Annotated in this window: 97 protein-coding genes and 3 pseudogenes (2 of these 100 cut by a window edge); 35 read left to right on the forward strand and 65 right to left on the reverse strand. The window is 71.9% G+C overall.

Annotation, left to right across the window (positions count from 1 at the left end):
- Together ACIBAD_RS13705 and ACIBAD_RS13710 are read left to right on the forward strand one after the other, a co-directional pair.
- A protein-coding gene (locus tag ACIBAD_RS13705; RefSeq protein WP_134070332.1) for an Ig-like domain-containing protein crosses the window boundary here: on the forward strand, positions 1 to 527 show its 3' portion. It extends 283 nt beyond the left edge of the window; only the last 527 of its 810 coding nucleotides appear in the window; its start codon lies off the left edge, out of view; the stop codon is at positions 525 to 527.
- 13 nt (positions 528 to 540) lie between these two features.
- A complete protein-coding gene (locus tag ACIBAD_RS13710; protein ID WP_398906559.1) occupies positions 541 to 2142 on the forward strand; it encodes a glycosyltransferase family 2 protein in 1602 nt (533 codons plus the stop codon).
- Between the two features lie 74 nt (positions 2143 to 2216).
- Here ACIBAD_RS13710 and ACIBAD_RS13715 read toward each other — a convergent pair whose 3' ends face one another.
- Positions 2217 to 3194: a hypothetical protein gene (locus ACIBAD_RS13715; protein WP_134070336.1), complete on the reverse strand. Its 978-nt coding sequence runs from the start codon at positions 3192 to 3194 to the stop codon at positions 2217 to 2219.
- Between the two features lie 293 nt (positions 3195 to 3487).
- On the opposite strand from ACIBAD_RS13715, the gene ACIBAD_RS13720 reads away from it, so the two are divergent.
- Positions 3488 to 4552, forward strand: a complete 1065-nt coding sequence (locus ACIBAD_RS13720) for an LCP family protein (RefSeq protein ID WP_398906561.1) — start codon at positions 3488 to 3490, stop codon at positions 4550 to 4552.
- A 135-nt stretch (positions 4553 to 4687) separates the two neighbouring features.
- Here ACIBAD_RS13720 and ACIBAD_RS13725 read toward each other — a convergent pair whose 3' ends face one another.
- The 6 genes from ACIBAD_RS13725 to ACIBAD_RS13750 form a co-directional block, all read right to left on the reverse strand.
- Positions 4688 to 6184 (reverse strand): amino acid permease, encoded by a 1497-nt coding sequence (locus tag ACIBAD_RS13725; protein ID WP_134070340.1) that lies wholly within the window; start codon positions 6182 to 6184, stop codon positions 4688 to 4690.
- Positions 6185 to 6287: 103 nt separating this feature from the next.
- The gene (dxs, locus tag ACIBAD_RS13730; protein ID WP_134070342.1) at positions 6288 to 8204 is read right to left on the reverse strand and encodes a 1-deoxy-D-xylulose-5-phosphate synthase; all 1917 of its coding nucleotides are present in this window, start codon (positions 8202 to 8204) and stop codon (positions 6288 to 6290) included.
- A gap of 241 nt (positions 8205 to 8445) precedes the next feature.
- Positions 8446 to 9705, reverse strand: coding sequence for a sugar ABC transporter permease (locus ACIBAD_RS13735; protein WP_134074336.1), 1260 nt, complete (start codon positions 9703 to 9705; stop codon positions 8446 to 8448).
- 29 nt (positions 9706 to 9734) lie between these two features.
- On the reverse strand, positions 9735 to 10523 hold the full coding sequence (locus ACIBAD_RS13740) for an ATP-binding cassette domain-containing protein (RefSeq protein ID WP_134070344.1): 789 nt from the start codon (positions 10521 to 10523) through the stop codon (positions 9735 to 9737).
- Positions 10524 to 10750: 227 nt separating this feature from the next.
- Positions 10751 to 11866 (reverse strand): substrate-binding domain-containing protein, encoded by a 1116-nt coding sequence (locus ACIBAD_RS13745; protein WP_166682029.1) that lies wholly within the window; start codon positions 11864 to 11866, stop codon positions 10751 to 10753.
- Between the two features lie 117 nt (positions 11867 to 11983).
- Complete coding sequence (locus ACIBAD_RS13750; RefSeq protein ID WP_134070346.1) at positions 11984 to 13186, reverse strand: ROK family transcriptional regulator; 1203 nt, start codon at positions 13184 to 13186, stop codon at positions 11984 to 11986.
- 604 nt (positions 13187 to 13790) lie between these two features.
- Here ACIBAD_RS13750 and mgtA point away from each other — a divergent pair.
- Together mgtA and ACIBAD_RS13760 are read left to right on the forward strand one after the other, a co-directional pair.
- On the forward strand, positions 13791 to 16535 hold the full coding sequence (mgtA, locus tag ACIBAD_RS13755) for a magnesium-translocating P-type ATPase (RefSeq protein ID WP_398906566.1): 2745 nt from the start codon (positions 13791 to 13793) through the stop codon (positions 16533 to 16535).
- Between the two features lie 33 nt (positions 16536 to 16568).
- Positions 16569 to 17303 carry an MgtC/SapB family protein gene (locus tag ACIBAD_RS13760; RefSeq protein ID WP_398906568.1) on the forward strand — a complete coding sequence of 245 codons (735 nt, stop codon included), beginning with the start codon at positions 16569 to 16571 and terminating at the stop codon, positions 17301 to 17303.
- On the opposite strand, the gene ACIBAD_RS13765 is transcribed toward ACIBAD_RS13760, so the two are convergent.
- From ACIBAD_RS13765 to ACIBAD_RS13785, 5 genes are all read right to left on the reverse strand, one after another.
- Complete coding sequence (locus ACIBAD_RS13765) at positions 17296 to 18231, reverse strand: carbohydrate ABC transporter permease (RefSeq protein ID WP_134070350.1); 936 nt, start codon at positions 18229 to 18231, stop codon at positions 17296 to 17298. The two genes, ACIBAD_RS13760 and ACIBAD_RS13765, sit on opposite strands and share 8 nt — an antisense overlap.
- Before the next feature lie 13 nt (positions 18232 to 18244).
- Positions 18245 to 19189 (reverse strand): carbohydrate ABC transporter permease, encoded by a 945-nt coding sequence (locus ACIBAD_RS13770; protein WP_134070352.1) that lies wholly within the window; start codon positions 19187 to 19189, stop codon positions 18245 to 18247.
- Between the two features lie 22 nt (positions 19190 to 19211).
- Positions 19212 to 20636, reverse strand: a complete 1425-nt coding sequence (gene ngcE, locus ACIBAD_RS13775) for an N-acetylglucosamine/diacetylchitobiose ABC transporter substrate-binding protein (protein ID WP_398906571.1) — start codon at positions 20634 to 20636, stop codon at positions 19212 to 19214.
- A 305-nt stretch (positions 20637 to 20941) separates the two neighbouring features.
- The gene (gene acnA, locus ACIBAD_RS13780) at positions 20942 to 23671 is read right to left on the reverse strand and encodes an aconitate hydratase AcnA (protein WP_398906573.1); all 2730 of its coding nucleotides are present in this window, start codon (positions 23669 to 23671) and stop codon (positions 20942 to 20944) included.
- Positions 23672 to 23855: 184 nt separating this feature from the next.
- Positions 23856 to 24884 carry a LacI family DNA-binding transcriptional regulator gene (locus tag ACIBAD_RS13785; protein ID WP_398906575.1) on the reverse strand — a complete coding sequence of 343 codons (1029 nt, stop codon included), beginning with the start codon at positions 24882 to 24884 and terminating at the stop codon, positions 23856 to 23858.
- A 104-nt stretch (positions 24885 to 24988) separates the two neighbouring features.
- On the opposite strand from ACIBAD_RS13785, the gene ACIBAD_RS13790 reads away from it, so the two are divergent.
- The 5 genes from ACIBAD_RS13790 to ACIBAD_RS13810 all read left to right on the forward strand — a co-directional run bounded on the left by ACIBAD_RS13790 (position 24989) and on the right by ACIBAD_RS13810 (position 30121).
- Positions 24989 to 26893, forward strand: coding sequence for an amidohydrolase (locus ACIBAD_RS13790; protein ID WP_398906578.1), 1905 nt, complete (start codon positions 24989 to 24991; stop codon positions 26891 to 26893).
- A 129-nt stretch (positions 26894 to 27022) separates the two neighbouring features.
- Positions 27023 to 28552, forward strand: a complete 1530-nt coding sequence (locus tag ACIBAD_RS13795) for a UDP-N-acetylglucosamine 1-carboxyvinyltransferase (protein WP_134070360.1) — start codon at positions 27023 to 27025, stop codon at positions 28550 to 28552.
- 153 nt (positions 28553 to 28705) lie between these two features.
- Positions 28706 to 28975 carry a hypothetical protein gene (locus tag ACIBAD_RS13800; RefSeq protein WP_398906581.1) on the forward strand — a complete coding sequence of 90 codons (270 nt, stop codon included), beginning with the start codon at positions 28706 to 28708 and terminating at the stop codon, positions 28973 to 28975.
- A gap of 89 nt (positions 28976 to 29064) precedes the next feature.
- A complete protein-coding gene (locus tag ACIBAD_RS13805) occupies positions 29065 to 29256 on the forward strand; it encodes a hypothetical protein (RefSeq protein WP_134070362.1) in 192 nt (63 codons plus the stop codon).
- Between the two features lie 148 nt (positions 29257 to 29404).
- On the forward strand, positions 29405 to 30121 hold the full coding sequence (locus ACIBAD_RS13810; protein ID WP_166682030.1) for a DUF4097 family beta strand repeat-containing protein: 717 nt from the start codon (positions 29405 to 29407) through the stop codon (positions 30119 to 30121).
- Between the two features lie 77 nt (positions 30122 to 30198).
- Here the strand turns inward: ACIBAD_RS13810 and ACIBAD_RS13815 are convergent, their stop codons facing one another.
- Both ACIBAD_RS13815 and ACIBAD_RS13820 read right to left on the reverse strand, forming a co-directional pair.
- Entirely contained in the window at positions 30199 to 30399 is a 201-nt protein-coding gene (locus tag ACIBAD_RS13815; RefSeq protein ID WP_398906585.1) for a hypothetical protein, read from the reverse strand.
- Positions 30400 to 30631: 232 nt separating this feature from the next.
- A pseudogene (locus ACIBAD_RS13820) lies at positions 30632 to 30733 on the reverse strand (BTAD domain-containing putative transcriptional regulator); the annotation flags it as partial.
- Positions 30734 to 30966: 233 nt separating this feature from the next.
- Here ACIBAD_RS13820 and ACIBAD_RS13825 point away from each other — a divergent pair.
- Positions 30967 to 32355 (forward strand): cytochrome P450, encoded by a 1389-nt coding sequence (locus ACIBAD_RS13825; RefSeq protein WP_134070364.1) that lies wholly within the window; start codon positions 30967 to 30969, stop codon positions 32353 to 32355.
- Positions 32356 to 32410: 55 nt separating this feature from the next.
- Here ACIBAD_RS13825 and ACIBAD_RS13830 read toward each other — a convergent pair whose 3' ends face one another.
- On the reverse strand, positions 32411 to 33961 hold the full coding sequence (locus tag ACIBAD_RS13830) for an MFS transporter (RefSeq protein ID WP_398906589.1): 1551 nt from the start codon (positions 33959 to 33961) through the stop codon (positions 32411 to 32413).
- Between the two features lie 98 nt (positions 33962 to 34059).
- On the opposite strand from ACIBAD_RS13830, the gene ACIBAD_RS13835 reads away from it, so the two are divergent.
- A complete protein-coding gene (locus tag ACIBAD_RS13835) occupies positions 34060 to 36132 on the forward strand; it encodes a prolyl oligopeptidase family serine peptidase (RefSeq protein ID WP_134070368.1) in 2073 nt (690 codons plus the stop codon).
- A gap of 15 nt (positions 36133 to 36147) precedes the next feature.
- Here ACIBAD_RS13835 and ACIBAD_RS13840 read toward each other — a convergent pair.
- The 7 genes and pseudogenes from ACIBAD_RS13840 to ACIBAD_RS13870 all read right to left on the reverse strand — a co-directional run bounded on the left by ACIBAD_RS13840 (position 36148) and on the right by ACIBAD_RS13870 (position 43501).
- Positions 36148 to 36806 (reverse strand): annotated as a pseudogene (locus ACIBAD_RS13840) (HAD family hydrolase).
- Positions 36807 to 36904: 98 nt separating this feature from the next.
- Positions 36905 to 37927, reverse strand: coding sequence for an oligopeptide/dipeptide ABC transporter ATP-binding protein (locus tag ACIBAD_RS13845; protein ID WP_134070372.1), 1023 nt, complete (start codon positions 37925 to 37927; stop codon positions 36905 to 36907).
- Positions 37924 to 39003, reverse strand: coding sequence for an ABC transporter ATP-binding protein (locus ACIBAD_RS13850; protein ID WP_134070374.1), 1080 nt, complete (start codon positions 39001 to 39003; stop codon positions 37924 to 37926). The genes ACIBAD_RS13845 and ACIBAD_RS13850 overlap by 4 nt, the downstream gene beginning before the upstream one ends.
- Positions 39003 to 39989 carry an ABC transporter permease gene (locus ACIBAD_RS13855; RefSeq protein ID WP_134070376.1) on the reverse strand — a complete coding sequence of 329 codons (987 nt, stop codon included), beginning with the start codon at positions 39987 to 39989 and terminating at the stop codon, positions 39003 to 39005. The genes ACIBAD_RS13850 and ACIBAD_RS13855 overlap by 1 nt, the downstream gene beginning before the upstream one ends.
- A complete protein-coding gene (locus ACIBAD_RS13860; protein WP_134070378.1) occupies positions 39986 to 40939 on the reverse strand; it encodes an ABC transporter permease in 954 nt (317 codons plus the stop codon). Before ACIBAD_RS13860 ends, ACIBAD_RS13855 begins: the two co-directional genes overlap by 4 nt.
- A 22-nt stretch (positions 40940 to 40961) precedes the next feature.
- Entirely contained in the window at positions 40962 to 42704 is a 1743-nt protein-coding gene (locus ACIBAD_RS13865; RefSeq protein WP_398906593.1) for an ABC transporter substrate-binding protein, read from the reverse strand.
- 137 nt (positions 42705 to 42841) lie between these two features.
- Positions 42842 to 43501, reverse strand: a complete 660-nt coding sequence (locus ACIBAD_RS13870; protein ID WP_398906596.1) for an HAD family hydrolase — start codon at positions 43499 to 43501, stop codon at positions 42842 to 42844.
- Positions 43502 to 43663: 162 nt separating this feature from the next.
- On the opposite strand from ACIBAD_RS13870, the gene ACIBAD_RS13875 reads away from it, so the two are divergent.
- Positions 43664 to 44611 (forward strand): SMP-30/gluconolactonase/LRE family protein, encoded by a 948-nt coding sequence (locus ACIBAD_RS13875; protein WP_134070384.1) that lies wholly within the window; start codon positions 43664 to 43666, stop codon positions 44609 to 44611.
- 131 nt (positions 44612 to 44742) lie between these two features.
- Here ACIBAD_RS13875 and ACIBAD_RS13880 read toward each other — a convergent pair whose 3' ends face one another.
- The 9 genes from ACIBAD_RS13880 to ACIBAD_RS13920 form a co-directional block, all read right to left on the reverse strand.
- On the reverse strand, positions 44743 to 45453 hold the full coding sequence (locus tag ACIBAD_RS13880; RefSeq protein ID WP_134070386.1) for a GntR family transcriptional regulator: 711 nt from the start codon (positions 45451 to 45453) through the stop codon (positions 44743 to 44745).
- 55 nt (positions 45454 to 45508) lie between these two features.
- Positions 45509 to 46471: an ornithine cyclodeaminase family protein gene (locus ACIBAD_RS13885; protein ID WP_398906600.1), complete on the reverse strand. Its 963-nt coding sequence runs from the start codon at positions 46469 to 46471 to the stop codon at positions 45509 to 45511.
- Positions 46468 to 47502 carry a proline racemase family protein gene (locus ACIBAD_RS13890; RefSeq protein ID WP_398906602.1) on the reverse strand — a complete coding sequence of 345 codons (1035 nt, stop codon included), beginning with the start codon at positions 47500 to 47502 and terminating at the stop codon, positions 46468 to 46470. Before ACIBAD_RS13890 ends, ACIBAD_RS13885 begins: the two co-directional genes overlap by 4 nt.
- Positions 47499 to 48503: a proline racemase family protein gene (locus ACIBAD_RS13895; protein WP_134070390.1), complete on the reverse strand. Its 1005-nt coding sequence runs from the start codon at positions 48501 to 48503 to the stop codon at positions 47499 to 47501. Before ACIBAD_RS13895 ends, ACIBAD_RS13890 begins: the two co-directional genes overlap by 4 nt.
- Before the next feature lie 29 nt (positions 48504 to 48532).
- Positions 48533 to 49465, reverse strand: coding sequence for a dihydrodipicolinate synthase family protein (locus ACIBAD_RS13900; protein ID WP_134070392.1), 933 nt, complete (start codon positions 49463 to 49465; stop codon positions 48533 to 48535).
- Between the two features lie 75 nt (positions 49466 to 49540).
- Complete coding sequence (locus ACIBAD_RS13905) at positions 49541 to 50944, reverse strand: NAD(P)/FAD-dependent oxidoreductase (protein WP_398906605.1); 1404 nt, start codon at positions 50942 to 50944, stop codon at positions 49541 to 49543.
- The gene (locus ACIBAD_RS13910; protein WP_398906608.1) at positions 50925 to 51239 is read right to left on the reverse strand and encodes a (2Fe-2S)-binding protein; all 315 of its coding nucleotides are present in this window, start codon (positions 51237 to 51239) and stop codon (positions 50925 to 50927) included. The genes ACIBAD_RS13905 and ACIBAD_RS13910 overlap by 20 nt, the downstream gene beginning before the upstream one ends.
- Positions 51240 to 51402: 163 nt before the next feature.
- A complete protein-coding gene (locus ACIBAD_RS13915) occupies positions 51403 to 52554 on the reverse strand; it encodes an NAD(P)/FAD-dependent oxidoreductase (protein WP_398906610.1) in 1152 nt (383 codons plus the stop codon).
- Positions 52555 to 52644: 90 nt separating this feature from the next.
- A complete protein-coding gene (locus ACIBAD_RS13920) occupies positions 52645 to 55032 on the reverse strand; it encodes a collagenase (protein WP_134070398.1) in 2388 nt (795 codons plus the stop codon).
- 202 nt (positions 55033 to 55234) lie between these two features.
- Here ACIBAD_RS13920 and ACIBAD_RS13925 point away from each other — a divergent pair, with 202 nt between their 5' ends.
- Positions 55235 to 56605 carry an aminopeptidase P family protein gene (locus tag ACIBAD_RS13925; RefSeq protein ID WP_398906613.1) on the forward strand — a complete coding sequence of 457 codons (1371 nt, stop codon included), beginning with the start codon at positions 55235 to 55237 and terminating at the stop codon, positions 56603 to 56605.
- A gap of 113 nt (positions 56606 to 56718) precedes the next feature.
- On the opposite strand, the gene ACIBAD_RS13930 is transcribed toward ACIBAD_RS13925, so the two are convergent.
- The 3 genes from ACIBAD_RS13930 to ACIBAD_RS13940 all read right to left on the reverse strand — a co-directional run bounded on the left by ACIBAD_RS13930 (position 56719) and on the right by ACIBAD_RS13940 (position 58932).
- Positions 56719 to 57267 carry a hypothetical protein gene (locus tag ACIBAD_RS13930; protein ID WP_398906615.1) on the reverse strand — a complete coding sequence of 183 codons (549 nt, stop codon included), beginning with the start codon at positions 57265 to 57267 and terminating at the stop codon, positions 56719 to 56721.
- A gap of 112 nt (positions 57268 to 57379) precedes the next feature.
- Positions 57380 to 57784: a RidA family protein gene (locus ACIBAD_RS13935; RefSeq protein ID WP_134070402.1), complete on the reverse strand. Its 405-nt coding sequence runs from the start codon at positions 57782 to 57784 to the stop codon at positions 57380 to 57382.
- Positions 57781 to 58932: an acyl-CoA dehydrogenase gene (locus ACIBAD_RS13940; RefSeq protein ID WP_134070404.1), complete on the reverse strand. Its 1152-nt coding sequence runs from the start codon at positions 58930 to 58932 to the stop codon at positions 57781 to 57783. The genes ACIBAD_RS13935 and ACIBAD_RS13940 overlap by 4 nt, the downstream gene beginning before the upstream one ends.
- A gap of 139 nt (positions 58933 to 59071) precedes the next feature.
- Between ACIBAD_RS13940 and ACIBAD_RS13945 the strand changes: the two genes are divergently transcribed.
- The 4 genes from ACIBAD_RS13945 (at position 59072) to ACIBAD_RS13960 (ending at position 62907) form a co-directional block, all read left to right on the forward strand.
- Complete coding sequence (locus tag ACIBAD_RS13945) at positions 59072 to 60691, forward strand: AMP-binding protein (protein ID WP_398906619.1); 1620 nt, start codon at positions 59072 to 59074, stop codon at positions 60689 to 60691.
- 4 nt (positions 60692 to 60695) lie between these two features.
- Positions 60696 to 61502: a PaaX family transcriptional regulator C-terminal domain-containing protein gene (locus tag ACIBAD_RS13950; protein WP_134070408.1), complete on the forward strand. Its 807-nt coding sequence runs from the start codon at positions 60696 to 60698 to the stop codon at positions 61500 to 61502.
- Positions 61503 to 61637: 135 nt separating this feature from the next.
- Entirely contained in the window at positions 61638 to 62090 is a 453-nt protein-coding gene (locus ACIBAD_RS13955) for a hypothetical protein (RefSeq protein ID WP_398906622.1), read from the forward strand.
- Positions 62068 to 62907: a GNAT family N-acetyltransferase gene (locus ACIBAD_RS13960; RefSeq protein WP_134070412.1), complete on the forward strand. Its 840-nt coding sequence runs from the start codon at positions 62068 to 62070 to the stop codon at positions 62905 to 62907. The genes ACIBAD_RS13955 and ACIBAD_RS13960 overlap by 23 nt, the downstream gene beginning before the upstream one ends.
- A gap of 111 nt (positions 62908 to 63018) precedes the next feature.
- Here the strand turns inward: ACIBAD_RS13960 and ACIBAD_RS13965 are convergent, their stop codons facing one another.
- Positions 63019 to 65277, reverse strand: a complete 2259-nt coding sequence (locus ACIBAD_RS13965; protein WP_398906625.1) for a bifunctional salicylyl-CoA 5-hydroxylase/oxidoreductase — start codon at positions 65275 to 65277, stop codon at positions 63019 to 63021.
- Between the two features lie 4 nt (positions 65278 to 65281).
- Positions 65282 to 66109 carry an enoyl-CoA hydratase family protein gene (locus ACIBAD_RS13970; protein ID WP_030154434.1) on the reverse strand — a complete coding sequence of 276 codons (828 nt, stop codon included), beginning with the start codon at positions 66107 to 66109 and terminating at the stop codon, positions 65282 to 65284.
- A gap of 188 nt (positions 66110 to 66297) precedes the next feature.
- Between ACIBAD_RS13970 and ACIBAD_RS13975 the strand changes: the two genes are divergently transcribed.
- A complete protein-coding gene (locus tag ACIBAD_RS13975) occupies positions 66298 to 66738 on the forward strand; it encodes an ATP-binding protein (RefSeq protein WP_134070416.1) in 441 nt (146 codons plus the stop codon).
- Between the two features lie 34 nt (positions 66739 to 66772).
- On the opposite strand, the gene argF is transcribed toward ACIBAD_RS13975, so the two are convergent.
- The 5 genes from argF to ACIBAD_RS14000 form a co-directional block, all read right to left on the reverse strand.
- Positions 66773 to 67786 carry an ornithine carbamoyltransferase gene (gene argF / locus ACIBAD_RS13980; protein ID WP_134070418.1) on the reverse strand — a complete coding sequence of 338 codons (1014 nt, stop codon included), beginning with the start codon at positions 67784 to 67786 and terminating at the stop codon, positions 66773 to 66775.
- A gap of 77 nt (positions 67787 to 67863) precedes the next feature.
- Positions 67864 to 69090: an arginine deiminase gene (locus ACIBAD_RS13985; protein WP_166682032.1), complete on the reverse strand. Its 1227-nt coding sequence runs from the start codon at positions 69088 to 69090 to the stop codon at positions 67864 to 67866.
- A gap of 100 nt (positions 69091 to 69190) precedes the next feature.
- On the reverse strand, positions 69191 to 69658 hold the full coding sequence (locus ACIBAD_RS13990; protein WP_398906630.1) for a hypothetical protein: 468 nt from the start codon (positions 69656 to 69658) through the stop codon (positions 69191 to 69193).
- A 199-nt stretch (positions 69659 to 69857) separates the two neighbouring features.
- The gene (locus ACIBAD_RS13995; protein WP_398906632.1) at positions 69858 to 72404 is read right to left on the reverse strand and encodes a polynucleotide kinase-phosphatase; all 2547 of its coding nucleotides are present in this window, start codon (positions 72402 to 72404) and stop codon (positions 69858 to 69860) included.
- Positions 72401 to 73918: a 3' terminal RNA ribose 2'-O-methyltransferase Hen1 gene (locus ACIBAD_RS14000; RefSeq protein ID WP_398906634.1), complete on the reverse strand. Its 1518-nt coding sequence runs from the start codon at positions 73916 to 73918 to the stop codon at positions 72401 to 72403. The genes ACIBAD_RS13995 and ACIBAD_RS14000 overlap by 4 nt, the downstream gene beginning before the upstream one ends.
- A 215-nt stretch (positions 73919 to 74133) precedes the next feature.
- Here ACIBAD_RS14000 and ACIBAD_RS14005 point away from each other — a divergent pair, with 215 nt between their 5' ends.
- Positions 74134 to 75183, forward strand: coding sequence for a hypothetical protein (locus ACIBAD_RS14005; protein ID WP_398906636.1), 1050 nt, complete (start codon positions 74134 to 74136; stop codon positions 75181 to 75183).
- On the opposite strand, the gene mmuM is transcribed toward ACIBAD_RS14005, so the two are convergent.
- Together mmuM and ACIBAD_RS14015 are read right to left on the reverse strand one after the other, a co-directional pair.
- Complete coding sequence (gene mmuM, locus ACIBAD_RS14010) at positions 75162 to 76097, reverse strand: homocysteine S-methyltransferase (protein WP_398906638.1); 936 nt, start codon at positions 76095 to 76097, stop codon at positions 75162 to 75164. The genes ACIBAD_RS14005 and mmuM overlap by 22 nt on opposite strands.
- A gap of 16 nt (positions 76098 to 76113) precedes the next feature.
- Positions 76114 to 77037, reverse strand: a complete 924-nt coding sequence (locus ACIBAD_RS14015) for an LLM class F420-dependent oxidoreductase (RefSeq protein WP_134070432.1) — start codon at positions 77035 to 77037, stop codon at positions 76114 to 76116.
- A gap of 203 nt (positions 77038 to 77240) precedes the next feature.
- On the opposite strand from ACIBAD_RS14015, the gene ACIBAD_RS14020 reads away from it, so the two are divergent.
- Positions 77241 to 77507 carry a hypothetical protein gene (locus tag ACIBAD_RS14020; protein ID WP_398906641.1) on the forward strand — a complete coding sequence of 89 codons (267 nt, stop codon included), beginning with the start codon at positions 77241 to 77243 and terminating at the stop codon, positions 77505 to 77507.
- Positions 77508 to 77582: 75 nt separating this feature from the next.
- On the opposite strand, the gene ACIBAD_RS14025 is transcribed toward ACIBAD_RS14020, so the two are convergent.
- The 4 genes from ACIBAD_RS14025 to ACIBAD_RS14040 form a co-directional block, all read right to left on the reverse strand.
- Positions 77583 to 78068: a DUF6099 family protein gene (locus tag ACIBAD_RS14025; protein ID WP_398906643.1), complete on the reverse strand. Its 486-nt coding sequence runs from the start codon at positions 78066 to 78068 to the stop codon at positions 77583 to 77585.
- Between the two features lie 123 nt (positions 78069 to 78191).
- Positions 78192 to 78587, reverse strand: a complete 396-nt coding sequence (locus ACIBAD_RS14030) for a nucleotide pyrophosphohydrolase (protein WP_398906645.1) — start codon at positions 78585 to 78587, stop codon at positions 78192 to 78194.
- Entirely contained in the window at positions 78584 to 79843 is a 1260-nt protein-coding gene (locus ACIBAD_RS14035; protein ID WP_398906647.1) for an ATP-binding protein, read from the reverse strand. Before ACIBAD_RS14035 ends, ACIBAD_RS14030 begins: the two co-directional genes overlap by 4 nt.
- A 67-nt stretch (positions 79844 to 79910) precedes the next feature.
- Positions 79911 to 80306 (reverse strand): cell division protein SepF, encoded by a 396-nt coding sequence (locus ACIBAD_RS14040; RefSeq protein WP_053691438.1) that lies wholly within the window; start codon positions 80304 to 80306, stop codon positions 79911 to 79913.
- A 162-nt stretch (positions 80307 to 80468) separates the two neighbouring features.
- Here ACIBAD_RS14040 and ACIBAD_RS14045 point away from each other — a divergent pair, with 162 nt between their 5' ends.
- Positions 80469 to 81182 carry a DUF2470 domain-containing protein gene (locus ACIBAD_RS14045; RefSeq protein ID WP_398906649.1) on the forward strand — a complete coding sequence of 238 codons (714 nt, stop codon included), beginning with the start codon at positions 80469 to 80471 and terminating at the stop codon, positions 81180 to 81182.
- Between the two features lie 47 nt (positions 81183 to 81229).
- On the forward strand, positions 81230 to 82150 hold the full coding sequence (locus ACIBAD_RS14050; RefSeq protein ID WP_134070442.1) for an NADP-dependent oxidoreductase: 921 nt from the start codon (positions 81230 to 81232) through the stop codon (positions 82148 to 82150).
- A 47-nt stretch (positions 82151 to 82197) separates the two neighbouring features.
- On the opposite strand, the gene ACIBAD_RS14055 is transcribed toward ACIBAD_RS14050, so the two are convergent.
- Genes ACIBAD_RS14055 through ACIBAD_RS14080 form a run of 6 tightly spaced genes read right to left on the reverse strand, consistent with a single transcriptional unit; the run spans position 82198 to position 88098 of the window.
- The gene (locus tag ACIBAD_RS14055; RefSeq protein ID WP_134070444.1) at positions 82198 to 83544 is read right to left on the reverse strand and encodes an LLM class flavin-dependent oxidoreductase; all 1347 of its coding nucleotides are present in this window, start codon (positions 83542 to 83544) and stop codon (positions 82198 to 82200) included.
- Positions 83545 to 83576: 32 nt separating this feature from the next.
- Positions 83577 to 84632, reverse strand: a complete 1056-nt coding sequence (locus tag ACIBAD_RS14060) for an ABC transporter permease (protein WP_398906652.1) — start codon at positions 84630 to 84632, stop codon at positions 83577 to 83579.
- On the reverse strand, positions 84629 to 85474 hold the full coding sequence (locus ACIBAD_RS14065; protein WP_398906654.1) for an ABC transporter ATP-binding protein: 846 nt from the start codon (positions 85472 to 85474) through the stop codon (positions 84629 to 84631). The genes ACIBAD_RS14060 and ACIBAD_RS14065 overlap by 4 nt, the downstream gene beginning before the upstream one ends.
- 5 nt (positions 85475 to 85479) lie before the next feature.
- A complete protein-coding gene (locus ACIBAD_RS14070) occupies positions 85480 to 86511 on the reverse strand; it encodes an ABC transporter substrate-binding protein (RefSeq protein ID WP_398906656.1) in 1032 nt (343 codons plus the stop codon).
- 37 nt (positions 86512 to 86548) lie between these two features.
- Positions 86549 to 87115 (reverse strand): NADPH-dependent FMN reductase, encoded by a 567-nt coding sequence (ssuE, locus tag ACIBAD_RS14075; RefSeq protein WP_134070451.1) that lies wholly within the window; start codon positions 87113 to 87115, stop codon positions 86549 to 86551.
- A 44-nt stretch (positions 87116 to 87159) separates the two neighbouring features.
- Positions 87160 to 88098, reverse strand: a complete 939-nt coding sequence (locus ACIBAD_RS14080) for a TauD/TfdA dioxygenase family protein (protein WP_398906659.1) — start codon at positions 88096 to 88098, stop codon at positions 87160 to 87162.
- A 968-nt stretch (positions 88099 to 89066) separates the two neighbouring features.
- Between ACIBAD_RS14080 and ACIBAD_RS14085 the strand changes: the two genes are divergently transcribed.
- Genes ACIBAD_RS14085 through meaB form a run of 3 tightly spaced genes read left to right on the forward strand, consistent with a single transcriptional unit; the run spans position 89067 to position 94139 of the window.
- Positions 89067 to 90962 (forward strand): methylmalonyl-CoA mutase family protein, encoded by a 1896-nt coding sequence (locus ACIBAD_RS14085; protein WP_398906661.1) that lies wholly within the window; start codon positions 89067 to 89069, stop codon positions 90960 to 90962.
- Entirely contained in the window at positions 90959 to 93145 is a 2187-nt protein-coding gene (gene scpA / locus ACIBAD_RS14090) for a methylmalonyl-CoA mutase (RefSeq protein WP_398906663.1), read from the forward strand. The genes ACIBAD_RS14085 and scpA overlap by 4 nt, the downstream gene beginning before the upstream one ends.
- A gap of 10 nt (positions 93146 to 93155) precedes the next feature.
- On the forward strand, positions 93156 to 94139 hold the full coding sequence (gene meaB / locus ACIBAD_RS14095; protein ID WP_134070455.1) for a methylmalonyl Co-A mutase-associated GTPase MeaB: 984 nt from the start codon (positions 93156 to 93158) through the stop codon (positions 94137 to 94139).
- A gap of 76 nt (positions 94140 to 94215) precedes the next feature.
- On the opposite strand, the gene ACIBAD_RS14100 is transcribed toward meaB, so the two are convergent.
- Positions 94216 to 95217 (reverse strand): asparaginase, encoded by a 1002-nt coding sequence (locus ACIBAD_RS14100; RefSeq protein WP_134070457.1) that lies wholly within the window; start codon positions 95215 to 95217, stop codon positions 94216 to 94218.
- 131 nt (positions 95218 to 95348) lie between these two features.
- Here ACIBAD_RS14100 and ACIBAD_RS14105 point away from each other — a divergent pair, with 131 nt between their 5' ends.
- Positions 95349 to 95798, forward strand: a complete 450-nt coding sequence (locus ACIBAD_RS14105) for an Lrp/AsnC family transcriptional regulator (RefSeq protein ID WP_134070459.1) — start codon at positions 95349 to 95351, stop codon at positions 95796 to 95798.
- A gap of 347 nt (positions 95799 to 96145) precedes the next feature.
- Positions 96146 to 97828, forward strand: a complete 1683-nt coding sequence (locus tag ACIBAD_RS14110) for an SWIM zinc finger domain-containing protein (RefSeq protein WP_398906667.1) — start codon at positions 96146 to 96148, stop codon at positions 97826 to 97828.
- 131 nt (positions 97829 to 97959) lie between these two features.
- On the opposite strand, the gene ACIBAD_RS14115 is transcribed toward ACIBAD_RS14110, so the two are convergent.
- Positions 97960 to 98994, reverse strand: a complete 1035-nt coding sequence (locus tag ACIBAD_RS14115; RefSeq protein ID WP_398906669.1) for a beta family protein — start codon at positions 98992 to 98994, stop codon at positions 97960 to 97962.
- A 220-nt stretch (positions 98995 to 99214) separates the two neighbouring features.
- Here ACIBAD_RS14115 and ACIBAD_RS14120 point away from each other — a divergent pair, with 220 nt between their 5' ends.
- On the forward strand, positions 99215 to 99562 hold the full coding sequence (locus ACIBAD_RS14120) for a hypothetical protein (RefSeq protein WP_398906910.1): 348 nt from the start codon (positions 99215 to 99217) through the stop codon (positions 99560 to 99562).
- 202 nt (positions 99563 to 99764) lie between these two features.
- Here ACIBAD_RS14120 and ACIBAD_RS14125 read toward each other — a convergent pair.
- From ACIBAD_RS14125 to ACIBAD_RS14135, 3 genes and pseudogenes are all read right to left on the reverse strand, one after another.
- A pseudogene (locus ACIBAD_RS14125) lies at positions 99765 to 100148 on the reverse strand (thioesterase II family protein); the annotation flags it as partial.
- Between the two features lie 118 nt (positions 100149 to 100266).
- Positions 100267 to 100518 carry a hypothetical protein gene (locus ACIBAD_RS14130; RefSeq protein WP_134070467.1) on the reverse strand — a complete coding sequence of 84 codons (252 nt, stop codon included), beginning with the start codon at positions 100516 to 100518 and terminating at the stop codon, positions 100267 to 100269.
- Positions 100519 to 100564: 46 nt separating this feature from the next.
- Positions 100565 to 100912 carry a hypothetical protein gene (locus tag ACIBAD_RS14135; protein ID WP_398906671.1) on the reverse strand — a complete coding sequence of 116 codons (348 nt, stop codon included), beginning with the start codon at positions 100910 to 100912 and terminating at the stop codon, positions 100565 to 100567.
- Positions 100913 to 101227: 315 nt separating this feature from the next.
- Between ACIBAD_RS14135 and ACIBAD_RS14140 the strand changes: the two genes are divergently transcribed.
- Complete coding sequence (locus ACIBAD_RS14140; RefSeq protein WP_398906673.1) at positions 101228 to 101965, forward strand: ABC transporter permease; 738 nt, start codon at positions 101228 to 101230, stop codon at positions 101963 to 101965.
- A gap of 2 nt (positions 101966 to 101967) precedes the next feature.
- On the forward strand, positions 101968 to 102720 hold the full coding sequence (locus tag ACIBAD_RS14145) for an ATP-binding cassette domain-containing protein (protein ID WP_134070471.1): 753 nt from the start codon (positions 101968 to 101970) through the stop codon (positions 102718 to 102720).
- Between the two features lie 64 nt (positions 102721 to 102784).
- Here ACIBAD_RS14145 and ACIBAD_RS14150 read toward each other — a convergent pair whose 3' ends face one another.
- The 7 genes from ACIBAD_RS14150 to ACIBAD_RS14180 form a co-directional block, all read right to left on the reverse strand.
- Complete coding sequence (locus ACIBAD_RS14150) at positions 102785 to 103537, reverse strand: DNA-binding response regulator (RefSeq protein ID WP_398906676.1); 753 nt, start codon at positions 103535 to 103537, stop codon at positions 102785 to 102787.
- 68 nt (positions 103538 to 103605) lie between these two features.
- On the reverse strand, positions 103606 to 104043 hold the full coding sequence (locus ACIBAD_RS14155; RefSeq protein ID WP_398906678.1) for a DUF2511 domain-containing protein: 438 nt from the start codon (positions 104041 to 104043) through the stop codon (positions 103606 to 103608).
- A gap of 31 nt (positions 104044 to 104074) precedes the next feature.
- Positions 104075 to 104971 carry an ATP-binding cassette domain-containing protein gene (locus ACIBAD_RS14160; protein WP_134070475.1) on the reverse strand — a complete coding sequence of 299 codons (897 nt, stop codon included), beginning with the start codon at positions 104969 to 104971 and terminating at the stop codon, positions 104075 to 104077.
- On the reverse strand, positions 104968 to 105768 hold the full coding sequence (locus ACIBAD_RS14165) for a hypothetical protein (RefSeq protein WP_398906680.1): 801 nt from the start codon (positions 105766 to 105768) through the stop codon (positions 104968 to 104970). The genes ACIBAD_RS14160 and ACIBAD_RS14165 overlap by 4 nt, the downstream gene beginning before the upstream one ends.
- Positions 105769 to 105832: 64 nt before the next feature.
- Positions 105833 to 106477, reverse strand: a complete 645-nt coding sequence (locus ACIBAD_RS14170) for a hypothetical protein (RefSeq protein ID WP_134070477.1) — start codon at positions 106475 to 106477, stop codon at positions 105833 to 105835.
- A gap of 76 nt (positions 106478 to 106553) precedes the next feature.
- Entirely contained in the window at positions 106554 to 107444 is an 891-nt protein-coding gene (locus tag ACIBAD_RS14175) for a hypothetical protein (RefSeq protein WP_398906683.1), read from the reverse strand.
- Entirely contained in the window at positions 107441 to 107998 is a 558-nt protein-coding gene (locus ACIBAD_RS14180; RefSeq protein WP_134070481.1) for a sigma-70 family RNA polymerase sigma factor, read from the reverse strand. Before ACIBAD_RS14180 ends, ACIBAD_RS14175 begins: the two co-directional genes overlap by 4 nt.
- Before the next feature lie 454 nt (positions 107999 to 108452).
- Here ACIBAD_RS14180 and ACIBAD_RS14185 point away from each other — a divergent pair, with 454 nt between their 5' ends.
- The 4 genes from ACIBAD_RS14185 to ACIBAD_RS14200 all read left to right on the forward strand — a co-directional run.
- The gene (locus ACIBAD_RS14185; protein WP_398906685.1) at positions 108453 to 108623 is read left to right on the forward strand and encodes a gallidermin/nisin family lantibiotic; all 171 of its coding nucleotides are present in this window, start codon (positions 108453 to 108455) and stop codon (positions 108621 to 108623) included.
- Positions 108624 to 108762: 139 nt separating this feature from the next.
- Positions 108763 to 112179: a lantibiotic dehydratase gene (locus tag ACIBAD_RS14190; RefSeq protein WP_398906687.1), complete on the forward strand. Its 3417-nt coding sequence runs from the start codon at positions 108763 to 108765 to the stop codon at positions 112177 to 112179.
- Positions 112176 to 113606, forward strand: a complete 1431-nt coding sequence (locus tag ACIBAD_RS14195; RefSeq protein WP_398906689.1) for a lanthionine synthetase C family protein — start codon at positions 112176 to 112178, stop codon at positions 113604 to 113606. The genes ACIBAD_RS14190 and ACIBAD_RS14195 overlap by 4 nt, the downstream gene beginning before the upstream one ends.
- A 35-nt stretch (positions 113607 to 113641) precedes the next feature.
- Positions 113642 to 113933, forward strand: partial view of an ABC transporter ATP-binding protein gene (locus tag ACIBAD_RS14200; protein ID WP_398906691.1) — the beginning only. The gene runs 689 nt beyond the window's last position; only the first 292 of its 981 coding nucleotides appear in the window; it begins with the start codon at positions 113642 to 113644; its stop codon lies beyond the right edge, outside the window.

Consider the following 113933-nt stretch of genomic DNA (forward strand, 5'->3'; position numbering starts at 1 on the left):
GCACCGGCGTCCTGCACCTGCGGGTCCACGACACGGCCACCGCGCCCCGGATCCGGCCCCAGATCATCGTCGCCGTCCCGGACACGACCGGCCGCAAGCTCATCCGGACGGGCAAGCTCGACGCCGACGCGCTGCCGCTGCGGCCGCCGACGGCCCGGAGCCTGCGCATCGCGGCCGAGCCGGGGCAGCCGGGCACGGTCAACGTGCTGTCCGGCGCCCCGGCGGGGAGCTCGGCCGTCTCCGTGACGCAGCCCCGCGGCGGTGAGGCACAGCTCTCGTACGACGGCTGGGTGACGTACACCCCCGCACCCTCCTTCACGGGCTACGACCGCTTCGCGTACACCGTGGCCACACCGGCCGGAGAGCAGCAGACCTCGCACGTGAACGTCTTCGTGGGCTCCCTGGAGCGGACCCCGGGCCTCTTCCCGGCACAGCCGGTGGACGTGGCCTTCCGCCCCTGGCAGTGGCCCGAACTCAGCGGGGAGATGCCGTGGCCCCGGCCCGAGCAGCCCGCGCGGAACCGATGAGGAACACAGGACCATGAACACCGCCGCCGTGCGCCCCTCCGACGTCAAGGACGTGACGGTCGCCGTCCGGGTCTGCAACCAGGCCGCCGCGCTCGACGCCTGCCTGGCCTCCGTCCTCGCACAGTCCATCGGAACGGACCGGCTGGAGGTCATCGGCGTCGACGACGGGTCGACGGACGAGAGCGGGTCCGCCCTGGCCCGCGCGGCCCACCAGTACCCCTCGTTCATGCGCGCCGGGCAGGTCTCGCCGGGGCTGAGTGCGGCCGGGGCCCGCAACTGGGCGCTGAGCCAGGTGCGCGGACGGTACGTCATCTTCCTGGACGCCACCGACCGACTGGCGTCCGACGCGCTGGAGCGGATGGTCGCGGCGGCCGACGCGTACGAGGCCGACGTCGTGCTGGGCAAGCTGGAGAGCTCCGGCCGGCACACGGTCGAGACGTCCATGTTCCGCAAGAACCAGGCCTACGCCGATCTGTACGCCACGCGCGTGTACTGGTCGCTGACGCCGGACAAGCTGTTCCGCACCAGCCTGCTGCACCGCCGCGGGCTGGCCTTCCCCACCGACATGCCGATCGGCGAAGACGAGGCGTTCACGGCCCGCGCCCTCATCGGGGCGGACAACGTCTCGGTCGTCGGCGACGGACCCTGCGTGGTCAAGGGCCCCGCGCCGGCGGTGCGGGCGACGCTGCCGGACCGGGTCGCCCTGGCCTCCCGGATGCTGGCGCTGGTCGCCTCGCAGCTGCCCGAGGGGCCGCGCCGGGACAGGCTCCAGTCGCGGCACCTGGAGGTGGAGCTCGGCAAGGCGACCGCGGCCGCACTGCTGTCCGCCACCGACGCGGCGGAGCGGGACCAGGCGCTGTGGGCCGCGGCCGAGGTGCTGCGCACCCAGGCCTCCCCGGGCGCGCTGGCGCTGCTGCCGCGCATGGTGGCCGTACGGTTCGCCCTGCTGGCGCAGGGCCGCTTCGCCGAGGCGCAGCGGATGGCCGCCTTCGAGGCGGACAAGGACCGGCCCGTGGTGCGCAAGACGGTGGAGGACGGCCGGGTTTTCACGACGCTGCCGTTCTTCCGCGACCCGCAGGTGGGCCTGCCGGACGAACTGTTCGACATCACGGGCGACATGACGGTCACCCACCAGCTGCAGAAGGCCCGGTGGGAGGGGCCGATGCTGACGCTGGACGGGTTCGCCTTCTACGAACAGCTGTCGACGAAGGACCGCACCACCCGAGTGGTGCTGCGGGAGCGGACGAGCGGCGCGCAGGAGAGCTACGCGGTGACGGCCCGCCGCGACGACACCCTGGCCAACGCCAAGGGCAAGCCCCGGGCCATGGGCCGGTTCTCGGCCCGCATCAACCTGGCGCAGACCTCCGGCGGCTGGCCGCTGGAGCCGGGTACCTGGGACCTGTACCTCGCGGTCGGCTTCGAGGGCGTGACCCAGGAGGTGCGGCTCGGCCCGAAGCGCTCCGCCGATCTGGACACCACCGCCCGGATGCCGGTGCCGATCGGGTCGGCGCCGGACGCGCGGGGCATGGAGCTGGCGGCCACCCCGTACTACACGGAGTCCGGCGGCCTCAGCATCGAGGTGTCCCAAAGGACGCCGCTGCCGCGGCAGGCCTGAGGCCGGGCGCGGGGCGCCGGGCCCCAGGCGTCAACCCTCAGGTCTCAGGGCCCCGGGCCCCAGGGCCCCGGGGCTCAGGCGGCCTCCCAGGGGCCGAACGCCAGCCCCTGCTGGGTGGTGTCCTGGCGGGTGCAGATCAGTGCGCCGTCCGCGTCGAAGGCGGCCACGACGATGCGGCCCGCCGCGTCGACCGCCATCTGGGGGGCGTGCGCGCCGTGCCCCCCGAGGGAGGCCCACCAGGTGCCGTAGCCCTCGTTCTCGGTGACGTAGGCGGTGACTTCGATGTCGCCCTCCGCGCCGGTCTGCGCGAGCACCGTGCAGTCGTAGCCACCGAGGTCGGCCCGTACGACGCCCGGGGCCCCGCGGCCGCCGGCGCCGCCGAGGCCCATCAGGCCGCCCTGGACGCCCTGCCGGGCGGCCCGCCAGGCGACGAGCGAGCCGTCGCCGGGGTAGCGCCAGAAGTACGTCACTCGGCGCGGGCCCGTCTCGCAGACGGCCGGGGTGCCGGGAACGACGGGGGTGGGGATGCGGTCCGCGAGCGCGAAGCGGCCCTGGCCGATCCCCGACCACCGGTCCGCGCCGGCCGGCCCGAGGACGAGCATCTCCAGCTGGCCGCCGGCGGGCATCAACGGGGTCACGCCGCTCCCGTACGGCTCCGGGGACACCTGCTTCCAACCGCCCCACGCGCCCTCGGCGTTGCGGCTGCGCCGCAGGACGCCGCCCCGGCGCATCGAGACGAGGACGTGCGTGGAGCCGGAGCGCTGGTTGACGGCGATGCGCGGCGGGCCTGCGAGCCGGTCGTCGGTGGGGCCGCCGCGCAGCCCGGGGGTGCCGAGGCTGTGCCAGTCGGTCATGGGGCGGCCCGGCTGGAACTGGGTGGAAACGATGATTTCCGGCCGCCCCGAGCCGTCCTGGGCAGTCCGCAGGCCGACGAGGTGCACGTACCCCTCGCGGCTCTGCGCCATGGCGGCGGTGCCCGACCAGCCTTCGACCTCGAACGCGTCCGGGCCGGTCCAGCCGGTGCGGGGCGCCGCGGCCTCGGTCCAGCGCACCAGGCCGTGCGGGGTGCAGGCATAGGCCGTCAGACGGCCGTCGCCTCCTTTGAACAGCCAGTTTCCGGCCGGTGGCGAGGACCGGCGGGAACCTGGTCCGCCCGGGGGTGCGTCCTGCGCCGCGCGGACGGAAGTGGCGCCCCGGCTTCCGCTTTTGCCTCGGACCACGCCGCTCTTCACCCTTCTGCCGAGAATGTCCTGCTCAACCGGCCCGGCTCTTCACCGGAAAGAACCAGCCACTCGAAAGTGTGTCTTATGATGCACCCCATCGATAATAGAAGGGCCCTGCCTCCATGACCGACCTGCCCTCTGCCACCTCTCCTTCCTCCCGGCGCAGGCGGCGGCGCGGCGGCAGGCGTGCCCTGCGGATCGTTCTGCTGTCGGTGGCCCTGCTCATCCTCGCCGCCGGCGGCACGGGCTGGTGGGCGTACAGCCACCTCAACGGCAACATCGACAGCGTGGACCTCGACCAGGCCATCGGTGACAACCGCCCGAAGAAGGTCGTCGCGGGCGCGCAGAACGTCCTCGTACTCGGCTCCGACTCGCGCGCCGGCGCCAACGCGGACCTCGACCACGGCGACGTGAGCGGCGCCCGCTCGGACACCGCCATGCTGGTGCACATACCCGAGGGCCGGTCCAAGGCCACCGCGGTGAGCATCCCGCGCGACACCCTGATCAGCCGGCCCGAGTGCAAGGACGCCGACGGCAAGACCGTCAAAGCGGCGAACCGGGTCATGTTCAACTCGGTCTACTCGCTGGCCGGTCCGGCCTGCGTGGTCCAGACCGTGGAGCAGATGTCCGGGATCCGCGTGGACCACTTCGTCGAGGTCGACTTCGCCGGGTTCAAGGGCCTGGTGGACGCCCTCGGCGGGGTCACCGTCACCCTGGACAAGCCGATGAGCGGGGCCAAGGGCGGGCTCAAGCTCGACGCGGGGACGCACCGGCTGAACGGCGCCGACTCGCTCAAGTTCGTCCGTACCCGCTACGGCTACGGGGACGGCAGCGACCTCGGGCGCATAGGCCTCCAGCAGCAGTTCATGATGGCGATGCTGTCGGAGATCAAGAAGCAGGACGCGCTCGGCAACCCGGCCCGGCTCTACAAGCTGGCCGACGCCGGCACGAAGTCCCTGACCACCGACTCCGACCTGGCCTCCCTCACCTCCCTGGCCGACTTCGCCCAGAGCATGAAGGGCGTTGACCCGGACACCATGGAGACGATCATGCTCCCGGTCGCCTACGACAAGGTGGATCCGAACCGCGTGATCGTGGCGGAACCGCAGGCGGGCCTGTTGTGGGAGGCCCTGCGCGCCGACCGGAAGATCCCGGCGGAGGCCAAGAACTCCCCCGCAAAGGGCTGATGTCGCACGTCTCATGAAGAAGCGGGCCGTACGGGACCACCTCCCGTACGGCCCGCTTCATCGTGCGCCAGCCCATCGACACGATGATCACAGGGGGGGCGGGTCGGGCCGCCGACGCCGCGGTGACGACGCGACCTAGTACCTCGCCTCCTGGCCGGTCTTGCCGAGGCGGCTGTGCGAGCGTCCGTAGGCGAAGTAGACGACGAAGCCGATCGCCATCCAGACGCCGAACCGGATCCAGGTCTCGGCCGGCAGGTTGAGCATCAGCCAGAGCGAGGCCGCGATCGACAGGATCGGGATCACCGGCACCCACGGGGTGCGGAACGCCCGGTGCAGGTCGGGGCGGGTCTTGCGCAGGATGATCACACCGAGGGCGACGAGCACGAAGGCGAACAGCGTGCCGATGTTCACCAGTTCCGCGAGCTTCTCCAGGCTGGTGAAGCCCGCGACGATCGCGATGATCCCGCCGAGCAGGATGGTCGCCCGGTAGGGGGTGCGGTACTTGGGGTGGGTGACCGAGAAGACGCGCGGCAGCAGTCCGTCACGGCTCATCGCGAAGAACACGCGGGTCTGGCCCAGCAGCAGGATCATGCTCACGGTGATCAGGCCGACGGCCGCCCCGAGACTGATGGCACCGGAGAAGAAGGGCTGGTTCACCGACTTGAAGGCTTCGGCCAGTGGCGCGGTCGGTGACATCTCCGTGTACTTCTGCATGCCGGTGACCACCAGCGTCACGGCGACGTAGAGCAGGGTGCAGATCACCAGCGAGCCGAGGATGCCGCGCGGCATGTCCCGCTGGGGGTTCCGGGTCTCCTCCGCCGCGGTGGCCACGACGTCGAAGCCGATGAAGGCGAAGAAGATGAGGGAGGCCGCCGTGAAGATGCCCATGACGCCGAAGTTGGTGGGCGCGTAGCCGAAGAGCAGCTGGACCAGCGGCGCGTGGAGGCCGTTGCCCGCCTCCTGCGGCTGGGCCGGCGGGATGAACGGCGAGTAGTTGTCGGCCTTGATGAAGAACAGGCCGGCGATGATGACCAGCAGCACCACGAAGACCTTGATGGCGACCACGATCGCGGTGATCCGCGCCGAGAGCTTCGTTCCGATGACCAGGATCACGGTCAGCACCAGGATCAGCAGGAAGGCCAGCAGGTCGAAGCTTCCGCCCGCGTCCGGCCCTTCCAGCGCCTTGGGCAGGTCCCAGCCGAGGTTGGTGTGCATGAGGTGGCGCACGTACCCGGACCAGCCGACCGCCACGACGGCGGTGCCGAGCGCGAATTCGAGCACCAGGTCCCAGCCGATGATCCAGGCGGGCAGCTCGCCGATCGAGGCGTACGAGAAGGTGTACGCCGATCCGGCCACCGGGACGGTGGACGCGAATTCGGCATAGCAGAGGGCCGCGAGGGCGCAGACGATGCCCGCCGCGACGAAGGCCAGGGCGGTGGCGGGTCCGGCGTTGTTCCGGGCCGCGATGCCCGTGAGGACGAAGATGCCGGTGCCGATGATGACGCCCACACCGAAGACCGTCAGGTCCCAGGCGGAGAGCGACTTTCGGAGCGCGTGTTCCGGCTCCTCCGTGTCGCGGATGGACTGCTCCACCGTCTTGGTGCGGAAGACGCTGTTCAGGTCCTTGCTCACCGACGCACCTCCGACGGGTGACGACGCAGACGAACGGGCCGGGAGGCCCACCCTTCAAGGGTGATCTCCCGGCCCGTGACGTGCAACCGCGCGTTTTGGTCGACTAGTCGACGGTGGCGGCCGGCTCGTTGTCGTAGCGCCCGTCCAGCTTGGCGACCAGACCGGTGACCTGCCGGGCGATGTCCGGCGCGGTCAGGCCGATCTCGGCCATGATCTCCTTGCGCAGGGCGTGGTCGAGGAAGCGCTGCGGGATGCCGAAATCGCGCAGCGGTACGTCGACGCCCGCGTCGCGCAGCGCCTGCGCGACGGCGGAGCCCACACCGCCGGTGCGGCCGTTGTCCTCGACGGTGACGACCACGCGGTGCCGGTCCGCGAGCGGGGCCAGGGCCTCGTCCACGGGCTTGACCCAGCGGGGGTCGACGACGGTCGTGGAGATGCCCTGCTTGTCGAGCAGGTCGGCGATCTCCAGGCACATCGGGGCCAGTGCGCCGACCGAGACGAGCAGTACGTCCGGACGGGTGACCTCGGGGGCCGGGGTGCGCAGTACGTCCATGCCGCCGATCCGGCCGACGGCCGGGACGGCCGGGCCGACGACGCCCTTGGAGTAGCGCACGACGGTCGGGGCGTCCTTGACCTCGACGGCCTCGCGGAGCTGGGCGCGCAGCTGTTCGGCGTCGCGCGGGGCGGCGAGGCGCAGGCCGGGGACGACCTGGAGGATCGACATGTCCCACATGCCGTTGTGGGAGGCCCCGTCGTCACCGGTGACACCGGCGCGGTCCAGGACGAAGGTGACCCCGCACTTGTGCAGGGCGACGTCCATCAGGACCTGGTCGAAGGCGCGGTTGAGGAAGGTCGCGTAGACCGCGAAGACCGGGTGGACCCCGCCGGTGGCGAGGCCCGCCGCCGAGGTGGCGCCGTGCTGCTCGGCGATGCCCACGTCGTAGATGCGGTCCGGGAAGGCCTCGGCGAACTTGTTCAGGCCGACCGGGTGGAGCATGGCGGCGGTGATGCCGACGACGTCCGGGCGCTCGTGGCCCAGCTTGACCATCTCGTCGGCGAAGACGGAGGTCCAGCTGGCGGCGGCGGTCTTGACGGGCAGGCCGGTGTCCGGGTGGATCACGCCGACCGCGTGGAAGCGGTCCGCCTCGTGCTCCAGGGCCGGGGTGTAGCCGCGGCCCTTCTGGGTCAGGCAGTGCACGATGACCGGGCCGCTGAAGCGCTTGGCGCGTTGCAGGGCCGACTCCAGGGCCTCGATGTCGTGGCCGTCGATGGGACCGATGTACTTCAGGCCCAGGTCCTCGAACATGCCCTGCGGGGCGATGAAGTCCTTGAGGCCCTTCTTGGCGCCGTGCAGGGTCTCGAAGAGAGGCTTCCCCACGACCGGGGTGCGCTCCAGGAGCTCCTTGCCGCGGGCCAGGAAGCGCTCGTAGCCGTCCGTGGTGCGCAGGGTGGCCAGGTGGTTCGCGAGGCCGCCGATGGTGGGGCCGTACGAGCGCTCGTTGTCGTTGACGACGATGACCAGCGGGCGGTCCTTGGCGGCGGCGATGTTGTTCAGCGCCTCCCAGGCCATGCCTCCGGTCAGTGCGCCGTCGCCGATGACGGCGGCGACGTGGTGGTCCTCGCGGCCGAGCACCTCGTTGGCCTTGGCCAGGCCGTCGGCCCAGCCCAGCACGGTGGAGGCGTGCGAGTTCTCGATGACGTCGTGGTCGGACTCGGCGCGCGAGGGGTAGCCGGACAGGCCGCCCTTGGTGCGCAGGCCGCCGAAGTCCTGGCGGCCCGTGAGCAGCTTGTGGACGTAGGCCTGGTGGCCGGTGTCGAAGAGGACCTTGTCCTTGGGCGAGTCGAAGACCCGGTGCAGGGCGATCGTCAGTTCGACCACCCCGAGGTTGGGGCCGAGGTGCCCGCCGGTCTTGGAGACGGCGTCGACGAGGAAGGACCTGATCTCGGCGGCGAGCTGGTCGAGCTCCTCCTGGCTGAGCCGGTCCAGATCGCGCGGTCCCTTGATGCGGGTCAGCAGCACCCGTGCCTCCTTGCAGTTGCTGGCTGGTCTGTCGAGTCTAATGTTCCGCTCGCGGCGGCGGTCATCGGGCGGTCCCTGGCGGGTCACACCTTTGTCATACATGTACACACCATCACGAGGTCACACATCCCAAACGGGCGTATACCCGCACAGTCGTACGCACATATGTACGCACGGGTGCCCGGCGCCACACGAAGTGGCACCGGGCACTGTGATCGTTCTTACCGCACCGGACGCGGTGTCAGGCGCGTCCGGCCGTCTTCTGGGTCTTGCGGGTGACCGAGTCGATCACCACGGTGGCCAGCAGCACCGCACCGGTGATCATGTACTGGATCGGGGTGGCGATGCCCTGGAGAGCCAGACCGTACTGGATCGAGGTGATGACCATGACACCGAGGAGGGCGTTCCAGGTGCGGCCCCGGCCGCCGAAGAGGCTGGTGCCGCCGATCACGGCCGCCGCGATCACGTTCATCAGCAGGTCGCCGGCGCCGGCGCTCTGGTTGGCCGCCGCGATCTTGGAGGCCCAGAAGAGCCCGCCGACGGCGGCGAAGGTGCCGGCGATGGCGAAGACCGCGATGCGGATCCCGGCGACGTTGATGCCCGCGCGCCGGGAGGCCTCGACGCTGCCGCCGAGCGCGAAGATGTTGCGGCCGAACGAGGTACGGCGCAGGAGGAAGTCCGTGCCGACCAGCACCAGCACGAAGAGCACCACCGCGAGCGGGAGGCCCTTGTACTGGTTGAACACCGCGGCGGGACCGAACGTGAACAGGGCCAGCAGACCCGTGCGCAGGGCGATCTCGCTCATCGGGCGGGACGGGACCCCCGCTGCCTCGCGGCGGCGGTTGTCGAAGAAGCTGGCCAGGAAGTACCCGATCACCGCGACCGCGGCGAGGCCGTAGCCGGCCGCCACGTCCGTGAAGAAGTACGTGGTGAGCTGGCCCACCGGACCGTCGGGGTCGATGTTGATCGTGCCGTTGCTGCCGAGGATCTGCAGCATGGCGCCGGACCAGAAGAGCAGGCCCGACAGGGTGACCGCGAAGGCGGGTGCGCCGATCCTGGCGAAGAAGAAGCCGTGGATCGAGCCGATCAGGGCGCCGCCGGCGACCGCTGCCAGGATCGCCACCCACTGGTTGACCCCGTGGGTCACGGCCAGGACGGCGAAGATCGCACCCGAGACACCGCTGACGGAGCCGACCGACAGGTCGATCTCGCCGAGCAGGAGCACGAAGATGATGCCCACGGCCATCATGCCGGTGGCGACCATCGTGATCGCGATGTTGGTGAGGTTCTCCGGGGACAGGAAGTTCGAGTTCAGACCCTGGAAGATGGCCCAGATGATGACCAGGCCGATGACGACCGGGACGGAGCCCAGGTCGCCGGCCTTCATCTTGCGGCCGAACTCGCTCAGGTAGCCGGACAGGCCCTGCTCGCGCACGAGCAGGCGCGGGTCCACCGCGGGAATGGCGTCCGCCGGGGCGGCGGGGTTGGCCAGCTTGGCCACGTCTTCCGCCGAGGTGTGGTGTTCGGTGCTCACTTGCGAGCCTCCCCGGTGCGGGCCGCGCGACGGGTCACGGCGTTGTCCGTGGCACCCGTGATGGCGGAGATGATCTCTTCCTGCGACGTGTCCTTGACGGTGAAGACGCCGTTGTTGCGGCCCAGCCGCAGGACCGCCACCTTGTCGGCGACGGCCTTCACATCGGCCATGTTGTGGCTGATGAGGATGACGGCGTGGCCGCGCTCGCGCAGCCGCTCCACCAGGTCGAGGACCTGTGCGGTCTGCTCGACGCCGAGGGCCGCGGTGGGCTCGTCGAGGATGACGAGCTTGGGCTCGCCGAGCATCGAGCGGGCGATCGCCACGGTCTGGCGCTGACCGCCGGAGAGCGAGGCGATGGGGATGCGGACACTGGGGATCCGGATGGACAGGGTGGTCAGGAGCTCGCGGGCGCGGCGCTCCATCTCCACCTCGTCCAGGACGCCGCGGCGCTTGAGCTCGCGGCCCAGGAAGAGGTTGCCGACGACATCGATGTTGTCGCACAGCGCGAGGTCCTGGTAGACCGTCGCGATGCCCAGGTTCTGGGCGTCGTGGGGCTTGGTGATCGAGACCGGCTTGCCTTCCCACTCGATGACTCCGTCATCGATGGGGTGGACGCCGGCGATCGTCTTGACGAGCGTGGACTTGCCGGCGCCGTTGTCGCCGACCAGGGCGACCACCTCGCCGGAATGGATCTCGAGCTCTACATCGGTGAGCGCCTGAACGGCACCGAATCGCTTCGAGACCCCTCGCAACGCCAGCACGGGCGCAGCGGACACATGAACCATCTCCTTCGCCGCCTGACCGGCGGGGATGTCGTGCAATAAGTGCAGGAGCGGGGTGGGGTGGGGTAATCGTTTCTGCCCGGCGCCCCGCGGGTGGCGGGGAAGGAGGGGGCGGGGCGCCGGGCAGGCGCGGGGGTCCCGGTGGACCGAAGGCCGCGGGGGCGGGCCTCCGGTCGGCGGGACGACGGGGCCTGGGTGAGGCCCGAGGACCTGGGTCAGGCCCGGAGGGCCTACTTCAGGCCGAGGGTGGCGCAGGCGGCCGCGTACTTGTCGGTGCAGATCTCGTCGGCCGTGTAGACACCGTCCTTGATGACAGTGTCCTTGATGTTGTTCTTGGTCAGCGAGACGACGGGGACCAGGACCGAGGGGACGCCCTTGGTGCTGGGGCTGTCGACCGTGGAGGTGGTGACACCCTCCAGCTTCTCGCCCTTGGCGAGCGCGACGGCCATCTTCGCGGCGGCCTCGGCCTCGGGGGCGTACGGCTTGTAGACGCTCATGAACTGCTCGCCCGCGACGATCCGCTGCACACCGGCGAGTTCCGCGTCCTGGCCGGTGACCGGGGGCAGGGGGTCCATGCCGGCCGCCTTGAGGGCGGTGATGATGCCGCCGGCCATGCCGTCGTTGGCGGAGTAGACGCCGACGATCTTGTCCTTGCCGATCGCGGAGATCGCACCCGCCATGTTGGTATTGGCGTTCTCCGGCTTCCACTCCTTGGTGTCGTACTCCTTGCCGACGGTCACCTTGCCGTCGAGGACGGAGTGCGCGCCCTTCTTGAAGAGGGCGGCGTTCGGGTCGGTGACCGAGCCGTTCATCATGACGATCTGGCCGGAGCCGGCCTTGTCGCCCAGGGCCTCCAGCAGGGCCTTGCCCTGGACCTTGCCGACCTCTTCGTTGTCGAAGGAGGTGTACGCGTCGATCGGACCCTCGGCGAGGCGGTCGTAGGCCACGACGGGGATGCCCGCCTCCTTGGCCTTCTTGACCGAGCCGGCGATGGCCTTGGAGTCGACCGCGTCGACGACGAGGACGTTCACCTTGTTGGTGATCATCGTGTCGACCTGCGAGTTCTGCGTGGTCGCGTCCTGCTTGGCGTTGGCGTAGACCACCTCGGCCTTGCCGCCGGTGAGTTCGGCGACCTTCTTCTCGAAGAGCGGCTTGTCGAACTTCTCGTAACGCGCGGTCTGGTTCTCCGGCAGGAGCAGACCGATCTTGATCGCGCCACCCGCGGCGGCGGAGCCGGACTCCTTCGGCTTCTCGCCGGCCTCCTTGGCGCTGCCACAGGCGGCAAGGGAAGCGGCCATGGCGGTGGCGGCTACGGCAACGGCGGCTCTGCGCATACGCGTGTTCATTTCCTGAACCTCCCTGACGAGGCCGCAACATTGCGGCCGAGGTGGACGTGAGTCAACCTCGGCCGCAGTTTGTCGTCAAGGAGTGAATCCTTAACGAGATGACAACGGTGCCATCCGTTATCTAACTGAAGGCAAGAGCTTCAGGGTCGGCGAACCGGCCAGAAGGGTCGAATCGCCCATCTCGCTCAGCACCAGGGCCAGCGCTCCCAGCACCTCGGCCCGGCCGCCCAACGACCCCGTGAGAACGGACAGTTGGCGTGCCGCGCTGGGGATCGCATACCTCCCCACGGACTCACGTATGGGCGCCAGGATCAGTTCACCGGCCTCCGCCAGCGAACCCCCGAGCACCACCCGGCTCGGGTTGAGTACGTTGCACAGGTTCGCGACACCACTACCCACATGGCGGCCCACGTCGGCGATCACCCGGCGGCAGCCCGGATCACCCTCCCGGGCCAGTTCGACCACCCGCTCCATGGTGAGCTCGGGCCCGTGCGTGCTCTGCAGCAGCGGCAGCACGTACCGGGCCGCCGCGAAGGTCTCCAGGCAGCCGCGGTTGCCGCAGCGGCAGACCGGGCCGGACTCGTCCAGGGTGATGTGCCCGATCTCGCCGGCGGTGCCGCCGGGCCCCCGGTAGATCTGGCCGTTGATCACGAGGCCGGCGCCCACCCCGCTCGCGACCTTGATGTACGCCAGGTCCTTGACCCCCCGGCCGCTCCCCCACACCAGCTCCCCGAGCGCTCCGAGGTTGGCGTCGTTGTCCACGTACACGGGCACGCCGAGGCGCTGCGAGAGCTCCTGGCGCGGGTTGATCCCGGCCCAGCCAGGCAGGATCGCGGTGGAGCCCAGGGTCCCGGATTCCACGTCGATGGGGCCCGGGACGCCGAGCCCGACGCCGATGACCTTCTCCAGGCCCACTCCGATGCCCGCGATCAGCTCTCCGACCAGGGTTTCCGCCCGGTCGAAGCCGTCCGCCCAGGACGCGTCCACGTCCAGCGGGGCGGACTCCTCGGCCAGGACCTGGTGGGCGAGGTTGCCGACGGCCACCCGCAGGTGGGTGTGACCGAAGTCCACGCCGATCACGATGCCCGCGTCACCGCTGAGCGAGACGCTGCGCGCCCGCCGGCCGCCGGCCGAGGTGTCCGTGACCTCGACGGTCCCACCGTCCTTGAGCTCGCGGACGATGTTGGAGACCGTGGCCGCCGACAGTCCGGTGGACCGGGCGATCTCCGCCTGGGTCAGCGAACCCGCGAGCCGCACCGCCCGCACGACCCGTTCGAGATTCGCGCGGTGCAGTGAAGACTGCGATCCGGGAGTCTGCACGACTCATCCACTCCTGCCCATTAGCGACGGCTGGCCGTCGCCCCCCGAGCCGGCGGTCGCGGCTTGGCGCTCCGAGACCCCGGCGTCTCTCCAACTTGTGAACCTTAAGTCGAGCCTTTGCCCCTCCAGACGTCAAGAGGCTGACGCAGAACGAATCGGCTACTACCGGTCATAAGTATGAAAGACATCCCTCTGGATCGTGTTACGGTCGCTGAGGCAACCGGTTCTCTGCGGCTTTCGGGCCGGATCGGGTGCCCTGTACTGACGGCGCTACGCAAGGAGGTGTTCGGGATGAGTCCCGATCGAAGTCTTTGCAGCGCTCTCGCCGGCTGACCTGATCGGCTGATCTTTCCCTGAGTGCGCACGGCCGCGGTACACCGCGGTACGGCTGCGGCACACCGCTGCCCCGTGCGGTTCTGCATTCCTTCCTTCTTCCTCCCCCTCCCTTTCCTTCCGCATGCCCCGGCGCTTGTTCCGGGCGTGCGCCATCCATGCCTCTCGGCGTGCCCGGCGGCGGTCAGCGCCGCCTCGCGCCGACCCGTGATCACTCCACGTGACCGTGCGGCTTCGCGCTGCCCGGACGCGGTGGAGGGAGGTATTCGTCATGACCATGCTCACTCCCCGTACCCCCGCCAAGCTCGCACCGCCGGGCAAGGGCCGCCGCGAGCGCAAGGCCGCCGAGCTGGAGAGCCGCACACGGCTCGCCGGCGAGCAGCTCACCGGATTCAGCACCCGCCCGGGCGTCCAGGTCCTCCAGGAGCTCGGCGCCACCCGCAGCGGCCTCACGCACGCCGAGGCGGCCCTGCGCCTGGAGCGGCACGGCGCCAACACCGTCGCCCACGATCGCGCCCCGCGCTGGTGGGTGCAGCTGGCGAAGGCGTTCCGGAACCCCTTCATCGCCGTCCTCGTATTCCTCGCCGCCGTCATGTGGTGGCAGGACCCGGCCGATCCGGGCGTCGTCATCCTCTCCGTGATGGTGGGGATCAGCGGACTGCTGCGCTTCTGGCAGGAGTTCCGCTCCGGCCGGGCCGCCGACGCGCTGAAGAAGCTCGTCACCACCACCTGCGCGGTGCAGCGCCGGGCCGGCAGCGGTTCGGCGCCCACCACCTTCGAGGTGCCCATGGACCAGGTGGTCCCGGGCGACGTGGTGAAGCTGGCCGCCGGCGACCTGATCCCGGCCGACCTGCGGCTCATCACCTCCAAGGACCTGATGGTCAGCCAGGCCGCGCTGTCCGGCGAGTCCCTGCCGGTCGCGAAGGCCGACGCTCCGCCCCGCTCCGCCGGGGGGACCCCCGTGGAGGACCTCGGCCAGTTCGAGACCGCCGACCCGGTCGAGGCCGACAACCTCTGCCTGATGGGGACTTCGGTCACCTCCGGCACCGCCACCGGCGTGGTCGTCGCCACCGGCGCCGACACCTACTTCGGCTCGATGGCCGGCTCCCTGGTCGGCGAGCGCCCGCAGACCAACTTCGACAACGGCGTGCGCAAGGTCAGCTTCCTGCTGATCCGCTTCATGCTGGTCATGGTCCCGGTCGTGTTCGCGATCAACGGCCTCACCAAGGGCGACTGGGACGAGGCCTTCCTCTTCGGCATCGCCGTCGCCGTCGGCCTGACCCCCGAGATGCTGCCGATGGTCGTCTCCGCCAACCTGGCGCGCGGCGCCGTCGCCATGTCGCAGCGCAAGGTCGTCGTCAAGCGGCTCAACGCGATCCAGAACCTGGGCGCGATGGACGTGCTGTGCACGGACAAGACCGGCACCCTCACCGAGGACCGGATCGTCCTGGACCGCTACCTGGACGTGCACGGCAACGAGGACAACGAGGTCCTGGAGTACGGCTACCTCAACTCGCACTTCCAGACCGGCCTGAAGAACCTGATGGACCAGGCGGTCGTCAACCGCGTGGACGAGGCCGAGGAGGTTGTCGTCGATGCACGGTTCTCCATGGTCGACGAGATCCCCTTCGACTTCGCCCGCCGCCGGATGTCCGTGGTCCTGCGCCGCAACAGCATCGTCGGCGGCCTCGGCCGCCCCGAGCACGTCGTGATCACCAAGGGTGCGGTGGAGGAGGTCCTGGACCTCTGCACCCACGTGCGCGACCGCGGCGAGCAGGTCCGGCTCACGGACCAGCTGCGCAGCCACGTCACCCGCATCGCCGAGGAGAACAACCGCCAGGGCCTGCGCGTCCTCGCCGTCGCCACGCGCACCATGGACACCCCGCGCGAGACCTACTCCGTCGCGGACGAGGAGCAGCTGACCCTGGTCGGCTTCCTCGCCTTCCTCGACCCGCCGAAGGCCGACGCCGCCCGGGCCCTGCAGGCCCTGGCCGACAAGGGCATCGCGGTCAAGGTCGTCACCGGCGACAACGACCTCGTGGCCGCCCGGGTCTGCGCGGACGTCGGCCTCGACGTCGGGCACGTGGTGCTCGGCACCGAGATCGACGCCCTCGACGACACGGCGCTGCGCGCGCTGGCCGCACGTACGACGGTCTTCGCCAAGGTCAACCCCGTCCAGAAGGCCAGGATCGTACGGGCCCTGCAGGCCGACGGGCGCACCGTCGGCTTCCTCGGGGACGGCATCAACGACGCCGCCGCGCTGCGCGACGCCGATGTCGGCATCTCCGTCGACACCGCGGTCGACATCGCCAAGGAGTCGGCGGACATCATCCTGCTGGAGAAGGACCTGACCGTCCTGGAGCAGGGCGTGATCCAGGGCCGGACCACGTTCGGCAACACGATCAAGTACATCAAGATGACCGCGTCCTCGAACTTCGGCAACGTGTTCTCGGTCCTGGTGGCGAGCGCGTTCATCCCGTTCCAGCCGATGCTCGCGATCATGCTGCTGGTGCAGAACCTGGTCTACGACATCGCGCAGCTGGCGACGCCGTGGGACCGGATGGACGAGGAGTACCTGCGCAAGCCCCGCAACTGGGACGCCAAGGGCATCGGCCGGTTCATGGTCTGCATCGGCCCGATCAGCTCGATCTTCGACATCGCGATGTTCGTGGTCATGTGGAACGTGTTCGGGGCCGACAGCGAGGCGCACCAGGCGCTGTTCCAGTCCGGCTGGTTCATCGAGGGCCTGCTCTCGCAGACCCTGATCGTCCACATGATCCGCACCCGGAAGATCCCCTTCGTCCAGTCCCGCGCCTCCTGGCCGGTGATGGTGATGACCGTCCTCGCGGTGCTGACCGGGCTGTACCTGCCCTTCTCGCCGCTGGCCGGCTCGCTGGGCTTCGTGGCCCTGCCGGCGAGCTACTTCCCGTGGCTGATCGGCGTGCTGCTGGCGTACTGCACGCTCACGCAGCTCCTGAAGACCCTGTACATCCGCAAGTTCGGCACCTGGCTGTAAGGCCCGGCGGAAGTCCGGAGGAGGGAGGAGCCGGTGCTGCTCGACGAATGGGAGATGGCCGGGCACCTGGCCGCCGCGCTCGGCTTCGGTGCGGCGATCGGCCTGGAGCGGCAGTGGCGCGCCCGGCTGGCCGGACTGCGGACGAACGCCCTGGTGGCGGGCGGGGCGGCGCTGTTCGTGCTGCTCTCGCAGTACGGGTTCATCGGCGCCGTCTCGCAGGTGCAGTACGACGGCTCCCGGGTCGCCGCCCAGATCGTCTCGGGCATCGGCTTCCTGGGCGCCGGCGTGATCATGCGAGACGGGCTGAGCGTACGGGGCCTGAACACGGCCGCCACGCTGTGGTGTTCGGCGGCCGTGGGCTGCCTGGCCGGCACCGGGATGTTCGTCCTGGCGGCCTTCGGCACGGCGGGCGTGGTGGGGGCCAACCTCCTGCTCCGCCCGCTGGGCCGGCGTCTGGACCGCGAGCCGCGCGGCGGTGCGGAGGTGGCCACCGATTTCCACTTCGAGGCCGTGTGCCTGGAGGCGGAGGAGGCCCACATCCGCCACCGGCTCGTCGACGCGCTCGGCCGGCCCGGCTACACGCTGCGCTCGATCCGCAGCCAGGACGGCCCGGAGGCCGGCCTGGTGACGGTGTCGGCGCTGCTGACCGCCGAGGGGGCGGCGGGGGGCCGGATGCTGGAGGAAGCGGTCAGCAACCTCTCGCTCGACCCGTCCGTCTCGGCGGTCAGCTGGTCGGTGGTGCCCGACCCGTCGGTTTCCGCTACTTGAGGGTGGCCGAGGTCAGGCCGGCCTGGATCTGCCGCTGGAAGGACAGGTAGACCACCAGCATCGGGATCATCGCGATGGTCACGCCGGCGAACAGCACCGGCAGGTCCGTCTCGTACCCCATCTGGTACTGCAGCTGGATCAGGCCCTGGGTGAGCATGTAGCGCTCGGGGTCCGATCCGGTCTGCGGCTGCATCAGCACGGAGGGCAGGATGTACTGGTTCCACTGGCCCAGGACATTGAATATCCCGACGCTGATCAGGCCGGGCTTGGCCATCGGCAGCATCACCTGGAAGAAGATCCGGGTGTCGGAGGCCCCGTCGATCACCGCCGCCTCGTGCACGGCCGTCGGCAGCGTGCGGAAGAACGAGTGCATGAAGAAGACGGTGAACGGCATCGAGTAGGCCACGTAGACCAGGATCAGACCCTGGTACGTGTTGAGCATGTCCAGGCGCTTGACCATGAAGAACAGCGGGACGAGCGCCAGGAAGACGGGGAACATGGCCCCGCTGACGAAGAAGTAGTAGAAGAGCCGGTTCCCCGGGAACGGGTAGCGGGCCAGTACGTACGCCGCCATCGAGCCCAGCAGCATGGTCAGCGGGACCGAGAACACCATCACGATCAGCGTGTGGGCGAAGTAGTCGCCGATGCCCTTGTCCCAGGCCCGGGAGAAGGCGTCGAGGTGCCAGTTGGAGGGCCAGCTGAGGGCCGAGCCGCCGATCTGGGAGTCGGTCTTGAACGAGCCGAGCGCCAGCCAGATCAGGGGCAGGACGATCAGTATGGCCCAGACGGCGAGGAACCCGTGGGAGAAGACGTTGAGCACCATGCCGTCGGAGCCGCTCTTCGCGCCCTCCTTGGGGCGGCCGCTGCCGCCGGACCGCTCGGCCGAGGCCTCGCCCGGTGCCTTGATCACTGTGGGCTGTGCACTCATCGTGGGACCCCTCTCAGAACTCGATGCGCTCGCGGCGCGTGGCGCGCAGCGTGACGACGGAGAGGATCATGGTCAGGACGAGCATGACCACGCCCATGGCGCAGGCGTAGCCGCTCTTGCCGAAGTAGAGGAAGTTGCGCATCAGCACCGTGGCCATGACCTCGCTGTGGTGGTCGGGCCCGCCGCCGAACTGGCCGGACGTCATGGTCGACACCAGCACGAACATGTCCATGGCGGCGATGCCCAGGTAGACCGCCGAGGTCTGTACGGAGTCCCACAGCAGGGGCAGGGTGACCTTGAGGAAGGTCTGGGCGCGCCCGGCTCCGTCGAGCAGGGCGGCCTCGTAGATGTCCTTGGGTACGGACTGCATGGCGGCCGAGAAGAGGACCAGGTAGAAGCCGACTCCGTGCCAGACCACCACCAGGAGCAGGCACCACAGCACGAGGTTCGGCTGGTTGAGCCATTCGACGGGGTGGGCCGGATCCACCAGGCCCAGCTTGGTGAGGAATCCGTTCAGCAGCCCGCCCTCGTCGCTGCGGTACACCGCGCCGAACAGCACGGCGAGGATGGCCAGCGACAGGACCTGCGGGAAGAAGTAGACGATCTTGTAGACGGAGGAGCCGCGGACGCCCCGCACCCCGCCCGCCCCGCTGCGCCCTCCTGCGTTCACCATGAAGGCGAAGAAGAGGGCCAGCAGGATGGTGACGGTCGGGACGAACACGAGGAGCAGCAGGTTGTGCCACAGGGCTCCGCGGAAGACCTCGTCCTTCATCAGCGCGGAGTAGTTGTCCAGGCCGACGAAGTCGAACGTGGGCGACTGTCCGGACCAGTTGGTGAAGGAGTAGCCGAACGTCTGAATGTACGGCCAGATGACGAAAGTCAGGTACAGCGCGAGCGGCAGGATGAGGAAGCCGGCGATGAAGCCGATCCTTCCCCTGCCCTGGGCTACTTGGCTCATGGTGTCCGTCCCTTGGACGATGTCAGCTGCGGTGGTTGTTCTTGGCGTTCGGGTCCTTGGCAGCCTTGTCTACCGCAGCCTGGGCCCGCTTGATCCATTCCTTTGGCTGGATCCGCTTGGCCATCAGCTCATTGGACGCGTTCTGGATCTCGGTGTCCATCTCGCTGTACCAGTCGGGGTACAGGTAGTTGAAGGTGTTCGCCCCGGCCGTCTTGACGGCCGCGACCGCCGACGCCGTGCCCGGGCGCAGCTTGACGTTCGGGTCGACGCCGTCCTTGACCACGGTGAGGGAGTTGGCCTGCTGGGCGAAGAGGGTCGACCATTCGCGCGACAGCATCGATCGGAGGAACTCCAGGCCGCCGGCCTTGTTGGCGGCCTTCTCGGGGACGATGAAGGGCTCGCCGGCGCCGGCCCGGATGGCCTCGAAGGGCAGTTTGCTGTCGGCGAGCGTCGGCACCGGCAGGAACTTCATGTCGAAGTCGTCCGGGGTCTGCTTGAGCTGCTCGTTCTCCAGCCAGGAGCCGGAGGGGATGAAGGCCGCCTTGTACTGGTTCCACGCGGTCTGGGACTCCGTGTGGGTGAGGCCGTTGGTGCCGGCCATCAGCAGGTCCTTCTCGACGACCTCGTAGACCGCCTCGACGGCGGCGAGGGCGGCGGGGTTGCCCTCGAAGGCGTTCGGCTCCAGGTTGTCGATCGCCTTCATGGCCTCCAGACCGCCCTTCTTGGCGATCAGGTCCATGATGACGACATTGATGTAGTACGGGTACTTGCCCTGGTGGGCGAGGCCGCCGATGCCTGCGGCCTTGGCCTTGGTGCAGATGTCGAGGAACTCGTCCCAGGTCTTCGGCTCGGCCCAGCCCTTCTCCTTGAAGAGCTTGCCCGAGTACCAGAAGCCGAACACGGTGTAGACGTAGTAGAGGGCGACGAACTTTCCGCCTTGGGTGCCCTGTTCGACGGTGCCGGGGATCAGCATGTCCCGGACCTTCTTGGCCGGGTCGTCGAGCGAGGGCGCGTCGAGCACCGGAGTGAGCTCGGCGAGCTGGCCGCCCTTGGCGAGGACGTCGACCTTGATCTGCTGGGCTCCCGAGTCGTCGATGACGTCCGGCGGGTTGCCTCCGTTGAAGCGGGGCTGGAGCTTGGCGGCGATCTCCTGGGTGCCCAGGTGGGAGCTGGTGGTGCCCCACTTCTTGTCGAAGGCGGCTTCCCAGGCCTTCGCGTAGTCGTCGCCGAACCCGCCCTTGAAGACGACGACGTCGAGCTTGCCGCCCTTGGCGACGCCGAACGGGTTCTCCTTGGTCACCGCGCCCTTGTCCGGCCCCTTCATAGTGTCCTCGCCGCCGGAGGCACAGGCGGACAGGAAGCTCATCGTGGGCACCGAGATCAGTCCCAGTGCCGCGGAGCGCTTGATCAGGTCACGGCGGCCGATGCCCTCACCAGTGGATCCCATGCTCATGTCCTCGCCTTCGTCAGAAGTGTGAAGGAAGCCGGGACTCGACGAATGCCCGTGGTCACCGCACATACGGACATCACCGCAGGTCCCCGCCGTCCCCCCGGTCCGGTGCCGCTCGTAGCGCGATGATCCGGACGAGGCACAGGTATAGTCCACTTCCGTTCATGTGAGCAAGATCATGCACACGGTTGTCCGTCAGCTTTTCCGAGTTGAGACCTCCCCGAAACCTGGCCCGGGCCGGAAAAAGCGGAAGGGCCGCACCCCCTTGACGGGGATACGGCCCTTTGGTGCCGCTACGGAGCTCAGCCTCGGATGAGGTTGCGGAGCACGTACTGCATGATGCCGCCGTTGCGGTAGTAGTCCGCCTCACCGGGGGTGTCGATGCGCACGACCGCGTCGAACTCCACGCCGGTGTCGGTGGTGACCTTGACGGTGCGCGGGGTGGTGCCGTTGTTCAGCTCCTCCACACCGGTGAAGGAGAAGGTCTCCTCGCCGGTGAGGCCCAGCGCGGCCGCCGAGGCGCCCTCCGGGAACTGCAGCGGGAGCACGCCCATGCCGATCAGGTTCGAGCGGTGGATGCGCTCGTAGGACTCGGCGATGACGGCCTTGACGCCGAGCAGCGCGGTGCCCTTGGCGGCCCAGTCGCGGGACGAGCCCGAGCCGTACTCCTTGCCCGCCAGGATGACCAGCGGGATGCCGGCGGCCTGGTAGTTCTGGGAGGCGTCGTAGATGAACGCGACCGGCGCGCCCTCGACGGTGAAGTCGCGGGTGAAGCCGCCCTCGGTGCCCGGCGCGATCTGGTTGCGCAGGCGGATGTTGGCGAACGTACCGCGGATCATGACCTCGTGGTTGCCGCGGCGGGAACCGTACGAGTTGAAGTCGCGGCGCTCGACGCCGTGCTCGGTGAGGTACTTGCCGGCCGGGGTGTCGGCCTTGATCGCACCGGCCGGGGAGATGTGGTCGGTGGTGACCGAGTCGCCCAGCTTCGCCAGCACGCGCGCGCCGGCGATGTCGGAGACCGGGGTGGTCTCCATCGTCATGCCCTCGAAGTAAGGGGGCTTGCGGACGTAGGTGGACTGCGGGTCCCACTCGAAGGTGTTGCCGGTGGGGATGGACAGCGCCTGCCACTGGGCGTCGCCCGCGAAGACGTCCTGGTAGGACTTGCTGAACATGTCCTCGCCGATGGCGTTCGCCACGACGTCGTTGACCTCGGCCTCGGACGGCCAGATGTCCTGGAGGAAGACCGGCTTGCCCTCGGTGTCGATGCCGATGGCGTCCTTGGTGATGTCCACCTTCATGGAGCCCGCGATGGCGTACGCGACGACCAGCGGCGGGGAGGCCAGGTAGTTCATCTTGACGTCGGGGTTGATCCGGCCCTCGAAGTTGCGGTTGCCGGAGAGCACCGAGGTGACCGCGAGGTCGTGCTCGTTGATCGCCTTCGAGATCTCCTCGTCCAGCGGACCGGAGTTGCCGATGCAGGTGGTGCAGCCGTACCCGACGAGGTTGAAGCCCATCTTGTCGAGGTACGGGGTCAGGCCGGCCTTGTCGAAGTAGTCGGTGACGACCTTCGAGCCCGGGGCCAGGGTGGTCTTGACCCACGGCTTGCGGGACAGGCCCTTCTCGACCGCCTTCTTGGCCACGAGCGCCGCGGCGACCATGACGTAGGGGTTCGAGGTGTTGGTGCAGGAGGTGATCGCGGCGACGGTGACGGCGCCGTGGTCGATCTCGAAGGAGGTGCCGTCGGCCAGGGTGACCTGGGTCGGGCGGGTCGGCACGCCGTTGACGGCGGCCGGGGCGTCGGACGCCGGGAAGGACTCCTTGCCGGCCTCCTCGTCCTCGCTGACGTAGTTGCGCACGTCCTGCGCGAACTGCTCGGCGGCGTTGGCCAGGACGATGCGGTCCTGCGGGCGCTTCGGGCCGGCGATGGAGGGGACGACCGTGGAGAGGTCGAGCTCCAGCTTCTCGGAGAAGTCCGGCTCGGCGGCCGGGTCCAGCCACAGGCCCTGCTCCTTGGCGTACGCCTCGACGAGCGCGACCTGCTGGGCGTCGCGGCCGGTCAGGCGCAGGTACTTCAGGGTCTCGTCGTCGATCGGGAAGATCGCGGCGGTGGAGCCGAACTCCGGCGACATGTTGCCGATGGTGGCGCGGTTCGCCAGCGAGGTGGCGGCGACGCCCTCGCCGTAGAACTCGACGAACTTGCCGACGACGCCGTGCTTGCGCAGCATCTCGGTGATGGTCAGCACCAGGTCGGTGGCGGTGGTGCCGGTCGGCAGCTCGCCCGTCAGCTTGAAGCCCACGACGCGCGGGATCAGCATGGAGACCGGCTGGCCGAGCATCGCGGCCTCGGCCTCGATGCCGCCGACGCCCCAGCCCAGCACGCCGAGGCCGTTGACCATGGTGGTGTGCGAGTCGGTGCCGACGAGGGTGTCGGGGTACGCCTGACCGTTGCGGACCATGACGGTGCGGGCCAGGTGCTCGATGTTGACCTGGTGGACGATGCCGGTGCCCGGGGGGACGACCTTGAAGTCGTCGAAGGCGGTCTGGCCCCAGCGCAGGAACTGGTAGCGCTCCTTGTTGCGGCCGTACTCCAGCTCGACGTTCTGCGCGAAGGCGTCCTTCGTGCCGAACTTGTCGGCGATGACCGAGTGGTCGATGACCATCTCGGCGGGCGAGAGCGGGTTGATCTTCGCCGGGTCGCCGCCGAGGGCCTTCACGGCCTCGCGCATGGTGGCGAGGTCCACGACGCAGGGGACGCCGGTGAAGTCCTGCATGATCACGCGGGCCGGCGTGAACTGGATCTCCTCGCTGGGCTGGGCCTGCGAGTCCCAGTTCCCGAGCGACCGGATGTGGTCGGCGGTGATGTTCGCGCCGTCCTCGGTGCGGAGCAGGTTCTCCAGCAGCACCTTCAGGCTGTAGGGAAGGCGGGCAGCGCCCTCAACCTTGTCCAGCCGGAAGATCTCGTACGACTCGTCGCCCACCTGCAGCGTGCTGCGGGCGTCGAAGCTGTTCGCCGACACGACAGTCTCCTTCATGCATGAAATTCGCGCGTATTACCGCAATCCTGCCGCCACGCCCTGTGGCCAATCCGCTAAGGTAAGGCTAAGTTAGGTGAGCCTTACCAGCAGGGGCGGCTGCGGTACGCCTTCGGCAGATATCTCGATGTCGAGATAACTCTAGTGCATTGCCGCGCCCTGGTCATGCACGGCATGGGCCAGATCACAGCGACGGCGTGCCGGCGGCCTTCCGCGGAGGCGTGCGCGACGACGTGCGCACGGTCAGCGCGGCGGGGACGGTCAGCTGGCCGGGTTCCGCCGCGTGCGGGGATTCGAGCAGCCCGACCAGCGCGGCGACGGCGCTCTCCCCGATCACCTCCGGGCGCAGGGTCACGGTGCTCACCGGCGGGTCTCCCGCCGCGTACGAGGGGTCCTCGCTCGCGCAGACGAGCAGCAGCTCGTGCGGTACCCGCAGCCCGTGCCGGGCGGCGGCGGCCAGCACCTGGCGGCCGCCGGGGTCGTACACGCAGTACACGGCGTCGGGGCGGGGGCGGCCGGACCCGGCGAACACGGGGTCGAAGGCGCGGCCCGGGGCGTCCTCGGGGTCGAAGGGGACCACCATCTGCTCCGTCCCGCGCTCCGCGCACCAGCGGGTGTAGGCCGCGGTGACGGCTCCGGTGTAGTACTCGCGGCCGAACGCCGAGTGCAGCGCGATCCGCTCGGCCCCGGCGGCCGCGAGGTGGTCGAGGACCTCGCGGGTGGTGGCCTCGTGGTCGTTGTCCACCCACACGTCCTCGGGCCGCGGCTCCGGGGGCCGGCCGTCGAAGACCACGGGCAGGCCGCGGGCCCGCAGCGCGCGGAGCACCGGATCGCCGGCCGGGCTGTCGAGGAGCAGCATCCCGTCGACGGCCAGGGTGTGCCACAGCGGCTCGGCGCCGCGGTCGGCGGGCAGCACGGTGAGGGCGTAGCCGCGGGTGTGGGCGGCCGCGGTGGCGGCGGTCAGCAGCCGGGAGAAGTAGGCGATCTCGACGTAGTTCCAGGCCGAGCCCGCGTACGTGGTGACGGCGAGGCCGAGCGTACGGGTGCGGGGGCCGCGGCGGGCGCTGTAGCCGAGGGCGGCCGCCACCTCGCGGACCCGGCGGCGGGTGGACTCGCCGACGCGGCCGGTGCCGCCCAGCGCGTGGGAGACGGTCGCGGTGGAGACCTCCGCGGCGCGCGCGATGTCGGCGATGGTCGGTCCGGGGCCGGGCACGGGGTCATCGTACGGACGGCGGTGCGGATTTCGTCGGCCGCGGCGGGTTCTGGTTAAGGGGTTAATCAAACAGTGTCCTGGCCACACCGACGTTTGGAGTGGCCATGACCTCTGCTTCCTTCTCTTCCCCCCTGTCCCGGCGGGGCCTTCTCGGGGCCGTCGGGGCGGCGGGTGCGGCCGGTCTGCTGGGCGCGGGGCCCGCGGCCGCGGCCGCCGCCTCCGGCGGGCGCGGCTCGGCCGCCCTGGTGATCCACAACGCCCGGGTGTTCACCGGGACCACGGGCGGCGGGGCGCCGGTGGAGGCGGTCGCGGTGGGCCGGGACGGGAAGATCCTGGCTGCCGGGAGCGGTTCGGCGGTGCGCCGGCACGTCGGGCGGGACACCGAGGTCGTCGACGCCCGCGGGAACACCGTGATGAGCGGCATCCACGACGGCCACGTGCACCCGCTGGGCGCCGGCGACCGGTCCCTGCGCCCCTCCCTGGAGGGGGCGGAGACCACGCTGCCCGAGCTGCTGGAGCTGCTGGCCGGCTTCCTCGCCGACACCGGCGGCGCGGGCGCGGAGCCGGACCGCTGGCTGGTGGTGGAGGACTGGAATCCGGTCGGGCTGCTGCCGACCGGGAGCGTGCCGCACCACTCGGTGCTGGACGCGCTGGCGACCCGCAGGCCGGTCGCTCTGGTCGGCGGCGACGGGCACAACCTCTGGGTGAACCGGCGGGCCCTGGACATCGCCGGGATCACGGCCGCCACCCCGGACCCGGTCGGCGGCCGGATCGTGAAGGGGCCGGACGGGCAGCCGACGGGCGTCCTGAAGGACGACGCGCAGGACCTGGTGAAGCGGCACATTCCGGAGCCCTCCCGGGCCGAACTGGTCGCGGCCTGCGCGAAGGTGCTGGAGCTGGCGGCGGCGTCCGGGGTCACCACGATGATGGACGCCCTGGTCGGGCGGCACGAGCTGGAGCTCTACCAGGCCTTGGCGGCGGCGGGGAAGCTGCCGCAGCGGATCGTGCCGGCGATCCGTCTCGACGCCGGCCAGACCAAGGACCCGGCGGCCGCGCTGGCGTACGCGCGCGGGCTGCGCAAGGAGTTCGAGGGGGTACGGGGGCTGCGGTTCGGGATGGTCAAGGTGTTCCTGGACGGGGTCATCGAGTACCCGGCGCAGACGGCCGCGCTGCTGGAGCCGTACCTGGACGGGAACGGGAAGCCGACGGCGAACCGGGGCGAGCTCTACACCTCGGCGGCCGACTACGGCCGGCTGACGGCGGCGTTCAACAAGGCCGGCTGGCAGCTGCACGCCCACGGGCTCGGAGACCGGGCGGTTCGCACCGCTTTGGACGGGTACGCGTACGCCCACCGGGTGACGGGGCAGCGGGACGCGCGCAACGCCGTCGCCCACCTGCAGATCGTGGACCCGGCGGATCTGCGGCGGTTCGCGCAGCTGGGCGTCGCGGCCTGCATGCAGCTCCAGTGGGCGGCGCAGGACACCTGGACGATGGATGCGCTGCTTCCGTACATCGGTCCGGAGCGCCACCGGTGGATGTACCCGGCGCGCAGCCTGGAGCGTGCGGGGGCCCGGCTGACCGGCGGCTCGGACTGGCCGGTGGACGCGCTCCAGGTGTGGAACCAGCTGCGGACCGCGATCGACCGGCAGGGCGCGGACGGGACGGGCGAGCTGTACCGGGAGCTGGAGGGGCTGAGCCGGAACTCGGTGCTGCGGATGCACACGGCCGGGACGGCGTGGCAGCTGAGGCAGGAGGGGCTGACGGGGACGGTGGAGCCGGGCAAGGCGGCTGACCTGGTGCTGCTGGACCGGGATGTGACCCGCTGTCCGGTGGCCGACATCAGCGGGACCGGCGTACGGATGACCCTGGTCGGCGGCCGGGTGGTGCACGACGCGGAGTCGGCGGCGGGCCGCGCCGCGGCGGCCCGGGCGGCCCGCGCGGGGTCCGGACCGCGCCCGGCGGCGTACGCGGCGGTGCACGGCGGCCGCCATCACGCGTGCGGCCACTGACCGGCACGATGGGCCGGATGTCCGTAATAGGAGTGATGCGTTGAGCGGGCGGGTGGATCTGACGGTCGGTAACACCCGTCTGCCACGTCCGACGCAGGGGTCATCTCATATCTGAGATACGGTGCACCCATGGCAGACGACTACCTCGTACGCATCGGCAAGCTCATCCGTGACGCCCGGCAGCACCGGGGCTGGACGCAGAGTCAACTCGCGGATGCACTGGGCACCAGCCAGAGCGCCGTGAACCGGATCGAGCGCGGCAATCAGAACATCAGCCTTGAGATGATCGCCCGAATCGGTGAAGCTCTCGACAGCGAGATCGTCTCTCTGGGCTACGCCGGCCCGATGCACCTGCGGGTCGTCGGCGGCCGCCGGCTGTCCGGCGCCATCGACGTCAAGACGAGCAAGAACGCCTGCGTGGCACTGCTGTGCGCCTCGCTGCTCAACAAGGGCCGTACGGTGCTGCGCCGGGTCGCCCGCATCGAGGAGGTCTACCGACTCCTCGAAGTCCTGAACTCCATCGGTGTCCGCACCCGCTGGATCAACGAGGGCGTGGACCTGGAGATCGTCCCGCCGGCCCGCCTCGACATGGACGCCATGGACGCGGACGCGGCCCGGCGCACCCGGAGCATCATCATGTTCCTGGGCCCGCTGCTGCACCGGATGGACCAGTTCCGCCTGCCGTACGCCGGCGGCTGCGACCTCGGCACCCGCACCATCGAGCCGCACATGATCGCCCTGCGCCGCTTCGGCCTGGACATCACGGCGACCGAGGGCATCTACCACGCGAAGGTCGAGGCGGGGGTCTCCCCCGGCCGCCCGATCGTGCTGACCGAGCGCGGGGACACGGTCACCGAGAACGCGCTGCTGGCCGCCGCGCGGCACGACGGCGCCACCGTCATCCGCAACGCCTCCTCCAACTACATGGTCCAGGACCTGTGCTTCTTCCTGGAGGCGCTCGGCGTACGGGTGGACGGCATCGGCACGACCACGCTGACCGTCCACGGCATCCCGAACATCGACGTGGACGTGGACTACTCCCCCTCCGAGGACCCGGTCGAGGCGATGAGCCTGGTCGCCGCCGCGGTGGTCACCGAGTCGGAGCTGACGATCCGCCGGGTCCCGATCGAGTTCATGGAGATCGAGCTCGCGGTACTGGAGGAGATGGGCCTCGACCACGACCGCTCCGCGGAGTACACGGCGGACAACGGCCGCACCCGCCTGGTCGACCTGACGGTCCGCCCCTCGAAGCTCGAAGCCCCGATCGACAAGATCCACCCGATGCCGTTCCCCGGGCTGAACATCGACAACGTCCCCTTCTTCGCGGCCATCGCGGCGGCGGCCCAGGGCCAGACGCTGATCCACGACTGGGTGTACGACAACCGGGCCATCTACCTGACGGACCTCAACCGCCTCGGCGGCCGCCTCCAGCTCCTCGACCCCCACCGCGTCCTGGTCGAGGGCCCGACGCGCTGGCGCGCGGCGGAGATGATGTGCCCGCCGGCCCTCCGCCCGGCGGTGGTCGTCCTCCTGGCGATGATGGCGGCGGAAGGCACCTCGGTCCTGCGCAACGTCTACGTCATCAACCGCGGCTACGAAGAACTCGCGGAACGCCTCAACTCGGTGGGCGCCCAGATCGAGATCTTCCGCGACATCTGAACAGGCTCAAGCTCCAGAGGAAGCGGTGACCTGAGTGCCGCCCTGCGGGGCTGGCGCGTCGCCCCGCCGGTCGCGAGGACCGGCGGGGCAGTGCGTTCAGGGTCGGCTTCGCGGGAGCCCGTCGGACGGTGAGAGCAAGAAGAAGGAGGTGCGGTGACGCTCTATGACCCGGATGCCATTGTCTGGACCCTGGGAGTGCTCGTCCTGATCGTGCCCGTGCTGATCGTGGCGATACGTCAGTCCGGTGCGACCGCGCGCACCACGGCTCAGCTGGCTCGGGAGAGGGAATACCAGCGCCTCGCGGAACTGGCCCTCGCCACCCAGGAGCTGACGGAGCACGAGCTGGGTGAGATCACGGTTCGACTTGAGGAGATCAGGACTCGTGTGACGTCCGTGGAGCGATCTCTCAAGGAGATCGAGTAGGAGAAGGCCCTGGGCCACCGGGTGGACCGATCGGCCGGAGCGGTGAGCGACGGTCCGCTCTCGCAGCCTACGACAGTGACGGTCACTGCGTGGACGCGATGGCTTCCTCGTTCCTCGCGCCCGCACTGCTGCGCGATGTGCGCCACGGCAACCACGGCGGGAAGCGCTGGACCATCGCCTGGGGAAAGGTCCCCAGAGGCGTCGAGGACGTGCACGTCGCGTTCCGGCTTCCCCGGCGGGTCCATCCGGTTCCGCCGGTCATCGTCGCCGACCATGTCTGAGTGGCCGAGACCGTAGGCCGGTTCAAGCACGTCGCAGCGTTCGCGGACGGCTCTCCCTGGTGTCTTCGGGCGCAAGGAGCCTGAGCGCAGTCTCAGGCGACCTCCCATTCAGCCGTACTCCACAGCACAGCAGAGGAATAGCACTCTCATGACGACCAAGCCGAACGCCCTTCGTATCGCGGGCGGAGCGAAGAAGACCGCCCTGTGTGTGGTGGCCGCCACCACACTGCTGGCCGGTTGCTCCTCAGCACCCCCCAAGACCGGCGAGCAGTCGTACGAGGTCACGGAAAAGATCGCCTCGCTGCGCATCGACGACTACGCGGGCGGCATAGAGGTCGTCCCGGGTGGCGGCGACGTCGTCAAGGTGACCGAGAAGTACGAGTACGGCGACGGCCAGCCCAGGACCGAGCACTCGGTCAAGGGCGGGGAACTGGTGCTGAAGAGCAATGGCTGCGGCTCCGGCTCCGACAAGTGCGCGGTGAAGTACCACGTGGAGGTACCCGCCTCCGTGGCCACCCACCTCACCCTCGGCGGCGGCGAGATCAGCGTGCGCGGCCTGTCGGGGACCACGTACGCCAAGTCCGACGGTGGATCCGTACGGATCACGGACTCCTCCGCCAAGACGGTGACCGCTGCCGTCGACGGCGGTGACGTCTCCCTGCACTTCGTGGCGGCGCCCGACAAGGTGGACGCCGGCACGGACGGCGGTGACTCCACCGTCCGCCTGCCGGAGGGCGTCTACGACGTCGACGCCCAGACCGAGGGCGGCAGCCGCACGGTGGGCGTGAAGACCGACTCCGGTTCCCCGCACAAGATCAAGGCGCACACCGGCGGCGGCAACGTCAGCGTGCTGTTCGCGGGCTGACGCCCCCGGCCGCGTACGAAGGCTCAGGCGCCGGGAGCCCGCTGCGGCACGGAATCCGATTCCGTGCCGCGGCGGGTTCAACAGACCAGCGTCCCCATGGCCGCGAAGCGCTGCAGTTCGGGCGAGCGGCGCTGCGGGACGACCTCGCGCAAGGAGGCTCCCGCCTTCCCCGCCGGGGTCCCGTCCCGGCCCTCCGCACGGACGAACTCCCTGGCCAGCGCCCAGGTCAGCCGGTGCAGCCGGTAGGTACAGGGGAAGCCTGCGGCCACCTCGGCCATGTGGGAGGCGACGAGTTCGTCGACGGACCAGCTCCTCCAGTACGTGCTGCTGGTCGGCCAGCCGACCGGCCAGCCGGTCCAGGGCCCGGTGCGGCCGCGCGACGAGCCGCGCTCCGCTGACGCGCAGCGCGAGCGGGTGTCCGCCGCACAGCTGCGGGGCCGGCGCGTCGTCGCTCAGCACCGGGTGATGTGCGTCCTGCTGCAGCAGCCCGCCGGGGCCCACGAGCAGGTGGCGGTACTCCCGGTAGACCTCAAGTGCCTCGACTCGCCGTCCGCAGTGGTGCAACGCCTGCATCAGCTGCGCCCGTGGCCGCTCCCGGTGCGGATGCGCCATTGCTGGCGATACCCCGGACGCTGCCGGTCGCACGGATGCCCCGCACGGCGCTGGGGCCCGGATACCGCGAGGCCCTCGACCGGGACGACGACGGCATCGCCTGCGACACGTGGCCGGTCGCACACGGACGCCTGCCGAGCGGCTGGAATGCGTCGGTCGGCGGCGCCGTCGCAGCCGTCGCAGCCTTCGGACGTGCAGAATCGGGCCGTCGGTACGGTGTCGAGGGGGCGGCCATGGCAGTGGGAACACGGACGGACGGCGGAACCGGTGGTACGGAGGCTCCCGCGCTCGCGGGGATCCCGCTGCTCGGTTCCCTCTTCGACCTGAAATCGGACTCGCTCGGGACCTACTTGCGCGCCCAGCAGCGGCACGGCGACGTCGTACGGATAACGGCCGGGCCGCCCGGGCTGCGCGCCGAGCTCTACTGCGTCTTCTCCGCGGAGGGCGCGCAGCAGGTCCTGGCGGCGGAGTCGGCCAACTTCCGCAAGGACAACGCCTTCTACCAGGAACTCCGGGACTCCTTCGGGAACGGTCTGCTGACCAGCCAGGACGAGGACTACATGCGCCAGCGGCGGCTGGTGCAGCCGTTGTTCACCAAGCGCCGGGTGGACGGCTACGCCGGCGCCGTCGCCGCCGAGACCCGGGCCGTCGTCGAGGGCTGGGAGCGGGCCCCGGACTCGGTGATCGACGTCGGCGAGGAGATGATGCGGCTCGCCCTGCGCGCGGTCGCCCGCATCCTGTTCGGTACCGACGTGGAAGCCACCGTCGACGTCGTCGACCGGTGTTTTCCGGTCATCACGGAGTACGTGCTGCGCCGCGGCTACTCCCCCGCCAACATCCCGCGCAGCTGGCCCACTCCCGGAAACAAGCGGGCCGCCGCCGCGATGGACGAGCTGTACGCGGTCTGCGACAAGATCATCGCCGAGCGGCGCAGCGGGGCCGCGGCCCCGGGCGAGGACCTGCTGAGCCTGCTCGCCGCCGCCACGAGTACGGACGACGGGGAGTTCGACGCCGCCGAACTGCGCGACCAGGTACTGATCTTCCTACTCGCCGGGCACGAGACGACCGCCACCTCGCTCGCCTTCTCCCTGCACCTGCTGGCCCGCCACCCCGAGCAGCAGGCGCGGGCCCGCGAGGAGATCTCCCGCGTACTGGGCGACCGTACTCCGGAGGCCGCCGACCTGGACCGGCTCCCGTACCTCACGCAGGTCCTCAAGGAGGCGATGCGGCTCTACCCGGCGGCCCCGGTCATCGGCCGCGGCTCGGTCGCGGCCACCGAGGTCGGGGGCAGGACCATCCCCGAGGGCTCGGACGTGATCCTGGCCCCGTGGGTGACGCACCGCCACCCCCGCTACTGGCCGGACCCGGAGCGCTTCGATCCGGACCGCTTCACCCCGGAGGCGGAGGCCGGCCGCCCCCGCTACGCCTGGTTCCCGTTCGGGGGCGGCCCGCGCGCCTGCATCGGTCAGCACTTCTCGATGCTGGAGTCGGTGATCGCGCTGGCGATGGTCCTGCGGACCTGCGCGTTCGAGGCCGTGGACACCGAGGTGCCGGTCAGCGCCGGAATCACCCTGCGCGCGGACGGCCCGATCCGCTGCCGCATCCGGCACGTGACCCGATGACCCCGTCGACCCAGGGGACCCCGTTGACCACGTGACCACGTGACCACGTGACCCGCTAGACGGCGGCCGGCGTGTGGTGGTTGCCCTTGAGGCGTTCCAGGTCCGAGGGGCGGACCTGGATCGCGCACAGCGCGATGACCGCCGCGACCAGGGCGAAGCAGGCAGCGACGATGAACGCGGCGCTCACGCCGGAGGTGAGCACCTGGTCGCCCCACGGGTCCGGCAGCCGGCCGGTCCGCAGGAACTCGGCCTTCTGGGCCGGGTCGGCCTGGCTCAGGAAGGCCGGAACCTGGTCGTGCGCCTCGTTGCGGCTGGCCGTGCCGAAGACGGTGACCAGGATGGACAGGCCGAGCGAGCCGCCCACCTGCTGCGTCGTGTTGAGCAGGCCGGAGGCCGCGCCCGACTCCCGGTCGGCGACGTTGGACAGGGCCATCAGGGTCAGCGACACGAACTGCATGCCCATGCCGAGGCTGAACACGAGCATCGGCCCCAGGATGCTGCCGAGGTACGTGGAGTGGATGTCGGTCTGCGTCAGCCAGGCCAGGCCGGCCGCCGAGCACAGCGCGCCCGCCACCATGAAGGGCTTCGGCCCGAACTTCGGCAGCAGCTGGGAGGTGACGCCCGCGCCGACGGCGATGACCGCGCTCACCGGCAGGAAGGCGAGGCCCGCTTCCAGCGGGCTGAACCCCAGCACGTTCTGTACGAACAGGGTCAGGAAGAAGAACATGCCGAACATGGCGCAGGCGAGGAAGAGCATGATCCCGTAAGACCCGGCCCGGTTGCGGTCGGCGAACATGTGCAGTGGCGTGATCGGCTGTGGCGAACGCCGCTCGTTGAGGAAGAACAGCAGGAGCAGGACCACGGCCGCCCCGAAGGAACCGAGGGTGATCGGGTCGGTCCAGCCGTCCTGGGCGGCGCGGATGAAGCCGTAGACGAGCGCGACCATGCCCAGGGTGGACAGCAGTGCGCCGGCGAGGTCGAAGTGTCCGGGGTGGCGTTCGGACTCGCGGATGACGCGCCTGGCCATGAAGGCGATGGCCAGGGCGATCGGGACGTTGACGAAGAGCACCCAGCGCCAGCTGAGCCATTCGACGAGGACGCCGCCGGCCAGCAGTCCGATGGCGCCGCCGCCCGCCGAGACCGCGGCGAACACGCCGAACGCCCGGTTGCGGGCCGGGCCTTCACGGAAGGTGGTGGAGATCAGCGCCAGCGCGGTCGGGGAGGCGATGGCCGCTCCGACGCCCTGCAGGGCCCGGGCGCCCATCAGCTGGCCCTCGTTCTGCGCGAGTCCGCCCAGCATCGAGGCCAGGCCGAAGAGCAGCACGCCGGAGATGAACACGCGCTTGCGGCCGAGGATGTCGCCGGTGCGCCCGCCGAGCAGGAGCAGCCCGCCGAAGGTGAGCGTGTAGGCGTTGACGACCCAGGACAGGCTCTCGGTGGAGAAGCCGAGGGCCGTCTGGATGTGCGGGAGCGCGATGTTCACGATGGTGATGTCGAGGACGACCATGAGCTGGCAGGACGCGATGACGAACAGCGCGAGCCCGTTGCCGCTTCCTCGGACCTTGCCGTCGGTCCCGTTGCTGATCGGCCTTGCGTCTCCATCCACCTTTTCGACGCTAAACCTGGAGCGGGGGGTACACCACTCGAATGGCCTAGGCTGCATGACATGTACAGTGTGCCATTTCACATGACACACTACGGATCATGGATGACTTCCTCAGGCTCTCCGCGAGCACCGGCCGCTTCACGTACGGCGCCCCGCGCGCGTTCTCCTTCGGGGACGACGGCCGGCTGCTCTGGTTCCTCCGCTCCACCGGCCCCACCGACGCCTTCGACAGCCTCTGGGTCCTGGACACCGCCACCGGCGCCGAGACCCGGCTCGCCGACCCGCGCGAGCTGTCCCCCGAGCCGGGCGCCCTGCCGACCGCCGAGCGCCGGCTGCGGGAGCGGACCCGGCTCGTGGCCGCCGGAATCGGCTCGTACGCGCTCTCCGGGGACGGCCGCAGCGCGGTGTTCCCGCTGTACGGGCGGCTGTACCGGGTGGGTTACGAGGGGTCCGGCGAGGGCATCGGGAAGCCGGCCGAGGAGATCCCCGCCGCCGGACCCGCCCTCGATCCCCGCCTCAACGCCGACGGCTCCCGCACCGCGTACGTCACCGGCGACGCCCTGCACACCTCCCCCGGCGGCCGGATCAGCCCCGCCGACGGAGCCCGCTGGGGCCTCGCGGAGTTCGCCGCCGCCGAGGAGCTGGGCCGGGACCGGGGCCACTGGTGGTCCCCCGACGGGCAGACCCTGCTGGCCGCCCGCGTGGACGAATCCGCCCTCCAGCGCCGCCACTTCGCCGACCCCGCGCGTCCCGAGCTCCCGGCCGAGGACTTCGCGTACCCCGAGGCGGGCGGGCCCAACGCCGAGGTCCAGCTGTGGGTGCTCCGCCCGGACGGCGCCCCGGTCCGGCTCGACTGGGACGCGGCGGCGTACCCGTACGTCTCGGACGCGGACTGGGAATCGGAGACGGAGATCCTGCTGACCGTCCAGGACCGGCTCCAGCAGAACGTACTGCTGCTCACCGCCGACCCGGCCACCGGCCGTACCCGGGAGCTGTCACGTACCGCGCACCCCCACTGGGTCGACCCGCTGCTGCCCGGCACCCCGGCCCGGCTCGCCGACGGACGGATGCTCACCGCCGCCGACACCCCGGGCGGCGCCGCCCGCGGCCTCGCCCTCGACGGGGAGCTGCTGACCGGGAGCGGGATCCAGGTCCGCCGGGTGGCCGGGGTCCACCAGGGCCGGCTCCTCATCGAGGCCGGGCAGCGCGACCCCGCCGAGCAGCAGGTGCTGCTCCTCGACCCCGCGACCGGGGAGCTGACCCCGCTCGCCGACGGACCCGGCGTGCACGGCGTCCGGGCCGCGGCCGGGACGCTGCTGCTGACCAGCGCCGACGCCGACGGGATCCGGCGCGTCGTACGCACCGCCGACGGGCGCGAGTTCGTACCCGGCGATCTGTCCGCGCCGCTGCCGTACCGGGTGGTGCCGGTGCTGGAGCGGGTCACCGAGCACGGCATCCCCACCGCGCTCGTGCTCCCCCGCGGCCATGTCCCCGGCCGGCGGCTGCCCGTGCTGATGGACAGCTACGGCGGCCCCGGCTACCAGGACGTCTGCGCCGAGCCGCGCCGCTGGCAGCAGCGCCAGTGGTGGGCCGACCGGGGCTTCGCGGTGGTGACCGTAGACAACCGCGGGACGCCGTACGTCTCGCCCGGCTTCACCCACGCCATGTACCGCGGGTTCTCCGAAGTCACCCTGGACGACCAGGTCGCGGCCCTGCACGCACTCGCCGCCCGCCACGGCGACCTGGACCTCGGCCGGGTCGGGGTGCGCGGCTGGTCCTACGGCGGCTACCTCTCCGCGATGGCGGTGCTGCGCCGCCCGGACGTCTTCCACGCGGCGGCCGCCGGGGCCGCGCCGACGGACTTCCGCCACTACGACACGGCGTACACCGAGCGGTACCTGGGCCTCCCCCAGGACCACCCGGACGTCTACGAGCGGGACTCCCTGATCCCCGACGCCCCGCACCTGGCCCGGCCGCTGCTGCTGATCACGGGCCTGGCCGACGACAACGTCCACCCCTCGCACACCCTGCGCCTCTCGCAGGCACTGACTGACGCGGGGCGCCCCCACCAGCTCCTGGCCCTCCCCGGGGTCACGCACATGACCCCGAACGGCACCCGGGAGAAGATCACGGCGCTGGAACTGGAGTTCTTCCGCCGGGAACTCGCCTGATCCGCACGGCAGGTCCTAAGCGGCGGACAGCCCGGTCGCGAAGGCGAGGATGGCGGGCGCCGCCTCGTGCAGGCTGGCGAAGTGGCGGTGCACCCCGTCCACCGGGGACGGGGTGTTGACCCCCACACCGTCATGCCGGCCCGCAGCCCGGACTCCACTCCGGACGGGGCGTCCTCGATGACCAGGCAGTCCTGCGGCCCGGCGCCGAGGCGCTCCGCGGCCAGCAGGTAGGGGACCGGTGACGGCTTGCCCTCGGCCACGGCGCCGGCGTCGACGAGCACACCCGGAACCGGCAGTCCGGTCCGGGCGAACCGGCCGCGCACCCGGTGCGCGTAGTTCGATGTCACCAGGGCCCAGTACCCCGGGGTCAGGCCGGACAGCAGCTCGGGCGCGCCGGGGAAGGCGGCGTAGACACCGGAGCGGACGTCCTCGTCCTCCAGTTCGTGCAGCGCGGCCAGGCACGCCTGCGGGTCCTGCCCGGGCGCCACCTCCGCGAAAGTCTCCAGGGGGCGGGTCCGCAGCGCCACCCGGTGGACCTCCTCGGGGTCGAGTCCGTACCGCGCCGCCCACTGCGCCCAGACCCGGCGCTGATTGGCCACCGCGTCGATCAACGTGCCGTCGACGTCGAAGAGGACGAACTTCGCGGGGCCCGGACGGGTGGTTTCGCTGGTCACGCCGCGATCATTCCATCAGTGCGGCGGGGCGGGGACAGCGGGAGGGCCCCGCGCCGATCGTGTCGGCCCGGGGCCCTCCGTCTTCCCCTGGATCCCCGTCAGTCACCGGGGAAGTGGCAGGCCACCTCGCGGGAGGCGGCGATCCGCAGCAGCGGGCGGTCCGTCCGGCAGACGTCCTGCGCCTTCGGGCAGCGCGGGTGGAACGTGCACCCCGGAGGCGGGGCGGCCGGGCTCGGCGGATCGCCGAGCAGTACGATCCGCTCGCGCCGCCGCTCGGCCGCCGGGTCGGGCAGCGGTACGGCGGAGAGCAGCGCCCGCGTGTACGGGTGCTGGGGGTTCTCGTACAGGGCGCGCTTCTCGCCGATCTCGACGATCCGGCCGAGGTACATGACGGCGACCCGGTCGCTGACCCGTTTCACCACGGACAGGTCGTGCGCGATGAACACGTACGCCAGGCCCAGTTCGCGGCGCAGCCTTTCCATCAGGTTGACGATCTGCGCCTGGACGGAGACGTCGAGCGCGGAGACCGGCTCGTCGGCGACGATCAGCCGGGGGCTGGTGGCCAGCGAGCGGGCGATCCCGATGCGCTGGGCCTGGCCGCCGGAGAACTCGTGCGGGTAGCGGTCGATGTGCTCCGGGATCAGCCCGACCAGGTCCATCAGCTCGGCCGCCCGGCGGCGCGCGTCGGAGGCCGACCAGCCCTGCACGAGCAGCGGGTCGGAGATGATCCGGGCCACCGTCTGGCGGGGGTTGAGGGAGGAGTGCGGGTCCTGGAAGACCATCTGGAGGTGGCGCCGGTGCGGGCGGAGCCCGCGCTGCGAGAGCCTCGTGATGTCCCGTCCGTCGAACGTGATGCTGCCGGAGGTGGGTTCCAGCAGCCGGACGAGCATCCGGCCGGTGGTGGACTTCCCGCAGCCCGACTCCCCGACCAGGCCGAGGGTTTCGCCCGCCGCCAGGTCGAAGGAGATCCCGTCGACGGCGCGCACGGGCGCCCCCCGGCGCCCGGACGCGGCGCGTCTGCCGGGGAAGGCCATGGTCAGGTCGCGCACGGAGAGGAGTGCCGGCGGGGTCCGGTCCGGGGCGGCCGGCCCGGGCGCCGGGGCGGGTACGAGCGTACTCATCGGGTCGCCTCCGATTCGGTCGCGGCGGCAGCGGCCGCAACGGCGGCAGCCGGTGCCGTACGCCCCGCGACATGACAGGCGGCCAGCCGGTCGGGGCCGCCGTACGGCAGGAGTTCGGGCCGTTCGCCCGTGCAGCGCTCGCGCTCCGCGCCGGTGCCGGCGGCCGCGACCGCGCAGCGGGGGGCGAACGCGCACCCCGGGGCGGGCGTGAGCAGGGAGGGCGGGGAGCCGGGGATCGCCCGCAGCGGATCGTCGTCGGCGTCGTCCAGGCGGGGCAGCGAGTCGAGCAGGCCCCGGGTGTACGGGTGCGCCGGGTCGGCGAACAGTTCGTCGACCCCGGCCTGTTCGGCGGCCCGGCCGCCGTACATGACCAGCACCTCGTGGGCGACGCGGGCGACGACCCCCAGGTCGTGGGTGATCATCACGACGCCGAGGCCGCGCTCCTGCTGGAGCCGGGCGATGAGCTCCAGGATCTGCGCCTGCACGGTCACGTCGAGGGCCGTGGTGGGCTCGTCGGCGATCAGCAGGTCGGGCTCGCACGCCAGGGCCATGGCGATCATCGCCCGCTGGCGCATGCCGCCGGAGAACTGGTGCGGGTACTCCCCGGCCCTGCGGGCCGGTTCCGGGATGCCGACCTCGCCGAGCATGTCGACGGCCCGCTTGCGCGCGGCGGCCCGGCCGGCCTTGAAGTGCACGCGGAAGTGCTCGGCGATCTGCTCGCCGACCGTGTAGTAGGGGTGCAGGCTGGACAGCGGGTCCTGGAAGATCATGGCCATCTTCCGGCCGCGCAGCCGGGACAGCTCCTTCTCGGACAGCCCGGTGAGTTCCTGCCCGGCGAGGGCGATGGAACCGCCGACCTCGGCGCCGCGGTGCAGCCCCATGACGGCGAGCGAGGTGACGGACTTGCCGGATCCGGATTCGCCGACGATGCCGAGGGTCCGCCCGGCCTCGACGGTGAAGCCGAGCGAGTCGACGGCCCGTACGGGGCCGCGCGGGGTGGCGAAGGTGACGTGCAGGTCGCGCACTTCGAGGAGCGGGGCCTCGGGACGCGGGGCCCCGGGGGGAACGGCGGCCATCAGTACCTCACCCTCGGGTCGATGACGGCGTACAGGAGGTCGACGACGAGGTTGGCGACGACGATGAAGAAGGCGGCGAGCAGCGTGACCCCGAGGACCACCGGCTGGTCCGAGCTGACCAGGGCCCCGTAGAACAGCCTCCCGATGCCCGGGAGTCCGAAGATGGACTCGGTGATGACGGCGCCGGCGAGCAGCCCGCCGAGGTCCATGCCGAAGATGGTGAGGATCGGGGTCATTCCGGAGCGCAGGCCGTGCTTGACGACGACCGTGCGCTCGGGCATGCCCTTGGCGCGGGCGGTACGGATGTACGGCTCGGCCATCGCCTCGATCATCGAACCGCGGCTCTGGCGGGCGTACATGGCCGCGTACAGCAGGGCGAGGGCGGTCCACGGCAGCAGGAGGTTGGCCGCCCAGGCGAGCGGGTTGTCGGTGAAGGCCTGGTAGGTGGGGTAGGGCAGGAGTCCGGCGACCCGGATGACCCCGTAGATGAGCATCACGGAGGTGAAGTAGACGGGCAGCGAGGCGGCGGCGACGGCGCCGACCATCAGGGCCTTGTCGGTTGCGGTGTCCTTGCGCAGGGCGGCGGTGACCCCGGCGCCGAGGCCGAGCAGCAGCCACAGCGCGGCGGCGCCGACGGCGAGGGAGGCGGAGACCGGGAGGCGGTCCATCAGCAGGTCCCACACGGGCAGGGAGTTCTCGTACGAGTAACCCAGGCACGGGAAGTCGCACTGGACGGCGTACTGGCCGGTGCCGAGGGTGCGGCCGGTGAAGATGCCGGTGAGGAAGTCCGCGAACTGCCGCCACACCGGCTGGTCCAGGCCGAGGTACTCCCGTACGTCGGCCAGCCGTTCGGCGCTGCAGGTCTTGCCGCAGGCGGCCGCGGCCGGGTCGGTGGGCAGGACGTAGAAGATGAGGAAGGTGACGGCGGCGATGGCGAGCAGTACGCCCGCGAGGGCGAGCAGCCGGCGCGCGAGGTAGAGGATCAACTGCGGCCGCCCCTCGGGTCGAGGATGTCGCGCAGGGCGTCGCCGAGGAGGGTGAAGGCGAGGACCGCGAGGAAGAGGAAGGTGCTCGGGATGACGAAGTACATGGGGTCGGTCTCGTAGAAGGCGACGGACTCGGCGATCATCTGGCCCCAGGACGGGGTCGGCGGGCGGACGCCCACGCCGAGGTAGCTGAGCGCGGCCTCGGTGCTGATCATGCCGGGGATGAGCAGGGTGGTGTAGGCGATGACCGGGCCGGAGACTCCCGGGAGGATGTCGCGGGTCAGGATCCGCCAGGAGCCGGCGCCGCCGACGCGGGCGGCGTCCACGTACTCGCGGTGTTTGAGGGAGAGGGTCTGGCCGCGGACGACGCGGGCGACGCCGGGCCAGCCGAAGACGCCGATGACGGCCGTCATGAGCACGATCCGGTTGACGTCCTTGGCCACCGACAGCATCGCGATCATGAAGATGAGGGAGGGGAAGGACATGGTCAGGTCCATCAGGCGGGACAGGACCGTGTCGGTGCGGCCGCCGAAGTAGCCGGCGGCGATCCCGGCGGCGGTGCCCGCGACGACGACGATGGCGGTGGCGGCGAAGGCGATGAGGAGGGAGACCTGGGCGCCGTGGACGACGCGGGCGAACAGGTCGCGGCCGGTGACGGGTTCGACGCCGAGCCAGTGCTCGGGGCTGATCCCGCCGAGGGATCCGAGGGGCTGGCCGCCGAGATAGGGGTCGACGGCGGCCTTGTCGAACTCCTCGGGGGACCAGCCGCCGAGCGCGCCCAGCCAGGGCGCGGTGGCGGCCATCAGCACGAAGAGGAGGACGACGCAGAGGCTGACGCGGACGGCGGGGCGGCGGCGGAGCTCCCGCCGGGCGAGCTGCCAGGGGCTGCTGCCGGTGGCCGCGGCCGCCGCGGGCCCGGCCTCGGCGGCGCCGGGGACGGTGGTGGTCATGGTGTCGGAGGCTCCGTATCCCTCAGCCCTGGCTCTTCGAGGGGTCCTTGAGGCCGACGGTCCCGTAGTCGATGGTGCCGGTCCACACGGGGTGGCCGTAGGCGCCCGCGATGTTGGGGCCGACCAGCAGCGGCTTGCGCTCCAGCAGGATCGGGATGGCCGGGGACTTCTTCATGAGGTCGGCGTCCAGGTCGATCCAGGCCTGGTTGGCCTGCTTGGCGTCGGCCATGGCGTTGATCTCGTCGATCCGCTTCGAGGTGGCCTCGTCGCGGAACTGGGCGTAGTTGCCCTGGTTGCCCTTGTCCTTGATGGTGCGCCCGTCGAAGACGAGGGGGATCCAGGTGGAGCCCGAGGGGTAGTCGGGGCACCAGCCGGTGTACGTCATGTCGGGGGTGGTGGAGAGGTCGCCGATGACGTCGTAGTACGCGCCGGGGTCGACGGTGTCGATGACGACCTCGATGCCGGCGCGGGCCAGTCCCTGCTGGATGGCCTCCGCCTTGCCCTTGTCGCCGGTGGAGACGGCCAGGGACACCTTCAGGCTCTCCTTTCCGGCGGCCTTGAGGAGCTCCTTGGCCTTGGCCGGGTCGCCGGCCGGGGGGATCTTCAGGGTGTCGGCCTGCTTGCCGCCGGAGAGCGCCGGGGGCAGGTAGGCGGTGGCCACCTCGTTGAGGGCCGGGCCGCCGCCCGCGGTGATCACGGCCTCCTTGTCGACGGCGTACTGGAGGGCCTCGCGGACCTTCGGGTCGTTGAAGGGGGCGCGGGAGTTGTTCAGGTGGAGCATGACCGTACAGCCCTGGGACTCGGCGAGCAGCCGCGCCTTGACCTCCGGCTTCGGCAGCACCTTCGGGGCGCTCTCGGGGCGCATGTTGAAGTACTCGATCGCCGAGGCGTCGGCGCCCTCGCCGGCGATGATGCGGTCGTCGACCTGGCCGCCCTTGAGGCCCATGACCACGACGAACCTGTCCGGGTAGGCCTTGCGGACCGGGTCGGTCTTCTGGTCCCAGTGCTCGTTGCGGACGAGGACCAGCTTCTTGTCGCGGTCGTACGACTCGATCTTGTACGGGCCGGAGGAGAACGGGCGGGCGTCGTACTGGGTGCCCTTCTCCTGGGACTGCGGGACCGGAGCGAAGGTGGGGAGGGTGGCGGTGGCGGAGAACTCGGCGACCGGGCGCTTGAGTTGGAAGACGATGGTGCGGTCGTCGGGGGTCTTGACGGAGTCGAGGTGCTGCCCCTGGAGCGGTCCCTTGTAGCCCTCGCCGCCGGCCAGGTACTGGGCGGCGTAGTCGGGGCCGCCGGTGAGGTCGGGGGCGAAGGAGCGCTCGACGTTGTACTTGATGTCCTGCGCCTTGATGGGCGAGCCGTCCTCGTACTTCACGCCCTCCTTGAGGGTGAAGGTCCAGGTCTTGCCGCCGTCGGAGGGGGTGCCGAGGTCGGTGGCGAGGTCGGGGACGAGCTCGCTGCCGGCCTTGCCGGGCTCGGCCTTGAAGGTGACGAGGGTGCGGTAGAGGAGGCGGGTGCCGAAGTCCATGGCCGGCATGACCCAGTTGCGGGCGGGGTCGAGGTGGGCGAAGTCCTGGTTGGACAGGACGGTCAGGGTTCCGCCCTTGACCGGGCTCCCGCCGAGGATCTTGCCGTCGTTGGCGGCGGCGGGGTTGCCCGAGCCGGCGCCGGCAGAGCCCTTCTTGGGGTCGGAGCAGCCCGAGGCGCCGAGTGCGAGTGCCGCCACGAGGGCGGTGGCGAGGGCGAGTTGGGTGCGCTTGGTCATGGGTCACTCCAGTGAAGGGTCGCGCTCTATGATGTGACCGGTAACATAGTAATGTGAAATTGCACTGACAAGGGGTTGGCGCCGCCGTTATCCAGCCGTGCCCAAATCCCGCCCCCTGGAGCGGTGTTGCGGGAAGGTCAGTGAGCGGCGAGCAGCTCCGGCAGTCTGCGCATGTCGTCGAAGACGACGGTGCCCGGGCCTTCGAGCCGCTCGGCGGGGCTGGGGCCGCCGGAGTAGCCGAAGGCGCGCATCCCCGCCGCCCTGGCCGCCCGGACGCCCGGCGCACTGTCCTCCACCACCGCGCACGCCGCCGGGTCCACGCCCATCCGCCGGGCGGCATGGAGGAAGAGGTCCGGGGCGGGCTTGCCCCGGGAGACCTCGCTCGCGCTGTGGATGCGGCCCTCGAACCGGCCGTACAGCCCGGTGCGCCCGAGCGTGTGCCGCATCTTCTCGTGCGAGCCGCTGGAGGCGACGCAGGTCGCCAGGGCGAGGGCGGCGATCCCGTCGAGCGCCTCCGGCAGTCCGTCCACCGGATCCAGGGCGAGGTCCACCGCATCGCGGTGCCGCTGGATGAGCAGCTCCCACCAGAGGCCGGCGGTCTGCGCGCCGAGCCGCTCCGCGATCTGCTCGACGATCGACTCCCTGGAACGCCCGATGAAGCGCTCCACCACCTCGTGCGCGGTGAGCGGCCAGCCCAACTCCGCACCGAGCTCGACCTGGAGGCGGACGGCGAGGCGCTCGCTGTCAACCAGGACGCCGTCGCAGTCGAAGATCACGAGCTCTATCGCCTTGATCATTCCCACAGGGTAGACGAGCGACTGCAGCCGGGGGCGACCCGCCCATGTGATCCACCACTCTCCATTCGGAACAGCCTTGCCACACCCATACAACATCCTGCAATCTTCGATACAAGCCGAATTTCATTCGGCAGATGGTCATCTGCGAGGAAGGGGAGTCACATGGCCAGCGAGCGCCCCGGGCTGTACGAGATGCTCGACGAGCGGTTCCGGACCGGCCGGTGCATGAACGGTGACGACGCGCTGGAGGTCCTGTACACCGGTTGCCGCTGGGCCGAGGGGCCGATCTACCTGCCCGCGTGGCGGCAGGTGGTCTGGAGCGACATCCCCAACGACCGGATGCTGCGCTGGGACGAGGAGACGGGAGCGGTGGGCGTCTTCCGCCGCTCCGCCGGGCACGCCAACGGAAACACCCTCGACCGCCAGGGCCGGCTGGTCACCTGCGAGCAGGGCAACCGGCGCGTGACGCGCACCGAACACGACGGCACCGTCACCGTGCTGGCGGACCGGTGGCAGGGCAAGCGTCTGAACAGCCCCAACGACGCGGCGGTGAAGTCCGACGGTTCGATCTGGTTCTCCGACCCGGACTTCGGCATCACCAGCGACTACGAGGGCCACCGCGCGCAGAGCGAGATCGGCTCCAACAACGTCTACCGCATCGACCCGGCCACGGGCGAAGTGCGGCTGGCCGCCGACGGCTTCGGCGCGCCGAACGGCCTCGTCTTCTCGAACGACGAGCGGCAGCTGTTCGTCTCCGACACCCGGGCGGGCTTCATCCGTGTCTTCGACGTGCGCGAGGACGGCACGCTGTCCGAGGGGGAGGTCTTCGCCGAAGCGGCCCCCGGGAAGGCCCGCTTCGACAACCTCCGCTTCGACGACGGCGGCCGGCTCTGGGCCGCCGCGATGGACGACGGGGTGCACTGCTACGACCCCGACGGCACCCTGATCGGGCGGCTCGACGTCCCCGAGGCGGTCGCCAACATCTCCTTCGGCGGCGCCAAGCGCAACCGGCTCTTCATCACCGCCGAAACCAGCCTCTACTCGCTGGTCATGGGCGTGACGGGCACCCACCCGACGGGACCGGGCCGCCGGCGCTGGCTCGACGGCTGAGGGCACGCCGCCCCGCCGGGCGACCCCCGCGCCCGTCGGGTCTGCCGTGCCCATCGGTCCCCCGCGGCCCATCGGGTCCGCCGGGTCGCGCCGGGTCGCGCCGGGTCGCGCCGGGTCGCGCCGGGTCCGTCCTACAGGCCCGAGCCCAGGCCCCCCGGGGTGCGGCCCACCGGTTCGTCGCGGCCCTGGGCCCAGAGGGAGCGGACGTGGCCGAGGTGGCGGACCATGCAGGCTTCCGCCGCCTCCGCGTCGCCGGCGATCATCAGGTCCAGCAGCTCGATGTGCTCCTCGGCGGACGAGACCAGCTTCCCGGCCTCGTCCAGGCCCGTCAGCCCGTACAGCCGGGAGCGCTTGCGCAGGTCGCCCACCGTCTCGACCAGCCGGTCGTTGCCGGCCAGGGCCAGCAGGGACAGGTGGAAGCGGCGGTCCGCCTCCAGGTAGCCGATGAGGTTGTGCTCGCGGGCGCTGGTGACGATCTCCTCTGCGACGGGGCGCAGCGCCTCCAGCTGCTCCGCCGTGGCGATCTTCGTGATCCGGCCGATGGTCGGCACCTCGATCATCGTGCGCAGCTCGGTGTACTGGTCCAGGTCGCGTTCGCTGACCTCGGTGATCCGGAAGCCCTTGTTGCGGACGGGTTCCACCAGGCCCTCGCGGGCCAGGTCGAGCATCGCCTCGCGGACGGGGGTGGCGGAGACCCCGAGTTCGGCGGCCAGGCCGGGCGCCGAGTAGACGCTGCCGGGGCGCAGTTCACCCGCTATCAGGGCTGCTCGGAGGGCATGGCCGACCTGGTCGCGGAGCCGTTCCTGGGCCTTGATGAGGCTGTGCTGCTTCAGGTCACCCATTGCCATTCCTCCGAAACCCTTCGCACCACCGAGTGCAGGGGAACAGCGTACAATGTCACGTTGCGCTTGCTGTCCCAGCGGTGGTGCCTCCCGCGGCGCGGTACATCGCCACCGCCACAGCGAGATCCTCCCAGGCCATGCCCACGCTCTTGAAGAGCTGTGGACAACTCGGTTCTCCGGCCGCCGGCATCCGGCCCGCCACCAGGTCGGCCAGCGTGCCGTTGATATGACCGGGCCCGATCGCCCCCTCAGCCTCCGGCACCAGCAGGTCCCCCGCCTCCCGCAGGGCCGCCGTCCGCGACTCCACGTACACCGCGGCCCGCCGCACCAGCGCGGTGTCGGTCTCCCGGGCGTCCGGCTCGTGCGAGCCGACCGCCACGACCGTCGCCCCCGGGGCCACCAGCCGCCCGTCGAAGAGGGGTTCGCGGGCCGTGGTGCAGCAGAGCACCAGGTCCGCGTCCGCCACGTCCGCCGGGGTGCCCGTACGGGCCGGCACCCCCTGGGCGCGGGCGTGCGCCACCAGCCGCTCCGCGGCCCCGGGGCTGCGGCCCACCACCACCGCCTCCGCCAACTCCGCTACGCCCCGCACCGCTTCGAGGTGCCCGTACGCCTGCGGGCCGGAGCCGAAGAGCACCAGCCGCAGGGGCCGCCCGGTCGGCGCCAGGTACCGCAGGGCGAGCGCCGACACCGCCGGGGTGCGCAGGGCTGTCAGTGCCGCTCCGTCGAACAGGGCCAGCGGGCGCAGCGTCGGGCCGTCCAGCAGCAGGTACGAGCCGGTGATGCGAGGGAGCCCGAGGGCCGGATTGCCGGGCGCCACGCCGGCGATCTTCACCCCGGCGTACTCCGCCGCCGCGGCCGGCATCAGCAGCAGCTCGCCGCCGCCAGGCACGGGCATCGCCGAGCGCTGCGGGCAGGACTCCGGGTCCAGCCCGGACCGCAGTACGTCGGCCAGCGCGTCGGCGGCAGCGGCCGGGGTGAGCAGCGCGGCCGTCTCCGCGGCGTCGAACTGCGGGATCACAGCAGGAATCCGGCGCCGAGGGCGTCCTGCGGATCGCGGACGAAGAGGTGCTCGCCGGTGCGGTACGCCGTCCCGGTGACCTCCGTGACCAGGCCGTCGAGGGACCCCGGCGGCACCACCCGGCCCGTGAACACCGTGCCCGTCACCGACTCGTGGAGCAGGTCCTCGCCCGGCCCGATCCGGCCGTCCTCCGCGAGCAGCGCCAGCCGCGCCGAGGTTCCCGAGCCGCAGGGCGAGCGGTCGATCTGCCCGTCGGCGAACACGGTGACGTTGCGCTGGTGCGGCCCGAAGGGGGTGCCGGGCAGCTCCTCGTGGAGGACCACCCCGTAGACCCCGGAGAGCAGCGGCCCGTCGGGGTGCCAGGTCCCGGGGTGGGCGGCCAGCGCGGCCCTGATCTCCTGCCCGGCGCGGACGAGTTCGGGCAGTGCGGCCCGGGTGACCTCCAGGCCGAGGTCCCGGGCGGCGACGGACGCGTAGCAGGCTCCGGCGTGCGCGATGTCCACCTCCGCCAGGCCCAGGGTGGTCGCCACCGGCACCTTGCGGGCGCCGACCCGGGCCGCGACGTTGCGGAAGGTGACCCCGGTGGTCCGGCCGCCGGCGCGGTGCACGGTCGCGGTGACCCGCCCCGACGGCACGTCGATCCGTACCTGCGCGTCCCCGTCGTCCGGCGCGGCGACCCGGCCGGCGTCCACGGCCCAGGCACCGAGGGCCATCGTGCCGTGGCCGCAGGCCGTGGAGTAGCCGTCCTTGTGCCAGAACAGCACGCCGAAGTGGGCCCCGTCGTCGTCCGGGGGCACGACGAACCCGCCGTACATCCCGGCGTGCCCGCGCGGCTCCTGCACGAGGAGCCGCCGTACGTCGTCCAGCGGGCTCCGGCGCGGAGCCGTCCCGGAGCCCCCGGGGCCGATGGCGGTGGAGCAGCGCTCGGCGACGGTGTCCCCGGGTACGGGCGGCAGGCCGGCCGCGGCGGTGTCGACGATCCGGAACGGCTCCCCCGCGGTGTGGTAGTCGACGGTGCGCACGGCGGTCACAGCAGGAACCCCGCGGGGAAGGGGTCGGACGGGTCGAGGAAGTACTGGGCGGTGCCGGTGATCCACGCCCGTCCGGTGACGGTGGGGACGACGGCCGGGAACCCGCCGACTGTGGTCTCCCCGACCAGCCGGCCGGTGAACTCCGTTCCGATGAAGGACTCGTTGACGAAGTCCGCGCCGAGCCCGAGGAGGCTGCGGGCGTGCAGCTGGGCCATCCGCGCGCTTGTTCCCGTACCGCAGGGCGAGCGGTCGAACCAGCCGGGGTGGATGGCCATGGCGTGCCGGGAGCGGCGGGCGTCGGAGCCGGGGGCGGCGAGGTAGACGTGCTTGACCCCGGAGATGGTGGGGTTCTCGGGGTGGACGGGCCGGTCGGCGGAGGCGTTGATCGCTTCCATGACGGCGAGTCCGGCGGCGAGCAGGTCGTCCTTCCGCTCCCGGTCGAAGGGGAGGCCGAGGGCGTCGAGTTCGACGAAGGCGTAGAAGTTCCCGCCGTAGGCGAGGTCGTAGGTGACCGTGCCGAAGCCGGGGACCTCGGCCTTGAGGTCGAGCCCGACGCAGAAGGAGGGGACGTTGGTGAGGGTGACGGCGGTGGCCGCCCCGTCCTCGACGCGGACGTCCACGCTCACCAGCCCGGCCGGGGTGTCGAGCCGCACGGTGGTGACCGGTTCGACGACCTCCACCATGCCGGTCTCGACCAGGACGGTGGCGACCCCGATCGTCCCGTGCCCGCACATGGGGAGCAGGCCCGACACCTCGATGTACAGCACGCCGAAGTCGGCGTCGGGGCGGGTGGGGGGCTGCAGGACGGCGCCGCTCATCGCGGAGTGCCCGCGCGGCTCGTACATGAGCAGGGTCCGGATGTGGTCCAGGTGCTCGATGAAGTGGAGCCGCTTCTCGGCCATGGTGGCGCCGGGGATCACCCCGACGCCCCCGGTGATCACCCGGGTCGGCATGCCCTCCGTGTGCGAGTCCACCGCGTGGTAGATGTGGCGCGTACGCATTCCAGTCCCCTTCCGGTCCCCCGCGGGGACTAGTTGTGCCCCTCGGCGAGGGCCTTCTCGGTGGCGGCGCGGACGGCCGCCTCGATCTCCCCGGTGAGCGGGAAGCGGGGCGGGCGGGTGGCGCCGCCGGGGCGTCCCGCGAGGTCCATGGAGAGCTTGATGGCCTGGACGAACTCGGTCTTGGAGTCCCAGCGCAGCAGCGAGTGCAGGGACTTGTACAGCGGCAGCGCGGTGGCGAGGTCCCCGGCGACGGCGGCCCGGTAGAGCTCGGCGCAGGAGCGCGGCAGGGCGTTGGGGTAGCCGGCGATCCAGCCGACCGCGCCGGCGAGGGCGAGTTCGAGGAGGACGTCGTCGGCACCGATGAGCAGGTCGAGGCCCGGGGCGAGTTCGGCGATCTCGTACGCCCTGCGGACGTCACCGCTGAACTCCTTGACGGCGACGATGCTGCCGTCGCCGTGCAGGCGGGCGAGCAGGCCGGGGGTCAGGTCCACCTTGGTGTCGATGGGGTTGTTGTACGCGACGACGGGCAGCCCGGCGCGGGCGGCCTCGGCGTAGTGGGCGCGCACGGTGGCCTCGTCGGCCCGGAAGGCGTTGGGGGGCAGCAGGAGTACGGAGCCGGCCCCGGCCTCGGCGGCCTGGTCGGCCCAGCGGCGGGCCTCGGCGCTGCCGTAGGCGGCGACGCCGGGCATGACGCGGGCGCCGTCGCCGGCCGCCTCGACGGCGGTGCGGACCACGCGGGCCCGCTCCTCGTCGGTCAGGGTCTGGTACTCCCCGAGGGAGCCGTTGGGGACGACGCCGTCGCATCCGTTGGCGATGAGCCAGGCCACGTGCTCGGCGTAGGCGTCGTAGTCGACGGTGAGGTCCTCGCGCAGCGGCAGCGTGGTGGCGACCATGATGCCGTGCCAGGGGCGGGTGCGGGTGTCCGTACCGGTGGTGGGCGCGGTGGTGTGCGCGTCGGTCATGAGAGAGCTCCCTAGAGTGGTGTGTGACATTTTACTAGTGGGTGTGAGGCGGCCACAAGGGTCCGGGCCGCCCGATCAGCCGTCCGCCGGGGGCAGTTCCGCGAGGTGGCGCAGCGGCACCGGGCAGGACAGGGGCCGCCGGTCGGGCGCGGGCCCGTCGCCGGCGAGGGCCGCGACGGCCGGTCCGCACATGCGGCCCTGGCACCAGCCCATTCCGGAGCGGGTGAGGAGTTTGACCGTACGGGCGTCCCGTGCACCGAGGTCGGCGACGGCCTCGCGGATCCGGCCGGCCGGAACCTCTTCGCAGCGGCACACGTCGGTGTCGTCGCGCAGCCATCCGGTCCAGCCGCCGCCGGGGCGGTGGGCGGCGCCCATGGCCTCGGCGAAGGCGCGCAGGCGGGCGCGGCGGCGGGCCAGGGCGGCGGGCGCGGGCCGGCCGGCGATCGCGTGGGCGGCGATCTCGCCTTCGAGGAGGGCCAGTTGGGCGCCTCCGATGCCGCCGGTCTCGCCCGCGGACCAGACCCCGGGGACCGAGGTCCGCTGCTCGGCATCCAGCGCCAGGGCGACGGTGCCGTCGGCACTGAGGCGGGTGGCGCAGCCGAGGCCGGTCGCCAGCTCCAGCTGCGGGACGAGCCCGTGGCCGACGGCGAGGGCGTCGCAGGGGATCCGGCGGGCGGTGCCGGGCACGGGCCGCCAGTCCCGGTCCAGGCGGGCCACGGTGACGGCCTCGACCCGGTCTGCGCCGTGGGCCTCGGTCACGGCGTGCCGGGCCATGAGGCGGATGTGGCGGTGCACGAGGGCGCTGCCGTACGTGGCGGCTTCGGCGAGCTTGCCGGGGTTGCGGAGCAGCGCGGGGAGGTGGCCGGCGTACCCGGTGTACGCGGCGGCCTCCACCACGGCCGGCACCCGGGCCCCGGCGGCCGCGAGCGACCCGGCGACGGCGAGGAGCAGCGGGCCGCTCCCGGCGACGACGACGCGCTTGCCCGGCAGTACGAGCCCGCTCTTGAGCATGGCCTGCGCCCCGCCGGCCCCGACCACCCCGGGCAGGGTCCAGCCGGGGAAGGGCAGTTGCCGCTCGTACGACCCGGTGGCGAGTAGCACGGCCCGGGCGTGCAGGGTGGCGGCCGCCTCCTCGGGGCCGGCGACGGCGTGCAGGGTCCAGCCGGGGGCGCCGTCCGGGACCACGGTCCAGACGTGGTGGGCCGGGAGGTACGTGATCCGGCCGGCCGACGCGTGGGCGCGCAGGGCGGCTTCGCGCCGGGCGAAGGCGGCCCACCCGTGGTGCAGGGCTTCGGGGCGGTCCGCCCCGAGCCCCGGCGCGGGGTGGCGGTAGTACTGGCCGCCGGGGCGCTCCCCCGCGTCGAGGAGGGCGACCCGGAGCCCGAGGCCGGCGGCCGCCACGGCGGCGGCCAGCCCGGCCGGGCCCGCGCCGACGATCGCGAGGTCGGGCGGGGCGGTGTCAGACGCCGAGCTCGGCATGGCCGGTTCCCTCCTGGGTGGTGACGGTGTCCCCGGGGCGGGCGGGGACGAGGCAGGCGCGCTGGTTGGGGCGGCCGTTGACGGTGACGAGGCAGTCGTAGCAGCTGCCGATTCCGCAGAACGCTCCGCGCGGGGTGCCGCCTTGGCGGGTGGTCCGCCAGGCGAGGATCCCGGCGCCCCAGAGGACGGCGGCGATGCTCTGGCCCGCCTGGGCCGTGAGCTCGCGGCCGTCGAAGCGCAGGACGTACGTGGCGGAGGGGGCTCCGCCGACGAGGGTGCGGGGCGTCCGGCTCATCGGCGGTTCTCCTTGGGCGTGGCGTGTGCGGCGGCCGGGTGCAGGGTTGCGCTGCGCGGAGCCTTCCCCCTCGGACACCGGCGGGGCTGAGCGGGGAGGGCGGGGAGGGCGGGGCAGGGAGGAGGCCCCGCGCGGCGGGCACCCTCACCGGGATCGCGGGCGGTCATCGGGGCGGGTCCTGGTCGAAGCGGGCCGGGTGGAACGGGGCCGGGGGGAGCGGGGGTTCCGCCCCCGTCAGGGCAGCGGTGACCAGGACGCCCGTGGCCGGGGCGAGGCCGATGCCGGCCCCCTCGTGGCCGCAGGCGTGCAGGAGGCCCGGGAGCCGGGGGTCGGGGCCGATCGCCGGGAGGTGGTCCGGGAGGTAGGGGCGGAAGCCGTGGTAGGTGCGGAGCACCCGGGCGTCCGCCAGGACGGGGAAGAGCGCCGCCGCCTGCGCGGCGAGGCGTCGCAGGGCCTCCACCGACAGGCTGCGGTCGAAGCCCACCCGCTCCCGGGTGGCCCCGATCAGCACCGGCCCCGCCGGCGTCCCCTCCACGACCGCCGAGGACTGGAGGGCCGCCGAGCCGCTCGCCACGTCGGCGATGTAGTCCGCGGCGTAGACCTTGTGCCGGACCACCCTCGGCAGCGGCTCCGTCACCAGGACGAACCCGCGGCGCGGAAGCACCGGGAGGGACACCCCGGCCAGTTCCGCGATGCGCCCGCCCCAGGTCCCGGCCGCGTTCACCACGGCGGGGGCGAGGAGTTCACCGCCGCGCGTGCGGACCCCGCGGACGCCCCCGGGCCCCGTGAGGATCCCCGTCACCTCCTCGCCGAGGTGCACCGAAGCCCCTGCCGCGGCCAGCAGCCTCGCCGCCGCCTGGGCCGGCTGGACCTGGGCGTCCTGCGGGTACAGGAAGCCGCCGACCTGGCCCGGGGCCAGATGGGGCTCCAGCTCGCGGAGTTCGCGGGGCCCCGCCTCGACGGCTTCGACGCCGGCGGCGCGCTGGCCTTCGGCGAAGTCCCGCAGCGCCTTGAGCGAGGCCTCGTCCGGGGCGACGACGAGCCCGCCCTTGGCCTCGTATTCGATCTCCTGCGGGAGGACGGCGGCGAGTTCGCGCCACAGGCCGGCCGACAGCAGGGCCAGGTCGAGCTCCGGGCCCGCCTCCTTGTCGGAGACGAGCAGGTTGCCTTCGCCGGCTCCCGTCGTGCCGCCCGCGACGGGGCCGCGGTCGACGACGGCCACGGAGAGTCCGGCGCGGGCCGCGTAGTACGCGATCGCGGCTCCGACGACGCCGGCGCCGATGATCACGACGTCCAGGGGATGTCTGTTGGGCACGGCAGTAATATGTCACATTCTTTAGTAGGTGCCTAGGTCCGGCGGCCGGTCCGCCCCCCGTTCGGAACCGGACCGGCCGCCGGCGCCGGATCAGCTGCGCAGCGGGCCCTCGCAGCTGTAGCTCGACGTCCCCGCCTTGTGGTCGCTCCAGATCTCCACGGGGCCGAAGGAGCAGTTCATGTCGGCCAGGTTGTTGGAGGCCGCGCCCGCCCGGTCGAGGATGAAGTAGTCCACCGTCTCCGACATGTCCTTGAAGTTCTGGTCGTCGCTGCGCCAGTTCTTCAGGTTCGCGCTGATCCGGCCGGTACAGGTGAACCGGCGCTTGCCCGGGTCCCCGTTCTCCACGCAGTCCGGGGTGTTGTAGGTGGCGGTCGCGAAGGACGACTTCACGTTCGCCAGGGCCGCGTCGCGCAGCTGGCCGTTGGGCGTGAAGCTGGTGTTCGGCACGTAGAGCTGGTCGACCTTGGCGATCTGCGCGTCCAGGAAGCGGTCGTAGTCGCGCTGGAGGTAGGAGTCCGCGCCCATCCGGTGGCGCCATGCGTCGTACCCGGCCACGTCGTTGGCCCGCAGGTGGGTGTACATCTCGCGCAGCAGCGAGGGCTTCTCGGTCCACAGGAACTCGAAGAAGGTGCCCGCGTAGTTGTAGAAGCGGAAGCCGTCGCCGTCGTACGTGGCGTTGAGCAGCTGCTCGACCGTCATCCGCGGGCCGCCGCCGGCGGTGTCGGCGATGACGCCCTTGACCAGGGACTTGCGGACGGCGATGCCGTTGTCGCGGGTGGCGCCGTCGAAGAACTCGGCCGTGCCCTCGTCCATGGCGGTCGTACGGTCGCCCTCGTACCAGGGGCCCTCGCCGAAGAACCCGGGGACGGCGAACCGGCCGTTGAGGTAGTGCGTGTACTCGTGCCGGAAGAGCTCTTCGAGGGTGAGGGAGGAGTCCTGCGGGACGCGGCGCTGGTAGGTGTAGAACGTGGCGCCGTTCTCGATGTACATGCCGCCGTTCGCGGTTCCGTAGCCGTACAGCATCGTCTGGTAGGTCACGTAGTCGGCGCGGGAGGCGTACAGCACGATGTTCAGCGTCGTGTTGGGGTCTCCGGCCAGCGGCTGGTCGGTCCCGATGACGCGGTGGAACTGCGTCTTGACCTGCTTGCTCGCGTAGTAGAGCTGGTCGACGGTGGCCCGGTCGAGGGCCGTGCGGACCTTGATGGCGCCGTTGTCGTAGGTGTACGTGTTCGGGAAGAGCATCTTCTCGATGTCCTCCTTGCACACCCCGTACTGCTTGCACGCGTTGTACGTGTTCAGCCAGGAGACGATCTTTGCCCAGGGCTCGCTGCCGTTGCCCCACGCGGCCTTGACCGGCTCCAGGAGGGCGCCGAGGTCGGCGGCGGTCTGGTCCTGGAGGCCCTCGATCTGGCCGAAGCGGCCGTACTCGCCCAGCGCGTCGCGGACGACCCACGCATTGGTGGTGCCCTTGAGGTGGGTGTAGCCGGCGAAGGCCTTGAAGGCGGCCCGGTAGGCGGGGTCCGCCTTGGCCGCGGCGTGGAAGGCGGCGTCCTGGTTGCCCGGGTACACGCCGAGGTAGTTGACCGTGAGGGCGGCGAGGGCGGCGCCGCCCCAGTTCGCGTCGCCGCTGGTGGCGGGGTGCGAGCCGTCCAGGGTGGCCAGGACCTTCTTGATCAGTCCGAGCTGGGTCTGGCGCATGCCGGGGCCGGTGGAGTAGAGGGCCTCGCGCAGGGTCCGGGCGTTGGAGGCGGTGGCGTCGAAGCTGCGCGCGGCGTTGCCGAAGTCGGTGACGGCCCGGCTCATGACCTCGGCGGTCGCGGCGTCGGTGAGGTCGATCTCCTCGCGCGAGAAGTCGTGGTAGATGGCCGCGTGCAGGTACGTGAACATCTCCTCCAGGTGCGAGGAGTTGCGGCCGTCGTGGGCGGCGGCCAGGCTCGATATCCGGCGGGAGACGGCCTGGACGTGCGCGTCGTCCATGACCGGTGCGAGGCGGGCGTCCCAGGTCCAGACCAGCCCGCGCATACAGCCGTCGGCGGTGACGGCCGGGTCGGCCAGGAAGTCGGCGAACTGCTCGGGGCTGAGGCCCGTGATCCCGTCGAGGGTGCAGGGGACGCCGCCGGCGACGCTCTGCGCGGTGGGCGCGGCCTGGGCGGCGGCGCGCTCGCGGCTCTTCTCGCTGCGCTCGGTGAGTCGCGCGGCCGGGGCGGCTCCGGGGACGCGGCCGTCGGCGGTGGTCCCACCGGGCGCCTGGGCCGTCGCCGGCGCGGCCTCCTTGGGGGAGGCGCGGTGCTCGACCTCGTCGAACGGGTTCGCCCCGGGCGCTCCGGAGGTGAAGGTGCCGGGCACGGCGGCCGGGGCGGGGGCCGCCGCGGGGGCCCGGTCCGCGGTCTGGGAGACGGCCTGGCCGGCGGAGGCGAGGAGCGTCACCGCGACCGCGGCGGAGAGGAGGGACGTACGCACAGCTCTGTGCTGAGACACCGAGGGCTCCTGGTTGGGAGGGGAGGTGGGGGAAGTGGTGCGCAAGGTGGTGCGTGATACGTGATGTGCGTGAACTGCCCTGCGTCACGCGGCGTTTGACGGGGATTAACGTGCCGCGGTGTGAGCTGTAACATAGTAATGTGAAATTGCACTGACAAGACCTGTGCGCCCATCAGTTCGCATCTTCTTGCAGGGAGCCCCGATGACCGACACCCCCTCCGGCCTCAACATCGGCAGCCACGATCTACCGGTATCACCGGAGTTGTCCCGCTTCATGGCCGCCGGCTGGGCGTCGTCCCCCCTCCCCGGCTCCGCGCGGGTCTCGGCGTACGAGGTCACCCCGGCCCGGCGTGAGCGTCTCTCGGCGCGCTTCCCTGGCGAGCGGCTGATCATCCCGGCCGGCGAGCTCAAGGTCCGCTCCAACGACTGCGACCACCGCTTCCGCCCGCACAGCGCGTACGCCTGGCTGACCGGGCTGACCGGTGAGAACCAGGTGGGCCACGTCCTGGTGCTGGAGCCCTCGGGCCCGCACGGCCACGAGGCCGTGCTGTACCTGCGCCCCCGCTCCCCGCGCGCGGACGGCAACGAGGAGTTCTACCGGGACCGCCGGTACGGGGAGTTCTGGGTCGGCCGCCGCCCCGACCTGGCCGAGGCCGAGCGCCTGACCGGCCTGCGCTGCGCCCACCTGGACGACCTCGGCTCCCCGGCCGGCCGCAACGCCGCGACCGACACCGAACTGGCCGCCGCCCTCTCCGAGTTGCGGCTGGTCAAGGACGCCTGGGAGGTCGGCCAGCTGCAGCTCGCCGTCGACCACACCACCGCCGGCTTCGAGGACGTCGTACGGGCGCTGCCGCGCGCACTGGCGCACCCGCGCGGCGAACGGTGGATCGAGGGGGTCTTCGGCCTGCGCGCCCGGGCGGAGGGCAACGGCACCGGGTACGACACCATTGCCGCGTCGGGCGCGCACGCGTGCGTCCTGCACTGGATCCGCAACGACGGCCGGCTCGACCGGGGCGATCTGCTGCTGCTGGACGCGGGCGTGGAAACCGACAGCCTCTACACGGCGGACATCACACGCACCCTCCCGCTGTCCGGGCGCTTCTCCCCCGTCCAACGGCAGGTGTACGAACTGGTGCTGGCGGCGCAGGACGCGGGCATGGCCGCGCTGCGCCCGGGCGCGAGCTTCCGGGACTTCCACCGGGCCGGAATGCGGGTGATCGCGGAGGGGCTGGCGGAGTGGGGCGTCCTGAAGGACGCGCGGGGGGACCTGCACCGGCGGTACACGCTGTGCAGCAGCGGCCACATGCTGGGACTCGACGTCCACGACTGCGCGAAGGCGCGCGCGGAAACCTACCTGGACGGGGTCCTGGAGGAGGGCCAGGTGCTGACGGTCGAGCCGGGCCTGTACCTGCAGCCGGACGACGAGACCCTGCCGCCGGAGCTGCGGGGCATCGGCGTGCGCATCGAGGACGACCTGGTCGTCACGGCGACGGGCGCCCGACTGATGTCGGGCGCCCTGCCCCGCACGGTGGCGGGGATCGAGGAGTGGATGGGGAACCTGCTGGCCGGCTGAGCACCGACTGCGCCGCAGCACGGCCCGTCAGGCGGGGCTGTGGAGCGCGGGGGCGTCCGGTGCCACCGCCTCGCGGAGGCACGGGGCCCGCTCACCCGGACGCTGACGGGGGGCTAGCGGCCGCCGCCACCGCCACCGCCGCCCCCACCGTTGCCGCCGCCGCCCCCGCCGCCGCCGCCGTCGTGGCCGCCACCGCCGTCGCCACCGCCGTATCCGCCACCGCCGCCGTCGTGGCCGCCACCGCCGTCGCCACCGCCGTATCCGCCGCCGCCACCGTCGTGGCCGCGGCCGGATCCGTTGTCGCTCCAGCCGTTGTCGTGGCCGCCGTTCCAGTTGTTGTCGTTGCGGTTGTCACGGTGGGAGCCGTTGTCGTTCCAACGGCCGTTGTTCCAGTTGTCGTTCCAGTTGGCGTTGTTGTGACGGCCGTTGTTCCACGAGTCGTTGTCCCAGCACCAGCTGGGGCGGTCGTTCCAGTTGTGCCAGCGGGAGGAGTCGCAGCAGTCACGCCAGTTGTGGTTCCCGCGCCAGTCGTCGGAGCACCATCCCGAGTTGTTCTGCTGGGTCTGCGGCAGACCCGCGGCGAACGCCCCGCCGACAGGCATCAGGCCGAGCGCGACGCCTGCGGCTCCTGCCACGACCGTCGCGGTGATGACACGGCGCATGACCATGCACCTCCGAATATTGACGATATTTCCCTATAAAGAGGTCATTTCCACCCTCGCCCCTCTCTGGCTCGCTGTCAAAGCCACCTGGTCAGCGATCCGACAACGTACGTCAAACCGCACCGAGTACGGCAATACCGTCCAGTTCGACCAGCGCGGGCTCGTCCCAGAGCCGGACGACCCCGATGACCGCCATGGCGGGGTAGTCGCGGCCCGCCAGCCGGCGCCAGATACGGCCCAGTTCGGGCGCGTGGATGCGGTACGCCTCCACGTCGACCGCGTACACGGTCACCCGGGCCAGGTCCGCCGGGGCGCCCCCGGCCGCGGCGAGGGCCGTCAGGAGGTTGCCCAGAGCGCGCTCGAACTGCTCGGGCAGGGTGTCCCCCACCACCTTGCCCTCGGCGTCGAGCGCGGTCTGGCCCGCGAGGAAGACCAGCCGGGAGCCGCTCGCGGCCACGGCGTGGGAGAAACCCGTCGGCGGGGAGAGCTCCGCCGGATTGATCCGCTCCGGGCTCACCGGTAGAGCTCCTTCGCGATGATCGTGCGCTGGACCTCGCTCGCGCCCTCGTAGATCCTCGGGGCCCGGACCTCGCGGTACAGGTGCTCCAGCAGGTGGCCCCGCTGGAGGGCGACGGCCCCGTGCAGCTGGACCGCGTGGTCCACCACGTACTGGGCGGTCTCCGTGGCGAGCAGCTTCGCCATCGCCGACCGGCGGGGGACTTCCGGCGAACCGGCGTCGTACGCCCCCGCCGCCGCGTAGACCAGGAGCCGCGCGGCCTCGGTACGGGTGGCCATCTCGGCCACCCGGTGGCCCACCGCCTGGAGGTCGCCCAGGACCCCGCCGAACGCGCGCCGCGCCGCCGTGTACGCCAGCGTCGCGTCCAGGGCGGCACGGGCCATGCCGACGGCGAAGGCGCCCACGCTCGGCCGGAAGAGGTTCAGCGTCTCCATCGCCACCCGAAAGCCCCGGCCGGGCTCCCCGAGCAGGTCCTGCGGGCCGACCGGGACCCCGTCGAAGGACAGCCTGCCGATCGGATGCGGGGAGAGCATGTCCAGGGGCTCGCCCGAAAGCCCGGGGCGGTCGGCCGGGACCAGGAAGGCGGTGACCCCCTTGGCGGCCGGACCCTCGCCCGTCCGGGCGAACACGGTGTAGAAGTCCGCCTCGGGGGCGTTGGAGATCCAGCACTTCTCGCCGCTGAGCCGCCACCCGCCCCCTCCCCCGGCGCCTCCGCCGCCTCCGCCTCCGCCTCCGCCCGTGTCCCGTACGGCATCCAGGGCCAGCGCCGCCGCGTCCGAGCCCGCCCCCGGCTCGCTCAGCGCGAAGGCCGCCACCGCCCGCCCGGCCCGCACCTCCGGCAGCCAGCGCTCCCGCTGCCGCGGCGTGCCCGAGCGGAGCACCGGATGCGCCCCGAGGCCTTGCAGGGCCAGGGCGGTCTCCGCCTCCGTGCACCCGTACGCGAGGGATTCGCGCAGCAGGCACAGCTCCAGTGCCCCCGAGGTGAAGACCCGCTCCAGCAGGCCCAGCTCGCCCAGCGCCGCGAGCAGCGGGCGGTTGACCCGCCCCGGTTCCCCCTTCTCGGCCAGCGGCCGCAGCCGGTCCGCCGCCAGCGCGCGCAATCGCCCGCACCACTCCTCTTGTTCCGCCCCGAGCGCGAATCCGTTCATCCGAACATCCCCGGTTCTATCGCGTCCTGTTGACTGCCGTCACCATCACGATACGCTCGTAGCGCACCCGCACGGCCTGCTCCGCCACTTCGGTTCCCCACCCGGGGAGCCGCTGTCGTTGCAAGGGGGCGAACCCGCCTTGGAGCTCAAGCCTTCCGCCCACGCCGACACCTTCGCGCGCGACCATCTGCCGCCGCCGCACGCCTGGCCGCGGCTCCTCTTCGAGCTCCCCGAACTGGCCTACCCGGACCGGCTCAACTGCGGCGCCGAGCTGCTCGACGCCACCATCGACCGGTTCGGGCCCGACCGCCCCGCCTTCCGCAGCGGCACCGGCGAGGTGTGGTCGTACGGCGGGCTGCGCAGGCGCGTGGACCGCATCGCCCACGTGCTCACGGCCGACCTCGGCGTGGTCCCGGGGAACCGGGTGCTCCTGCGCGGCCCCACCGGCCCCTGGCTCGCCGCGTGCTGGCTGGCGGTGATGAAGGCGGGCGCGGTGGCGGTGACCGTTCTCGCCCAGCAGCGGGCGCAGGAGCTGGCCACGGTCTGCGCGATGGCCCGGGTACAGCACGCGCTGTGCCACGTGGGCGTGCTGGACGACCTGGCCAAGGCCGAGGTCCCCGGCCTGCGGATCACCCCGTACGGCGGCGAGGGGGCGGACGACCTGCTCCGGCTGGCCGAACGGCACCCGGCCCCCTTCCCCGCCGTCGAGACCTCCGGCGACGACGTGGCCCTGATCGCCTTCACCTCGGGCACCACCGGCCGGCCCAAGGGCTGCATGCACTTCCACCGCGATCTGCTCTCCGTCGCCGACACCTTCTCCCGCAGCGTCCTGCGCCCCCGCCCCGACGACGTCTTCGCGGGCAGTCCGCCGCTCGGCTTCACCTTCGGCCTCGGCGGCCTGGTCGTCTTCCCGCTGCGGGCGGGCGCCTCGGCGCTCTTGCTCGACCAGGCGGTCCCGCGCCGGCTGCTGCCCGCCCTCGCCGAGCACCGGGTCACGGTGCTGTTCACCGCGCCCACCGCGTACCGGGCGATGCTGGACGAGCTGGGCCCGTACGACGTGGGCACGTACGACCTGTCCGCGCTGCGCCGCTGCGTCTCGGCGGGCGAGAACCTCCCGGCGGCCACCTGGCAGGCCTGGTACGAGCGCACCGGACTGCGGATCATCAACGGCATCGGCGCCACCGAGCTGCTGCACATCTTCATCTCGGCGGCCGACGAGGACATCCGCCCGGGAACGACCGGCCGCGTGGTGCCGGGCTGGCAGGCCCGGGTGGTGGACGCCTCCGGCCGCCCGGTCGCGGACAACGAGCCGGGACTGCTGGCCGTACGCGGCCCGGTGGGCTGCCGCTACCTGGCGGATCCACGCCAGGAGGAGTACGTGAGGGACGGCTGGAACCTGACCGGGGACACCTACGTCCGCGATCCGGAAGGCTACTTCCGGTACGTCGCCCGCGCCGACGACATGATCGTCTCGGCCGGCTACAACATCGCGGGCCCGGAGGTGGAGGAAGCCCTGCTGCGTCACCCGGACGTGGTGGAGGCCGCGGTGGTGGGCCGCCCGGACGAGCGACGCGGGCAGATCGTGGTGGCGTACACCGTCGCGCGGCCGGGCGCGGCGCTGCGCGAGGAGGACCTGCGCGCGTTCGTGCGGGCGGAGCTGGCTCCGTACAAGTGCCCGCGCGCCTTCGTCTTCCTGCCGGCGCTCCCCCGGACGGCGACCGGGAAACTGCAGCGGTTCCGGCTGCGCGATCTAGAGTAGGCCCGTGGCCGAGCAGCACACCCCGCGATCCCTGATCGTCACGTTCTACGGCGCCTACGGGCGGGCCTTCGAGGGTCCGGTTCCGGTGTCCGCGCTGGTCCGCCTGCTGGGCGCGGCCGGAGTGGACGCCCCGTCGGTCCGCTCGTCGGTGTCCCGGCTGAAGCGGCGCGGTTTCCTGCTGCCCGCGCGCGCCGCGGACGGCTCGGCGGGGTACGAGCTCTCCGCGGAGGCCCGGCAGCTGCTGGACGACGGCGACCGGCGGATCTACGGGGAGCGCGGCGCGCACCCGGCGGGGGAATGGCTGCTGGCGGTGTTCTCCGTACCGGAGCAGGAGCGGCACAAGAGGCACCTGCTGCGCTCGCGGCTCGCCCGCCTCGGCTTCGGGGCGGTGGCACCGGGGGTGTGGATCGCGCCGGCGCACGTGTACGAGGAGACCGGGCACACCCTGGACCGGCTGTACCTGACGGCGTACGTGGAGCTGTTCCGCGGCGGCCACCTCGGCTTCGCCCCGACGGCCGAGGCGGTGGCCCGGTGGTGGGACCTGACCTCGCTGGCCAAGCAGCACGAGGAGTTCCTCGACCTGCACGAGCCGGTGCTGCGCGCCCTGCAGTCGGGCCCGGCCCCCACCGCGGAGGAGGCCTACCGCGGCTACCTGCTCGCCCTGGACTCCTGGCGGCGCCTCCCGTACGCCGACCCGGGGCTGCCGCGGGAGCTGCTGCCCGCGGACTGGCCGGGGGACCGCGCGGCGGCGGTCTTCACCGAACTGCACGCCCGGCTGCGGGACACCGGCGCGGGATTCGTGGAACCGTAGGCGGCGGGGGGTGTGTCACGCCGGGGTGTGACGAGAAACGATCTTCCTGCCGAGACGCCGCCCCCGCCTGCGCACTCACCGCGGGTCCAGGCGCCGGCCGGTTCGCCGCCGCCCGGATTCCGGCCGCGGCCCACCATGGCGGGCAAGCGGACGCGGTGGCGGGGAGTGGTGGCCGCGGCGCTGGGCGGCGCCGTCGCCGGCTGTCTCGCGCGCGACCTGGCCGCCGACGCCCGCGCCTCCTGTGACGCCGGCCGGGAGGCGGGCGGCAGGTTCGAGCTGTTCTTCGAGATGCTCCTGCTGGTCCCGGGGTGCGCGGTGCTCGCCCTGCTGGTCTGGCTGCCCGCCCGGCGCGTGAACCCGGCGGTGGGCGGCGTGGCGGCCGTGGTGCTGGTCCTGTCGGTGGTGGTCGTCTGGTACTTCGCCACGCAGGGCACGCCGGACGGTTACCGCGGGGAGTCGGGGCCGTGCGGGCCCGACAACGTGCCGCCGTGGTGGCCGGCCTGGCTCCCCTCGTGCCTCGTGAAAACCGGTGTGCGCGGGGAAGCGGTCCGGGCCATCATGGGCCATGACTTGGACGTTCACCCATGACCTGGCGGCCTATCGGGCCGCGGCGGGCCCGGCCGTGGCAGCCGAGCCCGTGGCCAACACCACCCTGTTGACCGTGCTCGACGCGCTGGAGCGGCGCGGCCCGGACGCCTACGGATCCGCCGAGCCCCTCTTCGGCTGGTGGACCGGCGCCGACGGGGGCGTCGCGGGAGCCCTGCTGTGCACCCCGCCGCACCCGCTGCTGATCGGGGTGCTGCCCGCGCAGGCCGTGCGCGAACTGGGGGCCGCGCTCGCCACCGAGCCGCTGCTCGCGGGGGTCGACGCGCTGAACGCCCGGCGCCGCGACGCGGAGGCGCTGGCCGCGGCCTGGGGCAGGCCGAGCGAGGTCACCGAGGAAAACCGGCTGTACCGGCTCGCCGGACTGCTCGCCCCGGATCCCGCCCCGGCCGGCCGGGCCCGGACCGCCACGGCGGCCGACCTGCCGCTGCTGATGGACTGGGCCGGGGCCTTCAAGCGGGAGACCGGTGAGCAGGGCGGCCCCTCCGAAGCCTTCCTGCGCGACCGGCTCTCGTACGGGGGCATGCTGCTCTGGGAGGACGCCGGGACGCCGGTGTCCATGGCCGGGTTCTTCCGCGCGATCGGCTCGGCCTCCCGCATCGGCCCGGTCTACACCCCGCCGGAGCTGCGCGGCCGCGGGTACGCGGCGGGGGTCACGCACGCGGTCAGCGAAGCGGCGTACGCGGCCGGCGCCGCGCAGGTGCTGCTCTTCACGGACCTGGCCAACCCGACCAGCAACGGCGTCTACCAGCGCCTGGGCTACACCCCGGTCGAGGACCGCATCGAGGTCGCCGCGCTGTGAGCCGGCCTCCGAGGGGCAGCTGTACGAGCCGTACGACCCGGACAACCCGTACGAGCCGCGAGCCGCGAGCCGCGAGCCGCGAGCCGCGAGCCGCGAGCCGTTGAGCCTCCCTCAGCCGCGCCCGGTCGGGGGTTTGCGGCTGCCGGCGCGGTAGGGGGCGGGCCAGGGCGCGGCCGGGCCCTCGTAGGACTGGTCGGCGGCCGCGTGCAGGGTCCAGTGCGGGTCGTAGAGGTGGGGGCGGCCGACGGCGCAGAGGTCGGCGCGGCCCGCCAGCAGCAGGGAGTTCACGTCGTCCCAGGAGGAGATGGCGCCGACGGCGATGACCGGGACGCCCAGCGCGTTGCGGATCCGGTCCGCGTACGGGGTCTGGTACGAGCGCCCGTACTCGGGGCGCTCGTCCGCCACCACCTGGCCGGTCGACACGTCGATGGCGTCGGCGCCGTGCGCGGCGAAGGCGGCCGCGATGTCCACCGCGTCCTGGGCGGAAGTGCCGCCGGGGGCCCAGTCGGTGGCCGAGATGCGGACGGTCATCGGCCGGTCGGCGGGCCAGACGGCGCGGACCGCGTCGAAGACCTCCAGCGGGAAGCGGAGCCGGTTCTCCAGGGCCCCGCCGTAGGCGTCCGTACGGTGGTTGGTGAGCGGGGAGAGGAAGCCGGACAGCAGGTACCCGTGGGCGCAGTGCAGTTCCAGCAGGTCGAAGCCGCACCCGGCGGCCCGTACGGCGGCGGCCGCGAAATCGGAGCGGATCGACGCGAGGTCCGCCGCCGTCAGCGCGCGCGGGACGGCCGAGACGCCCGGCCGGTAGGGCAGTTCGGAGGCGGCCGCCAGCGGCCAGTTGCCCTCCGGCAGGGGGTCATCCATGCCCTCCCACATGAGCCGCGTCGAGCCCTTGCGGCCTGAGTGGCCGAGCTGGACGCCGAGCGCGGTGCCGGGGGCGGAGGTGTGCACGAAGTCCGCGATCCGGGTCCAGGCCGCCGCCTGCTCGGCCGTGTACAGGCCGGTGCAGCCGGGGGTGATCCGGCCCTCCGCCGACACGCAGACCATCTCGGTCATCACCAGGCCGGCGCCGCCGAGGGCCCGCGCGCCCAGGTGCACCAGGTGGAAGTCCCCCGGCATCCCGTCGCCGTCCTGCGCGGAGTACATGTCCATCGGGGAGACCACGACCCGGTTGCGCAGGGTCAGCCCGCGCAGCTTCAGCGGCGTGAACATCGGCGGGGTGTGCTCGTCCGGGCAGCCGAAGTCCCGCTCCACGGCCCGGGTGAACCGCTCGTCGCGCAGCCGCAGGTTGTCGTGGGTCACCCGGCGGCTGCGGGTGAGCAGGTTGAAGGCGAACTGCCGGGCGGGCTGGTCGACGTACCCGGAGATGTCCTCGAACCACCGCATGCTGGCGGCGGCGGCCCGCTGGGTCGAGGCCACCGCCGGGCGCCGGGCGGCCTCGTACGCGGCGAGGGCTGCGGGTACGTCCGGCTCCGCCGCCACCGCTTCGGCCAGTGCGAGCGCGTCCTCCACCGCCAGCTTGGTGCCCGAGCCGATGGAGAAGTGCGCGGTGTGCGCGGCGTCGCCGAGCAGGACGACGTTGCCGTGCGACCACCGCTCGTTGGCGACCGTACGGAACTCGGTCCACGCCGAGCGGTTGCCGTGCAGCGGACGGCCGCGCAGGGCCTCGCCGAAGATCTTGGCGCAGCGGGCGGCCGATTCGGCCTCGTCGCACAGGTCGAAGCCGGCGGCCCGCCACACCGTCTCGTGCATCTCCACGATCACGGTTGAGGCGTCCGCGGAGTACGGATAGGCGTGCAGCTGCATGACGCCGTGCTCGGTCTCCGCGATCTCGAAGCGGAACGCGTCGAAGGCGAAGTCGGCGGCGAGCCAGATGTACCGGCAGTGCCCGGTCGTCAGCGTCGGGCGGAAGTGCGCGGCGCCGCTCTGTCGGGTCGCGCTGTGCACCCCGTCGGCCGCGACGACCAAGTCGTACGAGGCCGCCAGGACCGCGGCGGCCGGCGCCGGGGTACGGAACCGGAGCCTGACCCCGAGTCCTGCGCAGCGCTCGTGGAGGATCTCCAGCAGCCTGCGCCTGCCGAGGGCCGCGAAGCCGTGGCCGCCGGAGGTCAGCAGCCGGCCCCGGTGCACGACGTCGATGTCGTCCCAGCGCACGAACTCGGCGCCGAGAGCGGCGTAGACCACGGTGTCGGCCTGTTCGATGCCGCCGAGGGTCTCGTCGGAGAGCACCACGCCGAAGCCGAAGGTGTCCTCCGGGGCGTTGCGCTCCCAGACCTCGACCGTGTGGCCCTGGCGGGCCAGCAGCGCGGCGGCGTACAGGCCCCCGGGCCCACCGCCGACGACGGCGACCCGCAATGCGCTGCCTGCCGGCATGGCGCTACCTGCCCTTCCACTCCGGGGGCCGCTTCGTGGTGAAGGCGGCGTGGAACTCGGCGTAGTCCCGTCCGTTCATCAGCAGGGCCTGGGTGTTGGCGTCGAGCTCGACCGACGCGGCCAGCGGCATGTCGAGTTCGGCGGTCAGCAGCGCCTTGGTCTGCGCGTACGCGAGGGCCGGGCCGGCGGCGAGGTGCGCGGCGAGTTCGGCGGCCCGCAGGCCGGCCTTGCCCTCCTCGGTGACCTCGCTGAGCAGGCCGATGCGTTCGGCCTCCGGCGCGCGTACGGGCTCTCCGAGCATCAGCAGCCGGGTGGCGTGGCCGAGGCCGACGACGCGGGGCAGCAGGTACGCGGCGCCCATGTCCCCGCCGGAGAGGCCGACGCGGGTGAAGAGGAACGCGAAGCGGGCGGTGGGGTCGGCGATCCGGAAGTCGGCGGCGAGGGCGAGGACGGCGCCGGCTCCGGCGGCGACCCCGTGCACGGCGGCGATGACCGGGAAGGGGCACTCTCGGATGGCGCGCACCACCTGGCCGGTCATCCGGTTGAAGTCGAGGAGCTGGGCCGTGTCCATGGCGAGGGTGGCGCCGATGATCTCGTCGACGTCCCCGCCGGAGCAGAAGCCGCGCCCCTCGCCGCCGAGGACGAGGGCGCGTACGGACCGCTCGCGGGAGAGCTCGGCGAGCAGGTCGCGCAGGTCGGCGTAGGCGCCGAAGGTGAGGGCGTTGAGTTTCTCGGGGCGGTCGAGGGTGACGGTGGCCACGCCGTCCTGCCGGGTCACCCGCAGGTGGCGCCACCGTTCGGTCGCTGCTGTGGAACCGATGAAGGGGCTCACACGATCGACGGTATCACTGCATAGTGACTGCCGTCACAGAAACGCGACAGATGGGTGAGGGGTGCTTCGCGGGATCAAAACGGCACTCCGTATCGTTGAAACCGGAAGTTCCCCCTCCCCGCTCGCCCCACCGCTCACACCGCTGCTCCCCTGCCCCTGCCCCCTCGCTCCCGGAACGGAGGTCCCGCATGCCCGACGTCTTCGCCTGGCGCTTCCCGCTGCCCCGCACGACGGCCGCCGTGCCGATCGCCCGGGCCCTCGTCCGTACGGCGCTCACCGACGTCCCCGTCGTGCACGCCGACAGCGAGACGGCGGAGCTGCTGACCGCGGAGCTGGTGGCCAACGCCGTGGAGCACACCGCCGGGGAGGAACCGATCGAGCTGGTCGTGGAGCTGCTGGCGAACGGCTGCCAGGTCGAGGTCCACGACGGCGATCCGCGGCCGCCCGTCGCCCTCGGCCCGCCCGGCGCCCTCGGCCCGGGCGTCCACCCGGACGACCTGTTCCCCGACCCGTGGCAGGAGCACGGCCGCGGGCTGCCGCTGATCCGCGCCCTCAGCTCGGCATGCGGGCACCGCCCGACGGCGGACGGGAAGGCCGTCTGGTTCACCCTGGCGGCGCGGCCCGCATGACTATGCGGGTCCGGCCCCGTCCGAAAGACCCGGCCTAACCGGCGGCCGGCCCGGCGAGGGTCGCGACGAGCACGGCCTTGATGGTGTGCAGCCGGTTCTCGGCCTCGTCGAAGACCACGGAGTGCGCGGATTCGAACACCTCCTCCGTCACCTCCAGCGAGTCCAGCCCGTGGCGTTCGTGGATCTCCCGGCCGACCTTGGTGCCCAGGTCGTGGAAGGCCGGCAGGCAGTGCAGGAACTTCACGTCCGGGTTGCCGGTCGCGCGCAGCACGTCCATCGTGACGGCGTACGGGGCCAAGGCGGCGATCCGGTCGTCCCAGACCTCCTTGGGCTCGCCCATGGAGACCCATACGTCGGTGGCGACGAAGTCGGCCCGGTCCACGCCCTCGGCGACCTCCTCCGTCAGCGTGATCCGGGCCCCGCTGGCGGCCGCGAGCTCGCGCGCCCGCGACACCACGGACTCGGCCGGCCAGTAGGCCTTCGGCGCGACGATGCGTACGTCCATCCCGAGCAGCGCGCCGGTCACCAGGTAGGAGTTCCCCATGTTGAAGCGGGCGTCCCCGAGGTAGGCGAAGACGATGCGCTCCAGCGGCTTGGCGCAGTGCTCGGTCATCGTGAGCACGTCGGCCAGCATCTGGGTGGGGTGCCAGTCGTCGGTGAGGCCGTTGAACACCGGCACGCCGGAGTGGGCGGCGAGCGCCTCGACGGCCTCCTGACTGTCACCCCGGTACTCGATTCCGTCGAACATCCGGCCCAGTACCCGCGCCGTGTCCTTGACCGACTCCTTGTGGCCGATCTGGGAGCTGGCAGGGTCGAGGTAGGTGGTGTGGGCGCCCTGGTCGGCGGCGGCGACCTCGAACGCGCAGCGGGTGCGCGTCGAGGTCTTCTCGAAGATCAGCGCGATGTTCCTGCCCTGGAGGCGGCGCTGCTCGGCCCCGGCCTTCTTGGCCGCCTTGAGTTCGGCCGCGAGCTCGATCAGGCCGCGGAACTCGGCGGCGGAAAAATCGAGCTCCTTGAGGAAACTGCGGCCGACGAGGTCGGTGGCCATGGGGACACTCCAAGGGTCACGCTGACAGGGGATGCTGGAAGTCTATACGATCCCTTGTATTGATATACAGAGGGGGCTCAGACCGGATCCCGCTCCACCGGGCAGCTCATGCACCGCGGCCCGCCCCGCCCCCGCCCCAGCTCGCTGCCCGGGATCTCGATGACCTCGATGCCCTCCTTGCGCAGGTGGGTGTTGGTCGTCACGTTCCGCTCGTACGCCACCACGACCCCCGGCTCCACGGCGAGCACGTTGCAGCCGTCGTCCCACTGCTCGCGCTCCGCCGCGTGCACGTCCTGCGTCGCGGTCAGCACCCGGATCGAGTCCAGCCCGAGCGCGGCGGCGATCGCCCGGTGCATGTGCTCCGGCGGGTGGTCGGTCACCTTCAGCTCCTGCAGGCCCTCCCCCGGCTCGATCGTGTAGGAGCGCAGCATGCCGAGGCCCGCGTACTGAGTAAACGTATCTCCGTCCACCATCGTCATCACGGTGTCCAGGTGCATGAAGGCCCGCCGCTTCGGCATGTCCAGCGCCACGATCGTCTTCGCCGACCCCGCGGCGAACAGGCCGCGCGCGAGCATCTCCACCGCCTGCGGCGTGGTCCGCTCGCTCATCCCGATCAGCACCGCACCGTTGCCGATGACGAGCACGTCCCCGCCCTCGATCGTCGACGGGTAGTCCGCCTGCCCCTGCGACCAGTAGTGGAAGGCGCCGGAGGCGGTGAAGAGCGGGTGGTGCTTGTAGATCGCCTCGAAGTGCACCGTCTCCCGCTGCCGGGCCGGCCAGCGCATGGCGTTGATGGACACCCCGTCGTAGATCCAGGCGGAGGTGTCCCGGGTGAACAGGTGGTTGGGCAACGGCCCCAGCAGGAAGTCGTCCAGCTCCATGGCGTGGAAGCGGACCGACACCGGCTCCGCGTGCCGCTCCAGGTACTCGCGCTTGGTCATCCCGCCGACCAGCGCCTCGGCCAGCCCGGTCACCGGCAGCTGGTCGAAGACCGCACGCAGGTGGTCGGTGGCGAGCGGCCCGTACTCCTTCTCGTCGAACACCCGGTCCAGTACGAGGTGTCGGGCCTCCGGGATCTCCAGGGCCTCGCACAGCAGGTCGCCGAAGAGGTGCACCTCCACGCCGCGGTCGCGCAGGACGTCCGCGAAACCGTCGTGCTCCTGACGGGCCCGGCGCACCCACAGCACGTCGTCGAAGAGCAGCGCGTCCTTGTTGCTCGGTGTGAGCCGCTTCAGCTCCAGATCGGGCCGGTGGAGGATGACGCGGCGAAGCCGCCCGGTCTCGGAGTCGACATGGAATCCCATGGCGTACACGTTCGCAGACCGGACGGCTTTTTGACGTGGCGTTCGCTCAGGAGACGCGGCACAGCCGGCATCCCCCGCGGTCCCGGCGGCGCCGGCGGGATCAGTGCAGGCCGAGGAGGGCCGACGGGGCCCCGATCAGCTCCGGGGTGGTCAGGCCCAGCTTCGGTGCGGTCACGTTCGGGATGCCGTAGTTGCTGCCGTCCGGCATCGTCAGCGGGGCGCCGACGACCGCACCGGGGGTGCGGGCGAGCAGATCGGTGGCCGGGGACTCCAGCGCGCCCTCGCCGTCGGTCTTCGGGTCGCCGAGCAGGTTCGGCACCGGCGCCCCGACCAGGGTGCTGCCGAGCTGGGTGGTGATCGGCATCACCGGGAGGATCGGGCTGGGAAGCAGATCGCCCTTGTGGTACCGGGGGGCCTCCGGGGCGCCGACGACCGGCACCGGCACCGCGGTGGCCACGCGCGGGGTGTCCACGCCCAGTGTGGTCTCCACGGCGTCCAGGGGGACACCCACCGGCACCGAGTCGGCCACGGCCGGGGTGGCCGCTCCGGCCGCGGCCATACAGGTCATGAGTGCCGCAATGCTTCCGCGCGCGGTCATCTTCATAGGTGACGTTCCGTCCTTCCAGGGTCGCGGACATTCCGCTGCCCTGGATGAACGATCCCGCCGGTGCTTTTCCCGGCGTTCTCCGGGAAAGTTCCCCCATACGACCTAATTCGGGGCCGTACAGGGGCCTCACCTTTACGGCTGCGCGTGTACCGTCCCCCGCTCACAACCGGGGGTCGACCGGCTCCGATTCGAGGGCGAGCACTGCGAAGACCGCCTCGTGCACCCGCCACAGCGGTTCCTCGCCCGCCAGCCGGTCCAGGGCCTCCAGGCCGAGCGCGTACTCGCGCAGGGCCAGCGAGCGCTTGTGCCCCGGGAACCGCCGGCGCAACTGCTCCAGCTGCTCCGGACGCGTGTACTCCGGGCCGTAGATGATCCGCAGGTACTCGCGCCCGCGCACCTTGACCCCGGGCTGGACCAGCCGGCCCTTGCCGTCCCGGGCGTACGCCTGGAGCGGCTTGACCACCATGCCCTCCCCGCCCGCGGCCGTCAGCGCCAGCCACCAGTCGGTGCCCGCCCGTACGGAGTCCTCGTCGGCGGTGTCGACCAGGATCCGGCCGGTGCGGCGCAGCAGCCCGGTGCCGGCCGCCTCGTCGGCGGCGACGAGCCGGTCCAGCCAGAAGAGCTGCTCGTCGTGCGGCACGGCGGCCAGCGAGCGCCCGGCCGCCGCCAGCAGCTGGAACGGCGCGAACCGTACGCCGTCCAGTCCGTCCGTGGTCCAGCAGTAGCGCCGGTACGCATCGGTGAACCGCTCGGCGTCGGCTGCCCGCTCCCGCTGGCGGTCGAGCAGGTCGCCGGTGTCGATGCCCCGCTCCGCGGCCGCGGCCAGGGCGCCGAGGGCGTCCGGGAACACGGCGCGGGAGGCCGCGCCCACAGCGGCGTACTGGTTGCGCAGCAGGCCGGCGGACTTCAGCGACCAGGGCAGCAGCTCCCCGTCCAGCAGCAGCCAGTCGGTGGCCAGTTCCTCCCACAGGCCCGCGTCGGTGACGGCGCCGCGGAGCCGGGTGAGGACCTCCTCCGTGACCTCGGGGTCCTGGAAGAAGGGCCGCCCGGTGCGGGTGTAGACGGAACCGGTCGGTCCGTCGACACCGAAGCGCGCGCGGGCCGCCTCGGCGTCCTTGCAGACGAGGACGGTGGCGCGGGAGCCCATGTGCTTCTCCTCGCAGACGACCTGGGCGATGCCGTCCTTGCGGTACTGGGCGAAGGCCTCGGCCGGGTGCTCCAGGTAGCCGCTCTCCTCCGAGGTCGCGGTGGGCGCCATGGTCGGCGGCAGGTACGGGACCAGCCGCGGGTCCACCGCGAAGCGGCTCATGACCTCCAGTGCCGCCGCCGCGTTCTCCTCGCGCACGGTGACGTTGCCCAGGTGCCGGGTCTCCACGATCCGGCGCCCGTGCACGTCGCCCAGGTCGAGCGGGCGCCCGTCGTGGCCGCCCGGCGCCCCGGCGGCGAGCGGCCTGACCGGCTCGTACCAGACCTTCTCGGCCGGTACGTCGACCAGTTCGCGCTCGGGCCAGCGCAGGGCGGTCATCTTCCCGCCGAAGACGGCGCCGGTGTCCAGGCAGATGGTGTTGTTGATCCAGGCGGTGTCCGGGACCGGGGTGTGGCCGTAGACCACGACCGCCTTGCCGCGGTACTCCTCGGCCCACGGGTAGCGCACGGGCAGGCCGAACTCGTCGGTCTCGCCGGTGCTCTCCCCGTACAGGGCGTGCGAACGGACCCGGCCGGAGGTGCGCCCGTGGTACTTCTCGGGCAGGCCGGCGTGGCAGACCACCAGCTTGCCGCCGTCGAGCACGTAGTGGCTGACGAGGCCGCGGATGAACTCCCTCACCTCCTGGACGAACTCCTCCGGCTCGCGGCCGAGCTGCTCGATCGTCTCGGCGAGCCCGTGGGTCCGCTGCACCTTCGAGCCCTTGAGGTGGCGGCCGAGCTTGTTCTCGTGGTTCCCGGGCACGCACAGGGCGTTGCCGGAGCCGACCATGCCCATCACCCGGCGCAGGACGCCGGGGCTGTCCGGGCCGCGGTCGACGAGGTCGCCGACGAACACGGCGGTGCGGCCCTCCGGGTGGACGCCGTCCTCGTACCCGAGCTTGCCGAGCAGGGTCTCCAGCTCGGAGGAACAGCCGTGGATGTCACCGATGATGTCGAAGGGGCCGGTGAGGTGGGTGAGGTCGTTGTACCTCTTCTCCCGCACCACCTCGGCAGCCTCGGCCTCCTCCGGAGTGCGCAGCACGTGCACCTTGCGGAAGCCCTCGCGCTCCAGCCCGCGCAGCGAGCGGCGCAGGTCGCGGCGGTGCCGCTGGATGACGGCGCGGGGCAGCCCGGCCCGGTCGGGGCGGGTGGCGTTGCGTTGGGCGCAGACCTCCTCGGGCATGTCGAGGACGATGGCGATGGGCAGTACGTCGTGCTCGCGGGCGAGCTGGACCAGCCCGCGGCGGGCCTCGGCCTGCACGCTGGTGGCGTCGACGACGGTCAGGCGGCCGGCCGCGAGGCGCTTGCCGGCGATGTAGTGCAGGACGTCGAAGGCGTCCCGGCTCGCGCTCTGGTCGTTCTCGTCGTCGGCGACGAGGCCCCGGCAGTAGTCGGAGGAGATGACCTCGGTGGGCTTGAAGTGTCTGCGGGCGAAGGTGGACTTCCCGGATCCGGTGGCCCCGACGAGGACGACGAGGGACAGGTCGGTGACGGGAAGTACGCGGTTGCCGGTACGGGTCATGCGGCCTCTCCCTCCTTGGCGGTGTCGGCGGTGGTGGCGGTGGCGGTGGTGTGGGTGTCGGCGGTGCGGGTGTCGGTGGCGGTCTGGATCTGCGTGAAGACGGCCATCTGGGTCGGCGGCCCCACCTCGGGGTCGTCGTCTCCGACGGGTACGAAGGCGACCTCGTACCCGTGGCGGCCGGCCACGGAGGCGGCCCAGCCGCGGAACTCCTCGCGGTTCCACTCGAAGCGGTGGTCGCCGTGCCGGACCTGCCCGGCGGGCAGGGTCTCCCAGCGGACGTTGTATTCGACGTTGGGGGTGGTGACGAGGACCGTACGGGGGCGGGCCGCGCCGAACACCGCGTACTCCAGGGCGGGCAACCGCGGCAGGTCCAGGTGCTCGATGACCTCGCTGAGCACGGCCGCGTCGTAGCCGGCCAGCCGCTTGTCGGTGTACGCGAGCGAGCCCTGGAGCAGCCGGACGCGGCTGCTCTGGCGCTCCCCCATCCGCTCCAGGCGCAGCCGCTTGGCGGCCATGCCGAGAGCCCGCATGGACACGTCGACACCGACGATCTCGGTGAAGGCCGGCTCCTTGAGGAGGGCCTGCACCAGCTGGCCCTGTCCGCAGCCGAGGTCGAGGACCCGGGCCGCACCGGCGGCGCGCAGCGCGGCGAGGATCGCCTCACGGCGCCGCACGGCGAGCGGCGCCGGCCTTTCGTCGGCCTCCTCCACGGCGTTGTCGAGCTCCTCGACCTCACTGCCGTCGGCCTCGGCCAGGCGCAGCAGCTCCAACCGCTCCAGGGCGTCGCGCGTCAGCCTTTTGTGCCGGGCGAGGTAGCGGGCACTGATGAGCCCGGTCTCGGGGTGCGCGGCGAGCCAGCCGTCGCCTGCGCGCAGCAGCTTGTCGACCTCGTCGGGCGCGACCCAGTAGTGCTTGGCGTCGTCGAGCACGGGCAGCAGCACGTAGAGCTGCCGCAGGGCGTCGGCGATCCGCAGCTCGCCCTCCAGGACGAGCCGCACGTACCGGGAGTCCCCCCACTCGGGGAACTGCTCGTCGAGCGGCACGGGTTCGGCCTCCACGAGGTCCCAGCCGAGCGGATCGAACAGCCGGTGGACGAGCTCCGGGCCGCCGCGCGCGGGCAGCGCCGGTATCTCGATCCGCAGCGGACGCACCTGCTCCGGCAGCTCGGGCCGGGCGGAGCACTTGGCGGCCAGGGCGCTGCGGAAGACGGAACTGAGCGCGACGGCGAGCAGCGAGGAGGCCGCGTACGGGCGGTCGTTGACGTACTGCGCGAGCGCGGCGTCGGGCGCCCCGCCCCGCCCCTTGCCCTGGCCCCGCCGCACGAGCGCGACGGGGTCCACCTCCAGCAGCAGCGCCGCCGTGCACCGCTCGTCCGCGGCCTCGGGATAGAACACGTGGGCGACGCCGTGGGAGGTGGAGAACGCCTGCACCTTCCCGGGGTGCTTGTGCAGCAGGAAGCCCAGGTCGGTAGCCGGGTGCTCGGCACTGCCTGTGGTGGAGATCGTCAGGAACATGCAGCTCAGCATGGACGCAGCCCGCTGCCGGGGGCCACTGGATTTCCCCCCTCCCACCAGCCCCCCGCGACCCCGCGGTTCCCGATCCGGGCAAGTGGCCGACGGCCGCGCGGCGGGCGCTGTACGGTCCCCGGAACACGTCGTTCCCCGTGCCACAGCAGCCCCGTCGCCCAGGAGGGCCTCCCTTCGTGTACCCGCCGCAGCCCTACCCACCCATGCCCGCGCCCGTCCGCCGCTGGTGGCAGCATCCCGCCCTGATCGTCGCCCTGCTCGTCGTGCTCCCGCCCGCGGGTATCGCTCTCGCCTGGACGAGCCGGTGGGGGCAGGCCAAGAAGGTCGTCGCGACGGTTCTCGCCGGGCTGTGGTTCCTCACGCCCTTCCTGGGCGACCCGCCGGAGAAGGCCGAGGCCGACTCCAAGCCGGCCGCTCTCGCGTCCGCCCCGCCCAGTGCGAGCCCCGGTCGGGCCGAGCCTCCCGCCCTCGTCGGCCGGAACCTCAAGGAGGCGAGGGCCATGGCGCTCGCCGCCGGATTCGGCGTGCTCTCGCACGACGCCTCCGAGGGCAACGCCGCCCAAGTGGCCGAGGAAGACTGGAAGGTGTGCTTCCAGAGCGTGCTCACCGAGAAGGCCGGTGCGATACCCGCGCTCGACTTCGGTGTGGTCCGCACCGGCGCCGCGTGTCCCGCGAAGGACGGGGATCCGATCCCCCGTCCGAAGATGCCCAGGGTCGTCGGTCTGGCCTTCGCCGGGGCCTCGGAGACGCTCAGGCCGATCGGCTTCCAGAAGATCGAGCCGCAGAGCGCGTTCACGGACGTCACCCTGCCCGCAGCCGTGGACGACTGGGTCGTCTGCTTCCAGGAGCCCGAAGAGGGCAGGGAGGTCAGCGCGCCCGGTACCGCCTCCGCCTCCCTGAAGCTCGCGTCGCCCGGGACCGCCTGCCCGAGTGCGCCGAACACCCGGCTCCACCCCGAGCCGGCGCCGACCCATGGGGACGACGACTCCGGCAGCACGGCATCGGGCGGGTCCTCTTCCGGCGGGTCCTCTTCCGGCGGATCGACATCCGGGGGATCGTCCTCTGGTGGGTCCTCCTCCGGGGGGTCCTCCTCCGGGGGGTCGTCCTCTTCCGGGGGGTCCGACAGCGGAGGCTCGGGCGCGGGCGCCGTGACGCCCGGAGCGTTCTGCTCCCCGGCCGGGGCGACCGGCGTCAGCAAGAAGGGCGTCGCCTACACCTGCCAGGGTCCCGGTCAGCCCCGCTGGCGCCGCTGACCGGTTCCGCTCCCCGAGTCCCCGGCGGCCAGTTCGGCGATGTCGGACGGGCCGATGCGGCAGCAGCCGCCCAGCAGGCGGGCGCCCGCGGTGCGCCAGGCTTCGACGGGCCAGGGGGCGGGGTGGGGCGGGGCGTGCCAGGTGGCGGTGGGCGCGTCCCAGACGGAGCCGTCGTTGGGGTAGGCCAGGAGCGGTCCGGCGGTGACGGAAGCGGCCGCCTCCAGGGCGGGCAGTACGTCCGCCGGATCGCAGCAGTTGACGCCGACCGCGATGATCTCCGGGGTTTCGGCCGCGAGGGCGAAGGCCTCGGGGAGTGGCTGGCCGGCGCGGGTGCGGTCGCCGGCCACGGTGTAGCTCAGCCAGGCGGCCGCCCCCGTGCCGGCGAGGACGCCGAGGAGGGCTTCGGCCTCCTCGGCGTCCGGGATGGTCTCCAGGGCCAGGACATCGGCGCCCGCCGCGAGCAGCGCCTCCATGCGGGGGCGGTGGAAGGCGGCGAGCTCGCGCACGCTCAGCCCGTACCGCCCGCGGTACTCGGAGCCGTCCGCGCGCACCGCCCCGTACGGGCCGACCGAGGCGGCGACCCAGACCTCGTGGTCGGCGGCCTCGGCCGCCCGGGCGGCCAGCGTGACGCTGCGGTGCAGCAGGGCGGTGGTCTCGGCCCGGTCGTGGCCCTGCGCGGCGAAGGCCTCGTACCCGACCTGGTAGCTGGCGGTGATCAGCACCTCGGCCCCGGCCCGCGCGTACGCCGCGTGCGCGGCCTCCACCTGGTCCGGCCGCTCGGCGAGCACCCGGCCGGACCAGAGTCCGCCGGACAGGTCGCAGCCCTGGTCGGCGAGCTGGTTGCTGAGCCCCCCGTCCAGGAGCACGACCCTGTGGGCCAGGGCTTCGGCGAGCGGGCCGGATGCTCGGGGCACGGTTCCTCCGCCTCCCTCAGCCGAGCTGGGACAGCACGTGGGCCGAGATCAGCTCCAGGTGGTCCAGGTCGTCGAGGTCGAGCAGCTGGAGGTAGACGCGGGAGCTGCCGACGGCCGCGTAGGCGCCGATCTTCTCCACGACCTCCGCCGGGGAGCCGGCCAGGCCGTTGGCCTTGAGCTCGTCCACGTCGCGGCCGATCGCGGCGGCCCGGCGGGCGACCTCGGCGTCGTCCTTGCCGACGCACACCACCAGGGCGTTGGAGTAGACGAGGTCGTCGGCCCCCCGCCCGGCCTCCTCGGCGGCCCGGCGCACCCGGCCGAACTGCCGCTCGCTGTCCGCGATCGACGCGAACGGCATGTTGAACTCGTCCGCGTACCGCGCGGCGAGGCGCGGGGTGCGCTTCGCGCCGTGGCCGCCGATGAGCACGGGCACCTTGGCCTGGGCCGGCTTGGGCAGCGCCGGGGACTTCTCCACCTGGTAGTGGGTACCCGCGTAGTCGAACGTGGCGCCGGGTTCGGTCGCCCACAGCCCGGTGACGATGGCCAGCTGTTCCTCCAGCCGGGCCATCCGCTCCGCCGGGAACGGGATGCCGTACGCCTTGTGCTCCTCTTCGAACCAGCCTGCGCCCAGGCCCAGTTCGATCCGGCCGCCGGACATCTGGTCGACCTGCGCCACCTGGATGGCGAGCACGCCGGGCAGCCGGAAGGTGCCGGCCGTCATCAGCGTGCCGAGCCGGATCCGCCGCGTCTCCCGGGCCAGGCCCGCGAGGGTGATCCAGGCGTCGGTGGGCCCCGGCAGGCCGTCCGCCGACCCCATCTTCAGGTAGTGGTCGGACCGGAAGAACGCGTCGAAGCCCAGGTCCTCGGTGGCCTTCGCGACGGTCAGGAGGGTGTCGTAGCTCGCGCCCTGCTGGGGCTCGGTGAAAATACGGAGATCCATGGCTCCCATCCTGCCTCGCCCACCCCTGCAGGGTGAATATGCGTCAACCGGACGGTCCACCCCGGGCACGGCCAGTGACCGGCCCGGATGGGGATCGTTGGCTCGGACGGAGCCGGACCGCCCGGCCCGCGCGCCGGCGGCCCTCCGCCGACGCGTCCACCGCCCCCTTCCGCCTTGGAAGGGCCAGGGCCGAGGAGGCCGCCATGTCCCACGAGTCCGTGCCCGAGCACACCGGACAAACCGGACAGGCAGCATACGACCATGCACATCAGGAGTCCGCGGCGGCCGCCCAGGGCGGCGCACCGAAGGGCTTGCTCCAGCAGATGGAAGAGCTGATGGCAGCGCTGAACGCCGACCTGTCGCAGCTCGACGCCGACCTCCAGTCCTCCACGGACCGCGCCCCCGGCGCGCCGCTGACCCCGGGCAGCCGTACCCCCGAGGGCGAGCGGCCGTCCCACCGGTCGCAGTGACCGCGCCGGTCGGATGACCGTGCGGGTCCCGTCGCGCGCGGCGGGACCCCCGATTCCGCTCGCACCGTTCTCCCGTCAGGCCACGCCGGAGGCGGAGCCCCGCTCGCGGACCGTCAGCCTGCGCAGGACGGCCCGGACCCGGTCGCTCGACTCGTCGGCCGCGTCTATGGACTCTATGCACTGCCAGTACAGGCCCTCGTCGTCCGTCGCGCAGGCCACCCCGACCAGGGCTATTCCCACTTCGCCGAACAGCGCTTGCAGTCCGAGCAGGGCTTGGCGCACATCCGCCACCCCGGTCAGCTGCGCGGCTCTCGGCGGATAGTCGGGCGCGACGCCCTCTGCGCTCAGGGCCGATCTGTCGAGCACCCCGCAGCCTCTGCTCCCCGCTTCACCCAGTCCCCGCGCCTCCGATCTCAGCTCCGGCGGCCCCGCGACCGCCAGCCAGCTCCCGATCCCCTGGGTGAGCGCCTGGGCCTGCCAGGCCTCGCCCACGATGTCCATCGCCGCCCCGCTCTGTGCCAGCGCGTGCCGGCCGGCCGCGATGAGCCGTACCGCATCCATATGCCGTCCCCCGTCCGCACGACATCCGCCATCCTCACCACTACCCAGAGTGAGGGCAATGGGCCAGTAAAGCCAGGGGTATTCGGAAATCTGTGGACACAAACATGATTGCGGACGACGCCATCACTCCGAAGAGTGACAATTCGATGTCGGGGGCCCTGTCACCGGGAAGCGGAGCTCGTTCCTCTCGATCTTCGCGGCGAGCGCATCCAGCACATCCACCCCGAGAACCTCACAGAATTGCAGCAGATACGCCAGCACGTCGGCCACCTCATCGGCCACGCGGTGCGCGGTTTCCGGCTTCTCCATGACCTTCGCCGACTGTTCCGGCGTCAGCCACTGGAAGATCTCGACCAGTTCGGACGCTTCCACGCTCAGCGCCACGGCCAGGTTCTTGGGCGTGTGGTACGGCTCCCAGCCCCGGGCGGCGGCGAACTCGGCCAGCCGCCGCTGCAGTTGGTGCAGCCGCTCGCGCGGCCGCGGCTCGTCCCCGTGCTGTACGTCCCGCTCATCGCTCATGGCGTCAGGTCTACCACCGTCACCCCCGGGGTCACGCGGGCGGCCGCGGCCGCCGCCTCACCCACCGCCGCGAGCAGCCGGACATGGCCGCGGCCGCAGGACAGCAGGGCCAGCCGCAGCAGTTCGGCTCCCTGCTGCCGGTCAAGATCGCGGTCGAAGCCGTCGGCGAGGACGGTCAGGGCCTGCCGGGCGGAGAGCAGTTCGGCGGCCGGGTCCATGGCGAGCACCCCCGGGCCGGTCAGCAGGACCAGTGCCAGCGCGAGGAAGCGGAGCTCGCCCGCGCCGAGCCGGCCCAGTTCCGTGGCGGGCCCGGAGCGGCCCCGGTCCAGCACCGCCGTGACCGGGCCGTGCGCGGGAGCCCGTACGTCCAGCCCCTCCACCGGGCCCGCGCAGCCGGTCCGCGCCGCCGCGGCGAGCAGCGCGTGGCGGGTGCCGCATTCGTCGCGGGTCCGGCGCAGCACATCGGCGAGGTTGGCGCAGTCGCCGAGCAGCCGGCCCTCGCCCGGCGGGGCGGGTGCGCGCATCCGGTCGGGGCGCGGGTCGCAGGGGAACACCGAGCGCAGCGCCACCACCACCTGCTCGGCCGCCGCGAGCACCCGGCGCTGCCCGGCCGTGGAACCGGCGACGCGCAGCGGGAGGAGGGCGGTGCCGAGCCGGTCGTCGGGCAGCGGCGCCCGGGTGACGCCGACGGCCCCGCCGGTCAGCCAGGAGGCCTGCACGGAGCTCCGGCCGGGGTCGCGCAGGGCGGTGCCGAGCAGGATCTGCCCGTCCGCCGCGAGCCGTTCGCCGACGATCCGGAGCGTGGGCTCGGCCTGGACGGCGAGGTCGAGGCGGACCGGCCCGGCGGGGCCGTCGACGGTGCAGCCGATGCGGAAGCCGCGCCGCCCCTGGCCGTCGGGCACGGCCCGGTCGGGGATCCGGGCCAGCGGATCGGGGAACGCCTCCTCCAGGGTGGCCCCGGCCCCGAGCCCGGCCAGGGCCTCGTAGGCGGCCAGCACCTGGGACTTGCCGCTGCCGCTGGGCCCGGTGAGGAAGGTCACGGGCTCCAGCGGGAAGACGGCGCCGCGGTGCCTGCCGAACGCGGAGAGCCGCAACTCGGTGACGACGGGCCGATGGTGCACGACGGCGGGCGGCAGCGCACGGTCCACCGGCACGGCGGCGGCGGGTGGGAGCCCGTCGTCGGCAACGGCGGCGGATGACCCGGCACGGGCGGGGGTCGGGGCCCCCGGCGCGGTTAAGTCCAAAGAGGCGTCCATGCGCCGGACGGTACGGGCCGCCGGGCCCCCGGTGGGCGCGGCGAACCGTTCCGTCCCGGCGACCTTCCTACGATCGGGGGACGGCGGCGGCCGCGATTCCCTCGACCTCGGTCCCGACGGGCGCCAGCAGGAACACGTTCCGGTCGACCCGGTGCATTCCGCTGCCCAGCCCGAAGACCACGCCACTGCTGAAGTCGAGGATCCGCTTGGCGACTTCGCTGTCGGCGCCGGTGAGGTCGAGCAGCACGGGGATCTGCGCGATCAGGTACTCGGCCACCTCCCGCGCGTCGGCGAAGACCTGGACCCGGATCACCACGAAGCGCCGCTGCTCCGCCGCGGACGCCCCCGGCGCCGTGGGGATCGTGCGGTGGTCCACCCGGGAGGGCCACTCGTTGCGACTGCGCAGGGGGACCACCTGCGCGAGCCCCTCCCACTGTTCGTCCGTGACGTCGTACCTGCTCACCGGGCCGCCTCGGCCGTGCGCTTCATGTGCATCCCCCCATCCTCTCGTGTTTCACCCGTTCAGCCCAACAACGACACGAGCGACACGGGCTGCCGCCACAGAAGCGAATAGGTTAGGTTAGGCAAACCTAAGTACCCGCCCAGGACGATGGAGAGATCCCGCATGCGCATGCCCGGTGCCGCCCCCGCCACCCCGGCCGCCGGCCGGCCCGCCGATGCCGAGCGGGTACGGTCCGTCCTGGCCGCCGCCCACTCCATGACCGTGGTCACCGACGGGCTCAGCAGCGAGGTCCGCCACCTCGACGGCTCGGACCCGATGGGCCGGCTGCACCTGCACCCCGCCGAGCCCGGCGGCGAATCCGGGTACCGGCCGTCCATCCGGCTGGAGTTCACGGACATCGCCCCCACCCCCGTACGGGACCGGGTGCGCGCCCGCGTCACGATCACCGGCCGCCTGCTGACGCCCTACACGGACGAAGGCTCCGACTCCACCTGCGTGGAGTTCGGCCGGGCCGTCCTGGAGACCGGCGAGGGCCGCACCTGCGTCGGCCTCGAAGAGCTCGACGCGGCCCGCCCCGACCCCCTCGCTCCGTTCGAGGCCGGCATGCTCACGCACCTCTTCGACGACCACGCCGGGCTCGTCACGCTCCTCCTGCGCCTGGTCCGGCCGCTGCCCGCCGCCGCGATCGTCCGCGTACTGCCGCTCGCCGTGGACCGGTACGGGATCACCCTGCGTCTGGAGCTGCACCGCGGCCACCGCGACGTACGGCTGCCGTTCCCCTCTCCGCTGGAGGACGCCGAGCAGTCCGGGGTGCAGATCCAGGCCCTGTTCAGCGCGGCCCGGCGGCGCTCGCACCGCAACAGCCTGCCCGCGTGAGGGTTCGTACGGGAATAGCTCCCCCGGTGGTCCCGTTGGGGACGATCATGAAGGCAATCACGTACGACGCATACGGAACTTCCCAGAACCTCAAGCTCGTTGACGTAGCGCCGCCCAAGGTCGGCCCGGGCGAGGTGCTGGTCCGGGTCAAGGCCGCCGGTGTCAACCCGGTCGACTGGAAACTCGCCGCCGGATACCTCGACCCCATCCTCGAAGTCCGCCACCCCGTCATACCCGGCTGGGACGTGGCCGGAGTCGTCGAGGCCGTGGGCCCCGACACCTTCGACCACGCCGTCGGCGACGAGGTGTACGGGTACGTCCGCAAGGAGTGGGTCGAGCTCGGCACCTACGCCGAACTCGTCTCGGCCCCCGTGCGGACCCTGGCCCGCAAGCCCGCCGCCCTGACCTTCGAGCAGGCCGCGGGCCTCCCGCTGGCCGGCCTCACCGCCTACCAGTCCCTCACCCGCGCGGGCCTCAAGGCCGGCGAGACCGTCGTCATCCACTCCGCGGCGGGCGGCACCGGCTCCTTCGGCGTGCAGATCGCCGTCGCGCTCGGCCTGCGCGTCATCGGCACGGCCGGCGCGCACAACCACGACTACCTGCGCTCGCTCGGCGCCGAACCCGTCCTGTACGGGGAGGGCCTGGCGGACCGGATCCGCGCGCTCGCCCCCGAAGGCATCGACGCCGGGCTGGACTTCTTCGGGGACGGCGCCGTCGACATCCTCCAGTCGCTCGTCAAGGAACGCGACCGGGTGGTCTCCATCGCCGACTACGAGGCCGCCGCCAAGGGCGCGCACCAGCTGTGGGTGCGCCCGGACTCGGCCGACCTGGCATTCCTGGCGGAGCTCGCCGACGCGGGCAAGCTCACGGTCAACGTGGAGCACGCGCTGCCGCTCGCCGAGGCCGCGAAGGCCTGGGAGCTCAGCGCGGCGGGCCGCACCCGCGGCAAGATCGTCCTCACCGTCTGACGGCACGCGGCAGCCGCCGGAGCACGGGGCTCCGGCGGCCCGCGGACTCAGCCGGCGGCGGTGGCCGTTGCGGCCTGCGCGTACCGGTTCGCCGGGCGCGCGAGGCCGTAGTTCTCGCGCAGGGTCGCTCCCGTGTACTCGGTACGGAACAGGCCGCGCCGCTGGAGGATCGGCACGACGTGGTCGACGAAGTCGGTGAGGCCGGTCGGCAGCACGGGCGCCATGACGTTGAACCCGTCGGCGGCGCCCTGGGTGAACCACTCCTCCAGCTGGTCGGCGATCTGCTCGGGCGTGCCGGCGAAGACGCGGTGGCCGCGGCCGGCGCCGAGGCGGGCGATCAGGTCGCGCAGGCTGAGGCCGTCGCGGCGGGCCAGTTCGGCGACGAGGGTGAAGCGGCTCTTGTTGCCGTTGATGTCCCGCTCCTCGGGAAGCTCGGGCAGCGGGCCGTCGAGGGGCAGGCCCGTCAGGTCTGTGCCGAGCATGCCGGAGAGCTGGGCGAGCCCGTACTCCGGCACCTGGAGGTCGGTGAGCTGCTGCTCCAGGGCCTTGGCCTCGGCCTCGGTGGAGCCGATGACGGGGGCGATGCCGGGCAGGACGAGCAGGTCGGATTCGGCCCGGCCGTACTTCGCCAGGCGCGACTTGAGGTCCTTGTAGAAGGTCTGACCGTCGGCGAGGGTCTGCTGGGCGGTGAAGACGGCCTCGGCGTACTGCGCGGCGAACTCCTTGCCGTCCTCGGAGGAGCCCGCCTGCACGAGCAGCGGGTGGCCCTGCGGGGAGCGGGGCACGTTGAGCGGGCCGGCGACGCCGAAGTACGTACCGCGGTGGGCGGCGGGGTGGAGCTTGTCGGTGTCGGCGTAGATGCCGCGCTCCCTGTCGAGGACGACCGCGTCGTCCTCCCAGCTGTCCCAGAGCTTGGTGGCGACGTCGAGGAACTCCCGGGCGCGGTCGTAGCGGAGGCCGTGTTCGAGGTGCTCGTCCTGGCCGAAGTTGCGGGCCTCGTCGACGGTGCCCGAGGTGACGATGTTCCAGCCGGCGCGGCCGTTGCTGATGTGGTCGAGGGAGGCGAACTTGCGGGCGAGGTGGAACGGCTCGTTGAAGGTGGTGGAGACGGTGGCGATGAGCCCGATGTGCTCGGTGACGGCGGCGATGGCGGAGAGCAGGGTGAGCGGCTCGAACCCGCCGAGGGCGTTGTAGCGGGCCTTGCCCCAGAGGGCGAGCCCGTCCGCGAAGAAGATCGAGTCGAGCAGCCCCCGCTCGGCGGTCTGCGCCAGCTCCTGGAAGTACCGCAGGTCGGTGACCCGCTCGGGACTGCTGTCGGGATGGCGCCAGGCGGCGTCGTGGTGCCCGGCGTTCATGAGGAACGCGTTCAGGTGGAGGGTCCGGCGTGCGGTCATGGTGGTGTTCCTCGGGGTGGGAGAGACGGGTGTCAGGCGGGGACGCGCCAGAGGCTGAGACGGCGTTCGACGGTGACGAGGAGCTGGTTGAAGGCGACGCCGATGGCCGAGATGGTGACGATGCCCGCGTACATCTCCGGGATCGCGAAGTTGAACTGCGAGGCGTTGATCAGGTAGCCGAGACCCGCCTTGGCGCCGATCATCTCGGCGGCCACGAGGACGAGGATCGAGACGGCCCCGGCCAGCCGGATGCCGGTGAAGACGGCCGGTACGGAGGCCGGCAGGATCACCTTCTGGAACAGCCTCGGCGTGGACAGGTCCATGGACCGGGCGAGTCGGACCAGGGTCGGATCGGCGTTGCCGACGGCGCTGATGGTGTTCAGCAGGATCGGCCAGACGCAGGCGTAGACGACGATGGACACCTTCGAGGTCTCGCCGATGCCGAGCAGCAGCACGAACACCGGCAGCAGCGCGAGGGCCGCGGTGTTGCGGAACACCTCCAGCAGCGGGCCGAGCAGCACCGCGACGGGGCGGTACCAGCCGATCAGCAGGCCGAGCGGGACCGCGACGACGACGGCGATGCCGAAGCCGCCGAAGGAGCGGACCAGGCTGGCCTGCGTGTGCTCGGCGAGCTGGCCGTTGCCCGCCAGTTCCCACCAGGCCGCCGCGACCTCGCTGACCGGCGGGAGGAAGGTGGGGTCCACCAGGCCGAGCCGGGGCGCCGCCTCCCAGAGCGCGAGCAGGGCGACGATCGCCGCCGAGCGGAGCGCCGCCGCGCGCAGCCACCGGGCGACGGCGCGCAATGCGGCCGGTGCAGCCGGAGCCGGGGCGGGGGCGGACGGGGCGGGGGCGGGATCCCGTACCAGCGCGGGTTCGCGTACCGGCGCGGGTTCGCGTACCGGCGCGGGTTCGCGTACCGGCGCGGGTTCGCGTACCGGCGCGGGTTCGCGTACCGCTGCCGGTTCGCCTGCCGCTGCCGGTTCCCTTGCCGGCGCGGGTTCCCGTACGGGCGCGGGCGCGCGGGTGTGCGCCCCGCTCTCGGGACCCGCCTCGGCCGCGGTGCTCTTCGTATCGGTTCCGGTGCTCATACGGTGGCCTCCTCCTTCTCCAGTTGCTGGGCGCGGGCCACCTCGTCGTGGAGCAGGGTCCAGATCTCGTGGCGGTAGCGGGCGAATTCCGGGCTGGAGCGCAGCTCCTCCCCGCCGGCGCCGGTGGCCCGGTCGCCGAAGGAGACGGGGACGGCCTCCTTGATCCGGCCGGGGCGGGAGGTCATCACGGCCACCCGCTGCCCGAGGTACACGGCCTCCTCGATCCCGTGCGTGATGAACACGACGGTCTTGCCGGTGCGCTGCCAGATGCGGCGCAGCTCGTCCTGGAGGGACTCACGGGTCTGCGCGTCGAGCGCGGCGAACGGCTCGTCCATCAGCAGGACGTCCGGGTCGTAGGCCAGGGACCGGGCGATGGCCACGCGCTGGCGCATCCCTCCGGACAGCTCGTGCGGGTGGCGGTCCTCGAAGCCGGTGAGGCCGACGAGGTCCAGGAACTCCCGGGCCCGTTCCGCGCGTTCGCGGCGGGGGACGCCGGTTGCCTCCAGCCCGAACTCGATGTTGCCGAGCGCGGTGCGCCAGGGCAGCAGGGCGTACTGCTGGAAGACGATGCCCCGGTCCAGGCCGGGTCCGGTGACCGGCTCGCCGTCGAGCAGGATCCGGCCGGAGGTGGGCCGGGTCAGGCCGCCCAGCAGGTCGAGGAGGGTGGACTTGCCGCAGCCGCTGGGGCCGACGACCACCACGAACTCCCCGGCCCCGATCTCCAGGTCCACGCCGTCGAGGGCGGTGAAGCTGCCGCCGTCGGCGCCGGCCCCGGCCCTCCTGGCCTTGGCCTGCTTCCTCGGGAAGGTCTTCGTCACGGCCTCGAACACGATCTTCGCCATGGCGCTCAGCCCTTCCCCTGGTCGTTGAACTCGTTCGTGTACAGGTCGGCGGCGTTCAGCTGGCCCTTCTTGACCTCGCCGCGCTCACCGAGCCAGTCGATCCACAGCTGGAACTCCTTGTCGGCGATCCGGCCGCCGGTCTCGGCCACCCCGAACGAGCGCCAGTACCGGAGAGTGGAGGTGTCCTCGTTGCGGCCGCGCTTCTTGACGATCTCGGTCATCCGGGCGATGACCTCCTCGCGCGGGGTGGTCCGGGACCATTCGATGGCCTTGGCGACGCCGGTCGTGAAGGTCCGCACGGTGTCGGGGTTCTCCTTGATGAACCGCCGGGTCATCACGTACGACCCGGCGCTGAAGGCGCCCAGCAGCTCGAAGTCCTTGAACAGCGGGCGGATGCCGCCGGTGGCGAGGGCCTTGTCCCGCAGGACGCCGCTGAGCACCCCGACCTCGATCTGCTTCTGGCGCAGCGCCTGTTCGGTGTTGACGGGCGGGACGACGAGGGACTCGACCTTCGCGGCGTCGGCCTTGGAGAGGCCGTTGCGCTCCAGGTAGATGTCCAGCAGGGCCTGGGCGTGGGCGCCCAGGGTGTTCATGCCGACCTTCTTGCCGATCAGGTCGCGGGGCGAGCGGATCGGGCTGTCCTCCAGGACGTAGTAGCCGAGGTAGGTGTCCTGGTCGGAGCCGTAGTAGGAGATGACGGACTGGATCTGGGCCTTGCTCGCGGCGAGTTTGACGATGGCTCCGTTGAAGGCTCCGCCGAAGTGGGTCTGGCCGGTGGCCGCGGACTGGATGTCCTGGGGTCCGCTGATGGTGTTGCCGACCCAGTCGAGGGTCAGGCCTCCCAGGTAGCCGAGGTCCGCGGCCAGTTCGGGGAGCAGGACGGCGCCGACGGCGCCCTGGTACTTGAGGGACGTGACCTGCTTGCCGGATCCGCCGGAGGCGGTGGCCGTGCCGCAGCTCACCGCGGCCGCCGAGATGCCGAGCAGGGCGAGGAACTGGCGTCGGGAGGTGGAGGTGGAGGTGAGGGCTGCGGGCATGGGGCGTCCTTGTCGGGAATCGGGGGTTTCGGGGCCGCTACGGGGCGGTCGTCGCGAAGGGGGCGGCGGCGGGGGCTTGGGCGTTCAGTGCGTCGGCGAACTCGTCGACGGCCTGGAAGAGGTCCAGCTCCGCCTCGGGCCGCAGCCGGTCGGGGCCGGCCCCGCGCTCCACGGAGGAGTCCAGGACGAACCGGCCGGCGGTGACGTGCCGGGCTCCGAGCGCGGCGAGCACCGGGCGCAGGGCGTAGTCGAGGGTCAGTACGTGGGCGAGGCTGCCGCCCGTGGCGATCGGCAGCACCGTCTTCCCGGCCAGCCCGTCCTGCGGGAGCAGGTCGAGGAAGGCCTTGAGGAGGCCGGTGTACGAGGCCTTGTAGACCGGGGTCGCGACGATGATCCCGTCGGCCTCCGCGACGGCTTCCAGGGCCCGGCGGATCTCGGGCTCGCCGCGGCGGGCCGAGAGGAGGTCGGCGGCGGGGAGCTCCCGTACGGCGATGTGGGCGGTGCCGAACCCGGCGTGGGCGAGCCGGCGCAGCACGTGGTCGGCGACGACGGCGGTACGGGAGTGCGGGGAGGGGCTGCCGGTGAGGGCGAGCAGGGTGGGCACGGTGCCTCCTGGGGCGTCGTACGGGCGGGGCAGGCGGGTCGGGGTCAGGCGGTGGCGGACGCGCCCGAGGGGATGCCGAAGGACGGGTCGGGGACGGTCTCCGGGCTGATCAGGCGCGACGGCACCCCGTCCGGGCCGACGGGTACGTCGCCGTCGACCGTCACGCGGCGCAGGGTGCGCTCGTGGTCGTCGGAGTCGTCGACGCCGTAGTGCTGGGTGGCCCGGTTGTCCCAGATCGCGACGTCGCCGGCTCGCCACTGCCAGCGGACGGTGTTCTCGGGACGCTCGATGTGCGACTGGAAGAGGTCGACCAGCGCCCGGGAGTCCTGACCGGTCAGGCCCTCGATCCGCTGGACGAAGTTGCCGAGGAGCAGGGTGCGTTCGCCGGTCTCGGGGTGGACCCGGACGACGGGGTGCTCGGTGCGGAACTTCGTGGAGGTGAACACCTCGCGGTACTGGGCGAGGGCCTCGGGGAGCGCGTCGGGCTTGAGGGCGGCGTAGTCGTACTCGTTGGTGTGAACGGCGCGCAGGCCGTCGGCGAGGACGCGGAGCGGTTCGGGGAGGTGGGCGTACGCGGCGGCGGTGTTGGCCCAGAGGGTGTTGCCGCCGTACGGGGGGACGGTGACGGCGCGCAGGATGGAGAAGGCGGGGTAGGCGGGGACGAAGGTGACGTCGGTGTGCCACTGGTTGGCGCGGGCGCCGTGGTGGGAGTCGATGCCGAGGGCGTAACGGCCGTCGGCGGAGGGCACGGTGGGGTGGGCGACGGGCGTGCCGAGCAGGCCGGCGAAGGCTTCGTGGCCGGCCTCGTCGAGGTGGTCCTGGTCGCGGAAGAAGACGACCTTGTGGGCGAGGAGGGCGGCCCGGACCTCGGCGACGACCTCGTCCGGAAGCCCGCCCCCCAGCCGCACACCCCCGATCTCGGCGCCGATCCGGCCGCCGATCCGGGTGACGACGGGCTGCTGGGTGCGGGTGGCGGTGCTCATGGGAACTCCTTCGGGTCGGTTTTGGCAGCGGACGGCCGCGGGGCCGCGCCGGGGCGCGGAACGGGTACGGGGCGCCGGCCGGAGGGGAAGATCCGGCCTGCGGGCAGGGCTTGCCGACGGTCCGCGGGACGGGGAGGTGCTGGGCGTGTGACCGCGAGACGGCCGCCGTGGGCCGCGCATCGGGTCGGCCCGGGGCCGGGTCGGCCTCGGGTCAGGCGGCCGGAGGCTGGTGGGCCGGAGGCCGAGCGGGGTTCGGGCCGGTCGGCCGGGCCGGGCAGGCGGACGGCCGGGGTCTGGCCGGCCGGGCAGGCGGACGGCCGGGGTCTGGCCGGCCGGCCGCGGAGGAGCCGGCCGGGAGCCGGGCCGTGCCGGGTCGGAGTGGGACCGACGGCCGGTCCGGCGGGAGGCCGAACGGTCATCGGGCAGGACCCGGGGCGGCGCTCAGGCGCGGCGCGGGGCCTGACAGCGGCTCGGACACGCACCCGGCGCGGTACAGGAGCCGGGGGTGTGGAACCGCGGGGCGAGAAGCTCGAACGCGGACATGGCTCGGAGCCTGGCAGCGACTGCGGGACGGGTCAAGACCCGCCCGACACGCCGAAACAAACCCTGCCGGGATCCCCCGCCCACTCCGTCACGCAGCCTCTGACCTGGTATTTCACCCGTACCTGCAGGCACCACCCATCGCCCTCGGAACGGCCGAAAGCAGTGGCCGGATTTCACGCCCCCGCAACGCGACCGCCACGCACCCGCCCGACCGCACGCCTGGGGGCCGAAGTCACCCGCAGGGGTCGGGGGCGGCTCGGCCCCGCCGGGCAGCCGCGGTAGCGGAGTCCGCCGGCCTCCCCCAGCCGAACACTGAGCCGCCGCCCGGGACGCTCTTTCGTGACCCGACCCCTCTCACATGAGAGGGGGAGATCACATCCGGTGGTTATAGTCGTTCACAAGGCCACCCCCCTAGCATTCGAGCCATGACGGTCCTGCCTGATGACGGGCTCTCCTTGGCCGCCGAGTTCCCTGACGCGACGCATGAGCAGTGGCAGCGCCTGGTAGAGGGCGTTCTACGCAAGTCCGGCAAGGACGTATCCGGCGAAGCCGCAGAAGACGCGTTGTCCACGAAGCTCGAAGACGGGCTCACCACCCGCCCGCTGTACACCGCGCCCGAAACGGCCGAAGAGACCGGGTTCCCCGGTTTCGCACCGTTCATACGGGGCGGCAGCCCCGCCGGCGGTGCCGCCGCCGGCTGGGGCGTACGTCAGCGGTACGTCGGAAATGACCCCGTACGGGTGAACGAGGCCGTTCTCACCGACCTGGAGAACGGGGTCACCTCCCTCTGGCTTTCCCTGGGCGGCGGCCCCGGCGGGCTCCCCGTGGACGCGCTCCCCCGCGCCCTCGACGGCGTCTACCTCGACCTGGCTCCCGTCTCCCTCGACGCCGGAGCCGAATACGCCGACGCCGCCCGCGCCTTGCTGCGCCTGTACGCCGAGCGGCAGGTGGCCCCCGAGGCCGCCCGGGCGAGCCTCGGCGCCGACCCCCTCGGCCATGAGGCCCGTACGGGCGAGGTCCTGGACCTCACCGACGCCGTAGGCCTCGCCCGGGAGGCCGTAGCGCACTGGCCCGGCGTCCGCGCCCTCCTCGTCGATGCGCTGCCGTACCACGAGGCCGGCGGCTCGGCCGCCGAGGAGCTCGGCCTGTCGCTGGCCACCGGGGTCGCGTACCTGCGCGCTCTGACGGAGGGCGCCCCCGCGGACGGCGCCCCCGCCACCGGAGCCCTGGCCGTGGACGCCGCCCTCGGCCAGCTGGAGTTCCGCTACGCGGCGACCGCCGACCAGTTCCTCACCATCGCGAAGTTCCGGGCCGCGCGCCGCCTGTGGGCCCGCGTCGCCGAGGCCTGCGGGGCCCCCGACGCGGGCGCCCAGCGCCAGCACGCCGTCACCTCGCCCGTGATGATGACCCGCCGCGATCCGTGGGTGAACATGCTGCGCACCACCGTCGCCTGCATGGCGGCGGGCGTCGGCGGGGCCGACTCGGTCACCGTGCTCCCCTTCGACCACGAGCTGGGCCTTCCGGACGCCTTCGCGCGCCGCATCGCCCGCAACACCTCCACCATCCTGCTGGAGGAGTCGCACCTGGCCCGCGTCATCGACCCGGCCGGCGGCTCGTACTACGTGGAGCAGCTCACCGACGAACTCGCGCACGCCGGCTGGGAGTTCTTCCAGACGATCGAGAAGGCCGGCGGCCTGGCCGCCGCCCTGCGCTCCGGACTGGTCGCCGACCGGCTGGCCGCCACCTGGGCCGAGCGCTCCAAGAGGCTCGCCAAGCGCCGTGAACCCATCACGGGAGTCAGCGAGTTCCCGCTGCTCTCGGAGAAGCCCCTCGACCGCGAGCCCGCCCCGGCGGGCCCCACGGGCGGGCTGCCGCGCGTACGGCGCGACGAGGCGTACGAGGCGCTGCGCGCCCGCAGCGACGCGCACCTGGCCGCGACGGGGAACCGTCCGCGGATCTTCCTCGCCGCGCTGGGACCCGCGGCGGCGCACACCGCGCGCGCCACCTTCGCCGCGAACCTGTTCCAGGCGGGCGGCATCACACCGGTCCACGACCCGGTGTCGGTCGACCCGGCGACGGCCGCCGAGGCCTACGCCGCGAGCGGCGCGGACGGCATGGCCGTGCTGTGCTCCAGCGACCCGCTGTACGAGGAGCAGGCCGAGGCGGTGGCCGCGGCCCTGCGCGCGGCCGGCGCGACGACCGTGTTCCTCGCGGGCAAGCCCGGCACCTCGGCCGGCGCCGTGGACGAGTACGTCTTCGCGGGCTGCGACGCGGTCGCCGTGCTGTCCTCCGTACTCGACCGGATGGGAGTCTCCCTGTGAGCATCCCCGATTTCTCCGAACTCGCGCTGGGCGGCGGCGCCGCCGCGGCCGGGTCCGAGGACCAGTGGCGCGCGGCGGTGAAGGAGTCCACCGGGACCGCCGCCGGCGACCTGCTGTGGGAGACCCCCGAGGGCATCGGGGTGAAGCCGCTGTACACGGGCCGGGACCTGGAGGGGCTGGACTTCCTCCGGACCTACCCGGGCGTGGCCCCGTACCTGCGCGGCCCGTACCCGACCATGTACGTCAACCAGCCCTGGACGATCCGGCAGTACGCGGGCTTCTCCACGGCCGAGGAGTCGAACGCCTTCTACCGGCGCAACCTCGCGGCAGGCCAGAAGGGCCTGTCGATCGCCTTCGACCTGCCCACGCACCGCGGCTACGACAGCGACCACCCGCGCGTCACGGGCGACGTCGGCATGGCGGGCGTCGCGATCGACTCGATCTACGACATGCGGCAGCTGTTCGACGGCATTCCGCTGGACAAGATGACGGTGTCGATGACGATGAACGGCGCGGTGCTGCCGATCCTCGCCCTCTACATCGTGGCGGCGGAGGAGCAGGGCGTCTCGCCCGACAAGCTCGCCGGGACCATCCAGAACGACATCCTCAAAGAGTTCATGGTCCGCAACACCTACATCTATCCGCCCAAGCCCTCGATGCGGATCATCTCCGACATCTTCTCGTTCACCTCGCAGAAGATGCCGCGGTACAACTCCATCTCGATCTCCGGCTACCACATCCAGGAGGCCGGGGCCACGGCCGACCTGGAGCTCGCGTACACGCTCGCCGACGGCGTGGAGTACCTGCGCGCAGGTCAGGGCGCCGGGCTGGACGTGGACGCGTTCGCGCCGCGCCTGTCGTTCTTCTGGGCGATCGGCATGAACTTCTTCATGGAGGTCGCGAAGCTGCGCGCCGCCCGCCTGCTGTGGGCGCGCCTCGTCAAGCAGTTCGACCCGAAGAACGCGAAGTCGCTCTCGCTGCGCACGCATTCGCAGACCTCGGGCTGGTCGCTGACGGCACAGGACGTGTTCAACAACGTCACGCGTACGTGCATCGAGGCGATGGCGGCGACCCAGGGGCACACCCAGTCGCTGCACACCAACGCCCTCGACGAGGCGCTCGCGCTGCCGACGGACTTCTCGGCGCGCATCGCCCGCAACACCCAGCTGCTGCTTCAGCAGGAGTCGGGGACCTGCCGCTCGATCGACCCGTGGGGCGGCAGCGCGTACGTCGAGAAGCTGACGTACGACCTGGCGCGCCGTGCCTGGCAGCACATCCAGGAGGTCGAGGCGGCCGGCGGCATGGCGCAGGCCATCGACGCGGGCATCCCGAAGCTGCGCGTGGAGGAGGCCGCGGCCCGTACGCAGGCGCGGATCGACTCGGGGCGCCAGCCGGTGATCGGCGTGAACAAGTACCGGGTGGAGAACGACGAGCAGATCGACGTGCTCAAGGTCGACAACTCCTCGGTGCGCTCGCAGCAGATCGAGAAGCTGCGGCGGCTGCGCGAGGAGCGCGACGAGGCGGTCACGCAGGACGCGCTGCGGGCGCTGACGAACGCCGCCGATCGCGCGGACGGGAACCTGCTCGCGCTGGCGGTGGACGCGGCGCGCGCCAAGGCGACCGTGGGTGAGATCTCGGACGCACTGGAGAAGGTGTACGGGCGGCACGCGAGCCAGATCCGTACGATCTCGGGTGTGTACCGCACCGAAGCAGGCGAGTCCCCGAACGTGGAGCGCACGCGTGCGCTGGTCGACCGGTTCGAGGAGGCGGAGGGCCGCCGTCCGCGTGTCCTGGTCGCCAAGATGGGCCAGGACGGGCACGACCGCGGCCAGAAGGTGATCGCGACCGCCTTCGCCGACCTGGGCTTCGACGTGGACGTCGGCCCGCTGTTCCAGACCCCGGCGGAGGTGGCCCGCCAGGCCGTCGAGGCGGACGTCCACGTGGTGGGCGTGTCGTCGCTGGCGGCCGGCCACCTGACCCTCGTACCGGCGCTGCGCGAGCAGTTGGCGGAGGAGGGGCGCGAGGACATCATGATCGTGGTGGGCGGCGTGATCCCGCCGGCCGACGTGCCGACGCTGCTGGAGATGGGCGCGGCGGCGGTGTTCCCGCCCGGCACGGTGATCCCGGACGCGGCCCACGACCTGGTGACGCGGCTGGCCGCGGATCTGGGCCACGAGCTGTAGGGCGCTGCCGATGCCTCCGAAGATCGAGATCGAGGCCTACGCGAAGGGAGTCCTCGACGGGAAGCGCGCGTTCATCGCGCGCGCCATCACTCTCGTCGAGTCCACCCTGCCCGCTCACCGCGCCCTGGCGCAGCGGCTGTTGACGGAACTGCTCCCCCACACGGGGCGGGCGCGCCGGATCGGGATCAGCGGCGTGCCAGGGGTCGGCAAGTCCACGTTCATCGACGCGTTCGGCACGATGCTGACGGGCCTGGGCCACCGGGTCGCGGTCCTGGCGGTGGACCCCTCCTCCACCCGTACGGGCGGCTCGATCCTGGGCGACAAGACGAGGATGGAGCGCCTGGCGGTGGACCCGGCGGCGTTCGTCCGCCCGTCCCCTTCGGCGGGGACGCTGGGCGGGGTCGCGAAGGCCACCCGGGAATCCATGATCGTCATGGAGGCGGCGGGCTACGACGTGGTCCTGGTGGAGACGGTCGGCGTGGGCCAGTCGGAGACGACGGTCGCCGGCATGGTGGACTCCTTCCTCCTGCTCTCCCTGGCCCGCACGGGGGATCAGCTGCAGGGCATCAAGAAGGGCGTGCTGGAGCTGGCGGACGTCCTGGCGGTGAACAAGGCGGACGGCCCGCACGAGCGCGACGCGAAGGCGGCGGCGCGGGAGCTGTCGGGCGCCCTGCGCCTGATGCATCCGGCCGACGCGGCCTGGACCCCGCCCGTACTCACGTGCAGCGCGCGGGAGTCGGCGGGCCTGGACGAGGTGTGGAACCGCCTGGAGCAGCACCGCCGGCTGCTGGACGCGGGCGGCCGGCTGGCCGCGAAGCGGGCCGACCAGCAGGTGGAGTGGACCTGGTCGATGGTCCGCGAAGAGCTCCTGGAGCGCCTGCGCGCCAACCCCTCCGTACGCGACCTGGCCCCGTCCCTGGAGGCTGCGGTCCGCGCGGGCACCGTCACCCCCACCTCGGCGGCGGACAGCATCCTGTCGGCGTTCGCCAACTGAACCTCACGCGTACGGCCGCACCCCCAGGGAGTGCGGCCGTACGCGTACCCCGGCGTCCGGGGCGGGTCGGAGCGGGTCAGACTTCGATCAGGGCCGCGTCCTGGGTGCCCAGCGCGCGGGCCAGGACGCGGGTCTGCTCCGCCGGGTCCGTGGTGGCCAGCAGGGCCGAGAGGACCGCGATGCGGGCCTGGCCGGCGCGGAGGGTGCCCGTGGGGACGGCGCCCGCGGCGACCAGGTCCACGGCGCCGCCGTGCGTGTAGATCTCGGTGACCGGGCCGGCCGGGACCCGCGTGGTCAGCGCCACCAGCACGCCCCGCGCGACGGCGGCCTCCACCGCGTCCACGATCTCCGGCGTCGCGTTCCCCGCGCCGGTGCCGATCAGGACGATGCCCCGGGCCCCCGCCGCGAGCGCGGCGTTCAGCAGTACCGGGTCCCCGTCGGCGTGGTGCATCACGACGTCCACCCGCGGCGGCACCTCCGGCATCGCCGGCAGCGGCAGCGGCTCCGGGCGCTGCGGGGTGCGCAACATCGTGACCTTGCCGAAGCCGATCTTCCCGAGCAGTTCCTTCGAAGGGTCGGCGAACGCGTCCAGCGCCACCGCCTGGGTCTTCACCGTGCCGCGGGCCGCGTGCACCCGCCCGCCGAAGGCGATCAGCACGCCGAGCCCCCGGGTGTTCGCCGCGGTGAGCAGGGCGTCGTAGAGGTTGCCCGGGCCGTCCCCGTCGGCCGTGCCCATCGGGCGCTGCGCGCCGGTGAAGACGACGGTGCGCGGGTCGTGGTGGTGCAGGTCGACGAGGAACGCCGACTCCTCCAGGGTGTCCGTGCCGTGCGTGACGACGATGCCGTCGACGTCCGGATCGGCGAGCACCTCGTGCACGGTGCGCAGCAGGGTGAGCTGGTGGGCGGTGGTCAGCCGCGGGCTGTTCACGCTGAACAGGTCCACCACCTCGACGGTGATGTCCTCGGGCAGCGGCGCGGTGGCCATGACCTCGCGCCCGTCGGCGTCGGCCGCGAAACCGGAACCCTGCCAGCGGCTGGCTATCGTGCCGCCGGTGCTGATGACGACGATCCGTCCCATGGCCACCCTTCCATTCACTCGTACGCAGGTCGCACACACGTACCCAAAGCAGCAATGATAGAGCGATATGAGCGCAATGTGATTGCGTCTTCCACCCGGCGAACCCCTGGAGCATGGGGGATGATTGCGCAATGGATGAGATCGACCGTGAAATCTTGCGCGAGCTGCAGGCCGACGGCCGGCTCAGCAACCAGGAGCTGGCCCAGCGCGTCGGCTTGACCCCCTCCCCCTGCATGCGTCGCGTACGCCAGCTCGAACAGGACGGGGTGATCCAGGGCTACCGAGCGGTGATCTCCCCGGAGGCGGTCGACCGGGGCTTCGAGGTCCTCGTCTCGGTCGAGGTGCGCCGCGACCGGGAGGCGGTCGAGGCCTTCGAGGCCGCCCTCCAGGACATCCCGGACGTGATCGAGGCCTACCGCCTCTTCGGCAGCCCCGGCTGCCTGCTCCGGATCGCGGTCGCGGACCTCCGCGCGTACGAGCGCCTCTGGATCGAGAAACTGACGGCCCTCACCGGCATCACCGAGGTCAACTCCCAGATCATCATGAAGCGCATCAAGGAACCGACGGGCCTGCCCGTCTGAGCGCTGAGCTCGACCCCGGGCGCACCGGCCCCGGCGAAGAAAGCAGCACACGGGCCGGGACTGCACTGGCTGCGGGCGGCGGCCGGTGGCCTGGCGCAGCGGCCGCTCGGACAGGGCCACGAAGAAGAACCCGGTCCTCCACCCTCCGCCCGAGCCGCTGTGGTGGGTCGACGCGGCGATCCCCCTGGCCCTCCCCGAGCCACTGTTCATGGGCGGTCCCCCGGCCGCGGCCATGGAGAGGTACGCCTCCGGGAACCGGCCGAAGAGCCGACGGTCGCCATTCACCCGTACTGGTGCTCTTCACGAACCCTCTACTCAGGTGCCCCCGATCCCGTTGAATGGGGGCCATGAGCAACGCGCTGGGATTCGGAAGGGACGATCTGCGGCGACTGGCTGGGGCTCGGTCGTTCGAGCGCGGCCTCGGATACCTGTCCTGTGTATCCGCTCTGGAGATCGGAGAGAGGACGATCACCGCGACCGTCGACGGCACCGATGTCTACGGGGTCGAGCTGACGGAGCACGAGGGCGGCCTCACCGGGTGGTGCAGCTGCCCGTACGGGCAGGAAGGCAACTTCTGCAAGCATTGCGTGGCCGTGGGTCTGGCCGTCCTGCAGCAATCGGAGTCGGTACCGAAGCAGCGCGCAGCCGCCACATCACGCGTGCGACAGCTCACCACATGGCTGGAGACCCGCAGCCGGGACGAACTCCTGGCCCTGGTGAAGGAGCACATCGCAGCCGACCACGACCTGCGCCGTCGGCTGGAACTGCGGGCATCCGCCGCCGGCGACGACCCCAGCGCCGTACGGGAGCGCATCCTGGCTCTGCTCGATACGCGGCCCTTCGCCCAGTACGGCTACGTCGAGTACGCGGACGCCCGTTCCTACGGGCTCCAGGCCGCAGAGGCGGTATCCGCACTGCGCACGCTGACGGAGACCGGGAGGGCGACGGACGTCGTGGGGCTGGCACGGTCCGCGATCGAAGCGCTCGCCCGGACGTACGGGGAGATCGACGACTCGGACGGGGTCATCGGCGATGTGGCGGACGGACTGGCCGCAGCCCACCTGGAGGCCTGCCTCGTCGCCCACCCCGATCCGGCCCAGACCGCCGACTGGCTGGTGGACCATCTCCTGAGCGACCTGAGCGACGCCACAGGCGTCCTCCTGCCCGAATACGCGGACGTCCTGAAGGCGGCGGGCTTGTCACGGGCGCACGAACGGGCCGCGGCGGCCCTACGCGAGAACCCCGAGGACTGGGCCGCGAAAGACCTCATGGACCAACTGCTGCGCATGGAGGGCAGTGTGGACGCGCTGATCGCCCTCCACGCTGCGGACCTAGCCCCGTCGGGCGCCACCCACCTGCTGATCGCCCAGGAGCTGGAGCGAGCGGGCCGCCCGGCCGAAGCCCTGGACTGGGCGGAGCGCGGCCTCCGCGAGGCTGAACCCGACCACGGCCCGGATCCGCACCTGGTGGACTTCGCGTGCGAGCGCTACATCCGGGCCGGCCGCTCGTCCGACGTCGTGCAGATCCGCCGTGAGGTGCTACTCCGCCGCCGCTCCCTGACCGCGTACCAGCACCTGCGTACGGCAGCCCGTGCGGCCGGCTGCTGGGAGGAGGCCGAGCGGACTCGGGCACTGGACGCGCTCCGCGCGGATGCCCGGCCCGGCGAGAACGTCGGGCACCCGGGCTCTGCCCTGGTCGACGCCTTGCTGGACGACGGCGACTTCGACGCAGCCTGGGATGCGGCCACCGAAGGCTACGCCGACGGCAGCCAATGGCTCATCCTCGCGGACCGCACCCGGGACCACCGCCCCGCAGACGCCCTGGCCGTGTACCTCCGACTGATCGGCCCGCTCCTCACCCGCACCGGCGACGCCACCTACGAGCGCCTGACGGAGCTACTCCTCAGCGCCCGCGCCTGCCACCGCGCTCTGGACACGGAGTACGAGTTCGCCACTTACATGACCACGTTGCGCACAGCCCAGAAACGCAAGCGCAAACTGACGGCGCTGCTCGACCGTCACGGCCTCTAGCTCCGCACGACCCGGGCCGCTGTCCGCGGGCCGGGCAGACGCCCGCACTCTCTGTTCACAGCGCCGCGGCCGCACCCACGGGGGCCGCCGCGAGCAGATCGGGTCCTGCACGTCGGCGGGGATCCATGCAGTCACAGTTGCCGCACGGCATAGGTCATGTGCTGTACGTTCCCGAACCACAGCCAGGTACTGAAGTTCCCCGTTCCCCCTCGGCCGAGACCCTGCGCGCAGTCACGCAGCCAGCTTTCGCCGCCGGCAGCCGGGCCCCGGAAGCCCGGATGTGCGAGGTACTCATGGGCGATCGCACGGTTGTGCGCGGTCCGGCCGTTGCCCGAGGCCAGCATCCTGCCCAGCACGAAGGTCCCGTCGAGCGTGTAGCGCAAGAAGCCCCAGGACGGTCCACCACCTGAGCGAGGGGCCCGGCTGATGGCTTCGGCGGGCTGTGTCCCGTAGTCACCGTAGCTGAGCAGTCCGCGGTAGGAACGACCGCTGGCACCTATCTCGTGCCACATGTGCCAGTCCGTTCGGGGGACTTCGCACAATCCCTGGTCCAGCATGTCCGCTGAGACGTGGGGGAATCCGCCGCCGAGGACAGCGGCAGTTCGCCAGGGAGCCAGCGGGACGAGAGAATCCAAGGCGCGCAGTGCCTCCTTGCCCGCGTCGGGCCTGTCAGCGCGTACGGCGCCCAGGTCCAGGAGGAGGTCCACCCGGACCACCGGGTCGGACCGCTGGAGCAGGTGGCGAACATCGTCGCTGGTACGGCTGTCCCACTCCCCCAGAACCCGAACGCGTACCCCCAACCCGTCACCGGCCATCCGGGCCGTCTCCAGTGCCACGGCCTGCTGCGCCTCGGGCCTTCCCGGCCCGGTCACCGGACGCAACAACCCGAAGGAGCTGGCTCCCGGCAACAGCTCTGCGAGTACGGGTAACTCCTCAGCGCCCGCGAAGGGGGCATCCAGCCACGCCGGACGGTATCGCTGGACCCTGGACACCGCGGCCAGATCCTGTCGGACCTGCGCGGCGAGCTCCGCCGGCGAGAGTCCTGGGCGCGGCGGCAGGTTCCAAACGGGCGCCAGCACGTTCTGGGCGTCCGGCTGGAGTCGAGAGTAGGCGGCGACCGCATGCGGCCGAGTCGGCAGGACAGGAACGTACAGCGGCCCGGTCATGGCGGCTTCCCCCTTTGGCGCTGCCCGCGAGCTACCCCTCTGGCACCAGGGTGAGCAGTTGTGACGACCTGGGAAAGGGTGCCCTTTCGGCCATCATTCGAGCTTCCGGAGAAATGGCCGTACCGCTGTTCCGCCCGGCACGTTCAGCGAACGGTGCCGACGCCCCCTCGCCGAGAATCGTGATCGCCGCCTGCCTGCATGATCCACGCACTGCCACAGGATGACGAAGACAATCTCAGCGGCCCGCCGGGCCTACCGGCATGGCCACAAACCGCACGCTGCGGAGGTTCGCTCCTGGGAGCGCAGCATTCCCACCCTTACCCACGCTCTGGTCGAAGCGGGTCTCGGTGACGTCGAGATGCTGCTGGAGCACGGGCTGCCGGTGGCAGAACAGCGTTTCAGTCGCCGCCACTTCATCGAATGGACCGCTTCGTTCACTCGGTGGGCGCAGTTGGCAAGTGACGTCCATCGACTGGGGGCGCAAACGGCCTTCGTCGAGCCGGCCGACGGCGGCGGCGGTGTCGCGAAAGCGATGTCCTCCTGGGGGAACGGCCCCCGGTCTCTCTGACCCGGCCTGCGGACGCATGGCCCGCCGAATGGCGAGAGGCGGATGCTCCGGACGTGGTACACCCTGACGCGTCCCTGATCACTCGTCCGGGCAGCGATGTGCGCTGGTGGACGTGGGCCGGCCACCGCGCGAACTCGACACTGGCAGCGGCGCTTCCGTCGATCGCCGACCCCGTCCAACGACCGACGGACTGCTGGAACACCGAGGGGGCCAGGCGCCCGGACGCGAAGAGGTGGACGGGACCGCGGCCGTCGCGCTCGAACCGGCGGGCGGTCTCGAAGGCGACAATGGCTCCCATGCTGTGCCCGAATAACGTGACCGGCCGGTCCATGAAGGGATCCAGGGCCTCTGCCGCCCGGTCGGCCATCGTGGCGATGCTGTCGATGCCCGGCTCCCTGTAGCGGTCCTGGCGTCCCGGGTACATCATCGCGGCCACGTCCACACGGGGGCTCAGGGCCGCGGATACCGGGAAGTAGAAGGGGGCGGATCCGCCCGCGTGCGGGAAACACACCAAGCGGTGTTCAGCGTCGCCGGCCGGGTGGAAGCGGCGTACCCACAGGTTGTCGGACCGCTCGGCGGAATTCATGGAGGTCGTCACTGTGGTGCCTTCGTGAGGGTTTCAGGGGCTGTGGACGTGTCGGGTGGACAGCACGCTGCCCTGCACCTGATCGAGGTGCAGGGCAGCGTGGTCGGTCGTCGTGCTCTCAGGACTCCCGTGTGCCCTGCTCGGCCCGCGCCTGGTCGATCAGCTCCTGGTACGGGACGCCGTCACCGGTGTCGTCCGTCTCGGCCGAACGGTCGAGCAGGCTGACGGACCAGGGAATGGGGCACGGCGGTGCGTGCTCGGGCTCCGGGCACAGCAGCCGCGTGATGCGTTCCTTGATCTCCTCGGCCTGTGCGGGGGTGGCATACAGGCCGAGGCGGATCTCGTGGACGCGTGGGCTCTCGGATGTCATCGGGTCGCTCTCTTCCCGCTGGGCGACGAGCGCGACTCTGGTGGTGCTACCAGATGCGCTTGGTGTCGCAGTGGCGCTTGTAGTGACCGGACGGGACGGGGATGTTGCGGGCCGCGTCCGTAATGGCGGCCTGCTCGGTGTTGCCCGTGCCGTCGGCCCGGTCGTATCCAACGACATTGTTGTCGCTGATGCGAACGATCTGGCACTGGACAGTGGCGTGCCAGACCTTCTGTATGCCGAACTTCGCCTGCGAAGCCTCGGACACGGATACCGCGGCAGAGGACGTGCCCGTCACCGGAGCTGCCGAGGCGGTCGGCGCCAGCAGAGCGGTCGCGGCCAGGGCAAGGCCTGCAGCGGCCAGAGTGTGGGAGCGGTACGTCTTGATGAGGGACATCGCAGGTCCTCCAGAGTCGGTAAAGAGCAGTGCATGTTGCAAGCCCGCCGCGGGTGAGCACCATGGCTGACCTCGGCGGTATCCCGAGACTCGCATCTCTCGTCGCCGAATTGTGTTCTGCGGGGCGGAGTTGGCAGTGCGGTGTCAGGAACCTGCCTTCGGATCCGGGTGAACCGGAAGCGTGAACCGGGTGGGCGGAAAGGGCTACGTACCTCCATGCACGCGCCTTTTGCCGAACAGGAGAACTTCATGCGCCAAGGATCGGTCGCACCGCCTCGCCCCGAACGGCGGGACGACCCTTCGACGCTGACGGTGGTGGGCACGGAACTCGCGCGCAACAAACGCGGATTCGTGTTCTGGTACCACCTCGCCTCGCCCGTGGTCATCACCATTCCTCTCTTTCTCGGGTCGCTCGGCGCGGCGGACGCGGATGCCGAACGGACCTTCGAGGTGTTCCGCAACGTAACGCTGGAGTTCTGGGGGGTCCTCATTCCGATGACCGCCGGACTCGCGGCGGCCCTCTCGGTCCGAGCCGATCAGGACGCCTGGCGTCTGATGCTCTCCTACGGAGTGCCCCGCGGTCGTTACTTCGTCGGGAAATTCGCCGCCCTGGGTGTCCTCGGCTTCATTTCGTCGACCGTGCTCCTGGTCATGCTGGCGTTGGGCGCGCTGCTCAGCGGCCAGTTCCCCCACGGAATGGGGACGGTCGCAGCGGCCGTCTACCTGCCGTGGCTGGCGGGGCTGGCCATGACGGCGCTCGCGGTGCTGGTGGCAGTGCTGTGGGGAATGGGACCGAGCCTCGGAGCGGGCATCGCGGGACTGCTGTGCGGTGCACTCGTCTCCGACAAGGACTTCTGGTACGCCGTCCCGTTCGCGTGGCCGATGCGGGTCGTACTGCCATTGGCCGGCATCGGCCCGAACGGTGTACCGCTTCCGCCGGACAGCCCCGTGAACTCCATGACAGCCATCCCCCAGGCGATGGCTCTCAGCGCCGTCCTCACCGGGGTGCTGCTGGTCCTGGGTACGATCCACATGAGCCGTAAGGAAATCTGATCATGTACGAGACCACGCATGGTTCGGATGACGGCGGGCACGGCGGCATCGCCCTGTCGATCAAGGATCTGCACAAGCACTACGGGGGGCACCGCGCCCTGGACGGGGTGGACCTCACGGTCAGGGCCGGCGAGGTGTACGGCCTGCTCGGCCCCAACGGCGCCGGGAAGACGACCCTGATGAAGGCGCTGCTGGGACTGCAGCGGCCCACTTCCGGAACCATTGAGATCTTCGGCGAGCCCATCGGCCGGGAGACGCTTGCCCAGGTCGGCGCACTGATCGAAGTGCCCGGCCTGTGGCCGAACCTGACGGCGGACGAGACGCTCAGGGTCCATGCCAAGCTGCGCGGGGTACCGGTGGAGTGGGCCGAACCCGCCCTGCGGGTGGTCAGGATGACCGAGGCGCGGGGACGGAAGGTCTCGACGTATTCGCTGGGCATGCGCTGGCGTCTGGGCATCGCCGTGGCTCTGCTCGCACAGCCGCGGCTGATCGTGCTGGACGAGCCGACCAATGGCCTCGACCCGGTGGGCATCCGTGAGATGCGCGGCATCATCCGGACGTTGGCGAGCGAGGGAGCGGCCGTACTGATCGCCAGTCACCAGCTGACGGAAGTGGCACAGATCTGCGACCGGGTACAGGTGCTCGTCGCCGGCCGGACCCAGTACGAGGGCCCGTTGGACGGGCTGGCGAGGAACGGGGACCTGGAGGCCGGGTTCTTCCGGTTGCTGGAAGGCGCCGACATGAAGATCCGATGAACGAAGGCCGCCTGGTGGGGGTATCCAGTACCTCCACCAGGCGGCCGGGCAGAATGAGGAGCGGTTACGCGGGCATCGACGCCATCACCATCAGCTCGGTGCGGCCGCGGACGCCGACCTCGTTGTAAAGCTGTCGAATACGGCGGTACATCGACCGCTCGGAACAGTAGTGACGGCGGGCGATTTCGGCGACCGTCATGGGCGTACAGAGCAAGCGCATGAGTTCCGCATCCTGAACAGGGCGGCCCTGCCTCGTGGACGGCGCCGGCAGCCGGGCCGGCCCGTGGTCACGAGGGGTACCGGCGACTTGTGGGGAGCCGGGTGCTGTCGGGGTGAGGCACGTACGAGGTCGGAAATGCGTGTGGAACTGGGCGAAGAGGAGATCGAGCTGACGCTCGGCGGGTATCGCGAGGTTGAGTACGAACTTGGCTCCCGACCTGATGGCGCCGTAAGTGAGATGTCCTGTGACATCGTCGGTGACGGCGGTGATCAGGGACAGCGGATGACGCATCCGGATGGTGCATATCGTCTCCGCCTGGAACTCGCTGATCACCGGGACCAGGATCGGCACGTCGATCGGTCCGGCGGCGGCAGCGGTGAGTTCCGCGTCGTCGGCGAAGTCGATACGGGACACGCCTGAGCGAAGAGCGCTGAAAACCGAGGGCGCACTCTCCGGACGGTCGAAGTGCTCCTTGAATCCGGAGTGGACGATTATCTGGAACACGCGGTCGACCCGGCGTGTTCGTTTGTGTATCCGGTCGGTACTGGTGACGCGGTCGTGCGTTTGTGTTTCACGAAACAACATCTTTTCCCCCATGATGTTTTGTTCCTTACTGTCGTGCAGGCAGTTCTATTGCGTGCTCCCTCGGTGTGTTCGACAGGTGTTCAAGAAGGACGGTCGGTCGGAGCCTGCTCCTGTTGGGCCCTGCAGAGCTTCAGGGTCCGGCTGAGCATGGGTCCCAGGCTGATCTCGTCCCCGCTCTCTCCCTTCGCGCGTACCGGCCGGGGATCGGCGTACCCTGCCGCGGCCGCACGGTCGTTGAGTGCGTAGACCGTCCCGTCGGGAACGGTGACGACGGCCTGGTCGCCGCCCCGGCACTCCATGACGGCGCGGTCGACGGTCAGCGGCCAGGCGTGGAGCAGGTTCTCCTTCCTCACCTCTTGACTGGTGCCCGTAGGACTGGGCAGCGGCACCGGCTTGTCCGCGTCGCTCACCGCCTCGCCTCCGCAGGCGGCCAGGGTGGCGACGGCGGTCACGCACGCGAGGACCAGGCCCCCGGTGCGGAAGCGGCCACCGGTACTGAAGGGTTCGGTACGGCTCATGGGGATGCCTTTCTTTTCGGAGCAGGAATTGTCACCGGCCACTGGGGCCCGCACTCTCCGCTGCCCGGCGGCCCTCGCCGAGCAGGGCGGCGTACCCGTCCTCCAACGAGGGTTCGACCGGATGGGCCCCGGCCGGCGGACGGGGGGTGACGATGCGGTACTCGGACCCTTCGGCGGTGGCGACGGCGCTCACCACTTCCGCGTCGGCCGGGGGCGCACCCTGGGTGCGGTGCAGATAGGTGATACCCGCGCCGAGTCCCGCGAGGGCGGACGTGGTGTCGTGGAAGACCAGCCGTCCGGCGGCGAGCACCGCCACCTCGGGGCAGGTCTGGGCCACGTCGTCCAGGATGTGTGTGGACAGCAGGACGGTGCGGTTCTGGCCGAGCCCCGCGAGGAGGGTCCGGAACCTCATCCGTTCGTGCGGGTCGAGTCCGGTGGTCGGTTCGTCGACGATCAGTACGGCCGGGTCGCCCATCAGCGCCTGTGCGATGCCGACCCGGCGTTGCATACCGCCCGAGAAGCCGGAGAGCCGATCGCCCGCCCGGTCGCCCAGGCCGACCTCGGCGAGGCGGCCCTCGGCCTGCGCGCGCCGCTCCCGCTTGTCTTCCATTCCCTTGAGGACGCCGATGTAGTCGAGGAATTCGCGAGCGGTCAGGTCGGGGTACAGGGACAGTTCCTGAGGGAGGTAGCCCAGTGAGCGCTTGGCGCCGGTGAGTCCCGCGGTCGTCGCCAGATCGTGCCCGGCGACCTCCACGCGCCCCGAGGTCGGGCGCAGCACGCCGGTGAGAATCCTCAGCAGTGTGGTCTTGCCGGCCCCGTTGGCACCGAGAAGGCCCACGGTGCCCCGGTCGATGTGCAGGTCGACGGAGTCCAGTGCGCGTCGGCCTCCGCGGTACGTCTTGTTCAGCTGTTCCGTGACGATGTTCACGATGCTCCGATTCGGCGGGCACGTACGCGTGCGATGAAGTGGCCGAGCAGGTGGCAGGCGGCGGCCAGGGCGAGAACGAGGGCAAGGTTCAGCAGAGCCGTGCCGAAGGTGACGGTCGGGCGCAGGGGGCCGTCGCCCCCGCGCGTCGCCCACACCGCGGGGGCGTGTGCCCAGTCGACCAGCGTGTAGCCGGCGAGCGGGGACAGCACGGTGCCCGTGGGAGTGGGGACCGGAGAGAAGCTCGGGGGGAAGTGGCAGGCCCACAGCCACACCACGACGGTGATCGCGCGGGCCGCGGCGACCGGTAGGAGCACTCCGATCAGCCCGGCGAGCGCGGTGGCCAGGAGCGCGGCGGGCAGGACGGAGGTCAGCAGCGCGGCGAGTGCGGCACCGAGGGGGGCGAACGAGCCCGAGGTGGCGGTGACCACCGTCGCGTACAGGAGGAAGAGCACTGCCACGGGGGCGAGCGCCGCGAGCATCGGCCCGGCGAGGGCGCCGGCTCCCCGGGCGAGCGGGGAGGCCGGGGTGGCGGTGAGCAGTTCGGGCAGGCCGGTGGATCCGGCGCGCCCGCGCATGCGGTCGGCGAGGGCGAGGCCCGTGCCGAGCGAGCACAGGGTCGTGACGAGCACGGCGGCGGCTCCGACCCGTGCGGCCGGGTCGTCGTGACCGGTCACCACCGGTGAGCTGCCCGCGAGGAGCAGGCTGAGCAGGGTGAGGGGAAGTACGGCTCCCCATACGACTTTGCGGCGCGCGGCCATCAGGGCTTCGTAGCGGAGCGTCCACAGCAGGATGGTCACGGGGGGTCCTCGTGCTCGGGGATTAAGGAGAGGAGGGGGTCGACACGCCTACCGGTCGATCGGGTCACCCGGGCTCGCGGCGGGTGAGGAGCGGACCTGCTTCGTTGGGGGGAGTCACAATGCGCAGGGCCATGCCCGCCAGGACCGCTCCGCCCAGCAGGGCGGGAAGGGCCTGTGTGAGGCCCTCGGGAAGGACCCGGTCCACGAGCAGGAGTTTGGCGAGAACGGCTGCCACGACGAGGCCGGTGGCGGGTGCCGCCGATCCGGAGCGGACCGTCACGTAGACCGCCGAGCCGCTCAGCAGCGCGGTCAGTCCCAACAGCTGGAGCAGCATGACCGGGCCGCCGGGGTCCAGCGGAAGGCCGACGAGTACGGCGGCGGTGAGCAGTGCGACGGCGCTGGCCGTCGCGACCGTCGCGGGCCAGGCCAGGCGTCGGGCGAGGGTCCGCGCATAGGGAGTGGGCAGGGTCAGGTGCAGCTCCGTCATCGGTTCCCGGACCACTACGGCCGCGCAGGCCAGTGCGGTCGCGGCGGGGAGCGCGGTGGACAGGAGGGTACGGCCGAGGAGCGCACCTCCTGCGAATCCCGGGCCCGCGCCGTGCGTCCCGCCCACTGCCGCGTAGGCGAGCGCGGCCGCGACCAAGGGCAGTACGGCGGCTTGTTTCCCGCAGCGGCGGATCTCGTACCGCCACCGTGTTCCGGCCCGCATGAAGCATCTCCTCCCGTCCGTGACCTGCCCCGTTTCGGGGCTGTGCTCGGTACGTAGCGGTTCGACGCTTTCCGGTTCACACCATCGTCCGCATGGAACGCACGGCCCATCCCAGAAGTGCGGCGGCGGCCAGCAGCGTCCAGGGGGTCGTGGACGCGAGCACGTCCACGACCGCGTCGGCGGGGGTGCTGAACGCGCCCCGCACGGCGCCGAACAGCCACAGGACGCCGCCTGCGGTGGCGCCGGCGGCCGGACCGAACCTGACGGACAGGGCGAGGGCGAGCGAGGTGGCGAGCAGGGCGTGGCCGAGCCAGCCGGACACGACCGGCCACCAGCCGGGCCCGCCCACGAGGGCCGAGCAGCCCACCGCGAGGAGGAGGTCGATGCCGAGTACGAGCGTCAGCCTGGTCAGGAACACCGCGGTCGGGGAGACCGGCAGGGTGAAGAGGAGCTCACGGCGGGGGTCGCGCCGCGGCGAGGCGACGAGCAGGGCTCCGAACAGCATGAGCAGCACGGTCACGGCGCCGAAGAACCGTGCTCCGAGGCTGACCTGTACGTGCGTGGAGGCCAGCAGGGCGGCCGTGAGGAAGCCCGCCGCGTTGAGGGCGGCCCATCGGACCGGCATCAACGTCATCTGCTGGGCGAAGAGCTGGAGAACGAACGCCGGCCGGAACGGAAGGCGTCCAGATCTCGCTGTGACGTGCGCCTCCTTCCGCGGTCCCGCCGGGTGGACGGCACGCCGGCCTTCGCCGCCGGCGAGCAGCACCGGCCCCAGAAGCACGTCGAAGGACGGTGGGGCGACGTTCACGGCATCTGTGCGCAGTGTTTCACGGAGCACGTGCCAGGTGTCGACCCGCGTACGGCAGTCCGGGCACTGTGACACGTGCGGGGGCAGGTCGGGGGTCTCGGACCTGGCCAGCAGGGTCAGTACTTCGTCCGAGGGGTGTTCCCCGGGCTGTCCGGTCATCGTCGTCCCGTTCCTTCCAACCGCTTCGCGGTGAGCATGGTGCCGAGTCTCCGCCGTGCGTGGGACATGCGGCTTTTGACAGTGCCCACCGGGATGGAGAGCACGGAGGCCACCTCCGGATAGGGCAAGTCCTCGACCAGCACCAGAGCGAGCACCTCGCGCAGGTGCTCGGGCAGCGCGCGTACGGCGGTGAGAAGTTCTGATTGCGCGGCGTCCCGCAGTACTTGGTCCTCGACGCTCGGTGCGGAGTCCGGGACGTCCAGGGCTTCGGCCAGGTCGACCGACTGTGGTCGGGAGCGGCGCAGCTGGTTGTGCGCTTGGCGCTTCGCGATGCCGAGCAGCCAGCCCCGCACGGAGGACTCGCCCCGGAAGCCTGCCGCCGAGCGCCACACCGCGAGCCAGGTCTCCTGGAGGATCTCCTCGCAGACGCCCTGGTCCGAGGAGAGTCTGCGGATGAGTCGAAGCATGGCAGCGGCATGCCTCTCGTAGAGGGTCCGCAGGGCCGTCTGATCGCCGCGGGCGACGGCAGCGATCAGAGCTTCGTCCGTACACATGTCTCATACGTATCCCAAAACCTCCGATCGGTTCATCGGCCCCGACGAACTAGGTGTACTTTCCAGCCACTCCGGAAGGGCGGGCGACGTACGACTGCCGAGGGTGTCGAGGGGGTCCGGGGGCGTCCGGGCTCCCGGCGGTCCTTCCGGGCTCGGCGCTCGGACCTGCCCGCAATCACCGGCGCGCGACCTCACCGGAGCGCCGGACCACGGGTCTCCCGCCAGCGCCGTACACCCCTCCCGGGAGATTCGACCCGGTCATCGAGCCATCCTTCTGCGTCATGGAGGCGGCCCGTCTGCACCGTCGATTGGCGTCGCGCTGCTCGGTAACTGCCACAACTGCCACAACTGCCAACCCAGTTCGACGTCCTTGAGCACCCCCGACCACGTGTGGTTCGGTGATCAACAGATCGCGATCCATGAACATCCAGCCAAACTCGATGAAGGAGTGTCCATGGGCCTGACCATGTCGCCCCAGCCCCAGAACAACACGAACCTCTTCGACCTCGACCTTGAGATCGGCGTCGAGAAGTCCGTCGCGGGCCCGGCCATCACGAGCATTTCGTACTGCACCCCGGGCTGCACCAGCGAGGGCGGCGGCTCCGGCTGCAGCCACTGCTGCTGATCTCACGCATGACGTACGGTCGGGCGGCTCACCGGCCGCCCGTCCGTAAGCAGTTCCCGTAAATGACGTGCGTGCGCACCGCGGGCGCGCGCACGTCACTACGGATGCACGCACGCAGGGACACGAAAGGGAAAGATCCATGGGGGAACCAGAACCGACGGCACTGTTCGAGGCGCGGGACATCTTCCTGCACCGCGCACCGCTGGCGCAGTTCACCGGTACGGGTGCGGGACCTGCCATCGCCGCCGAACACGGGCCCGACCCCCAGGACCTCGAAGCCTGCGCAGCTCTTCTCTCCTCCGTACCGGCCAACCCTCGTCTCCAGGAGGCGCTGGCCCTGGCCTCGCCCAGCCTGGACGCGCTGGTCCGCCGCGTCGCCGAACGCGGACCCGCCGGCATCAGGCCGGGCCAACTGCGCCGCGCCGCTCTCGCCGTACTCCGCTACGACATCCGGATGCGCACCAGGCCCACCCCCTTCGGCCTGTTCGCGGGCGTCTCCGTCGGCCGCTTCGACTCGGCCGCGAAAACGGAGCGCGGAAACGACCACCGCACCCGCACTCATGCGGACATGCAGTGGCTGACCCGGATCGGGCACCGTCTCGAACAGGACCCGGCCGTCCTCGCCGGCCTCCCCGTCCAGGCACACCAGGCGCTGGTCCCCAGAGGCGACCGCATCGTCCTGGCTTCCCCTTCCACCCAGGGTGTGCGTCCGGGGGACAACGGCGAGGGGCGTTCCACCGTTTCGCTGCGCCGCACGCCGGTCGTCGAGCGGGCCCTCATCGAGGCCGCGTCCCCGCTGCCGTACGCCGAGCTCGTGCAGCGCACACTGGCCGCATTCCCCGGCGCCCCGCCCGGGCGGGTGCGGGACCTGCTCGCCGAGCTGGTGCGCCAGGAGTTCCTGATCACAGGGCTGCGCCCGCCGCTGGACGGCGGCGACCCCCTGCACCACGTACTCGGCCTCCTGGCGGGCGTGGACAGGGACGCGGCAACCGTCGAGACCCTGCAGATCCATGACGGCCTGCTGGCCGTCGAGCGCGAACGACAGCTCTACGACACCCAAGCCGTGGGCGAGGGGAGCGAGCAGCTGGGCCGGCTCCTCGCCGCCGCGCGAGCCGTCGAGCCGGACGACACCCCCCTGCACATCGACACCCGGACGGACTCCTCGCTCCATGTGCCGCATGTCGTGCGGAACGTCATCGAGCAGGCCACGACCGTCATGTGGCACCTGTCCCGGCCCAAGCTCGGGCTCTTCTCCCTGCGTGACTTCCACCGCCGGTTCCTCGACGTGCACGGAGCCGACCGGCTCGTCCCGATCCTGGAACTCCTGGACGAGTCCACCGGTCTGGGTCCGCCCGCCGGCTACGGCTGGCCCAACAGTGAGGCCGCACCCGTCCCGCCCGCCGACCCGCGCACGGCGACCCGGGACCGCGCGCTGGCCCGCCTCGCGGCTGCGGCGCAGCGCGGTGGCCACCGTGAGATCGTCATCGGCGACGCCGACCTCGCCGAACTGTGCCATGACGGGGTGGAGGCGCCCGCCGCGGCACCCTCGGCCGACCTGCCCAACTCCTGCGAGGTGACCGTGCAGTTGGTCGCGCCAGGGGTGGAGGCGCTTGACGAGGGTGACTTCCTGGTCTTCCTCTCGCCCTCGCCGGGCTCCCACCGAGCCGGTTCGACCTTCGCCCGCTTTGCGGATCAACACCCGCAGTGGCAGCGGGAATTCGCCGCCCTGCACCGTGACAACCCCGTGCACGTCCAGGACGCGATCCCGGTGGACCTGGCGTTCCGGCCGCGCTCGGGGCGGGCCGCGAATCTCGCGCACACCGTTCCGGCGACGGGCGTGCGGATCAGCGTGGGGGTGCCGAACGTCGCGAACGGCGATCGAAGTGTCGGCTCCCGGGAATCGGGGACGCCGGGCGGCGTCGAGGAGCTCGCGCTGTCCGACATAGGCATCGGCGCCACGCTCGATCGCCTCACGGCCGTCCACCTGCCCACCGGCCGCGAACTCGTTCCGGTTCTGGGCAATATGGTCAGCGCCCCGGCCCAGGCACCCAATGCCATACGTCTCCTGTGGGAGATCGGGCTCGAAGGGCAGCGCCTGTGGGAGCCGTGGAACTGGGGGCCACTCGCGGACGCGCCCTTCGTACCGCGCGTCCGGTACGGGCGGTTCGTGCTCGCCTGCGCCGTGTGGCGGCTCGACACCCTGCGCGCGATAGCGCAGGAACTGCGGACCCGAACCGCCGAGCCGCAGGCCGAGGAATGGGCTGCGGCCGTCAGCACGTGGCGCTCGCAATGGGACGCACCGAACCGGGTGCTCGCCGTCACCGCCGACCAGCGCCTGCTCCTCGACCTGGACGACGCCTGGCACCGCGAGCTCCTCCGGGACCAGGTACTGCGCCACCACGACCTGATCGCCCAGGAGGTCCCCGGCGAGTACGAGGGCTGGCTCGACAGCCCACTGGCCGGACACACGTCGGAACTGGTCGTTCCGATGGTGCGCCGGGACGCGGTCGCCGCGGAAGCCGACCCGACGGTCCCCGCCGCTCCCTCGGTCCCCGCTCCTTCTGTCCCCGCCCCCGCCCCCGCCGGATTCTCCCTGCGGCGTCCCTACGCGGGCAACCGCCAGCTCGCGCGCACCGTCCACGGTCTCGGGGGCGAGTGGCTCTACCTCAAGCTGTACGGCGCGGCGCGCTCTCAGGACGAGCTGATCCGTGATCACCTGCCCGAGCTGGTCTCGCTGGCCGCCGGCCTCGGCTGCGACAACTGGTTCTTCATCCGCTACACCGACGCCGACGGCCACCACCTGCGGGTCCGTCTGCACGGCACCGATCCCCGTGCTCTGTGGGGCGAGGTCGCTCCCGCGGCCGGTACGCTCCTGGACCGCTGGCAGCGGTCAGGGCTCGTACGCGGGCATGCGGTCGCACCCTATGATCCCGAGATCGAGCGGTACGGCGGCCCGGACGCCCAGCACCTGGCGGAGCAGGTCTTCCGGTTCGACAGCGAAGCCGCCGTCGAACTGCTCCGACTCGTCAAGAACCCCGTGCCGGCGTCCGAGGGCCCCGCGCGCTTCGGGCGGCTCGGCCTCGACGATCTCGCGGTGGTCTCCTGTGCGGCCCTCGCCCACGCCTTCGGCCCGCCCGCACCCGACAACCCCAGGCTCGCGGACATGCTGGCCGACGGCGACCCCGGGGACGACGCGGCGGTGGCCTGGCTCTCGATGACGGGCACGCGCCGCGACCTGCCGTCCGCCTTCCGCTCCCGCAAGGCGCACTGGCGCCGTCTGGTCGATCCGTACGACGGCTGGACCGGGCTCGCCCCGGACCCGACGGGAGCCCGGGTGCTCGCCGTCCTCGACGAGCGCGACCGTGCGGTGCGCAGGCTGGCCGACGCGGTCCGTGCGGGCGGGCCGACCCCGGAGGGACGCGTGGTGGGCAGCCTGCTCCACATGGTCTGCAACCGGCTCTTCGGCGGCGACAGCGCGCGCGAGATGACTGTCCTCGGCACGGCCCGCGGCGCGGTGCAGGACCACTTCAACCGCCGGAGGCACCAGAACTCATGACGACCGACCCACACGGCACGGACACCTCACGGTCCGCGACCGACCTCATGACCGCCGGATCCGCACCGGCCCCCCTCACGGCCGAAGCGGCCGTCGCTCTTGTGGCGTCCCGGCTCGCCGACCCCGAGCACGTCGCGAGCGTCGCCTCGCGCGAGGACAACCGCGACCCCATCTACGACTCTGTGATGTGGGGGCCGATGACGCTGGCCAACGGCCTGCCCGGCACAGCCCTGCTCTACGGCGAACTCGCCCGCTCCGACGACGCCTGGCGGCAGGCCGCCCACCAGCACCTGGCCGCCGCGGGCCGCGCCATGAACTCCGCGCCGAGCCTGGGCCTGTTCTCCGGGCCGGCGGCCCTGCTCGCGGCCGCCCAGACCTGCGCCGGACCCGAGGGCCACTACGGGTCGCTCCGCAAGAGCCTCGCCGGCTGGCTCGCCCAGGACCAGACCGACCGCCTCGACGCCTTCCGCGACCGGATCAGCGCCGGTACCCGCGGCGTGGACTGGGCCGCGTACGACCTCATCAACGGACTGGCGGGCACGACCCGCCTCCTGCTGGACTCGTCGACGGACGCCGTCGAGTCCGGTCCCGCGGTCGAGGAGGCGCTCGGCCGTTCCCTGCGGCACCTGATCGCGCTCACCCAACCGGTGCGGGTCCGCGGACGGGACGTTCCCGGATGGTGGGTCCCCGCCGAGCTCCAGGTCACCGAACGGGACCGGACGACGTACCCGCGAGGCGACTTCAACCTCGGCATGGCCCACGGCATCACCGGTCCGCTCGCCGTGCTGACCTCCGCCTACGAGATGGGGCACGCGGACGCCGCCCTGCGCGAGGCCATCGTCCGGATCGCCGAGTGGCTCCTCGGCTGGACGCTCCACGACGAGGCCGGCCCCTACTGGCCTGCCCGCGCGAGCTGGGACGACGAAGTCGCCGACCAGCGCCCCGGCCGGCTCTTCACCCGTACCGCCTGGTGCTACGGCACCCCCGGTGTCGCGGCCGCCCTCTTCCGGGCCGGACGCGCCCTGAACCGCCCGGAGTGGACCACCGCGGCCGTCGACGCGTTGCGGGCCGCTCTGCGGCGGGACGAGTCCGACTGGGCGATCGAGGGCGCGACGCTCTGCCACGGCTACGGCGGACTGCTGAGGGTCGTCGGCCGCGTGGCCCGGGACGTCACGGACCCCCAGGCTCGGGCCGAACTCGATCTCGGCCAGGCCCTGCTGCTCAGGCGGACCCTGGACTGCGCGGACCCGGATGCCCCGTTCGGCTTCCGCCACCTCATGCGGTTCGCGGCCGCGGCCCATTCGCCGGTACCGCACCGGGCCGTCGACACCGCGGGCATGCTCGAAGGAGCGGCGGGTGTCGCCCTGTGCCTTCTCCCCGTGCACGACTCCCCGCTTCCCTGGGACCGCACGCTGGGGCTCGCATGATCCGGCCGCCCCTCGCACCGCGGGAAGGCGCGCCCGTGCACACACCCGGCCCTCCTCCCGCACCCGTCGCGGCCTTCGAGACGACCGGTCTGGTGGTGCGGTACGGCAACGTCACCGCCGTCCAGGACGTGTCCCTCAGCTCGCCGCCCGGCCGCATCACGGCCCTCCTCGGGCCGAACGGCGCCGGAAAGTCCAGCCTGCTGGGCGTCCTGTCGACCGCCTCGCGACCCCACTCCGGACGGGTACGCATCTTCGGGCACGACGTCGAGGAGGCACCGATGGCCGCCCGTCGGCGGCTCGGTCTGGTCTTCCAGGAACGCACCCTGG

The organism is Streptomyces sp. NPDC051109, from assembly GCF_044455885.1.
Classification (GTDB): Bacteria; Actinomycetota; Actinomycetes; order Streptomycetales; family Streptomycetaceae; genus Streptomyces.

Excerpts from the sequence above, each read along its gene's own strand:
- ACIBAD_RS13795 (WP_134070360.1), top strand. The coding sequence starts at position 27,023 with ATGGCAGACGACTACCTCGTACGCATCGGCAAGCTCATCCGTGACGCC.
- ACIBAD_RS13790 (WP_398906578.1), top strand. The coding sequence starts at position 24,989 with ATGACCTCTGCTTCCTTCTCTTCCCCCCTGTCCCGGCGGGGCCTTCTC.
- ngcE (WP_398906571.1), bottom strand. The coding sequence starts at position 20,636 with ATGGGATCCACTGGTGAGGGCATCGGCCGCCGTGACCTGATCAAGCGC.
- ACIBAD_RS13860 (WP_134070378.1), bottom strand. The coding sequence starts at position 40,939 with ATGACCACCACCGTCCCCGGCGCCGCCGAGGCCGGGCCCGCGGCGGCC.
- ACIBAD_RS13965 (WP_398906625.1), bottom strand. The coding sequence starts at position 65,277 with ATGCCGGCAGGCAGCGCATTGCGGGTCGCCGTCGTCGGCGGTGGGCCC.
- acnA (WP_398906573.1), bottom strand. The coding sequence starts at position 23,671 with ATGAAGGAGACTGTCGTGTCGGCGAACAGCTTCGACGCCCGCAGCACG.
- ACIBAD_RS14020 (WP_398906641.1), top strand. The coding sequence starts at position 77,241 with ATGTCCCACGAGTCCGTGCCCGAGCACACCGGACAAACCGGACAGGCA.
- ACIBAD_RS13740 (WP_134070344.1), bottom strand. The coding sequence starts at position 10,523 with ATGGTTCATGTGTCCGCTGCGCCCGTGCTGGCGTTGCGAGGGGTCTCG.
- ACIBAD_RS14055 (WP_134070444.1), bottom strand. The coding sequence starts at position 83,544 with ATGACCGCACGCCGGACCCTCCACCTGAACGCGTTCCTCATGAACGCC.
- ACIBAD_RS14195 (WP_398906689.1), top strand. The coding sequence starts at position 112,176 with ATGACGACCGACCCACACGGCACGGACACCTCACGGTCCGCGACCGAC.
- ACIBAD_RS13985 (WP_166682032.1), bottom strand. The coding sequence starts at position 69,090 with ATGGGATTCCATGTCGACTCCGAGACCGGGCGGCTTCGCCGCGTCATC.
- ACIBAD_RS14025 (WP_398906643.1), bottom strand. The coding sequence starts at position 78,068 with ATGGATGCGGTACGGCTCATCGCGGCCGGCCGGCACGCGCTGGCACAG.
- meaB (WP_134070455.1), top strand. The coding sequence starts at position 93,156 with ATGCCTCCGAAGATCGAGATCGAGGCCTACGCGAAGGGAGTCCTCGAC.
- ACIBAD_RS14175 (WP_398906683.1), bottom strand. The coding sequence starts at position 107,444 with ATGACCGGACAGCCCGGGGAACACCCCTCGGACGAAGTACTGACCCTG.
- ACIBAD_RS13880 (WP_134070386.1), bottom strand. The coding sequence starts at position 45,453 with ATGGGTGACCTGAAGCAGCACAGCCTCATCAAGGCCCAGGAACGGCTC.
- ACIBAD_RS13810 (WP_166682030.1), top strand. The coding sequence starts at position 29,405 with ATGACGACCAAGCCGAACGCCCTTCGTATCGCGGGCGGAGCGAAGAAG.
- ACIBAD_RS14030 (WP_398906645.1), bottom strand. The coding sequence starts at position 78,587 with ATGAGCGATGAGCGGGACGTACAGCACGGGGACGAGCCGCGGCCGCGC.
- ACIBAD_RS14130 (WP_134070467.1), bottom strand. The coding sequence starts at position 100,518 with ATGACATCCGAGAGCCCACGCGTCCACGAGATCCGCCTCGGCCTGTAT.
- ACIBAD_RS14060 (WP_398906652.1), bottom strand. The coding sequence starts at position 84,632 with ATGAGCACCGGAACCGATACGAAGAGCACCGCGGCCGAGGCGGGTCCC.
- ACIBAD_RS13995 (WP_398906632.1), bottom strand. The coding sequence starts at position 72,404 with ATGACCCGTACCGGCAACCGCGTACTTCCCGTCACCGACCTGTCCCTC.
- ACIBAD_RS14070 (WP_398906656.1), bottom strand. The coding sequence starts at position 86,511 with ATGCCCGCAGCCCTCACCTCCACCTCCACCTCCCGACGCCAGTTCCTC.
- ACIBAD_RS14145 (WP_134070471.1), top strand. The coding sequence starts at position 101,968 with ATGTACGAGACCACGCATGGTTCGGATGACGGCGGGCACGGCGGCATC.
- ACIBAD_RS14080 (WP_398906659.1), bottom strand. The coding sequence starts at position 88,098 with ATGAGCACCGCCACCCGCACCCAGCAGCCCGTCGTCACCCGGATCGGC.
- ACIBAD_RS13870 (WP_398906596.1), bottom strand. The coding sequence starts at position 43,501 with ATGATCAAGGCGATAGAGCTCGTGATCTTCGACTGCGACGGCGTCCTG.
- ACIBAD_RS14150 (WP_398906676.1), bottom strand. The coding sequence starts at position 103,537 with ATGGGGGAAAAGATGTTGTTTCGTGAAACACAAACGCACGACCGCGTC.
- ACIBAD_RS14170 (WP_134070477.1), bottom strand. The coding sequence starts at position 106,477 with ATGCGGGCCGGAACACGGTGGCGGTACGAGATCCGCCGCTGCGGGAAA.
- ACIBAD_RS13765 (WP_134070350.1), bottom strand. The coding sequence starts at position 18,231 with ATGAGTGCACAGCCCACAGTGATCAAGGCACCGGGCGAGGCCTCGGCC.
- ACIBAD_RS14110 (WP_398906667.1), top strand. The coding sequence starts at position 96,146 with ATGAGCAACGCGCTGGGATTCGGAAGGGACGATCTGCGGCGACTGGCT.
- ACIBAD_RS14045 (WP_398906649.1), top strand. The coding sequence starts at position 80,469 with ATGCGCATGCCCGGTGCCGCCCCCGCCACCCCGGCCGCCGGCCGGCCC.
- ACIBAD_RS13905 (WP_398906605.1), bottom strand. The coding sequence starts at position 50,944 with ATGCCGAGCTCGGCGTCTGACACCGCCCCGCCCGACCTCGCGATCGTC.
- ACIBAD_RS13845 (WP_134070372.1), bottom strand. The coding sequence starts at position 37,927 with ATGAGTACGCTCGTACCCGCCCCGGCGCCCGGGCCGGCCGCCCCGGAC.
- ACIBAD_RS13895 (WP_134070390.1), bottom strand. The coding sequence starts at position 48,503 with ATGCGTACGCGCCACATCTACCACGCGGTGGACTCGCACACGGAGGGC.
- ACIBAD_RS14190 (WP_398906687.1), top strand. The coding sequence starts at position 108,763 with ATGGGGGAACCAGAACCGACGGCACTGTTCGAGGCGCGGGACATCTTC.
- ACIBAD_RS13900 (WP_134070392.1), bottom strand. The coding sequence starts at position 49,465 with ATGACCGACGCGCACACCACCGCGCCCACCACCGGTACGGACACCCGC.
- ACIBAD_RS13745 (WP_166682029.1), bottom strand. The coding sequence starts at position 11,866 with ATGAACACGCGTATGCGCAGAGCCGCCGTTGCCGTAGCCGCCACCGCC.
- ACIBAD_RS14065 (WP_398906654.1), bottom strand. The coding sequence starts at position 85,474 with ATGGCGAAGATCGTGTTCGAGGCCGTGACGAAGACCTTCCCGAGGAAG.
- ACIBAD_RS14105 (WP_134070459.1), top strand. The coding sequence starts at position 95,349 with ATGGATGAGATCGACCGTGAAATCTTGCGCGAGCTGCAGGCCGACGGC.
- ACIBAD_RS13815 (WP_398906585.1), bottom strand. The coding sequence starts at position 30,399 with ATGGCCGAGGTGGCCGCAGGCTTCCCCTGTACCTACCGGCTGCACCGG.
- ACIBAD_RS14115 (WP_398906669.1), bottom strand. The coding sequence starts at position 98,994 with ATGACCGGGCCGCTGTACGTTCCTGTCCTGCCGACTCGGCCGCATGCG.
- ACIBAD_RS13930 (WP_398906615.1), bottom strand. The coding sequence starts at position 57,267 with ATGCGCCGTGTCATCACCGCGACGGTCGTGGCAGGAGCCGCAGGCGTC.
- ACIBAD_RS14120 (WP_398906910.1), top strand. The coding sequence starts at position 99,215 with ATGACGAAGACAATCTCAGCGGCCCGCCGGGCCTACCGGCATGGCCAC.
- ACIBAD_RS13960 (WP_134070412.1), top strand. The coding sequence starts at position 62,068 with ATGACTTGGACGTTCACCCATGACCTGGCGGCCTATCGGGCCGCGGCG.
- ACIBAD_RS14085 (WP_398906661.1), top strand. The coding sequence starts at position 89,067 with ATGACGGTCCTGCCTGATGACGGGCTCTCCTTGGCCGCCGAGTTCCCT.
- ACIBAD_RS13940 (WP_134070404.1), bottom strand. The coding sequence starts at position 58,932 with ATGAACGGATTCGCGCTCGGGGCGGAACAAGAGGAGTGGTGCGGGCGA.
- ACIBAD_RS14035 (WP_398906647.1), bottom strand. The coding sequence starts at position 79,843 with ATGGACGCCTCTTTGGACTTAACCGCGCCGGGGGCCCCGACCCCCGCC.
- ACIBAD_RS13770 (WP_134070352.1), bottom strand. The coding sequence starts at position 19,189 with ATGAGCCAAGTAGCCCAGGGCAGGGGAAGGATCGGCTTCATCGCCGGC.
- ACIBAD_RS13925 (WP_398906613.1), top strand. The coding sequence starts at position 55,235 with ATGACCGACACCCCCTCCGGCCTCAACATCGGCAGCCACGATCTACCG.
- ACIBAD_RS14180 (WP_134070481.1), bottom strand. The coding sequence starts at position 107,998 with ATGTGTACGGACGAAGCTCTGATCGCTGCCGTCGCCCGCGGCGATCAG.
- ACIBAD_RS13825 (WP_134070364.1), top strand. The coding sequence starts at position 30,967 with ATGGCAGTGGGAACACGGACGGACGGCGGAACCGGTGGTACGGAGGCT.
- ACIBAD_RS13720 (WP_398906561.1), top strand. The coding sequence starts at position 3,488 with ATGACCGACCTGCCCTCTGCCACCTCTCCTTCCTCCCGGCGCAGGCGG.
- ACIBAD_RS14185 (WP_398906685.1), top strand. The coding sequence starts at position 108,453 with ATGGGCCTGACCATGTCGCCCCAGCCCCAGAACAACACGAACCTCTTC.
- mgtA (WP_398906566.1), top strand. The coding sequence starts at position 13,791 with ATGACCATGCTCACTCCCCGTACCCCCGCCAAGCTCGCACCGCCGGGC.
- ACIBAD_RS13710 (WP_398906559.1), top strand. The coding sequence starts at position 541 with ATGAACACCGCCGCCGTGCGCCCCTCCGACGTCAAGGACGTGACGGTC.
- ACIBAD_RS14155 (WP_398906678.1), bottom strand. The coding sequence starts at position 104,043 with ATGAGCCGTACCGAACCCTTCAGTACCGGTGGCCGCTTCCGCACCGGG.
- ACIBAD_RS14135 (WP_398906671.1), bottom strand. The coding sequence starts at position 100,912 with ATGTCCCTCATCAAGACGTACCGCTCCCACACTCTGGCCGCTGCAGGC.
- ACIBAD_RS14100 (WP_134070457.1), bottom strand. The coding sequence starts at position 95,217 with ATGGGACGGATCGTCGTCATCAGCACCGGCGGCACGATAGCCAGCCGC.
- ACIBAD_RS14050 (WP_134070442.1), top strand. The coding sequence starts at position 81,230 with ATGAAGGCAATCACGTACGACGCATACGGAACTTCCCAGAACCTCAAG.
- ACIBAD_RS13975 (WP_134070416.1), top strand. The coding sequence starts at position 66,298 with ATGCCCGACGTCTTCGCCTGGCGCTTCCCGCTGCCCCGCACGACGGCC.
- ACIBAD_RS14005 (WP_398906636.1), top strand. The coding sequence starts at position 74,134 with ATGCCCGCGCCCGTCCGCCGCTGGTGGCAGCATCCCGCCCTGATCGTC.
- argF (WP_134070418.1), bottom strand. The coding sequence starts at position 67,786 with ATGGCCACCGACCTCGTCGGCCGCAGTTTCCTCAAGGAGCTCGATTTT.
- ACIBAD_RS13910 (WP_398906608.1), bottom strand. The coding sequence starts at position 51,239 with ATGAGCCGGACGCCCCGCACCCTCGTCGGCGGAGCCCCCTCCGCCACG.
- ACIBAD_RS13850 (WP_134070374.1), bottom strand. The coding sequence starts at position 39,003 with ATGGCCGCCGTTCCCCCCGGGGCCCCGCGTCCCGAGGCCCCGCTCCTC.
- ACIBAD_RS14000 (WP_398906634.1), bottom strand. The coding sequence starts at position 73,918 with ATGTTCCTGACGATCTCCACCACAGGCAGTGCCGAGCACCCGGCTACC.
- ACIBAD_RS13955 (WP_398906622.1), top strand. The coding sequence starts at position 61,638 with ATGGCGGGCAAGCGGACGCGGTGGCGGGGAGTGGTGGCCGCGGCGCTG.
- ACIBAD_RS13875 (WP_134070384.1), top strand. The coding sequence starts at position 43,664 with ATGGCCAGCGAGCGCCCCGGGCTGTACGAGATGCTCGACGAGCGGTTC.
- ACIBAD_RS13835 (WP_134070368.1), top strand. The coding sequence starts at position 34,060 with ATGGATGACTTCCTCAGGCTCTCCGCGAGCACCGGCCGCTTCACGTAC.
- ACIBAD_RS14015 (WP_134070432.1), bottom strand. The coding sequence starts at position 77,037 with ATGGATCTCCGTATTTTCACCGAGCCCCAGCAGGGCGCGAGCTACGAC.
- ACIBAD_RS13865 (WP_398906593.1), bottom strand. The coding sequence starts at position 42,704 with ATGACCAAGCGCACCCAACTCGCCCTCGCCACCGCCCTCGTGGCGGCA.
- ACIBAD_RS13990 (WP_398906630.1), bottom strand. The coding sequence starts at position 69,658 with ATGACCTGTATGGCCGCGGCCGGAGCGGCCACCCCGGCCGTGGCCGAC.